The following is a 115,343-nucleotide window of genomic DNA, read 5'->3' on the forward strand; positions in this document are numbered from 1 at the left end:
CCAGCAGCCGCCAGCACCCGCCGCACTGTCTCCGGGCAACACCAAAAACCAACCTGCTCCACGACGTCCATATGCACCTTGCGATAGCCGTAAATTCCCCTACTGGCGTGATACGACTTCTGTGCTGCGGCAAGGACCAGCTGCCGCTTCAGCGCCAGTCTGCCGGGCTTTCGCCTTGCCCATGCATAATAGCCGCTTCTACTGACGGACAGAACTTTGCAAAGAACCTTCGTCGGGTAATGTCCCCTTTGCTTTGCGATCCACGCGTACTTTACAGGGACTCTTTTGCAAAGTACGCCGCTGCCTTTTTTAGAATTTCATTCTCCATGCGCAGGCGGGCATTCTCGTCCCTCAGCTTGGCATAATCGCTGGCAGCTGACGTGCTCTCCTCTCTGGGAGAAAGTTCGCCACTTGCACGATACTTTCTAACCCAATCACGAACTGACCAGCCGCTACAGCCAAGCTGCTGTGCAACCTCAGAAAAGGAATACCCTTGTTCGACAACAAGCTTTGCCGCTGACAACTTGAAATCTTTTGAATATCTCATACGTGCCACTATGCTCTCCTGTTGGAGCGAACAGTAACCTCTCGGTTCGTGTCCGTCATCTATAGGGCACTTCAGGAGCAAGGCGATTGATATACCTGTCTTTCACTCTTCGGTGAGAGGTTTTGTGGAAATTGTTGTCTTATCTTTTTCTTTGCTATCCCACTCATTTTTTAAGGCGACGATGTCATTCTTCATGGAGAGGAAGAGGTCGACCAACTGGGGATCAAAATGCCCCTTGCTATCGCCAATATACTCAAAGGCTCGTTCAATCTTCCAGGCGGGCTTGTATGGACGTTTCATGGTCAGCGCGTCAAAGACATCGGATATGGCAACTATCCGGGCGGAGAGCGGAATGTCGTTTCTTTCCAGTTTATGGGGATAGCCCATTCCATCCCATCGTTCATGGTGGCTCAGGGCAATCTTTGCAGCCATGACGAAAACCGGCGCATCGCTAAAAGAAAGTATTTTATGGCCTATTGTGGTGTGCGTTTTCATTATTTCCCATTCTTCGCTCGTCAATTTGCCTGGCTTTTTAAGAATGGAGTCCGGGATGCCTATTTTCCCTGTGTCGTGCATGGGTGCTGCAAGCAGCAGCATGTCCTGTGCTTCCACGGGCCAGTTGATAGCTTTGGCAAGAGTTTTGGAATAGATTGCCATGCGCCAAATGTGCACACCTGTATCATCATCATTGTAGTGCCCGGCATGGCCAAGCATGTCTATTGCGTCTCTTTGCCCTTTGCGGATGGTGGCAACCTGCTCGTTCACCACGCGCTCACAGGTACGTTGTTGATCTGCAAGGGCAAGATGCGTCCTGACCCGGGCCAGCACAATGGAGGGAAAGATGGGCTTGGCTATGTAATCCACAGCTCCAACCTGGAATCCCCTTTTTTCATCTTCAATTTCCGACATGCCCGTTACGAAGATGACGGGTATTTTTGCTGTTTCCGAATCGGCCTTGAGCTTTTGGCAAACAGTGTATCCGTCCATTCCGGGCATCATGATGTCGAGCAGGATGATGTCCGGCTGTGGTTCTGTACGGGCAACCTCCAATGCTTTTTCTCCATTGGTGGCAACCTTTACCTTGTATTCCTTACTCAGCACCCTGTGCAATATCGTGATGTTTTCAGCGATATCATCCACAACAAGAACGATATTCTTTGCATCTTTTGTCGGCATGATCAGTCCTTCTCCCGAGCATGGAGGACACCAGGATTTTTTTATGGTTTGCTGTTCAAAAGGGCCACCACTTCCCGAAGTTGTTTGTGTGCCGCTTCAAATTCAAAGTTATGCGTCGCCCGCATGATGTCTTCTATCTGCGGGGCAATTCTTTTGCCGCGTGTCTGTTCCGCAATACTTTCAGCCAGCAGCAGCGCATCACCATCGTTATCTGCCAGCAATTCTTCCAGCCGTTTCAGGTTTTGCAGCAGGTCGTCCTCCGAGAAGGCCGTGTCGTTCTCTGTATCCTTTTCCTGCAGGGACTGTTCGGCAAAGTAGCTTTCTATGGCCTGTATTACCTGCTTCAGGTTTTCCGCCGCCTTTTCGAACAGAGGATCAACTTCATCTGTTACACCATTTTTCAGGGCATTCTCAAGCTCCCGCAAAGCGTTGAAAAGGGCGTCGGCCCCCATGTTCCCAGAAACGCCCTTCAGAGCGTGTGTTGCCTGGCGGGCTTCTTCCAGTCGGCCGTCCTCAATGGCTTCTTTGATAACGTCCACAATTTTAGCCTGGTTGGATGCGTATTGCTTCAGCAACCTTTCGTAGGTCTCCCGATTGCCCGCAACTCGGGCCATCCCCTGCTTTGTGTTGAGCCCGGGAATGGAGGGGAGCTTGTCTGTCGCGTCCATCTTGTCCGTATTTTCAAACTCTTCAGATTCCTGGTCCAGGGAGATGGTCGTATCGCCGTCTAAAAGGCAGCGAATGAGCGCCAGATAGAACTTCTTGGGCTCCACCGGCTTTGTGACATGGTCATTCATGCCGGATTCGAGACTTTTTTCCCTGTCTCCCTCCATGGCATGGGCGGTCATGGCCACGATGGGCAATTCTTCGGCCGAGAATTGTTTCCGTATGCTTCGGGTGGCTTCAAACCCGTTCATAACGGGCATTTGTACATCCATGACAACAAGATCGTAGGAACCGCTTTGCACTGCTTCCACTGCTTCAACACCGTTTTCCACAATGGTTACTTGCACCCCGACTGCCTCAAGAAGCTCTCGCGCCACTTCCTGGTTCAGCTCGTTGTCTTCCGCCACCAGGATCTGCTTTCCGTACAGAACGTCCACGCCGTATTTCATGGTCATGCCGAAGAGGCTTGAGTTCTTTTGATATACAGTGCCTTTCCCGAAAACCATGAGTATGACATTGAAAAGAGAGGACTGGGAAATTGGTTTGACAAGGTCGGGAGCCTTGTCTTGGTCCACCTGGGAAAACTGTCTGGGGAACGCCGTGATCGTAATTATTTTGAGGTTTGCAAACCGCTTGTCCTCATTCAACTGCGCCTTGATTTTGAAGCCTTCCACCCCAAGCAGATCAAGGCTGAGGAGGAGCAGGTTAAAGGGTTCATTTTCAAGCGCCTCAAGCAGCAGAGTGTGTGCCTGCTGCCATGTCTCGGCAAATGTTGTCGTAAATTCGTAGTGGGTGAATAAGTTGTCGTACACCGACCGGTAGAACTTGCTGTCATCCACAATCAATACGCGGGTTCCGCTCAGCGCGTTCATGGGGGCACGGAGGTAGCAACTCTTTGACTGGCACTTCAAGTCCAGCGTAAAGTAAAACGTGCTGCCTTTGCCCAGAGCACTGTCTATTTGGATCTCTCCCCCCATCATCTGCACCAGCTGCATGCAAATGCTCAGCCCCAGTCCGGTTCCTCCATATTTCCTGGTTGTGGACGTGTCGTTCTGCAGGAAGGGCTCGAACAATTCGCGTTGCTTTTCCGGGGCAATGCCAATGCCCGTATCCGAGATTGAGACCTTGAGAGTGGCAGACTCCTTTTCTGTTTCCAGATTTTCTATTTTGAGAACAACACTTCCTTTTTCCGTGAATTTGATGGCGTTGCCCACGAGGTTGGCCAGTACCTGGCCTATGCGCAGGGAATCGCCAATCAACATCCGGGGCACCTGGGCGCATACGTCAAAGATGAGCTCCAGCCCCTTCAGCTCCGCTCTGTCGTGTGTGATGGCGGCCAGATCGTGCAGTACATCGTCAAGGTCGAAGGGATACTCTTCCAGCTTCATCTTTCCGGCTTCGATCTTTGAAAAATCCAGAATGTCGTTGATGATGCCAAGCAGAGCCGTCGCTGCGGTCAATATCTTGTTGACCTGTTCCATTTGGCTGTGGGTAAGGTCGGAATCCAAAAGAATGTGGCTCATGCCGATAACGGCGTTCATGGGGGTGCGTATTTCGTGGCTCATGTTGGCCAGAAAATCGCTTTTGGCACGGGTGGCGGCTTCGGCCTGGTTCTTGGCCTGTTCCAGTTCCGAAGTTATGCGTTTTGTTTCTGTGATATCGCGGACAATGGCCACAAAACGAGCTGGCTCATTTTTGGGGTTGATGTACTGCAGGGATATGTCCACGGGGATAATTTTGCCGTCTTTGTGCCTGTGATATGTCTCAAAAGAGGTGCTCGCCCGTTCCCCCACCATGAGAACGGAAACTTTCTCTCTGAAGCTTTGCTCGTCAAATTCGGGTTTGATATCCACCGGCGTCATCTGCAAGAGCTCATCTTGTGAATATCCAATCTGCTGCATCGCTCCATTGTTGGCGTAGGTAAATCTCAGGCTTTCCGGATCGAAGATGAAGACGGCGTCGTGCGTATGGTCCAGGGTGAACTTGAAACGACTCAGCTCCTGGGTGGAAATTTTCCGCTCCGTGATATCGTTTTGTATGGCAATGACTTTTTCAACCTCTCCATCCTCATTCAAAATGGGCTGGATATCGAACTCGGCCCAGTATTTATGCTCGTTTTTCCCATAGCTAATGATTTCTTCGCTGACGCCAATCCCATTGCGCAAGGCATCATGGATTCTTTGCAGAGTTTCACTGTCCGTTTCCGGCCCCTGAAGAACGTCGGTGGGGTTTTTGCCAACCATTTCTTCCAGAGTGTACCCGGCTATTCTGGTAAAGCCTTCGTTGACCCATTCCACCCGTCCGGCTTTATCTGTAATGATGATTCCGTTTTGAGCCCGCTCTGCAACCATGGCCAGCTTTCGGACTTCAGCCTCCACTTTGGCGAGTTCCGTAATATCCCGGCCTTCGGCTATAAGGAAAAGAACATCTCCATTGGCCGCGACAATCGGTTTGAGCGAAAAGTCGAGATCAATCGCATTTTTTCCCGTTTCAGCCAGGCGAAGATTCATCCGCACAAGTTTGCCTGCCGATGCCGTCTTGACGGCCTCGCGGATTTTTTGGGGTATTCCGGGTGATGTATTCCACCGGGGATATTCCCATATGTAGCAGTCCCCGTCCTTGTTTTCGTCAACTCCAAACACATTGAGTGCATTTTGGTTGAATTTCAGGCTCCGGCCATCGGGATGAAGAATGACTATGGTCTGGAAGCTTTGCTCGAATATCCCCCGGAAAAGTTGTTCGCTTTCCGCTTGTTCCTTTTCGATGCGCTTCCGTTCCACCACATGCCCCAGCTGAAAGCTGACCTGCTCCGACATTTCAAGAAATTCATGTTTGGGAGCGGAGGGCGTTTCCGAATAAAATTCAAATATTGCCGGAATGGAATCCTTGGTGAGCACGGGGAAGCCGAATGCGCTTCGAATACTGATGTCTTTCATGCGCTTGGCACGAGGGTAGTTGTCGTCCTCCAGAATATTCTCTATCCAGTGAGCTTTTTGGGAGGAATATATGCGTCCAGGGAGTCCGATGCCCGGTTTAAATGTTGCTTCCTGGGTTACCTGGATGAATTCTTTGAACTTGCTCTCGTCGGAGACATGCCAAAGCTCAGAGGAGACAAGTTTGTCCTCTTCATCCGACCACAAGTAGATATGGCCGACCGGCCAACCCGTATATTGGGCGATCAGAGACAGGGTGATGCTCATGGCTTCTTTGGCCGATTTTGCCGTATTGGAAATGCTGGCTATGTCCATAAGCAGCTTCTGCAACCGTTCTTTTTTATCGATATCCCGGATGGCGTCTTCAAGTTCTCCAGTACGGGTCTTTACGCGCTCTTCAAGCTCTTCGTTCAGCTGAACAAGTGTCTGCTCGGCTATTTTTCTGTGTGTGATGTCGCGGACGACCCCCACCGCCCACCATGCCCCTTCCACCGACAGGGCGCTTATATTCAACTCTGCGGGAAAAAGACTGCCATCGCTCCGTAGGGCGTCCACTTCGCGCTTTTCCCCTATAATCGGGCCTTGTCCTGTATGGATGAATGTCTCAAGGCCGATCATCGCTTCATCCCGCAGCGCCTTGGGGGCAATGAAGTCGTGGATGTTCTTTCCCAGCACTTCATTTGCAGCAAATCCGAACATTTCTTCCGCGGCAGAGTTCCAGAATGCGGCATTTCCGTGTTGGTCGACCATGATGATGGCGTCGAGGACCGTTTGTGTAATGGAGCTGAGCTGACTTTCGTTTTTGCGTAATTGTTGTATGGCTCCTTTCCTGGCAACCCAGAGCCTGCTGATGATCCAGGAAACGAAAGCTGCAAGGGCAAGCCCGGCAAAAAGAGACCATGCCGCCGTATTCCACCAGTGGGGAACCAGGGTGTCGTCTGGCACCAGGGTGATGAGTTTCCAATGTTCCTCGGCTACAATGTCTTTTGTAACGGCATCATATTGTACGGCCAAAGAAGTGGAGTCTATTGTTGCAAAGGTAAACAGTCCCTCTTTGGTTTGGAATTGCCCGGAGTCTTCTCCGGCAATATTCTTCCATGCATCGGGAAAATCGATCTCCATGGAAGAGGAGACGTTGTCCTCGAACATGAAAAGCCATTCCAAATCGGGCGATGCCCCTTTAAGCCACTGCCCCTTGCTGTTGGTCAGGTAGATATCTGCATAGGTGGCAACATCCGCCTTGCTCAGCTCTTTCAGAATTTTTTGGCCCCTCACATTCAGAACCACGAATCCTTCCCATGTCCCGTTCGTTCCACGCACGGGGCTTACAATTCGCAACATCGGCTTGAATGGTGTTTCAACAGTGCCGTTTTCCACGTTGAGGTCGAATTGGGAAATGTAGATGGAGGGTTTTTCTTTCTGGGGGGTTATAAAATATTGCCGTTGGGATTTATTTTGAAGCATTGCCCGAGGCGTGGGGGTGGGCTTTCCCTGAGGGTTCCAGTTGATTCGGACCCTTTCATTGCCCGAGGTATCGATATAACGCACCTGGTCGTAAACTTGGTGGCTTTCGGCAAAGGTGGAGTACATTTTGTTCAAGGCAAGGTTGGCAGACGTCCCCTTGGGGGGGCTCGAGAGTTCAACTGCCGTAATACCTGCCAGGGAGGATGCATCTGCCATGTATGAAATAAGAGCGGACTCAAACAACCGTTTTTCAAACTTGACCGCCTCCCATTGCGTGAGGGCGATCTCTCGAAAAGAGGCATCTCGTTGCTGCAACGCCAATCCTACGCCGATGCTGGATATGAGAAGGGCCAGGGGGATGAAGATGGTGGCAAAAGATTTGAATTTTTCAATGCGTTCAGGCGATGTCATATCCACTCCGTAAAGCTCTGGCTTTGTATTGGGGGGAGAAAGGTCGCATAGTCTTTTCTATGAAGATGCTCCTCGTTACTTAAAGGCTACCATATTTCTCAGGCCAAGGTAATACGTTGGTTCAGCCAAGGACAAACTTTGTGGATTGGGGGCGGAAAAATCGGGAGTGCTGGCACTGGGGATATAAAAAAGGGGCTGCACGTTCGTGCAGCCCTTTTGATTTCGATGTCAGGCTAGAGGCGGAATGGCCGTATTATTTTCCGGCAGGCAGAAAGGCAAAGGGCTTGGCCGGTTGGCCGAGCTTGCCAGCATCACCGGCAAAGGCTTTGCCATGGACCTTCAGGACAGACCCTTCGGTCAGGTTGATCTTGCGTGTGGATGCCTTGGCGGAAAAGTCCAGTTCCTTCAAGGGAATCCAGAACAGATACGGGCTGCGCGGCGATTCAAAGTAGTAGACCTTGTTTTTCTGGTCCGAGACCACGCGCCACTGTGTGGAGCTGATATTGGGCTGCCCCGGTGTGCTGATGCCCAGGGGCACGGAGACATTGCGGATGACGCCAAAGGTGCTGGCCAGGGCTTCGTTGAGGTCGCTGGTTTGGGGGATGATCTTGATATAGAACGACGCCCTTACAAACCGGTCGCTTGCGCGATTGGTGCCGGGAAGCATGGTCGTTCCGCCGATGTTTTCCCAGTAAGCCGTGAGGGCCAGCTGCTGATCATAGGTCGGGGAGTTGGTCATCACCTGGTACTGGCGGCCATGGTGAACAACGAGGTGGCCGTCGATGTATTCGAAAATGGCGGAATCCCCGCTGGGGTCGGAAATTGCCAGGTGGGCTGTTCCGGCCTGTCCGTCGGGTGTTTGCGGTTCCACCAGATAAAATTTTTCTTTTTTCAGCGCGTTCACGGCTTCCGCAACCGTGCCGAAATTATCCAGCACATACTGCCCCCAGGCGGAAACGGACATGGCCTTTTTGCCCGGCACGGGTTTGCCGTAGTCTGATTCGGCCAGATAGAGAACATCAACCACCAGACCGGCCTCGTTCATGCCGTCAATGGTGGTCACATCCCATCCGCCCACGGTTACGCTGCCGTATTTCGAGGTCCAGGAGAAGGACTCGGCCCCGCCGCTGCTGTTCCGGGCTATGCCGCGCGGATAAATCCAGATGTTGGAGTGCTGGGAGCCTTTCCAATCGTTGGAACGCGAGGTGAGGACGATATTGTCGGGGCCAAGGTAGGTGGCCCGGCTGCAGGCGCGGGCAGGTGTGCAACACACCGTTGCGATAAGAACAAAGGCAAAAAGAGAGACCGATAGGGTGAGAGCTGTCATCCACATGGCAGGCATTTCCGTTTTTTTTGATTGCATCGGGATGATCCTTGTATCCACATCTGTTTTGAGGTTGCTCGGGGGATGAACGATTACGATGTTTGAGTGGGGTATTGCATTGTTCTATGGGTTCTATTGAAGGCCTTGTCGTTGTTGTCTCTTTTTAGATGTATTTTGAAATACTAGGCTTCTCTCCTCCGGGTTGCAAGGTGCCTATAGAGCACCCGGCAGCAATTGCATGGAGGGCGTCCCTTCTTTCTCCGTGGCTACTTGAGGGGACGCAGCCACGGGATGGCTGGATCGTCGGCCTGCGGTCCGTTTTGCAGCAGGTTGCGGAACGATTCTATGGGTTGGGCACCGGTGACTGCCCCGTATCCCTCAAAAATAAAGGTGGGCGCTGCCCGGACACGGGCTTTTTTTGCCATTTCCCGGATACGCTCCAGCTGGGGCAGGTAGGTGCCGTTGTCCAGTGCTGTATTCAGGGCGTCCAAGGTGGGAGCGTCGAATTGTGCTTCGGTCGCGATTTCCAGAATCACGTCCTGCTTGCCGATATCGCGGCAGTGGGTGAAATAGGCCTGGAACACGGCTTCGTGAAAAGCCTCGTACAGGCCGTGGGCTCTGGCGAATTCTCCGGCTTCCAACGATTGGCGCGAGTTGCACAACAGGCTTGGCACCCCGAAGTGAATTCCCATTGGTTCGCCGCGTCTGTTCAGCTGGGCAAAGAACTCCTCCGCCTCCAGCTCCGGGGCGAAGTCGGCCAGGAGCATACCTTGGGGCGGGATGTCCGGGTGCACTTCGTAGGGGAGCCATTCGGCCTGAAGGGGAAATTCTTGCTTCAGCTGATCGATGATGCCTTTGCCGATGTAGCAGAAGGGACAGGTGGAGTCGGAATAGATGGTCAGGTTGATCGTTTCCATGGCGTATCCTTGGGGCGTATCCTTATGGAGTGGCCTGCGTATTAGGGGATGTATTGGGGATGAACTGTTACGGGCATGGTGGATGAAATTTGCACTTGGCAGAGAGGGGCGTCAAGGCTTTCCCGGTTGTGGGCACGGTGCAACCTGCAAGGGATGGGGAGGGAGAGCGAACAAATGATGTGAGATGGCGGAAGCATTTCCGGGACGGGCGAAACGGCAGTACGCCCGTCCCAGGGCCACAGCGGGAAAGATCTTATCCTTTCACTTTCTGCACCCGTGCCAGCGACCCCACAACATACGTTCCGGCGCTTGCCAGAGTGGTGGGCACGATGGCGTGGATGCCGCCCATGTCCGGCTTGATGATGGACAGTGCAATGTACGTTCCCACGCCGCAGAGAATGGAGGCGACGGCGCCCGTGGCATTGCCCCGTTTCCAGTAGAGACCTATCACGATGGGGCAGAGGAAGGCCGCTTCCAGCCCCCCGAAAGCGAAGATATTGATCCAGACCAGCAGGTCGGGCGGCTGGATGGCCGCGAGGACGATGAGAAGCCCCATGCCCGCGGTGATGAAGAAGCTTGCCTTTTTCAGCCTGTTCACGGGCATTGCCGAGGCATCGCCGCGTAAGCGGAACTGGATGTACAAATCCTTGATGATGGCCGCCGAGATGAGCAGCAGCATGGAATCGACCGTGGACATGATGGCCGCCAGAGGCCCGGCAATGAATATGCCCGCCCATACCGGGGGCAGCAGCTCGACGATCATGGTCGGCATGGCCAGATCGCCTGCCGGAAGGTCTGGGAAAACAGCCCGGCCGAAAGCTCCGGCCAGGTGGACGCACAAAATCAGGAAGCCGATGAGCAGGGTGCCGATGATCATGGCCTGATGCATGGCCTTGGAGTCCCGGTAGCCCATGCACCGTTGCGCTGTTTGCGGCAGACCAAGTACACCGATGCCGACCAGAATCCAGAACGACAGGGTAAAGGGCTGGGCAACGGAGTTGTTCGGGCCGGTGGGGGAAATCAGGCCGGGGTCGATCCCTTTAAGCGTGTTCACGCATTGGGCCACTCCGCCGCCAGCCTTGATGACCGCCAGCAGCACCACGATGACGGCAGTGGTCATGACAAGGCCCTGGATGGCGTCCGTCATAACCACGGCGCGGAATCCGCCCACGGCCGTGTAGAGCACCACGCTGAAGCCGAACAGCACCAGCCCGACCACATACGGGTAGCCCGTAACGGTCTGGAAAAGGCGGGCCCCGCCGATGAACTGCGCCAGCATGGCGGCCATGAAAAAGACGATCAGCGCCAGGGAGCAGAGGATGACCACGGTATCGCTGTTGTACCGGGCGCGCAGGTAGTCCGTTATGGTTACGGACTGGGTTTCGCGGGCCACGATGGCAAACCGTTTGCCCAGAATGCCCAGGGTGAGAAAAACCGTGGGAACCTGGATCATGGCGAGCAGTACCCAGCTGAGGCCCAGCCGGTAGGCCACGCCCGGACCGCCCACAAAGCTGCTGGCACTGGCGTAGCTGGCTACAATGGTCATGGCCAGCACAAAGCCGCCCATGGACCTGCTGCCCAGGAAATATTCTTCGATGAATCCCTGCGAAGTGGCGTTCTCGGTGCGGCTGCGGGCCCACAGGGCAACGCCGATGGACGCCGCCAGGTACACGACCAGGGGGATGATGAGCTGGGTGGATGCGTTCATTCTGCGTGATCCTCACTCTGAGGCCCGCCGTCGTTACCGGCATCCTCCGCTTCTTCCGCATTCTCCGCTTCCAGCGGAATGTCCTTGAAAAGGAACCGGACGACCGCCCACAGCAGGATGGTGATGATGGGGTAGCCCACAATGCAGCTGTAGAAAAACCAGGCCGGGAACCCGAATACGTAGTCGTATTGCTCGGGATCGCCGCCGCCCACGCCGTACCCGAAGAAGTACCACCAGGCAAAATAAAGGGCATAGACGCCCAGGGCGAGCAGTGCTTCCTTGTCGGACTGTCGGAGTCGTTGATCCTGCGTCATGTGTTTTCCAATGATATGTGTTCCGGCAACCGGCTCGGTCTGCCCACGATTCTCTCCCCGGCGGTCTGAGAATTCGATTCGTCGTCCCTCGTTATTTTTGCGGCTCCCGGCACATGTTTTGGAGCGGTTTTTGCCCCGGCAGGGAGATTCCGTTTGCCAGCCCCATTTTCCTTCCGAATCTAGCATGACCTTGGTGCAAGGGAAAATGAATGCCGGTCCGGGGGGGATTACTGCCGGGGAGCGCGGTAAAGAGATCGAATAATTGCTTGGGGAGAACGTGTATATTCCTCGGGCGGCGGAACAGGGTTTGGGTCTTTGGTTTGTGTTGTTCGGGCCGGACTGTCGGACATGGTGCGAACAACCGGCAAGTGGCGGCCACTTTGCGTCGCAAAGGACACCAATCACTTCACTTTTGTCAAGGAGGGAGTTGTTTCGGAGGAGGTCTGACTTGCCTGGCTTCGCTGGATGAGGTGAGGGGGTAGGAAAGGGCGGACGCAGCCTGCTATAAAAACCGCTGCGCCGCCCTGAAATTCGGTTCAGCTTTTTTTCACAATGGACGACTTCAGCAGCATGGAGCCGAAGCCGGGGATTTTACAGTCAATGTCGTGCTCGCCGTCTGCGGGCTCGATCAGCCGGATGTTCTTGACCTTGGTTCCCTTCTTGAGAGGGGACGAGGCGCCTTTCACCTTCAGGTCCTTGATGATGACAACGGTATCCCCGTCGTTCAGGACGTTGCCGTTTGAATCCTTATAGACTCTTTCCTCAGCATTTCCGTCACCTGTTGCATCTTCGGGCTGGAACTCCAACCCGCACTCCGGGCAAACAAAAAGACTGCCGTCGTGGTACACATACTCGGAAGAGCACTGGGGACAATTGGGTATATTTTCCATTTTCAATCTCGTCTGTTGTCGGTTGTCGGGCCAGGGAAGGCATTGTTGCGATTTGGATGCTCCAAGAAACTCTGCCTGCGCTCTTCTTTGACTGCCGGATGAACGGTTGGCAGCCAAAAGAGAGTGCAGGCAGAGCATTGCTTTTATGGCGCGGCAAAGCACACGCTTCTGCATTATGAAAAATACGTGAAGCCGATTGTAAAAGCAAGTTGCGTTGCCGTGGCACTCTGGGAGCTCCAGGCATTTTCCGGATTTACTGGGCCCCAAAACGACAGCAGCCGGGCTATATGGCCTCGTCCCTGTGGCAGTCCTTAGAATAGATATATTCCATGCGTTCCAGGCCGGTGCCGTAGCAGGCCTGCTTGCAGAACGGGGCAATCCAGATGAAATCGCCGGATTCCACGGGCAGCCATTTTTCGTCCAGCAGGTACAGGCCCTGGCCCTGATAGATGTACATGCCGTGTTCCTGCACATGGGTTTCCACAAAGGGGTGGCAGCCTCCGGGCAGGAAGGCCAGAGTATGGAAGTTCATGTCAAAGGCCTCGTCCACGGGCAGCAGGTCGCGGACAAAGACGTTTTCCATTGCATCGTAAATTCTTTCCTCAATTGTGCGGATGGAGCCGCTGACCATCCAGGGGGTTTTCATCTGCGGGTCGGGATGATGCACAAAGCGCTGCTTGTAGAGCAGGATGGTGACCGGGGCGTCGCCCTTGGAGGCAAAGCCGATGCCCTTGCCCGGAGGGGAATAGATGTAGCCGCCCGCGGCCAGGGTTTCGGTGTGCCCGTCCACGGAGACTTTAAGAGATCCCTCGCCGTCCATGACGAAAAGAAAGGTCTCTATATCTTCGGCCTGTCCGTAGGGTGCGGTTGTCTTGCCCGTGGTGGAAACGGTGCCGACCATCTGCACAAAATTGGCGCCAAGCTTGGGTGAAGCCAGAATGGACAGGGTGCATCCCCGGATTCCCGGGACAATGTTGTTCACGCGGCCCTCGGTGGTGATGACGGCGTATTTGCCGGGCTCGTAAGAGGACCTGTTTTTCAGAAAGCCTTCGGGATAGGGCATGATAAACCTCGTGGCATGCGGCCTGCTTGAATTGCCGACAGGCAGAGGAGAGGTCGTTTCCCTCTGCCGATCAAGAAGAGAATTTCCTTGTGCGAGAACTTGCTTGCTGAATGTTTCCTGCCGGAGAATGGCCTTCTGTTCCATGGAGGGATCGGCCCTGGTGCAGACCGACATTCTCTGGCGCGGGACGTAAGATACGCAGCAATAGCCACGGCGTCGATGGCCTTGATGATGGCATTGATGATGGCATTTATAATGGGGTGGATGAGGCGGATGGGCCTTGGCCTACACAAAGAAACGCGTTTTGCGAGTTTCTCACGGAGACCGCATATCCGGGCTGAGATATCGGAAAAATTATGGTGATGTTGCAGCGTTGTTTCTTACGGCGCTCAACCGGACTGAAATAGGTGTTCCCATCCTTTGACCCGAGTCCTGGCTGTGCGGAACGCCCTCGGGATGCACTGTCTTTCAATTCTCCCCAATCCGATTTTTTGGCTGGATGGTCTGGGATACCACTTTGCCGGTTGGGTGACAGATGCTCCTGGTTGGCGTAACATTTGCCGTTCACCAGACAGAGCCAGAAAATTTTCGTCGCACGTTGCTGCAAAAGGATACCTGATGGCCGTTCTCTCAAAATCACGCGCCGTGTCTTTGGATAAAACCGGCAATGGATTGCTCAAGTTACAGCTCGCCGTGTTCGCCCTGGTCACGGCGTCGTTCACCAACATCTATCTTCCGCAGCCCGTGCTGCCCATTATTCAGGGGGAATTCGGCGTTGGTCCGGCCCAGGCCTCCATGACCGTATCCTTTGTCATTCTGGGCATTGTGCTTTCCAACCTGCTGTTCGGCTACCTTTCGGACCGCTACCCCATCCGGCCCATCATTGCGGTGGGCGGATTCATGGTGGCCTTGGGCGGCATCATTTCCGCCCTTACGCCCAACTTCAATTTTCTGGTCGGAGCCCGGCTTTTGCAGGGATTGTTCATCCCGGCACTGACCACCAGCCTTGCCGCCTGGCTTGCCAGAACCCTTCCTGCCAGACGGTTGAGCACGGTCATGGGCGCCTATGTCTCGGCCACCATCATGGGCGGTTTGGGCGGGCGGCTTTTGGGCGGCTGGATACACCCCCCCCTGCATTGGCGGTACGCCTTTTTTTCGGCTGCGGCCCTCATTGCCGTCACCACGATAATGGCCGTGGTGCTGCTGCCTCCTGCGCCGCGCCGCGAGGCAGGGGCTTTGCCGGATGGCGTCGTTCCCCCTCCAGACTCTTCCCCAGACACATCCACAGCCACACCCGACACCGAAACAGAGCATGGGTATCTTGCCCTGCTTAAAAGAAAGGAACTTCTCCTCATCTTTGGGTGCGGGGCAGGCAGCCTGCTGATATTTTCCCCGGTGTTCAACTACCTTCCGTACCGGCTGGCCGCTCCGCCATTCGGGTTTTCCACGGAAGTGATCACCATGGTCTATCTGGTCTATGTGCTGGGAATTTTCCTCGGTCCGGTGGCGGGGCAGTTCAGCGCCCGCTTCGGGGGCGGCGTCATGCTTATTGCCGGGAGCGTTCTTTTGGGCTGTTCCCTGGGCCTTTTGCTGCTGCCCTCGGTAACGGCGGTTCTGATAGGGCTGCTCGGCGTGTGCGGCGGGTTCTTTACAGTGCACGCCGTGGCCGTGGTGCTGCTCAACCGCAAGCTCAAGGCGGACCATGGCCGGGCCAACGCGCTGTACGTGTTGTGCTACTACACGGGCGGCTGGATAGGCATCAACGGAGCCGGACTGTGTCTCGAATATCTGGGCTGGCACGGGGTGATCGGTTTTGTGGGCTGCTTTCTCGTCATTCCCCTGGCCGCGGGAATTCTGGAGCGGCGGGGCGGGAACTGATGTTTCTCCCGTAGGAGCAGACGGCAGGCGGGGAGTTCAAACAAAGGCTTCCACTTTTCTCTGGCAGATTCTGTCCAGCAGTGTGGCATCGTGGCTTATGACCAGCAGCCCGATGTGTCTGTCGTCCGCGATTTCCAGCACGGTTTTCCAAATGGATGCCTGGGTGAGCGCATCGAGCATGGAGGTCATCTCGTCGCAGAGCAGGTAGCGGGTGCGCCCGTTCAGAGCGCGGGTCAGACAGATGCGTTGCAGCTCTCCGCCGGAGAGTTCGTGCGGATATCTTTTCAGCCAGGAGTCGTCTATCTGCAACTGTTTAAGCAGGTCTATGGACGGCGTCCCGGTCTCACACAGAATGTCCCCGATTTTCCAGCGAGGGTTCACGGCCAGTTCCGGATGCTGAAAAAGGATCTGCACCGGGTTGAACACACCCTGGGTGTGTTGTCTGCCGTCCACCGCCACACTGCCTTGGACGGGCCTCAGGTAGCCTGCCAGAACCTTTGCCAGGGTGGATTTTCCCCGTCCGCTCGGGCCGGGCAGGCCGACCCGTTCACCCGGAGCCACGGTGATGTCCAGGTGGCGAAAGAGCCAGTCGCCGTTGCCGCTGTAGCGGAATGCGAGATCGTTTCCCTCAAGCACGCCAGCACCGCACCTTTCCGCCGTTGATCGGGGCAAGCTCGGGCAGGCTTCGGCAGCATTCGTCCGTGCACTGGGAGCATTGCGGACTGTAAGGGCAGCCGCCGTTCTTCGCTTTTTCCATGGGGCCGTTTATCACCTTGGTGAACTGATTGCAGGGCAGGGACTGCCAAAGCTTCTTTGTGTAAGGGTGGCGCAAGGTGTCGGAACCGTTGAAGTCACTGGCATCGGCCTCCTCTATGGTCACCCCTCCGCAGAATACGGAGACCTTGTCCGCCACACCAAGGGCCAGTTCGATGTCGTGCGTTATCAGCACCACGGTCTTGCCCGTATCTGCCAGTTCCCGCAGATGTTTCAACGTTTCCCGTGCGGTTTCCTTGTCCAGCCCGTTGGTGGGCTCGTCGGCAATGAGCAGATCTGCCGAGCCGATGGTGGCGGTTGCCGTAAGCACCCGTCGGGCCATGCCGCCGGAAAGCTGAAAAGGAAACCAGCCATAGTAGCGGCTGGACAGGCCGTAACGTTCCAGGGCTTCACGCGAGGTCTTCCGGGCTTCTTTGGGGGAGAGGCCGCTCAACCGGCCTGCTCTTGCTATTTGTGTTCCCACATGGAGCAACGGATTCAGAAAGGCCACGGATTGGGGAATAAGGGCTATCTCCCGTCCTCTGAGCTGTTTGGCAAGTTTGGGAGTAAGTCTGGACTTTTTAAAGAAAATGTCTCCGGACACGGACGAGTTTTTGGGCAATATGCCCAGAACGGCGTGTGCCAGAAGGCTTTTGCCCGCACCGGACTGGCCTACGATGGCGATGATCTGCCCGGCTTGGGCGTTCAGGTCCAGGCTGCGTATGGCGGAAACCGTGTTTCGTTTCAATCCTTTTGCATAGCTGCTGAAACTCACGGAAAGATTTTTTATTTCAAGCATGGGTGTTTCCTCATCATTCCCTGCAAGTGCGCGGGTCCAGCAGGGCCCGGACATTGGCTCCAAGGGTATCGAAGGCCTTGACCGTAATAACCAGGGCTATACCCGGCGCCACGGCCAGCCACCACAACCCCATGGAAAGGTAGCGCATGGATTCGGCCAGGAGCACGCCGACCGCCGGAGTGTGGGGCGACATGCCAAAGCCAAGAAAGGTAAGGGCCGCCGCATGCAGGATGGCGTGCGGAAAGAGCAGCAAAAGCCCCACCATGAACTGGGGCACCACGTGCGGCAGCATGTGTTTCCGCGCGATGTACAGTTTCCCTTTGCCGAACTGCCGGGAGAGCTGAACGTATTCCGAGGATTGCAACTGCATCACTTCCGCACGGATAACGCGCGTCAGGGATGGCCAGTGTGAGGCGGCAACGGCAATGATAACGCCTTTTTCCCCACCGCCGCAGGCAAAGGAAATGAGGATGAGCAGGACCAGGTGAGGGGTCGCCATGGCCACATCCACAAGCCATGTCACCACGGCATCCACGGATTTGCCCATGGTGGCGGCTGCAATACCCATGATAAGGGCGATTATGGACGAGCAGGCGGCTGCCGAAATTCCCACATACAGGCTTATGCGCAGCCCTTTCAGGGTTCTGGCCAGCATGTCGCGCCCCAACCAGTCCGTACCGAAGGGATGTGCCAGGCTGGGGGACAGCTTGCGCAGCGTCAGGTGGGTGACTTCGCCCTGGTGGCCGTAAAGCCACGCCCCCAGGAAAACCGCACCAAAAAGCAGAAGGCAGCCCGTAATGGTAAGGAGGGTTTTCGATCGTCTGTCGTACACGTCGATCATGTTCCCGACCTCCCGCCAGCCGCGCCTTTGCGCATGCGCGGGTCCACCAGCATGTAGATGAGGTCTGCCGTGGTATTGCCTACAAAGACGAACACCGTGCTGAACAGGACGATGCCGAGCAGCAGGGGGATGTCCCCCCGGTATCCGGCTTCCACCGTGGTTTTTCCCAGTCCGGGGTAGGCAAAGACCTGCTCCGCCAGAACCGCGCCGCCGAACAGTTCCCCCAGGGAGGCGAACTGCAGGGTTACCGCAGGCAGGGCCACGTTGCGCAGCGCCCTGTGAAAGGCGATGCCCAGGCGCGATTCGCCTTGTGCAAAGGCAAACATGGCGTATTCGCTGTGCATGGCGTCTATCATTTTTTCGCGTGTGTGCAACGTTATTTGCGCCACGCCGATGAGTGAGAGGGTGATGGCGGGCAGGATGAGGTGGTGCAGCCTTTCAAGCAGGCCGACCTGCTCGGGTTCCATGCCGATGGGCCAGGCGCAGCAGACCGGGGTCCAGCCCAGGTGGATGGAAAAGACCGTGAGGAGAACCATGCCCACCCAGAAAGTGGGGGTGGAGGCCATGGTGTAGGCGTAGACGCTTATACATCGGTCCACAAGGCTCGACTCGTAGGCTCCGGCAAAAATTCCCAGCAGAAAACCCAGCACGCCGGAAAGCGTCCAGGCGAGAAACATCAGCCAAAAAGAGGTCACAAACCGTTTGCCGATGACCGAAAGCACAGGCTCGTTGAAAATTGTTGAAACGCCGAAGTCGCCTTCCAGGAGGTTTCCGGCCCACTTGCCGAACCGCTCCAGAGGCGGTTGATCCAGCCCCCAACGTTGGGCAATGATTGCGCGCTGCTGGGGGGAAACCTTGAGGATGGACGGGCCGAGGTAGGCGTCTATGGGGTCTACCGGGGAAAAGCTTAACAGCACGAAGGACAGGGTTGCCACGGAAGCCAGCAGCAATATCAGCCTGGCGCCTTTTCTTCCGAGGAATCCCAGGAGCATGCGGACCATTGGAAATATGGAACGCGACCGGGGATTGGGACAATCCCCGGTCGCTTCGTTGCAGACGCTTACTTGCAAGTCCATTTCCATTCATTGATGTTGGAAGTGATGGGCCAGCCGTGTCCGTGGGGCTCCATCTGCGACTTGCCGACATCCAGGCATTTGTTCACAAAATAGGTGTGGTCCAGGTTGACCATCCAGGCCCAGGCAGCGTCGCCGGGAAGGTCGAATCCGGTTTTTCCGTCCCATTGGGCCTTTTTCCAATAGGGGATGGAGTCTTTAAAGGAAGCGGCGGCCCGGGCTTCGTCCAGGTATTTGTCCACCGTGGGGTTGGAATAGAATCCGGCGTTCCAGTACATGGGCTCGGGGCCGGGGGTGTGGTACAGCTTGTACATTTCCAGGGGGCTGTGGTCGCCGAAACCGTAGACCACCACGTCGGAGTGGGTCAGCTGGTTTTTGATGCGGTCCCAGCTTTCGCCTTGGGGAATCACGTTTATGCCCACGGGGCGCAGCATGTCCGCCACGGCCAGGGCCAGCCCTTGGCGCAGCGAGTCCTTGGCATTGTAGACCACCACGAATTCAGCCTTTTGGCCGTTCTTTTCGCGGATGCCGTCACCGTCCGTATCCACCCAGCCCGCAGCTTTCAGGATGGCCTTGGCTTTTTCCGGATCGTTGTCCTTGAACCGGACGTCGGGATTATCCCAGGGCAGGTCGTCCACCACACCGTAGGCGGGGCGTCCGAAGCCGTCGAGCACGCCGGCAACTAGGGCCTGCCTGTCAATGGCGTAGTTGACGGCCTTGCGGATGGCGATGTCGCAGGTGACGTTATTGCCCACGGGAGCGCCCTTGGGCGTGGTTTTGCCTGCATCGGCCACCATGGGGAACATGAGGCCGCGGTTATCCACGCTCTTTACAACGTGCAGCTTCATGCCGGTGATGTTTTGTGTCGCCAGGCTGGAGGGCACGCCCAGAACATCCACCTCACCGGCCTTTGCCGCTGCCAGGGCGGCGTCTTCCTCGGAAAAGAGAAAGACCATCTTTTTTATTTCCGGCTTCTGGCCGTAGTACAGGTCGTTGGCCTCCACCACCATCTGCTGGCCTTCGTCCCAGCGCACCAGCTTGAACGGGCCGGAACCGATGGGATTTCTGCCGTAATTGGGGGTGTAGAGCTTTTGCGGAACAATACCCAGGGTGAGGATGTGCTGAATAAAGGTGATGTCGGGCTGGCTGAGTGTGAGCCGGACAGTGGTGTCATCCAGGGCTTCGGCCTTGGCAAGGGGGGAAAGGTCTATCTTGCCGCCCGCTTCGAGCCCCTTGTTGAAGGTGAAGGCCACGTCTTTGGCTGTAAGGGGGCTTCCGTCGGAAAATTTGACGTTGTTTCGGATTTTCAGGGTCCAGACTTTGCGGTCCTTGGAGAGTTCCCATTGGGTGGCAAGGTCGGGGACGATGTTCAGGTCGGCATCTCTTTTGAGAAGGGTGCTCTGGAAAAGCGGATTTCCGTAGCTTCCCCAGCCCAGCAGCGGGTCGTAGCCTTCCGCATTTTCGCCGCCCACGGCGAGGACAAGCGTATCCTTATTGGCAAAGGCCGGGCTGGTGCCAAAGGCCATGAGCAGCAGGGCGATAGACGCAAGAACAATTCGGTGTGAATACCGACCGAAAATTATCATAATCCCTCCGTGCATGATTTTATGATAAGGTTTATGAAAGTGTTACGAATGTCAAGAATGTATAATGCCAAGGAACAATTATTAAAAATAGTTGTTTTAGGGAGTGAAGCGGACGGCAAGCGTATTGGGTAAAGAGGAGAGAATTGTTTTAAATGACGAGAGAAAATCTCAATGATGAGAGAAAAAATAAGGGCACGGCGTGAGGAACATTCAAGACCGGCATGTTAGAGGATACGCAAGGGGGTGAGTGCTTCAAAGCAACAAAGGTCTTGTGCCTGGAGCCACAGCCCGAGGCTTAACAGCCCTTTGCCAACCTGCTAGAAACAACCATGCGCGTTTGTCATCTGGTCAACGATTTTCTGCCATTCACCCATGCCGGGACCGAGCACTATCTGGCCGAGCTGGTAAGGGGGCTGGAGGGCTTCGGCGTTTCGTCGCGGATTCTGCACCTTGCCCCGCCTGCTGCACAGGTGGCGGATTACGCCGTGGTGCCGGGGCAATATACCGACGTTCCCACCTTTATGGTTGGTGTGCCGCCGCAGGATCGCGACCTGCTGGAAAACCCGACAGCATCGTCCGCCATTTGGGACTGGCTGGTCCAAAACAGGCCCAACGTGTTGCACATCCACAGCCTCATCGGTTTTTCCGCCTCGCTTCTGCGCGCACTGCCGTCCGATCTGCCCGTGGTTATGACCTTTCACGACTTCTGGTTTCTGTGCGCCAATGCCATCTGCATCCAGTCAGACGGAACGCCGTGTTCCGGCCCGGAAAGCGAGGACAAGTGCGCCCGGTGCGTGGCCTTGGACAGCCGGAATCGATTCCATCAGGTCGGTGGCCCCATTGAACCGCTGGAATACGTGCGCACCCGCAACCGGCTGCACCGCGAGGCCCTTTCCCGCCTGAACCTCGCCATCAGCCCGTCCCATTTCAGCCGCCGCATGTACAAGCAGTACGATTTTTCCCCGCCCGACCTGATTCGTACGCCTTTGGGCATGGTGCCGGTGCGGACCGAAGCGGCAACTCCTCCCGCGTTGCCCGGGCCGCCATTGCGCTTCGTCTATATGGGGGGAATCTGCTGGTTCAAGGGGCTGGATTTGGCAGTGCAGGCCTTTGCGGCCCTGCAACCGGACAATGCCCGGCTGGATATTTACGGGGTTGCCTCCAACCCGGACTATTTGGAACAGGTCCTGGCCATGGCCCGCGATATTCCGTCCATCCGCTACCATGGTGGCTACGCCAAGGAAGACCTGCCCCGCATTCTTTCCGGGGCGCATGCGGTTATTTTGCCCTCGCGCATGGAAACCTATTCCTTTGTGGGGCGTGAGGCCCTTTCCGCCAGGGTGCCGGTGATTGCCGCGGATTGCGGGGCGCTGCCCGAACTGGTGCGCGACGGCAGGAACGGCCTGCTGTTCCGGGCCGGAGATGCCGCCGACCTTGGCCGCGCACTGCTGGGGATGTTACGCGATCCTTCTCTGGCAGCGCGGCTAGCCCAGGGCATCGGCCCGGTGGTCTCCATTACCGAAGACGCGCGCAGGCTGGCCGCCCACTATGCGAAACTGGCCGGGGGGCAGCCATGACCCAAAGCACGAACCAGGACGCCATGCATACTTCGGAAGCGGACGACGCCTCCACCATAGGCGCGCAAACGGAACTGCCGTTTCTCAGCCCCCGCGAACAATTGCAGAAAAAATGGCCCAGGCCGCGCATCATTGCGGCGGTCCGGCTGGCAGCGCTCTGCCTTCTTTTTGCCTTCACCGTGCTGACTTTTGTGGAATACCCTTCGGATGCGTTTACCGTCCCGGCGGGGTGGGCCTTGGGCATTTCCATGCTCACGCACATCATCCGTCCGCACCATGGCCGCAGGTTTGAAGACATCATCCCGGCCATTCTGGCCCCTGCCGGTACCATCATGGCGGGCGTTATTGTGGGGAGTTTCATCGCATGACACGGGGCCTGACGCAGCAGGAACCGTCATCATCAGGCATGCCGGACGACCAGCTGTACGTTGAGGCCGTGCAGGGGGACGTTTCCGCATGGAACCGCCTGGGCGTGCAGGCCGAGAGTGCGGGAGATTTCGTGCGGGCCACGGCCATGTATTACGGCGGCCTCATGCTGTTCAAGGAAAAGGAATGGGAAGACGACCCTGTAAGCGAACAGCAGGCCCGCAACAGGGCCGTGCAGACCGTGAACTGCCGCCGGGCCATGGCCAGCGTTGTGGTGGAGGATCATCCAGCCCTGGAAGCGGCGATCAATCAGGTGGAGGCCGATCTGGCCGGGACCGCGGAAGGCTGTGGCTTTGACGAGCCGTTTGCCAGCGGGCTGCGGCAGGCCGCACGCCACAAGGCTTTTTTTCTGGGCCAGCTGCACGGCTACGCCCCGTTTCTTTCGCTGATTCTGGTGAGCTTTCTTGTACAGTTTCTGCCGTCGTTTGCCCTGCATTGTCCACGCGCCATGCAAAGCCTGGGGCCGGGCATGGCGTTTTTTCGTGGGTTGGATAACATCGGCTTTTGTTTCTTTGCCGCCTTGCTTTTGATCTTTCTGCCCGCCATGAGCAAACGCTGGGTTTTCCTCAAGTACGCCGGGTGGATCGTTGCCTATTTTGTTGTGGGAGGGATGGGCATGTCTGCGGGCGAACTGCTGGCCGTCCTGGCCCGGTAGGAGGGGGAGAGGAGCGTTATGCCACCGGCATTCAGCCGCCGATGGATGTTGCCACCATATGGGCAAGCAACGCGTTGCCGCCAATGAAGACGACCACTGATCCCAGAAAGAATCCGATTTTTCCCCGGAGCGTGTCGGCGTCCTGCGCCGCGTCCCGGAGCAGACAGAGAAGGGGCATCATGGTGAGGATGGCGACAATGCCCATGGGGACCAGAAAAACGCTCTGCCGTACGGCGGGAAAAAGCAGCGGAAGAATGCCCAGGCAGAAGAGGGAATAGAACAGCACCAGCCCCTTGAGATAGAACTTCCTGAAGTTCCACCAGAAAGGACGGCTGCGGCGCAGCACGGTGCGGAGAAAATGGGGCTGCGCCAGCGGTGCGTTGAGGTCCGTGGCAAAGGCCAGTTTGCCGTCCTGGTCAAAGACCTGAAAGACCTCGGAAATGTCCGGGAAGTTTTGGGGATCAATTTTGTTTGAAGCGTTGCCGGGCAGTCCGGCCCTGTGCATGGCCTCCACAATTGCCGGTTGCAACGAATGGAATGTCTTGATGCGGTAGCGTGAATGGTCGTAGGGATCGTATCCGGCAAGCAGAAAACCGTCTCGCGGAGCCATGGACAGGCTGGACTTGTCGTTCCTTCTTTTTTCAAATTCATCGTCCAGCATGGTGAAAACCGGGGTGAAGCTGCTCCAAAAGTCGAGATAGCGGCCCAGAGGCACCACCGGAGTGGTCATCCGGTGCTCCTTGCTCATGGGCTCCATCCGCAGTCCCAGTCTGGCGGGACTGGTGGCGTCGGTTCTATACGATACGCGGTGGTACGCCACCTCTCCGTTGTCCATGGCGGTCAGGGCGATTTGCCGGCCAAAGGTATCCAGCGGTCCTTTGTGGATGACCTCCAGGGAGAGGTATTTTCCCACAAGCTCGGGCAGTTCTTTTTTCTTTTCTCCATCCTCACATTCAATACACCCTATCTGCTGCAGTTCCGTACGGTCGTGCAATGTGGCGTGCAGAAACGGTTGGCTCCGTTCCGGTACGGGGCCGAACATGAGAGTCAGCTCGTGCTGCCTGTCGTTGACGTGGGTCGGGTTCCGGGACAGGGTATTGGTCTCTTCATCATACACAATGTCCATGCAATACAGGTCCAGGCACAGGGCGTTGCCCAGAAAATAGGCGGCCTTTATCTGGGGTTGGCTGTGCAGGATGTTCTGAATCTTGCGGTTGTCCACCTGGCAGCCCGGAGCCACGGACCAGCCGCAGCGCAGGGAATAGACATGAGGCATGGCTTCCACCAGCGGGCGGAGCACCGTGTATGTTGCCTTGTTCAGCCCCGCGATAAAGCAGGTTGCGCCGGAGCCCTCAAACGTCCGGACCTCGAAGCTCCGGCCTTGGTACATGTAAAATTGGGAATCGGTCTGGGCAATGGGAGCGTAGGCCGTTATGCCGACCTGTTCGAGCCGTTCCTGGAATTGTTCCATGAAATCATCGGTCAGGAAGTCGAAAACCAGGCCATAGCGGGCGGATTGCCGGGTGGCGTCCCAATACATGCCCACTGCCGCCAGGTAGGTGAGGAGTGCGGCGTACAATGTGGAAACCGTGGCCCCTTCCCAGCCCATGCCCATGAGAACAAGGCCCAGAAGGGCGGTTCCGGCGCCCCGGATGGTGGTCCGCATTCCGTACAGACGGCCCAGCACGAGAGAGGGCAGGGCGTGGGCAACAAGGGTAAGTCCACCGCCCACAAGCGCCACACCGCTGCACCAGGACGGCACGTCCGGTGAACGCAGGGCAATGCCGAACAGGAGCCAGAAGGCAAACCCGCCCAGGGCGACGGGCGTTATCTGCCCCAGGTGGCGGCGGGCGGCGTAGGAAACGGCAATGAGATTCATGTGGCTCCGGGTGGTGGGGTGCCTGTGCCCGGTGCGGACATGGCGATTTGTGTTTCTACCCGATACGGGCGGTGTGGGAAAGTCTGCACCGCTTTTTTCCGTTCGTCAAAGTGCCTTTCCTCAACGTGTCGGACAGGGCGCTTCGGGGCAGTTGCCACGGGCGAGTTGCTTTTTGCCCCTTTTTTAGGCGAAAATATACCCTTGATTCGACAGAAAACCCTTGCACTCGAGAGGGGAAGTGCTTTGGATGCACAAGCCGCAGGTCTGCGTCCTTGGCAGATCAGGTCGGTTTTTTTCACTATTCAGGTAACGTCCGTAACATCGGGTCCGTCATGCAAGCTCTTAAAATAAAAGTTCTTTTGTTGTTCATTGCCTATGTCCTGTTCATGCTGCTGACCATGGGCATGTACTGGTGGAATATCGACGCCTTTCGCGAAAAGCTCACCGTGATGGACGAGTTCCACGACGTGCTGGCGGATATTCTCGAAACCCGCAGGTACGAAAAGAACTTCATGTTCTATCCCGAGCCGAACAGCATCAGGGAAGCCCTGGTCTACCTGAACCGGGCGGAAAACACCGTGGGGCTGCTGCGCCCCAAGATCGTCGACGGCGTGAACCAAGAGGTCTATGCCGCGCTGCTGGCCAATATTACCGAGTACCGCAATCTGCTGCACTCCATGGCCGAGGGCAACAAGACCCTGGCTCCCCAGACGCGTCAGTACGGTACAAAACTGGTGGAGAACGCCCAGAAGCTGCTGCGCATGAAACGCGAGCGCGTGCACAGCGCGCTGGACCGGATTCGATATTTGCCCATTGCGGTCATGGCAATGGTGCTTATTTTGATCACCCTCATCTATATTACCCAGGCCCGCAAGGTTCTGGGACGGCTCAAGTACGTGCAGCGGGCCGCCGAGGGGGTGGCCAAGGGGGATTACGAGGCCATACAGCGTATGAGCAGCGAAGACCCCATCTCCATGATGATGCGCTCGGCCTTTGACAACATGGCTGCGGAATTGGATGCGCGCCAGGAACAGCTTATCGAGGCGCGCAAGCTGGTCTCCATAGGCACGCTCACCTCCGGCATTGCCCACGAGCTGAACAACCCCCTCAACAACGTCTCCCTGACCGCGGACACCCTTTTGGAAGAGCTGGGAGAGCTGGACCAGGATGAAACGCGGGAGATGCTGGAAGACATCATCAACGAGACGGCCAGGGCCAGCGAGGTGGTGCGTAACCTGTTGGATTTTTCCCGTGCCGAACAGCGTCCTTTGGGCCGCCTGCGCATGGATACGGTCATCCGGCAAACCCTCAAGCTGGTGGGCAACCAGCTGAGCATGAGCAGTATCCAGGTGGTGGAGGACGTGCCCGATTCCCTGCCCGACATCCGGGGCGACCTGCACTATCTGGAACAGGTTTTCATCAATCTGTTCCTCAATGCCGAGCAGGCCATGAAACGGGGCGGTATCTTGTGCATTTCCGGCCGCAGCGATGGCGAGCGCGTGTGCGTGGAAGTGACGGATACGGGGTGCGGCATGAGCAAGGACACCCAGAGCCGTATTTTCGATCCTTTTTTTACCACCAAGCCCGTAGGCGAAGGCACCGGCCTGGGGCTGTCCATCATCTACGGCATCATCAAGAAGCACGGCGGTTCCATCAAGGTGGCAAGCGAAGAGGGCAAGGGGACCACGTTTACGGTGTGCCTGCCGGTTATGGAACCGGAAACAGACGGGGAAGGCTGATGAAACGGTTTCGCGCAGCTGTCATAGACGACGAGGCCCAGGCCGCGAAAATGGTGGGCCGTGCTCTGGAAAAGCTTGGTTTTGATGTGGAGACCTTCGGGCTGGGCCATGCCTTTCTTGCACGTATGGCGGAAGCTCCGTTTCAGCTTGCTTTTATCGACCTCAAGCTGCCCGACATGGATGGCATTGAAATTCTGGAGACCCTCAAGACGGGCTACGAGAACGTGGAGGCCATCATCATCACCGGCCACGCCACTATTGCGTCTGCCGTGGAGGCCACGGCCAAGGGGGCGGCCAACTACATTGCCAAGCCGTTCCGCTTGCAGGAAATCCGCGCTGTTGCCCGCGAGTCCCTGGAAAAGATGGAATTGCGCGAGGAAAATCGCCGTTTGCGGGAGGCACTACAGGACGGGCCGCATCTCAAGGATTTTCTGGGAGCCAGCCCGCCCATGCTGGAAGTCTTTTCCATGATCCGCAAAATCGCCGGGGTTAACTGCAACGTGCTGCTGCAGGCCGATACAGGTACGGGCAAGGAGCGGGCGGCCCGGGCCATCCACGACCTCAGCCCCCGTAAGAACAAGACCTTTGTCTCCTTCAACTGCGGCGGGTTTACCGAGGAGCTCATTTCCAGCGAGCTGTTCGGCCACGAAAAGGAAGCCTTTACCGGGGCCACGGCCACCAAGATAGGGCTGCTGGAATCGGCCAACGGAGGCACGGTCTTTTTGGACGAAATAGGCGAGATGCCCCTGAACATGCAGGTCAAACTGCTGCATGTCATTCAGGACAGGCGTATTCTGCGGGTGGGCGGTACGCGGCCCGTGGACCTGGACATCCGTATCATTGCGGCCACCAACCGGGACCTGGAAGAGGCCATGGCCGCCGGGAGCTTTCGTGAAGACCTTTTCTACCGTCTGAACGTGGTGCGCATCTATCTTCCCACGCTGGCCGAACGCAAGGACGACATTCCGCTTTTGGCCAACCATTTTCTTTCCCTGTTCAACGCCCGGTTCGGCAAGCGGGTGAAGTCCATCTCCCCCCAGGCCATGGAAGTCCTGATGCGCTACAACTATCCCGGCAATGTGCGTGAGCTGGAAAACATTGTGCAGCGCGCCGTGGCCCTGGCCGAAGGCGATGTGATCGGCACGCGGGAATTGCCGCCCGATCTGCTCAACCTGGCTTTCAGCAGCCTGGGCACGCCGGGCCTGCTGCCTTTGGAAGAGGTGGAGCGGCGGCACATCCAGCACGTTCTGGAAGCCACGGGCTACAACAAGGGGCTGAGCAGCAGCATTTTGGGCATTCCGCGCACCACCTTGTGGCGTCGCATTCGGAAATTCGGCCTGGACGCCGGGGAGGAAGAATAACCTCTGGCCCCTAATTTGTCCTGAGTTCTCTCTTGTCTCGTCATTCCTGCCCTTTTTTCAACGTCCGACACTCTTTGTGTCGTGTACAGTTGGTTTTTTGCCAATCCGATCCGTGTCTTTTTAACTCTCTGATTTAACGAAAGAAAATGTTGTCCGTCATGTCTTTTGGGGCGGCCGGGCAGGCCTTGGCCGCACATTTTCTGTCATTTTTTTTGAAGAAAAACAGGCTGGTGCAGGTTTTGTTGTTTGGATTGTGTGCAGACAGTTCATTTTGAAACACGTTTCTAGAACTTTCAGACGCTCGATGCATGCCATCATCTGGTGTCTTTTCAAAATGAAACGCTTCTACCGTCCGATTTTCTCCGTATTTTGTCGAGTATTCCAAAGATATCCTTATATTTCAGTCGAATGACTGCTCATTGCTCTTCACCCCCAGGAGTGGGCCAGGAAGCCCCTTTTTTGGGGCGTTTTCTTTTCATTTTGAAACAGAAAAAAAGCAGTTTTTGATTTTATGCGCATGCATAATTAAAAATAGTAAATAATTACAGTATATTGACTGCTTTGCTCTTTGGCATTGGCCTTGCTGTTGGCCGACCACGGGAAAAGATTATGAAAAACGTACTCATCGTTGTGGACAATTCGGAATCCAGCCTGTGGCTGGCCTATTACGCCATGGGCCTTGCCCATCGCATGGCCGCGCAGGTCAGCATTCTGCTGTCCATAGATGAGGAATATCCCGTGGACGACGCAGATTCCGGCGAGTGGATCGGCTCGCCAGAAAAGCGTCTGGAATCGATTCTTGCCGAGGATCATTCCGAGAATTCCCACATCGACTTCTACGTCGCCAAAGGCCGGATGGAAGTGGAAATCCCCACATTCATCCGCGAGAACGGCGTGTCCAAACTCTTTATCGGAAGCCCGCAGAGCAGGCGTCCCGAAGCATATTCCAAATTGATGAAACTGATCGATGTGGTGAACACGACAACCCGATGCGACGTGGAAGTGGTGCAGAAGGTATCGGCGCATTCAAAAAGAAAATAGACAGCCGCCTTTCTTCGCGTGGGTTGCGGAGCAGGGGTGGACCAAAGGCATGGGTTAGGCCCGGAACCGGTTGGGAAATGGAGTACCGGGGCGGGTCGGGAAAAAGGAATTTAAACCGTGGAGGATTTTCTGATGTTTCATATGTATCTTCCCATTGCCGGGAACAGCGTGAACGTGTTCCTGATTTTCGCCCTGGGAGGGTTCGTCGGCTTGCTTTCCGGCATTTTCGGTGTCGGAGGCGGGTTTTTGATGACCCCGCTGCTGATCATGTTCGGCATTCCGCCGACGGTGGCAGCGGCTTCGGATTCCAACCAGATTGTCGGCGCGTCCACCTCGGGCTGCCTGGCTCACTACAGGCTGGGGAATGTAGACTTTAAAATGGGTTTTCTCCTGCTTATCGGCGGCGTTCTCGGCGGATTCGGGGGCGTGCAGGTTATCAAGGTTCTCCGTGCCATGGGGAACGCCGATTTTCTCATCAACATCACCTATGTGCTCATGCTGGGCGGTGTGGGGTCCTACATGTTTTTGGAAAGCGTGCAGAGCCTGCGCAAAAAGGACAATGACTCGGCAGCGGTTGCCCAGCCCAAGAAAAAGTCCCGTTATGCCGCAATGATGGAAAAACTCCCCCTGCAGACGGATTTTGCCAAGTCCGGGGTGCGTCTTTCCATGCTTATGCCCCTGGTGCTGGGCGTGCTGGTCGGCATTCTTGCGGCCATCATGGGAGTGGGCGGCGGCTTCATCATGGTTCCCATCATGGTCTACCTGCTGCGCATGCCCATGCATGTGGTTGTGGGCACCAGTCTTTTCCAGATTCTTTTCACTTGCATCAACGTCACCATTTTGCAGTCGTACACCAACCACACGGTGGACTTTGTGCTGGCCGTCCTGCTGCTGCTCGGCTCCACCCTGGGCGCCCAGTTCGGCACCCGCATCAGCCGCAGGCTCAAGGGCGAACAGCTCAAGATCCTGCTGGCCACGCTGGTGTTGGTCGTCATGGTCAAGATGCTGCTCAACCTGCTGCTTACGCCCGAAGTGCTGCTTGCCTACACGGGAGGTCATTAGACATGAATAAGACACTTTCCCTGTGCATGCTCCTTGTTGCGGCCCTGCTGCTCTGTGCCAGCGTACCCGCGGTGCGGGCGGCGGAACCCACCATGACCATCCGGCCCAACCTGGTGGCCATCGGAACCAACTTCAACGGTGCCACGGTGGACATCACCGGCACGGTGCCGGAAGGCGCGTCCGCGGTCATCCGTCTGCTGGGCGAGCCCAGCAAGGCGGCCTTCAAGGTGAAGGGCAAGGCTTTCGGCCTGCTGTGGATGAACCTGCGGACCGTGGAGTTGGAAAACGTATCCGATGTTTTCCTGGTGGGAACGGACGGTGCGGGTAAAATCGATTGGGAACATTCCGACCTTGGATTCCAGTCCATCAAGGGCGAAACCGACGACCTGATCTTTAACGAGTTCATCAAGCTCATGGAGCGCGACGGCTTTTACGAGATTGAAAAGGGCGTGGTTCATTACAAGGCCGACGAAAACGGACAGCGGCCATTTTCCGCCTCGCTCTCCATTCCTTCCGCCATGCACCAGGGCATCTACACGGTGGAAGTCCTGGCAATTCAGGACGGCAAGGTGGTGGGCAGGACAACGCAGGAACTGCACACCAAGCTGACAGGCCTGCCTGCCATGCTTTCGGAGTTCGCGTTCGATCATTCTCTGCTGTATGGTATAGCTGCCGTTATCATCGCCATTTTGGCCGGATTGGGAATGAGCCTGCTCTTTAGGGAGCACGGGGGCGCGCATTAAGCGCCCCCCAATATCCATGAGACGCGCATTAAGCGTCCCGGAATATCCATGAGGCGCGCATTAAGCGCCCCGGAATATCCATGAGGCGCGCATTAAGCGCGAATTGATTACATGCCGGGGCCGCACCTGCGGCCCCGGGCAAGAGGTTTGCCGATGAACAGGCTGCTCGACTATCTTCACGACAAGCTGCTGACGATGCGGCGGAGGGAACGCCGTTCCCTGGCTTCACTGTTCAGGCAGTTTCAGAGTGTGTTGGAGTTGAACAACCGCACCCTGACCATCATCGCGTCCATGCATTCCAAGCTTGGGGGCGGGTACATCTTCGACCTGCAATACCTGCGCAGTTCGGAGACGCACGTTCTGGAAACGGTGCGCGAACTCATCGACGCATTCGACGCCATGGCTCCCGGAAGATACCCGGAGCTGTACGCCAGCTTCCGCGATATCCGCGAAAAGCTGAAAGGCGAGCTGGAACGGCATCCTGTGCTGCCCGACGTCATGGCCATTCCGTTTGAAAAGATCGGCCTGCGCGACATGGACGCGGTGGGGGCCAAGAATACCAAGCTCGGCATCATCGCCTCCGCATCCAAGGTGGAAGTACCCAGAGGCTTTGCCGTTACCACTGCCGCCTATCGTGCCTTCATGGAGCACAACAATCTGGCCGAGGTGATCGACGGCTATGAAAAGGAATGGCGTTCCGGCCTGCTGAGCGCCAAGGAAGCGTCCGGAAAAATCCGCGCGTTGATCCTTGGCGGAACCATTCCTCCCCGTGTGCGTCGTGGCATGAACCGGGAGATGGAGGCATTGCGCCGTGGGCCACGCGGGCCACATGGAGAGGACGGCAAGGAACTGCGGCTTGCCGTGCGCAGCAGCGCCTGGGGCGAAGACGGCGATCTTTCCTTTGCCGGGCAGTACGACAGTTTTCTCAACGTGCCGCCCGTGGACGTGCACGACGCCTACAAGAAGGTGCTGGCCAGTACTTTTTCCCCGCGCGCCATGGAATACCGCAGGGAGTACGACTACAAACCCAGCGAAGTCTTCATGGCCGTTTCCGTGCAGACCATGGTCCGGGCCAGGAGCAGCGGCGTGGCCTACAGCCTTTCGCCCATGGACCCCGGCCGGAACTGCATGGAAATAGCCTCCACCTGGGGACTAGGCTCCCCGGTTGTTTCGGGCAAGGTGGCCGTGGACCGCTTTATTGTTTCGCGCAATGCCGGCCACACTCTTTTGGAAAAGACAGTGGTGGACAAGGCCGAGGCCCAGCGGCCCAAGAACGGCGGTTCCGTGGGCATGCTGCCCGTGGACGAGGAACTGCGCACCGCGCCCAGCCTGACCGAGCAGGACATTCAGCTGCTGGCCCACACGGCCATGCGGCTGGAACGCTATTTCAAAAAGCCCCAGGACATGGAGTTCGCCTTTGACGAGGACGGCACGCTGGTCATTCTCCAGACCCGCCCCTTGCGTATCGACGCATGCGCCGAATCTGAGTCCATGGATTTGAGCGACGCGCTCAAGAACTATCCGGTACTGCTCAGCGGCGAGGGGGACGTGGCCCAGCAGGGCGTGGGGGCGGGACCGGCTTTCGTGGCCTGGGAAGGGCGCGATCTGGAGGACTTTCCGGATGGGGCGGTTCTGGTGGCCCACCTTTCCTCCCCGCAGTACGCCGCCGTTCTGCACCGCGCAGCCGGTGTGGTTACGGATATCGGCTCTCCTTTGGGCCACATGGCGACCATTGCCAGGGAGTTCCACGTCCCGACCCTGCTCAATGCCAGCCGGGCGACCATGGTGTTGCAGGAAGGGGAAATGGTCACCCTGGATGCCGAGCAGAAGACCGTTTACCAGGGCATGGTCAAGGAACTGCGGCTGCACGACTTCATGTGCGACCGCATTGACGACACCTATGAGTACCGGCTGCTGCGGCGGATGCTCAAGCTCATCGAGCCGCTGTATCTTTTCGACCCCGAATCCCCGGATTTCACACCCCAGGGATGCCGGACCCTGCACGACATTGCCCGGTTTATCCATGAAAAGGCCGTTGAAATCCTCATGGACATTCCCAATGCCCGCATATCCGGCGAGGCCTGCCCCGGCGGACGGCTGGCTTTGAAGGTGCCCATGGATCTGGTGGTTCTGGATATCGGCGGCGGGCTGGCTCCGGAATGCGCAGGCGGGCTGCAGGGCATGAGGACACGCCGCACGGTAGAGCTGGAGCAGGTGAAGTCCGGTGCGCTGCGCGCCTTCATAGAAGGCGTGACCCTGCCGGGAGTGTGGCAGTCCACACCCGTGCCCGTGGATTTTTCCAGCTTCATGTCCAGCATGACGCGCACCTTTTCCGCGGACGTGGCCGGGGCCAACCGCATAGGGCAGAATCTGGCCGTTATTTCGGACCGTTACCTGCACCTGAGCCTGCGGCTGGGCTACCATTTTACCATGATCGATTGCTACGGCGGCAGCGAGGACGGCGCCAAGAACAGCGTGCAGTTCCGTTTTGCAGGCGGGGTAACCGGGGCGACCCGGCGTTCCCGGCGGGCCAGGTTTCTCTCGCAGGTACTGAAGACCTTTGATTTTTCCGTTACGCTTCAGGACGACCTGGTTGTTGCCAGAGCCAAGGGCTGGATGGCCCGCGACGTCAATCGGCTGATGCTGATTCTCGGCATCCTGGTTGCCTATACCCGGCAGCTGGACGTGGCCATGGTGAACGAAGACACGATCAACGAGCATTGCGAGGAATTTGTAGGTATCGCCGACGCGGCGGTAAACACTTAGCAGTGCGGGTATCTCCCGCACAACGATAAGACGGTGGATGTGCTGCCCCTGGCATGCATTCGCCTTGAGTTACCTGAAAAGCCGTGCCGCTGGCGGCACGGCGGGCCGGAAGCCGAAACTTCCGGCAAAGCGATCCTTCCGCAGGTGCGATGCCGTTGCACCGCAAACCCTGCGGAACATCACATCAGTTACTGGAGGATTGCGATATGACCACCTCGGCAAAGACGAGCATTCTCATCCTTGACGACGAACCCATCGTCAGCAAACGGCTTCAGCCCGCACTGGAAAAGATGGGTTACGAGGTTGAGAGCTTTTACGAGAGCGCGAAAGCCATGGTCAGGATTCAGGAGCGGGATTTCGACATTGTCGTGACCGACCTGAAAATGGAGGGGATAGACGGCATGCAGTTTCTTGCGGAAGTGAAGAAGCGCTCGCCGTCCACAGAGGTTATTGTCATTACGGGATTCGCCACCATGGACACCGCCAAGGAATCCATGCGCCAAGGCGTGTTCGACTTTCTGGCCAAGCCGTTCAAGCTTGGGGAAATCCAGGAAGTCATCAGAAAGGCCGAAGAGCATATCCGTAACGGCTCGTAAGTAAATTCCAAAAACACAAGCGAGGTGCGTCCATGGAGATGTTGAAGGCCCTTGTCCCCGTGGAAATGACGTTGGCGTCCAATGTCGCCCTGCGATACCTGTGCCAGAAGGCCGAAATGCTCGGCATCGGGGTACAGCCCATCCATATAGAGGAACCGGACCACAAGCCGCACTCCTCGGAAACAGGATGGATACGTAAATCCTGGGAGTCCGGGTTGCGCCAGGCAGGACTGGAGGAGGTCCGGCGCATCCTGAGCAGCGAGAAGCTGGATTGCTTCATTCTTCCCCATCCGATTATCCGCGTGGGGTCCCGGGAGGATGGGATTCTTGAGGAATTGCGTGTGGGGGGACACGATCTTTTCGTGGAAGGGGAGCTGGTCAATTTCAATACCGGGGAATTCCGCAAACGGTTGCGGAGCAAGCTCTACAGACAGATGCCGTGCCCGGTGCTGCTGGTCCGCAACATGATCCAGTCGAACCGGCTGGGCCTGCTGCTGGACGAGAAGACGGACGTGGAATTTGTGGTGTCCCAGTTCTGCCGCTTTTTTACGGACACGTCCGTGGATTTCGACCTGTGCGCATATGCCATGGACGATCTGCACCGGACCCCGCATCCGGAAGAACTGCTGGACGAAGGCAAACGTCTGCTCCGGGAGCGGGGCTATACGCCGACCAGGGTGTTTTCGTTGCTCGGCGCACCGGATACCGCGGGCCAGGCATTGCAGGATTATGGGATGCTGATTGCCCATATGGACCGCAAGTCCAACCGCAAGTCGCCCCTGACCGAGGTGCTCGGTCTTGTGCCTTGTCCCATACTTATCTGCTGGTAACCGAGCCAAGGGAGAAGTTCGATGAAATTGCTCGTCGCCGTTGATGAACACGCCTACAGCCGCTATGCGGTGGACCAGGCCGCCAGCCTTGCCGCCAATACCTGGCCGGATGTGGTTATGCTGGCCGTGGAAAAGAAACGCAGCTACGTGGCCGAGGAAGAACTGGACAAGGAGCAGGCGCATCCGAAAATCCGCATGCTGCGCCGCTACCATGCCGATTTTCTGGAAACCCTGGGGCCGGATGTGCAAATTTACGGGCAGACGCCCCAACCCGTTGAAGACGGAAACAGCGAAGCGCTGGAAGAAGACGCCTCCGGACGCAAGTCGTTTCGTTTGCGGGTGCGCAAGGGCAACCCGGTAAAGGCAATTACGGCCGAGGCCCAGGCCGCGGGGAGCGATCTGGTCATTTTGGGATGCAGCCATCACGAGGGGGGCTGGGGGCGCGGCTCGGACGTTCCGGGCAAGGTTGCCGATGCCGTGGACTGCTCCGTCTTTATCATCCGCGAGAACATGGCTCCGTCCAAGGTGGTCTGCTGCCTGGACCATGCCCATGTGACGCAGGAATCCCTGGAGCTCATCAACCAGTGCGTAACCCTGTACGGTGCGGACCTGGAAATCGTGGGCGTGCTGAAGCACGGCGAACTCAAGGACGAAGTCGAGGCCAAGATGGGCGAGGTGCTCGACTATTATCTGGAACGGGGCATCAAGGCGCTGTTGCGGGTGGTGGAACAGGATTCCCTGGATGCGTTCATCGAGGCGGGCGGAAAGAACGACCTCATGGCCTTGTGGCTTACCCACAAATCTCCGCTGCAACGGCTTTTGCCGGGCCATAGGGTGGCCTCTTTGGTGAACCACTCCTTTTCCTCCCTTCTCATTCTGCGTTAGTCGGGTGTTTCTCCCGCCTTGCTGGCGGGGCGCAGGACAGGGGAGCATCATTTTCGGTTGCCGGATACAAATCGGCCCCGCCCTTTGTTGCAGGAAGGGCGGGGCCTTTGTCCGATGAGCGGACAGCTGTTCGATAGGAACAGGGCGCTGCACGCCCTGTCCTACGGCTGCTTCAATCCCCAATCCTGCCAGACGGAGTCGCGCCAGGCCGAGAATTCTCCGGCAAAGTTGTCCAGAGACAGTCTTCCCTTTTCCCCGGTGCGGCGGTTTTTCGTCTCCACCATGCCGCCATCCATCCCCTTTCTGCCCAGGGTGACCTGCATGGGAAATCCCATCAGGTCGGCATCGTTGAACTTTACGCCCGGACGTTCGTCACGGTCGTCGTACAGAACGTCCGTTCCCTGTTTGCGCAAAGTCTCGTACAGGAAGTCGGCCACTTTGGTGACTTCTTCGTCGTGCGGATTCAGGTTGATGAGCATGACCTCGAACGGTGCGATGGCTGGTGGGAAGATGATGCCCGCATCATCGTTATTCTGTTCAATGCTGGCCGCGATGACACGGGAAATGCCGATGCCGTAGCAGCCCATGCACATGAATTGCTGTTCCCCGTTTTCGTCCAGGAAGGTGGCGTTCATGGCCTTGGAATATTTGAGGCCGAGTTTGAAGATGTGCCCCACCTCTATGCCCCTGGTAAAGACGAGCGGCGCGCCGCATTGGGGGCAGGCGTCTCCTGGACAGGCCTGGCGAAGATCCGCAAAGGCGTCGATGCGGGCGTTTCTGTCCATGTCCGCATGGTGCAGACGTTCGGCCAGGGCGTCGTCTTCGGCAATCCAGTCCGAGATACCCAGCAGTTCGTGGTCGGCAAGATATTTGTCCACCACCTTGCCGGTGGAACCGTTCTGCCTGTCGCGGTGCGCCTTTTCCTCTTCCTCGGGCGTGGCAGGACGGACATCGACGGCCCCCAGGAAGTTTTTCAGCTTCACCTCATTGCACTGCCTGTCCTGGCGGAGGAACACGGCCACCATGGCGTTGTCCGCCACGTAGAGTTCGGTCTTGATGGTGTGTTGCGGTGAATCGCCCGAATCATCCAAATCGTTTGGGCCAGATGCGGCCGCGGCATTGCCGGAGGTGGAGACGGGCCTGGGGCAGGCGGTCTCGGCCTTTTCCAGGTTGGCCGCATAGGTGCAGTCCGGGCAGGTTACAATGGTGTCCTCGCCGGTATCGGCCAGCACCATGAATTCGTGGGAGAACGACCCGCCAATGGAGCCGGAGTCCGCGGAAACAGACTTGAACTTGAGCCCGACCCGCTCGAAGATGCTGTTGTAGGCATTGTACATGGACATGTAGCTGGCGTCGGCGCCAGAGTCGCCGGTATCGAAGGAATAGCCGTCCTTCATAATGAATTCCCGGCCGCGCATCAGGCCGAAGCGGGGGCGGATTTCATCACGGAATTTGGTCTGTATCTGGAAGAGATTTATGGGCAGCTGGCGGTAGGAGCGGATTTCGTGGCGGACGAGGTCCGTTACTACTTCTTCGTGCGTGGGGCCCAGGCACGATTCCCGGTCGTGACGGTCGGTGAAGCGCAGGAGCTCCTTGCCGTAGTGTTCCCAACGGCCCGATTCCTTCCACAGGTCGCCGGGCTGTACCGCAGGCATAAGGGTTTCCAGGGCGCCTGCCCGGTCCATTTCCTCGCGTACGATGCGGGAGAATTTGTTGATGGCCCGCAAGCCGAGGGGCAGGTAGGTATATATTCCGGCAGTAAGTTTGCGGATCATGCCGGCACGCAGAAGCAGTTTGTGGCTGACGACTTCGGCCTCGGCAGGGGACTCTTTCAGCGTGGGGGCGTAGTAACGACTCAGTCGCATGGTTCTTCCTTTGGGTAAAAGGTGCTCAGATCTGATCGTCGGGGCCGTGGCGCAATCCCAGCGTCCTGCTTGCAGCCGGGGAATACAGGCCCCGCTGCACGGAAGGGCGGAAGAAGCGTTTCGGTCGGTGGTCCGGCAACGTGGGTGGAGAGGGGGGAACGCGTTGCCGGACCAGGGATCCGATGGGTTACTTTTCTTTTTTCAGGGCGGAGCGGATCATGGTGGCCGATGTGTAGAGAATGATGGCCACCACGAGCCACTTCAGAATGGTCAGCGGAAGTTCCTTCACAAGATAGGCGGCGATAAACACGCCGATGACACCTGATATGGTAATCATGATGGACGACTTCATGTCATAGGCCTGCTCCTTGATGAACTTCATTCCGGCTGCGGGCATGAGGAATGCGCAGGAGGACATCATGATGGGGAAGGCGACCCGGGGGCTCATGCCCAGGGCGTACACAAGGGCCATGCACGGGGCATACAGCCCGATGCCGATGGTCATGAGTGCGCCGAGAACAAGGTTGCCCGCCACGCCGATGATCAGAGCCGTTCCGGTAAGGCCTATGGCCTCGCCGCCCACGGGCATAAGTCCCAGCAGACCGACGATGAAGGTTATGGCCACGATGAACAGGGCCCCGCCCATGCCCAGCTGGATCTTCTTTTCCGGAAGATGCGAGACAATGCCCGCGCCAAGCACCGCGCCGACTACGGATGCCGCGATCATGGAGCACAGGGTTATTGGATCGACCTTGATGATGGTGGTGAAGACGTATGCCTCCACAATGACGGGGATGGTCATGGACACGTTGAGCGTGCCGGGGATGATTCTGTCTGGCATCATTTTGCCGAATTTGAACAGTGCGGTGGTGGGAGCAAAGCTTCCAATGCCCAGCGTATCGAAAAAGTTGACGAGCATGCCTACCGCGCCGAAGGCTGTCCAGCTTGTGGCATTGGCCATCCTTTCCTTGTGCGTGACAATGTCTCTGCCAAAGACCCAGGCGAAAGAGAGGGTGAAGATTCCGAGTGCGCTTTGAAGTATGGGGAGCATAAATTCTTGCATGTTCGCCTCTTCAGTTGATGTGAATGCTGCTGTGCCGCCGTTAAATGGCAAAACCAAAGCGTAGGGGATCGTCAGGGTCGATCACAAAGGTGTTGAATCCTGTGATATAGGCGGAGCCGGTGATTTCCGGGATGACGGCATCGAAGTCGCCCACCTTGGTCTCTTCGAGGAGCATGCCGGTGAACTTGGTGCCGATGATGCTTTCCTGCGTGAACTTTTGGTGCAGGGGCAGCTTGTTCTTGGTGTACAGGGTGGCCATCTTGGCGCAGGTGCCCGTACCGCAGGGAGACCTGTCCGCCTGCCCGTTGCCGAAGATGACGACGTTCTTGCAGTCGGATTCCGGGTCTTCCGGCGCATCATAGAATTCCACCAGGTCGATGGTCTTGATGTGGGGGAGTTCCGGGTGCTGGATGGAAAGCTTGGCATTGGCGGCTTCCAGGATATCCATGCCCGCTTCGATGAAGCGGCCGGAATTTTCCGGGCTGATCTTCAGGGAAAGCTGCCTGGCGTTCACAATGGCAAAGAAGCTGCCGCCAAAGGAGATGTCCATGACAATCGGACCTATTCCCGGAACATCGATCCGTACGTCCGGATCGTACAAAAAGGCGGGAACGTTTCTGATGGTGACGGACTGGACCACTCGGTTTTCTATCTGGGCCCGTGCGTTGATCACACCCGCTGGAGCGTCGAACTTCACCTTTGTGACGGGTTCGGTAATGGGGATGATGCCGGTTTCAATGGCCGCGGTTACCGCGCCTATGGAGCCGTGTCCGCACATGTTGAGGTATCCGCCGCCGTCCATGAAGACGATGCCGTAGTCTGCGTCGGGAGTGATGGCATTGGTGAGGATGGAACCGAACATGTCTCTGTGCCCGCGGGGCTCACACATCAACGATGTTCTTATGTAGTCCATGTTGTTTTCCAGGTAGGATTTCTTCTCCGCCATAGTCTTTCCCGGCACATTGGGGATGCCCCCGATGACGATGCGGGTTGGTTCTCCCATGGTGTGGGAGTCTATCGCCATGACGGTGCGTGAAAATTTCATGCATAACTCCTTTTGCTCGCTCGTATGAGGAGCCTTGCTGGTTTTCCTCGCCCTGCTGGTTTCCGGACTACAAGAAGCGAGCCATGCTGCAAGAGTAAATATTTCAGTATGTTATACGTATTTCTTGTTTGGGGAAGAAAAGAGAATGGCCGGAATCCGACATTTAATCTGAAGAAACCACCCGAAAAGCAGGGGCCTGGGCGGAATGGAAAATGTCGGTAATCGGACGAAATGTCCGACATTCGACAATTTCAATGGGGGAATTGCAGCCAAGAGGGGGGCAGGGAGATGTTTTTTGTGAGATGGAGCGGAAAAAAGACGTTTCTATAGAGAATAGGCGGAATAAGATTGCCATATTTTGGCATGCGGTGTGCTTGGTATCCGGAAGAGCTGAAGAAGAACTCGCAATGCACTGTACTTGCAAATCTGGAGGTTCCCATGTCCCTTTCTCTTCGGACCAAGCTCATCATCGCCTTTCTTGGCGCTATTTTTCTTGCCATAGGGAGTGTCTCCGTCGTGGTCTTCATGCAGGTCACGGAATCGTCCCGGGCGTCGTTCCGGCAGAACTCCGTGGCGCAACTCCAGCGTATCGAGGCGTTCATTCAGGAGTTCCTGACGGAAGGAACGGACAACGCGCGCTACCTGGCAGCCATGGAGGAAAGCCGGGCGGTTCAGGGCAGGCTGAACACGTTTTTCGGTTCCGGCCAAAGACAGCACAAACCTCCGTTTCCCATGGGGGAGGCCGAGCACGCCCTGTTCCACCACTTCGAGGAGATGGTCAAAACCCATTCCAACTACGCCACGGTGTTCATAGGGATGGAAGACGGCGGATTCTGCATGTGCCCGCAGGACGAACTGCCCGGAGAATTCGATCCTCGAGCCCGGCCCTGGTATAAGGACACCCTTTCCTCCCGCAAGGGAGCCATTCTTTCCAAGGCCTACATGTCCACCACGGGCAATGCCGTCAGCTGCGTCACCTCGGAGGTTCGGGATGGGGCTGGCAAGACCATCGGGGTGGTCGGCGTGGACATCAACCTTTCCACGCTTACGGACGTTATTTCCCGTATCCGGCTGGGGCGCACCGGGTATGTCGTGCTCATGCAGGGCGACGGCACCCTTCTGTGCGAGCCGCACCACCCGGACCTGAATTTCCAAAAGGCGGAGGATACCGGGCTGAAGGCGCTTGCGGACATAGCAAAAGCCAAGCAGGGATCGTTTGCCACCAGCATGGACGGCGTGGACAAGATGGTTTCCGTGGTGACGTCCAAGGGCACCGGTTGGAAGCTGGCCTACATTATCGACAGCTCCGAGATGATGGAGGAATCACGCGACATGGTGCAGACCATCTTATTGATAGGCGCGGGGCTGGGGCTTTTGCTGCTGGGCGGCGCCTGGCTGCTGTCGCAGTCGTTCGTGCGGCCCATCAACCTGCTGGTAAAGTCTGCGGAGGCCGTTGCCGGTGGGGATTTCAAGGCGCTGCCCGAATCCCGGTTCTTCAGCGGGGAGCTGCTTACCCTGTATGAGAGCATCCGGAAGATGGTGGACGAGCTGGTGAGCGTTATCGATACCGCGGAAGTCAAATCCCGCGAGGCCGAGGATAAGAGCCGCGAGGCGGAACAGGCCATGCGCGAGGCCGAGGAGGCCAGGGCTGCGGCGGAACGGGCGCGGCGCGACGGGGTGTTGCAGGCGGCCCAGACATTGGAGGATGTGGTTGTTCAGATCACTTCCACAACCCAGGAGTTTTCCGTCCAGGTGGAGCAGGCAGCGCACGGGGCGACCACCCAGCGCGACCGCACCACCGAAGCGGCAACGGCCATGGAGCAGATGAACTCGTCGGTGCTTGAGGTGGCCCGGAACGCTTCGCAGGCCGCAGCCAGTGCAGACCAGGCCCGCCAGGAAGCGGAAAGCGGCGGAACCGTTGTATCGAGTGTTATCGACAGCATCGGCAAGGTGAGCTCCACTGCCGGCGTTATGGGCGAAAGCCTGAATACCCTGGGGCGACAGGCCGAAGATATCGGGCAGATAATGACGGTCATTACGGATATAGCAGACCAGACCAATCTTCTGGCCCTGAACGCGGCCATCGAGGCTGCCCGGGCGGGCGATGCCGGACGCGGCTTTGCCGTTGTGGCGGACGAGGTCCGCAAACTGGCGGAAAAGACCATGACCGCAACCAAGGAAGTGGGGCAGTCTGTTTCCTCCATCCAGACCGGTGCGGCAGCGGCCATTACAAATATGAACGAGGCCTCGGGTCTTATCAGCAAAAGCATAGACTATGCAGAGGAAGCCGGAACCGCGTTGCACAGCATCCGGGGCATTGTGGACTCCACGGCCGATCAGGTCCGGGCCATTGCCACGGCAAGCGAAGAGCAGTCCTCGGTCAGCGAGCAGATCAACCACAACACCGAGGAGGTCAACCGGATTGCGGAAGAGACTGCGGAGACCATGCAGCAGTCGTCTGTTGCCGTAAATGAGTTGGCACGGTTGTCCGACACGCTCAACACGTTGATAGGCCAGTTGAAATCCGTATAGTTCCTGCATTCAGGCCCCGGCTTTCATGAGACCCGTTTGGGGAGGCCGGGGCCACATCCTTCTGATTTTCAAATATTTTTTTCAGCTCTCGAACCGTTTGCAGCCGGTCTGGGAACGTACCTGTTGGCATGTGCCTTGCTTTATCCCACACAGTCCGGGGGGCGCCTCCCTGCCCCCGTTCGTTGCTTTGCAGCTTTGTCCTGCTTTGTCATGGCTGCGGCGCAACGGCATATACGGTTCCACTTGGAAACGGGAATTTCCTTGCCGCCCGTTTCCACCCCAAGCCCTCCGGACTCTTTTCCCTTCCTTCTTCCCCATCCGTGCGGGATTCCTCCCGCTTTCCCCAAAGGCGAGACAGACCCTGGTGATTGCCGGGCCACGTCTTGTATTGTCTTTTTCCTTTTCTCTTCTGTTTTCCTTTCCTCGGCAAAATGCAGCTCTGCTTTGAGCGGACAGCATCCTTCTGTCCGGCCTGCCCGGCCTGTCTGGCCTGTTTGGGATGATCCGGCCTGTTCAGGATGACGCGCAAGGTGTCCGTCGTGAGACATGTGTCTCAAAATGGACACCTGAAACGTCCATTTGAACAAGACAATGCTCCATTTTGTTTCTTCTCCATAAGATAAGTGAAAACAGCATGTTGTGCGTGTTCTGCTGTCCTTTGCCTCCAACGTGGACGTGTTTTTGTTGGTGACTTTTTGAAGGGGTGTCCATTGAAAAAAGATAAAAATTAAAGTGTGTTATGATGTCACAGTGGACACTTCCCTCCGTCCATGTGTCCACTGTCCACGATCTTCGAAAAAAATGAGAGCAATCTCTGTGTTTCTTTTGGCTGGCAGGTGCTGGTTTTATTTGTCCACAGGGCGGCATCTTCTGGCCTTATACGCCGTGTTGTTATTTTAATTAATTATTCCAGTTCATTACACTGTATATCTGGGGCCTGCTTCTGCCCGGTCATGGCGGTCTTCTTTCCCTCCTCGAATTGGAAATCTGCAAAATAATCCTCCTGAAATTTGGCGTTTGTGAAAAACGTGGCACATGCTTTGCTAAATCCAGAGCAAGACCTTGGGGCGGCTCTCGAGAAAATCTTCAATTACATGAGCCGCATACGTACAGGAGGTACTCTTTTGGCCACTACCTACAAGCTTCCTTTGAAGCAACATATCGGGGCACCGGACGAACCGGTTGTGAAAATCGGTGAAACCATCAGGAGAGGCGCTGTCGTTGCCCGAGCCAAAGGGCTGGGAGCAGACATTCACGCCAGCGTCAGCGGCCGCGTCATTGATATTTCCGAAACCTTCATCGAAATCGGCTACGACCCTTCCATCGAAGACGGGTTCGATCCCATCCCCGATGAAGGCAGCATTGTGGACAAGGTCCGGGCCGCGGGCATCGTGGGCATGGGCGGTGCGGGGTTTCCCACGCACGTAAAGCTGTCCACCGATCTGGCCGGAGGAACCATCCTGGCCAATGGCGCGGAATGCGAACCTCTGCTTGGCCATAACATCCAGCAGATCACCGAAGATCCCGGCATTCTGTACCGGGGCATGAAGTACGCCATGGAAGCCACCAATGCGGCGCACGGCGTGCTGGCCATCAAGCAGAAGAATGCGGAGGCCATTGCCTCGTTCCGTCAGGTGCTCAAACCCGACGACAACATCACCATCCACGAGCTGCCCGACCTGTACCCCATGGGCGAGGAACGTGCCGTGGTGCGCGAAGTTCTGGGAACAACCCTTGCCGTGGACCAGCTTCCCGCGGCCGCCGGTGCCGTGGTGCTGAACGTCGAAACCCTGGCCTGCATTACCCGGGCCGTGGAAGATCTCCGCCCGGTTATGACCAAGAACGTCACCGTGTTGGGAAAGATCGGCGACGGCCGGACCTTGCGGGTCTTCATGGACGTGCCCATCGGCACCACCGTTCGGGAGCTTATCGACCGGGCAGGGGGTTTTGACGGGGAATACGGCGAAATCATCATGGGCGGTCCCTTTACCGGAAAGGCCGTGCAGCCCGGCGACGTGATCACCAAGACCACCGGCGGAATCATCGTGACCATGGAATTTCCCCGCGTGAAGCAGCCGCTTGGCCTGTTGGTCTGTGCCTGCGGCGGGAACGAAGAGCGCATGCGCGACATAGCGGCCAAGATGGATGCGAATGTGGTGTCCGTGCGCTGCTGCAAGCAGGCCAAGGACGTCCGGGGCACGCTTAAGTGCGAAAATCCGGGCAACTGTCCGGGGCAGGCCGAAAAGATCATGGAACTTTACAAGGAAGGCGCCCGCGCCCTTCTGGTGGGGAACTGCAGCGACTGCACCAATACCGTCATGTGCGTCGCTCCCAAGCTGAAACTTCCCGTCTACCACCAGACCGACCACGTCATGCGGACCATGGGCCATTCCCTCATCCGGCGTCTGCCCGTCAACGAGTGAACATGCATACGGCGAAATATAGCGAACAACTCTAATTGAAAACCATGGAGGACAAGTATGTCGATTACCAGAGAACTGGCCCTTCAGTTCAAAGACTCCCCGGCAGTGGTCTGCTGCCGGACAACGAAGGGTACCGCCATCGCTCCTTCGGACCTGGAAGATCCGAGCATCTTTCCGGATATGGTCGAATCGGGACTCATCAACCTGACTCCCGACACCCTGACCATAGGCCAGGTTCTTGGGGCGACACTGCTCAAGGACATCGACGGGCTGACCAACCTTACGGCCGATCTGCTGGAAGGCGTGGCCCCGGAATCAACCTCTACGAATGACCAAGGAGAATCCGTTGTGAGTACAAGCACTGTTCCCGGTACCATCCGCATCGTGGCCGATCAGATCAGCGGATTGGATCTGACCCTGCCTGCCGGTATTTTTTCCGGCTCGGCCGCTCCGGTTGCGGGCGGACAGGCGGCACCGAAGATCGAAGACGAAGTCATCGGAACCCTCATCAAACGCGAATACGCTGTAAAGAGCGTGAAACTGGGCAAAAAGACGAGCTTTGAAAACGGCGTGCTGACCATCCGCGAAGGCCTGTGCAAGGACGCCCTGCAGGCCAGCCCCCTGGTCAAAAAGGTGGAGATGGACATCATCCCCGTGGATAAGCGCCACGTTCATTCCAATACCATCATGGACGTCATTCCCGTGGCCACCAAGGTGGAAGGCGAATTGGGCGAAGGCATCACCCATATCCTCAACGACATGGTCTTCATCCTCACCGGCGTGGACGAAACCGGCGTGCAGGTGCACGAGTTCGGTTCCTGCGAAGGTTTCCTGGATGAAAAGATCATCTACGGCAAGCCCGGCTGCCCCGATCCGCAGGACATCATGGTCCGCGTGCACACCGTGCTGCAGGAAAAGACCGGTATGGAACGTCGTGGACCCTACGCCGCGCACAAGGCCTGCGACGTCATCATTCAGGAAATCCGCGAGGTCCTCAAGGGCCTGCCCGCTGGCGACGCCGTCAAGGTGGATACCTGCGAACATGTCAAGCGCCACGGCCGTCCGCGTGTGCTGCTGGTGAAGGAAATCATGGGCCAGGGCGCCATGCACGACAACGTCATGCTGCCCACAGAACCTGCCGGTGTTCCCGGTGGCCGCCAGAACGTGGACCTTGGCAACGTGCCTGTCGTTCTTTCGATCAATGAAGTGCGCGACGGCGGCATCCATGCCCTTACCTGCATCGGACCCGCTTCCAAGGAAATTACCCGCCACTACTTCCGTGAACCCGTGCTGGAAGGCCTGGCCGCCGATCCGGAACTGGATCTCGTAGGCGTCGCCTTTATCGGCAGCCCGCAGGTCAACGACGAAAAGACCTTCGTATCCAAGCGTCTGGGCGCACTGTCCGACACCATGGCCATTGAAGGCGCCATCGTCACCACGGAAGGATTCGGCAACAACCATATCGACTTCGCACAGAACATTCAGGAAATCGGCAAGCGCGGCATCAAGGTCGTCGGCATGACCTACGCCGCGTACCAGGGCCAGCTCGTTGTCGGCAACAAGTACATGGATGCCATGGTCGAAGTGAACAAGGACGAAGGCGGCTTCGAATCCGAACTCCTCGGCGAGAACACGATTACTGCCGACGACGCGAAGCGCGCTATTCTCATGCTCAAGAACAAGTTGGCCGGTGTTCCCGTGGCTGCCGCAGACAAGAGGTGGAACCAGGACGTCATCGACGCCAACCAGAAGATCGCCGACACCATCGGGTAACGTCATGGAAGTGATGCTCACCCCCAAACTGTTGCCCGGCAAGGTCGTTCAGGTCACCGAAATGAGCGTGGTTATCGAACTTAAAGGGAGAATGGGGGTGCTGCACCTCCCCTTGCGGTCCGTCTTTACGGAATACCCCCTGGCTGAAAACGATCCCGTGGAAATCTACATTAGCTGTGCCCAAACTTTACCCAAGCAGGCACATCATGAGGAGAAAGCGATATGCAATTGACAACCGCACCCGGCATGAAATCAGAAGTATTTGCTCCTACGACGCCGGCTCCTGTATGGACGCCCCTGACCAAGCCCCTTAGCCAGTGCAAGGTCGGCTTCGCCACTGCCGGCGGCATCCACATCAAGACACAAACGCCCTTCCATACGGCAGGGGACTTCACCTTCCGCGAAATCCCCATCGACACCCCGTCGTCCGAACTGATGGTGACGCACGGCGGTTTCGACAACAGTGATATCAACAAGGACGTCAACGCCATGCTGCCTATCGACCGCCTGCACGAGCTGGTCAAGGAAGGCTTCATCGGCAGTCTGTCCCCGGTACTTATCGGCTTCATGGGTGGCGGCGGCAACGTCAACAAGTTCCGCAACGAGACAGGTCCCGCCATTGCCAAGATCTTCAAGGAAAACGACGTGGACATCGTGCTGCTTACCGGCGGCTGCGGAACCTGCCACAGGTCCGCCACCATCGTGCAGCGCGCAATTGAGGAAGCCGGTGTTTCAACCATCATCATTGCGGCACTGCCTCCCATTGCCAAGCAGCAGGGCGCTCCCCGTATTGCGGCCGCGCATGTGCCCATCGGTTCCAACGCCGGTGAGCCCAACAACAAGGAAATGCAGACCAACATCCTCAAGGATTCCCTGCAGTGCGTGGTTGAGATGACCAAGTTCGGTGAAACCAAGATGCTTCCTTACGAGTATCGCCACAACGTGTAGGAAAGCCAGCCTCCTTCCCGGCGGATGCCAGTCGTCCGCCGGGAGACCCCGCCGGGGCATGTCCGGCCCCGGCGGTGAAAATTGGCTTGGCAATCGGCCGTATGCAAACCGTCTTCAACACCGGGAGAACAACGCCATGGGCATGGGACCCTCCAGCAAAGAAACCACACTCCATCATTTTCGTGATCCGTTGGTTGAAACCTTCTGCGCAGACGAGGAAATCGATTTTCTTGGCGTTGTGCTGCAGGGCACGCCGGAAGTCTTTGGGAAGAAGCGGTTTGTAGCCAGACGTTCCGGGGTTCTGATGGAAACCATGCGGGTCGACGGCGTCATCGTTTCCATAGACAGCTGGGGCAACAGCCATATCGATTTCACCTCTGTGCTCGAAGCCCTGGGGGAACGGCGCATCCCGGCCGTGGGCCTCAGTTTCGTTGGCAACCAGGCGTCGTTTGTCGTCACCAACGAGTACATGGACTCCATCATCGACTACAACAAGAACTCCCTGGGCATAGAAACCACGGTGATGGCGGAGAACACGGCCGTGCCGCTGGATGCAATCAAGGCCATGGCCATTTTGAAGAACAAGATGCGCAAGCGGGGCGTGTTTGAAGGCACAGGGCTGCGCGAGGTGAAGAAACTGCGCAGGCTGATCACCCGAACCTTTGCAACGCGCGAGGTGCGCACGGGCACAGCCCCCGGCTATAGCGAAGGCGTGGTCACGGTCGGCTCGGACGTGTCGTCCATTCTGGCGCGTCATCCGGACCTGGAAGCCATAACCCTCCAGGTGGTCCAACCCGGCCATCATGATTTTTTCGTGAACTCCATTCTCGATTTCGCGCCCATTGCGGTGAAGGTCTGTGGCGAACCGGGCGAGGGCGTCACGCACGTGCTGTCCGGCGTACAGGTTTTGTTGACCGGTGCGGAAGCTGGCGGAATTCAGCCCAGCAATCTGGGCTGTGCCGTGGGCGTGCTGAGCGACAAGGTCAAGCTGGGCATGCGCGGAACGCCGTCGGAAACCGACCGTATCCTGCATGTGGACGTGACCTTCAAGGACGGTGCGGGCCGCACCAGGGAAGGCATCATGGCGGCGCATGTGGCCTGCGACGAACTGGTGCAGGCCGTGCGCAACGATCTGCGCTCCATGGAAAGCTCCCATGCCGCACAGAGCCGCACGTCCTGGGATATCGTCCGGCGCGGGCTTCCCAGGGTCGCCTTGGTGAAGTTGGTCTCCGGACTGGGCTGCATGTACGATACAGGAATTTTTCCAACCCAACCGGCGGGATACGCCGGTTGCCGTTCCATCATGGATCTGGCCAACATGCAGGTGGCCCTTACATCCAATGAGTACCGGGACGGGGTGGTGTGTTCATTGTCCTGACCTCCGGAGGTCTCCGTTCTTTTGTTCGGCTGTTCAAGGAGATGGGAACGGAGACCCCGGCGGTTATGAGGGACAGGTGAGGGCCGCCATGATTGCAGGACGCCACAATAAGGCTTGCTCTTTCAATAAATATTTTTTGTTAATTTTTATAATATCGAGAGAATAAATGTTAAAAATTTTCTTTCTTGAAATGTATGATCTTAAAAATTAAAAGATGGCATTAACGAAAGCAGATTTTTTGAAAATCTGCAGAGTGAAATATAGCAAAAGAATTAAAAAATAGACTGGAAGTATGCAATGGATCGGCAATTGAATCGTGCGTCCGCTGTATCCCATTGCACATTCATATTGGCAGGACGCATTGTACATATGATCCGCAGTTGTTGGAATGGCGAGCATGGTTTTGGGTTAACCATCACCGCCGGACCAGACGCGGATTTTTTGGGGGGAAAGAGCCTTACGATTCACGCGGTAACGCGTGCCGCCCGGTGATCATTGGATTTCAAGCCGTAAAAGGAAGAACGACACCTTTTTCCTTGTTGCAGCGGCGGCCTGAGGGGCCAGGTATACCGGGGATATGGGTAATCCCAGGCGGGCGGCAAAACAGAAGTGGAGTACTTGATGACTGATTGCATCTCTTCTCCGTCCGGTGGGTATAGGTTGGATACGCTTTGCCTTCAGCAAATGGCGTCTGTTCTTGAGTGCGTGTACGAGGCTGTATGCGCCATAGACGAGGAAGGAATCGTCCTGGTCTGGAACAAAAGCGCCGAGCAACTCTACCAACTTGAAGCCGAAAAGATCATTGGCCGTAATATTCTGGAGTTTTTCCCCGACGCCATTGTCTACAAGGTGATGCAGACCAGAAAAGCGGTGGAAAACGTCTGCCACAGCCCCCGCGAGGGCACCTACATCCTTGCCAATGCGCAGCCCCTGTACGTGAATGGAAAATTCTGCGGCGCAGTTTCCAGCGACCGGGACTACGCCAACTTCAAGAATCTTTACATGGCATTGGAGCAGGCCGAGTCGCGCCTTGTCTTTTTGCAGAACGAAATGAAGTCCATGACGGGAAATTGGGGCGGGTTCATCGGCTCCAATCCGGAACTGGTCAAAAAGGTGGTCCTGGCGCGTCAGATAGCGCCCTGCAACACCAATGTGCTCATCACGGGCGAGTCGGGCACGGGCAAGGAGGTTTTTGCCCGGAAAATTCACGAACTCAGCGCCCGCAGTGGGCTGATGGTGCCCATAAACTGCAGCGCCATCCCCTCCGAGTTGTTTGAGAGCGAGTTCTTCGGCTATACGCCCGGCGCATTTACCGGCGCAAGCCGCAAGGGCAAGGCCGGATTTTTCGAGGTAGCCCACGAGGGCACGCTCTTTCTGGACGAGATAGGCGACATGCCTTTGTGCATGCAGGCCAAGCTGTTGCGCGTGCTGCAGGACCGTGAAGTCATGCGCGTGGGGGGAAGCAAGACCATCAAGGTGGACGTGCGGATCATTTCGGCCACAAACAAGTCGCTGGAGACCATGGTCCAGGAAGGCACGTTTCGCGAGGACCTCTATTACCGGCTCAACGTGGTGGAGATAAACCTTCCGGCACTGCGCGAACGTCCCGAGGACATACCGCTTTTTCTGGATCGCTTTCTCCGTGAATTTGCCAGCAACAACGACAAGAACATCAAGGAAGTGCAGCGCGAGGTCATTGATATTCTGACCGCCTACAGCTGGCCGGGAAACATCCGCGAACTGATGAATGTGGCCGAGAACCTGGTGGTGACCAACAGGGACGGCGTGATCTGCAAGGAAAACATTCCCGGTTTCATTCTGGAAAAGCTCAATGCGGACGAACCCGGACAACCTGCCCCGGCACAGTGGCAGCAGTCGGTGCGCGGCATGGAGTGCGACAATATCAAAAAGGCTCTGCAACGTACGGGAAACAACAAGGCCAAGGCCGCCAGGCTGCTCGGAATTCCGCGGGCCACATTGTACCGCAGGCTGGAGGAGTACGGGCTGACGTCCTGCCCTTCACAGGAGAAAGAAGCATGACCCGCGTCCTGTCATATGCTCCACTTCATGCCTTGTCTCATGTTCCGGGGGCTGCGGTATGCGTGCATGGCCGTCCGCCTATGAAAATATCCCCCGAAGAAATGATCCCCGAAAAAATGATCCCCGGAAAAATGATCCCCGGAAAAATGATCCCCGGAAAAATGATCCCCGGAAAAATTATTTGGCGCTGGATTTTCCCGCGGACGCGATTTGCCGCGATTGCCCGGAGGTAATGGGATGGAACGCTTGAAAACAGAAGCCGAAAGACTGTTCGCAAATGATTTCGGATGGGAGCTTTCCGTTCAGAGCCTTTTTGACCAAGCCAGGGAATGCGTCTGCATCATAAACACGGAAGGCTTTGTAAAATACTGGAACCAGGGCGGAGAAAAGCTGTACGGCATAAAGCCGGAGGACATACGCAACAAGAGCATTTGGGACTATTTCCCCAATGCGCTCGGGCCCATGGCGCTGAAAGAGAAAACAACCCTGTGCCGCATGGAGACCCATGCGGAAAGCGGCGGGACAGTGCTCGTCAGTGCAACGCCCATCATTGTGAACAAGGTTGTGCGCGGGGCCATAACCATAGACTATGATGTTGGGGAAATGGGTCCGTCGTGCGCCAGCACCTACCGGGCGCTGAGCTGCGGAGGAGGGGAGGAATCTTCTTCCTGTGGTGGGAGGGTATGTAACGAGGTGCTCCGCTTTGGCGACATCCTTTACAAGAGCGCGGAGTTTGGTGAGCTGACCGCCCTGGCCAGAAAAATATCCACAACAGACGCCACCGTCCTCATTACCGGCGAGAGCGGTACGGGAAAGGAGCTGTTTTCCAAGGCCATACACATGGAAAGCGAGCGCAGGAACGGCCCGTACATCATCATCGACTGCAGCACCATTTCCGAAAACCTCATTGAAAGCGAGCTGTTCGGCTACGAATCGGGCGCATTCACCGGGGCCTTGAAGTCGGGCAAGCCGGGCAAGTTTGAACTTGCCAATGGCGGCACCGTGTTTCTGGACGAGATCGGCGAACTTTCTTTGGAAATGCAGGCCAAGCTGTTGCGGGTTCTGGAGAGCAAAACATTTTACAGAATCAACGGCACCCGGCCCATAAGCACGGACGTGCGGGTCATTGCGGCCACCAATCGCAGCATAGAGCAGATGGTGCAGGAAGAAACGTTCCGGCTGGACCTCTATTACCGGCTGAACGTCTTTTCCCTGTGCATTCCGCCGTTGCGGGAGCGCAAGGACGACATTCTGGTCCTTATTTACCACTACCTTGAGTATTATGCGAAAATAAACAGGAAGCGCATTCGGCACATTGCGCCGCAGGTCATCTGTGTACTCAAAAACTACGCCTGGCCGGGAAATATCCGCGAACTGCGCAACATCATCGAGCGCCTTGTGGTTCTCTCGGACGATGGGACCATCACCCTGGAGGATACTTCCTTTATGGTGGATGTCTTTTGCGAGCCGAAAGAGGAGCCCGACTCCCCGTGCGTCAATACGCTGGAGGAGGTCGCCTCCATTTCCCTGGAAGTGGAGCGGGAGACGATCCGCAAGGCCTTGGAAAGTGCGGACAACAACATGGCCCGTGCCGCGAAGATTCTGAAAATTCCGCGCACTACGCTCTATTACAAGCTCGAAAAACTGCAGATGGAGACTCCCAAGGGAAAGCGTGGCCGGCCTTCGGGCGGAAAGGGCGAGTCGTCCTGAGGTGAAGCGGGGCTGTCTACCCTGCCAGGCTCTGAACGGCCGCTGTTTTCGTCTGCTTGAGCAAAGCGTACAGGGCTTCCGCCGGAACAGGTCTGCTGAAGAAAAATCCCTGAAAGAAATCGCAGCCCAGTTTTCTGAATCGTTCCACCTGTTCGCCGGTTTCCACGCCTTCGATGATGGTTGTCATGCGCAATGTGTTGCCGAGGTCGATAATGCTGCGGATGATCTGGTCGTTGATGTTTCCCGGCTCTCCAATGGTCAGGCTGCGGTCGATTTTCAGCGTATGCAGGGGAATCGCCTTCAGGCAGCGCAGCGAGGTGTGGCCCATGCCGAAGTCGTCGATAGCCAGTCGTATTCCCAGCTTCTGCAGGCGGGTAATCGTGTCCATGAGTGTGGGCGTGGGGTCCAGAATGGAGGATTCGGAGATTTCCAGTTCCAGAAGCGACGGCGGCAGTTCCGTTTTCTGCAACACGGCCATGACATTGTGCACCAGGTTTGTGTTGTGCAGCTGATGCGGTGACAGATTGACCGCTATGCGCATGTGTTCGGAAACGGTCTTCCGCCAGACCGCGCGGTGGGCGCAGGCTTCAGAGAGCACCAGCATGCCCAGCTTGTCCATGTTTCCCGAATCTTCCGCCAGGGCCACGGTAATGGGCGGCGGTATCATCCCGTAGGTCGGGTGCTTCCAGCGAAGGAGTGCTTCCACGCCCATGATGTGGTCCCCGGTGCCATTGAATTGCGGCTGGTAAACCACATAAAGCTGTTCCCCATGTTTCAGGGCCGTAGCCAGATCTCCGGCAAGGGTTTTGGCCAGCCTTCCCTGTTCTCCTCCCAATCCCATGCATTTTTGCCCGTGGGGGCCCGGTGCACAGCCCGAGGCCGCCTTGAGCAGTGCGGCCATGTTCTGCCGTCCCTGTTCTTCCTGAATGGAGTCGTCCAGCTCGACAAAGGGCGCATAAAGAAGTGCGCCGAGCAGGATGAGCGCCAACTGGAACAGGGGGCCGATAAGGGAGCCTGTGGACAGGTACCCGCTGAAGAGTACGGGCGTTGTCCAGGGTATGGTGCCTGCGGTGTAGGGCAGGATGCCCATGGCTGTTGCGCCGTAGGCCGCAAGGGACTGCAGCAGGGGGGTGAGCAGAAAGGGGATGAGGTAGATGGGGTTGAAAATAAGGGGAAGCCCGAACAGCAGCGGTTCGTTGACATTGAAGAGTGCTGGAAACATGCCGAAAAAGCAGAGCTTGCGGTTGCCTGTGTTTTTGCTCTTCCAAAATATCGCCAGGATCAGGCTCAGGGTGCTTCCCGAGCCGCCAGCGCTGGAAAATGTGTCGTAAAACGACTTCGTGATGATGAAGACGGGCTGCAGCCCATGGGCAATGGCATCGGCATTGGCCTGTCCGGCGGGCACCAGGACATTCTGCTCTATGGCAAAGAGCATGTTGGGGCCGTGCGTGCCCAAAAACCAGAGGAGCTGGGAGAAAAACACATACAGGATATTGAAGCCGAGTTCGCCCAGGTGAGTGACGAGCGGGATGAACGAATGGGTGATGAGCGTGTGGATGTCCGGCAGTCCGGAAAAGACCAGCACGGCCTTGAAAATGCCGAACGCGGCAATGGTTGCGGTACCGGCGGGCAGTACCGTGAGGGTGCTTCGGATGATGGGGTCGTGCCCGGTATCCTTGAACGGCATCTGCAGAGTTTTTATTCGCGCCAGCCGCAGCAGCAGGCCACAGCTGGAAAAGGCGATGACAATGGAAAAAAGAAGGCCCCTGTCCAGGGAAAAGAGAGGGCGCAGCATGGTGGCATCGTGCGGGGCGATGATGAAATAGCAGGACAGGGAGACGATGCCGGCAAGGATGGGGCAGACAAAGGTGTCTCTGTGCTTTTGGTTGGCGTGTCGGGCCATGGTGCCGCTTATGGAGAAAAGAACGGCCAGGGCGGCAATTCCGAACGAGCCTGCGACAATGTCTTCCGTAACGGTCAGCCACTCGGGACCAAGCACCCGGCTCAGCAATATCCGAAACTGTGGCACCGGAAAGTTGCGGAGCATGAGCACGAACGCCCCGACCATGATGAGTGGAAGCGTGGAGGAAAGGCCACGCTGAATAATGAGGATGGCGTCCCCGAATCCGCTGTGTTTGAGCCAGGAGAAGACGTAGTCCGGGAGGCTGCGTCTATCGAGCAGGATTTTGTAAATGGCGCCATATGACAGGGGAAGCTTGGCAAGCTTCTCCATTCGGAACGGTGTTGTCATAGGTTAGTCTATCCGGCGTTGCACACGGCACGGAATGTTATGAAGCCGCATAAATAGAGAACTCCTGGCCTTGTCCGTTTGCACAGGCTTGAAAAGACAGAGCATTGAAAACAGCTTTTTTGTTTTTGAGAAAACAGGAGGGCTGGATTATTTGGGTTTTGCACTCTGTATTTGTGTTTCTCTGTAAAACAGGAAATCGCTTATCACATATTTATCGGGTAGGGAAATGCAAATTATTGCCAAAAAAGCGGAAACTATTTTGCGGCTGACTGGTGCTTGGAAAAAGATACTCATGTAAAGTTCACCTTGCACGACGACAAGCGCATTGTTGCCTGCGCTCCCATGCAGATCCGGAAAGGGGAGGGCGTTTACGCCAGCGTGAGCTGCCAGAGTGCGCTGAACAGCAGCCCCACCGCCGGGTCGTTTCCCCGTTTGATTCGAGTTGGGTTCGATTTGGTTCGGAATGGTTCTGGTTGGGTCGGTACGGAACCTATCTGGTGTTTTCCGGTGCGGCAGACAGCAAGGTCTTTTCCGACCTGCCCTGTTCACCAACCGCACCCGCCGTGCAGTGGATAGGTGATTGCGGAAAAGTGCACCGCGGTTGCGGTGAAAGAAGGTCGGACCCGGCAGGAATCGGCATTTTTGAATCAAACGTCTTGCAGTGGGGCTGGCAACGGCTATTCGCTCGTCTGGATATTGTAGGCCTTGAGCTTGCGGTACAGGGACGAGCGTTCCATGCCCACGGTTTCGGCCAGCTTGGAGATGTTGCCGCCGCATTCGGCCAGCTTTGCTTCCAGAAAGCGGGCTTCGAACAGGGCGCGGGCCGCCTTGAGGTCCGAAGGCAGAACATCGGATTTGGGGTTGTACGGCTCGAACAGACTGGCCTGATGCGCCACCGGTTCCGGACCGTAAAACTCCGGGGGCAGGTCGGCCGCCGCCACCTTTGTCCCCGCGTACATGATGAGCATGCGCTCCACAAAATTTTTCAGTTCGCGCACATTGCCCGGCCAGGGGTAGGCGCTCAGCATGGCCATGGCCTTGCGGTCGAATTCCAGGGGCTTGAATCCCTGCTCCTGCGCATAGCTGGAGACGAATTCGTCGATGAGCAGGGGAATGTCCTCGGACCGTTCCCGCAACGGTGGAACCACCAGGGGGAAGACCTTGAGCCGGTAGTAGAGGTCCTCGCGGAAGGTGCCCTGCTTGATTTCCTCGGCCAGGTCTTTGTTGGTGGCGGCAATGACGCGCACGTCCACGTCCAGAGTCTTGCGTCCGCCCACACGTTCGAAGCGCTGCTCCTGCAGAATGCGTAGGATTTTGGCCTGAGTCTTCAGGCTCATGTCCCCGATTTCGTCCAGAAACAGCGTGCCTTTGTCGGCCAGCTCGAATTTGCCTGCGCTGGCGCTTTCCGCGCCGGTAAAGGCCCCTTTTTCGTGGCCGAACAATTCGCTTTCAATGAGCTCTTCGGGAATGGCCGCGCAGTTCACCGCCACCATGGGCTTGTCCGCCCTGCGGCTGTGGCCGTGGATCATGCGGGCCACGATTTCCTTGCCCGTGCCGTTGTCGCCGGTAATCAGCACCCAGGCGTCCGTGGGGGCAACACGTTCTATCTGTCCGCGCAAAAGTTCTATGGATTTTGTTCTGCCCGTCAGCTGGCGTGTCTGGCTGGTATCTATGCGGGCCCGCAGTTCGATGTTTTCCTGGCGCAGTTTGGAGAATTCCAAAGCCTTGGCCGCGGTAATCACCACTTTTTCCAGGGAGAGGGGCTTTTCTATGAAATCGAAAGCGCCTTTTTTGATGGCCGAGACCGCGGTTTCTATGTTGCCGTGGCCGGAGATCATAACCACCGGAATGTCGGGGGATGCCTTGCGCATGGCATCCAGCACTTCCAGCCCGTCCATGCCGGGCAGCCAGATGTCGAGAAAAACCAGGTCTGGCGGGGAGGATGAAAAAATTTGCAGCCCTTCCTCTCCGTTCTGCGCGTCCTGAACCTCGTATTCCTCGTCTTCCAGGATGCCACGAAGGGAAAAACGGATTCCGTCTTCATCGTCAACTATGAGAATTTTTTCTGCCATGGCGCCGGACCGGGTTGTAAATTTGCGGGGGTGTTCTTCGTGGACGTAAAAACGTCCGCTTTCAGCTTAGAGTAAACGCAAACCCTTTGCTAAACAACTCCAGGCAAATATCCACATATTCCGGCTCGTACATCACGCCGCGGTTGCGCTTTATCTCGCCCAATGCACGTTCCACACCCAGCGCGGCCCGGTAGGGGCGGTGGGACGACATGGCCTCCACCACATCGGCCACAGAGATGATGCGCGCCTCCCGCAAAATGGAGCTGCCATCTAGCCCGTTGGGGTAGCCGCTTCCGTCCAGCCGTTCGTGGTGTTCCAGAACCATGCGGGATACAGGCCAGGGGAAGGGAATGGCCTTGACGATGTCGAAGCCCACTTCCGAGTGGGTTTTCATAATGCCCATTTCCATGTCCGTAAGCCGGGAAGGCTTGGAAAGAATTTCCGCTGGAACATAAATCTTGCCCAGGTCGTGCAGCAGGGCCCCCACGCGCAGGCCTTCGCATTCGTCCGGGGTTAAACCCGCCTTCTTGGCAATGGCGCAGGCCAGTTCGGCCACGCGCTGCTGGTGTCCGGCCGTGTAGGGGTCGCGTTTTTCCGATGTCGCCACAAGGGCGTTGACGGTTTCCTGCAACGTGGCCGTCAGTTGCTCCACGCTGAGCTGCAAAGCCCGTTCATTCTCGAACCGCTCGGTTTCATCACGGAACACGATGACCGATCCGCGCAAGATGCCTTGGTTTCCCTGAATGGGGGAAACCTTCAGGTTGATGGGGATTTTCCTTTCGTGCCCCAGCAACAAATAGTCGCCGTCTTCGGGGATACCGGGGCCGGGTTGGGCAGTGGGGCGTTCATGCGACGGGCTGTTCATTTGCTCCAGCTGAAAAACCGATGTCAGCTTTTTGCCGGTCAGGTCACCGTTCTGCGTGCCCAGATACAGGGCGGCCACTGGGTTGACGAAACGGATGAACCCTTCAGGGTCGGTGGCTATGACGCCGTCGCCAATGCTTTTCAGGGTGGTTCCCAGCCAGCGCTCGTTCTCCCGCATGCGCACTTCCATGCGGTGCTTGTACATGGCCATTTCAATGTTGATGGCCAGCTCCCTGTCCTCGAACGGCTTGATGATATAGCCGAACGGGCCGGTCAGTTTGGCCCGCTGCAGGGTTGTGTCGTCGGCGTAGGCGGTAAGATAGATGATGGGAACCAGCTGTTCCTTGCGAATTGCCCCCGCTGTTTCAATGCCGTCCATGGGGCCGTCCAGCATGATGTCCATGAGAACCAGGTCGGGTTGGTCCTTCAGCGCCGCTTTCACCGCGCTTTCACCCGTGGAGTGCACAGAGGTGATCGTATACCCCATGTTCATCAGACGGTTCCTGATGTCCAAAGCCACTATCGCTTCATCCTCTACAATCATGACCTTCATGGATTGGCTTTGATTGGAGTTGTCTGCACGGGAATTGTGTTCCCGCAACTTGTTTCGGGCGTTCATACGATTCACGACTGGTTCTCCATTGGTTCCTGGCTCCAATCATTCTTTCGAACTTTAAATTTCAAAATACCTTGGGAGATGCAAAAAGTAAAAAGGTTATTTGAACAGCTGTTCAAGCAGTCTGTTGAGCGACTCGCATTCAAAGGAAAACTGAGACTCCAACAGCCTGGAAGGACGAACAAATTGCCCTGAAAGCAGCATCTCCTCCGCCATCTGCCCCAATGCGGCGCGCAGGGCAAAACCCGGAACCGGAAACCAGGCCGGGGAACGCATGGCGCGACCCAAGCCTATCAGAAAGTCCCTGAAAGAATCCAGGGCGGGAGCGCAGAGATTATAAACGCCCGCGTGCTCCTTGTGTTCCAGCAGAAAACGGATGGCGCGCACTTCGTCGCGTCGGTAAATCCATGGGAATCCCTGGCGTCCGTGGCCGATGACACCCCCCGCATGGAAGCGGAAGGGCTTCATTATCTGTTCCAACGCGCCGCCGTCCTTGTCGATAACCACGCCGCTGCGTATCACCACCCGGCGCACCCCCGCCTCTTCCACCTCCCTGGTGGACGCTTCCCAATCCCTGCATACCGATGCCAGAAAACCCTGGCCCGGTCCGGCTGAGTTCTCGTCCACGGGAGTGGCCCCCTGCGGCCCGTACCAACCTACTGCCGATGCCTGGATAAGCACCTTGGGCTTTATCTCCGCCTTGGCAACCGCGTCGCACACGGCCTGTCCGGCATTCACCCGACTGTTCCGGATGACTTCTTTCCGCTTTGACGTCCAGCGGCCCGCCCCGATGTTCGCGCCAGCCAAATTCACAATGGCCTCGCCTTCAGCCAGCTGCCCCCATCCGTTCGCTGTCCGGCCGTCCCAAAAGACCGCCTCGGCCTCGCCCTTGAACCGGGCGCCTGTGCGTTCGGGATTGCGTGACAAGATGATTGGCTCGTGGCCCGAAGCTGTCAGCTCCTCGATAAGGGCCGAGCCGATAAAGCCGCTGCCGCCTGTTATGATGACGCGCATGTCTTCTCCTTGTAAGGTCGCTGAAAAAGGCATGATAGCTGTGTTGCCTAAGGGGAAAGAGCGAGGGGAAACCTTTTTGAAAAAAGGTTCTCCCCTCGCGCTCCCCTTCCAAAAACTTTTATAATTAAGGTCAGTTATATTTGGAGCAAGTTCTGTTTTTTTAAGCCGTCTTTCCAGGCCGTGTAAGTTTTGTTTCCGGCGAGGCGCAGCAAATTTCGTGAGCGAGACCAGTATGATCAATACGGTCCGCGAAACGAAAAAAGCTGCAACAAAGCTGGGAGCAAAAATCGCGCGGCCATAATTCCAAGGTTTTCCCCTCGTTCTTCCCCTTCCAAAAACTTTTATTATTTAAACTTTGTGCAACTCGGTCCCTTTCACTATTTGGTAAGCACTTGGCGCAAAAAGTTTTTCAGCACCGGCTGCCCCTGGTTGTACGGCTCCTTTATTTCCGGGTGGAATTGTACCCCGTGGCGCATGCCGTCTTTGCGGCGGATGGATTGGATATAGCCCGACTCGGCAACCAGCTCGTATCCCGGAGTGATTTCCGAAATAGCCCAGCCATGGACTTCGGCAGCGGTAAACGGCTGGGGCAGTCCCGCGAACAGCGGGTCGTTCACCACGGTGTGCAGTTTCGTGTATTCGTTCGGCTTCTGCATGGCGGTAATGTCGGACCAGCCCATGGAACGCACGCGCGTATATCCGGCCTGGAAAGCCAGCATCTGGTTGCCCGCGCAGATGCCCAGAATCGGCACCGGAGCCTTGCGGATAAGCTCGTATTCCCCGTTGTAGGCGAACATGGGCAGATTGTTGTAGTCTGCGTTGTTTCCGGACAAAACAATGGCAACGGGCTTGTGCTCCAGCCTGTTGAACATGTCCATGCTTACCTGCCAGTGCGGCACCTGAAGGATATGGACCGGGTGACCTAGCCCTTTTGCCTCTTCCTGTATCCTCTGGCTCAACAACGTAAACGTTGCACCATCGTGCTGGTTGCCCACCACCAGAATGTACGGAGTGTCCGGTGCGCCGGGAACGGCAGGCATGCCGGGCGAGTACAGCAGAATTTCATTCAGAGCCGGGGCATAGCCTGTCCACTCGGTTATTTCCAACCGCCAGAATCTCGCCGTAGTGGGTGTGCTGTCGAGCAGGAAACGATAGGTGTCTGCCTTGCTTACGCCAAGTCCCTGCACCTTGCTCCAGCTCTTGCCGTCGTCGCTTGCCAGCCAGTGGAAATTTCTGGGCCAGCCGTCATTGTCCCCAAAGTCCGCCAGCATCCACACCCGGCTGATTGCAACGGATTTGCCCATGTCCAGCTCCACCCACGGCACAGGATCGCCCGGAGGCGCGGACCGCCACTGCGTTGCCAGCCCCTGGTCCGAATAGTCCACAAGGTTGCCTGCGTCCGAACCGCTGGAAACCTTCACGCTCACAGGCACCGCCCGGGTAAGGGGCACGAACGCGTCGTCACTGCGCGTGTCCACGAAAAACCGGCTCACAGCCCAAGGGCCGATATTGCCCCTCTTGTCCACAGCCCGTACGCGCCACCACCAGCGGCTCTTATCGGCCAGCGGTTTTGCAGAAGGAACAAGCAAGGCCGAAACCTTGGAGCCCGCAACTTCCAGCACCGTGTATTGGCGCAAAGCCTTGGTGGAAAATGTGTCCGCTACGTCCAGTTGCACCTGGTACTTTCTGGCTCCGTCGCCACCCTCGGCATTGAGGAACGACAAGGTCGGCGTGGTGCGCGTCACTACCACGTCCAGGCACGGATTCGTGGTCATCTTTACCGAAGTCAACGGACATCCTGCCCAAACCGGAATTGCCCAAGCCACCATCAGAATAACCGTTAGAATCCGCATGTTGCCTCCTGGGGGTAGGGAAGGGACAGGCGAGGGAAAACCTTTGAAGTGCCATATAAAAAATGGACATTCTCTGAGAGGTTAGTCCGCTACGTTACTTTTAGCCTGGTGGATGTTTTCATATTCCACCGGGCTTTTATAACCGATTCCGGCATGCCGCCGTTTCCTGTTATAAAATCCTTCCAGGAACATGAAGATATCCAGTTTGGCTTCGGAGCGGGTCTGGTACCTGCTCCAATTTACCCATTCCCTTTTCAGCTTGCTGAAAAACGTTTCTGCAACGGCATTGTCCCAGCAGTTTCCCCTGCGGCTCATGCTACAAACCATTCCATTTTGACTCAGGGCTTTTCTATACAGTTCGCTGGTGTATTGACAGCCTTGGTCGCTGTGATGGAGCAATCCCGCTTTGGGGGATCTGGATTTAACGGCCATTGTCAGAGCCTTGCAGGCGAGATGTGAGTCCACGCGTTCCGACATTGCCCAACCCACCACGCGTCTGGAGAACATGTCCAGAGTAACAGCAAGATACAGCCAGCCTTCTCGTGTCGGAATATACGTAATGTCCGACGCCCATTTCTGATTCGGTGCCGAGGCTAAAAACTGTCGTGAAAGATGGTTTTCAGCCACAGGCGGATTCGGTCCAGTTTGACAGGGATAACGATGTTTTCGCTTCAACTTGGACTGCAGTCCAGCAGCCGCCAGCACCCGCCGCACTGTCTCCGGGCAACACCAAAACCCAACCTGCTCCACGACGTCCATATGCACCTTGCGATAGCCGTAAATTCCCCTACTGGCGTGATACGACTTCTGTGCTGCGGCAAGGACCAGCTGCCGCTTCAACGCCAGTCTACCGGGCTTTCGCCTTGCCCACGCATAATAGCCGCTTCTGCTGACGGACAGAACTTTGCAAAGAACCTTCGTCGGGTAATGTCCCCTTTGCTTTGCGATCCACGCGTACTTTACAGGGACTCTTTTGCAAAGTACGCCGCTGCCTTTTTTAGAATTTCATTCTCCATGCGCAGGCGGGCATTCTCGTCCCTCAGCTTGGCATAATCGCTGGCAGCTGACGTGCTTTCCTCTCTGGGAGAAAGTTCGCCACTTGCACGATACTTTCTAACCCAATCACGAACTGACCAGCCGCTACAGCCAAGCTGCTGTGCAACCTCAGAAAAGGAATACCCTTGTTCGACAACAAGCTTTGCCGCTGACAACTTGAAATCTTTTGAATATCTCATACGTGCCACTATGCTCTCCTGTTGGAGCGAACAGTAACCTCTCGGTTCGTGTCCGTCATCTATAGGGCACTTCACTTTTTGAAAAAAGGTTCTTCCCTCGCGCTCCCTTTCCCAAAACTTTTATGCTTGGTTGGTGGAAACGAAAATTACCCCTATGGTGCCATAGCTTGTGGACGTTGTTGAGTCTTATTTCTTCGGCTGTTGAAAAAGACAGGTCTTTTTCAACAGCCTGCCTCGTTTTGCTGGAAAACCATGATATTTTTTTATTCTCCTTCTAACAGAGATGCCCGGTACGAGCTTTCGCTCGTACCGGGCATCTCTGTTAGAAACCGCAGGTCCAGGAGGCCGTTGCCTCCTGGCGGGGCGTGGGGCAGCGCCCTACTTTCCTTCCCTTATTTACCGCAGCATTTTTTATACTTCTTACCGGACCCGCAGGGGCAGGGATCGTTGCGGCCAACTTTGGGCTGGTCGCGTTTGACGGTTTGCTGTTTGACAGCTTCCGCGTCGCCGCCTGCGTATTGGAGGTCCTTGTTTTCTTCGTGCTTGAATTCTTCTTCCTGCACTTCGGCCTTGATGCGCAGTCGGCTGAGGGCGAAGAGGGCGTTTTCCTTGAGGCGGTAGATCATATCCTGGAAAAGCTCGAAGCCTTCGCGCTTGTATTCCTGCTTGGGGTCTTTCTGGCCGTAGCCGCGCAGGCCGATGCCGTCGCGCAGGTAGTCCATGTTGTTGAGGTGCTCTTTCCAGTTCTTGTCCAGGGAGTCGAGCAGGAAGTAGCGGAGAATTTCCAGAAAGTGGTCGGGCGCCTGGTCGCGCAGGTCGTTCAGGGTGTTTTCCACCCATTTCCCGGCGGTTTCGCGGTCGGGCAGTTTGTCGGCAAATTCCTCAAAGCGGCGGAAGTCGAACACCTGTTCCAGCCGTGCGCGTGCTGCCTGCGCGGCTTCGCCGTCCGGATCTTCCTTTGCGGCGGCCAGCATGCCGTAGATGTCGTCCAGCAGGTCGTCGGTAAATTCCAGGACCATGGGCAACAGGTCTTCTCCGGTCATGATTTCGCGGCGCAGGGTGTAGATGACCTCGCGCTGCTGGTTCATAACGTCGTCGAATTCCAGCAGGCTTTTGCGGATTTCAAAGTTGTGGCCTTCCACGCGGCGCTGTGCGTTTTCAATGGCCTTGGTAATCATTTTGTTTTCAATGGGCTCGCCGTCCTTCATGCCCAGGCGTTCCATGAGCGAGGAGATGCGGTCCGAGCCGAACAGGCGCATGAGATCGTCGTCCAGGGCCAGATAGAAGCGTGAGGAACCCGCGTCGCCCTGACGGCCGGAACGACCGCGCAACTGGTTGTCGATGCGTCGTGATTCGTGGCGTTCCGTGCCCAGGATGTGCAGGCCGCCAACGTCGGTGACGCCTTCGCCCAGCTTGATGTCCGTACCACGGCCGGCCATGTTGGTGGCAATGGTGACGTGCCCTTTCTGACCGGCTTCGGCAACGATCTCGGCTTCTTTTTCGTGTTGTTTGGCGTTGAGCACATTATGGGGAACGTGCATTTTTTTGAGCATGCGCGAGATGAGTTCGGACTTTTCAATGGACACGGTGCCAACCAGAACGGGCTGGCCGTTTTTGTGCAGCTCGGCAATGTCTTCGACAATGGCCTGGTATTTTTCCTGCTGCGTCCGGTAGATGAGGTCGGGAAAATCCTTGCGCACCATGGGCTTGTTGGTGGGGATGACCACCACGTCCAGGTTGTAGATTTCCTTGAATTCAACGGCTTCCGTATCCGCGGTACCGGTCATGCCCGCAAGTTTGTCGTACATGCGGAAGTAGTTCTGGAAGGTGATGGAGGCCAGAGTCTGGTTTTCGGCATTGATCTTGACGTTTTCCTTGGCTTCCAGGGCCTGGTGCAGGCCATCGGAGTAGCGGCGTCCGGGCATGAGGCGGCCGGTGAATTCATCGACAATGACGACCTCGTTGTCCTTGACGATGTAGTCCACGTCGCGCGTGAACAGGGCGTGGGCCTTGAGCGCCTGCAGCACGTGGTGCTGGAGGTTGACGTTGGCCGCATCGTAGAGGTTCTCGATTTCGAGAATTTCCTCGCACTTGGCCACGCCTTCTTCGGTAAGGGAAACGGCGCGGGCCTTTTCGTCCACGGCATAGTCTTCTTCGTTCACCAGTTTGGGAACAATGGCGTCCAGCCGCTTGTAATGGCCAGTGGACTGTTCTGCCTGGCCGGAAATGATGAGCGGGGTACGGGCTTCGTCCACAAGGATGGAGTCGACTTCGTCCACGATGGCATAGTGCAGCGGTCCCTGGACCACGTGCTCCACGGAAAAGGACATGTTGTCGCGCAGGTAGTCGAAACCAAATTCGTTGTTGGTGCCGTAGGTGATGTCCGAGCCGTAGGCGGCGCGGCGCTGGTCCGAGTCGAGACCGTTGAGGATGACGCCCACGGACAGGCCCAGAAAGTTGTAGAGCGTACTCATCCATTCGGCGTCGCGGTTTGCCAGGTAGTCGTTGACCGTGACCACGTGCACGCCTTTGCCATCCAGGGCGTTGAGCACAACAGGCAGGGTGGCGACCAGGGTTTTACCTTCACCGGTCTTCATTTCCGCTATCTTGCCCTGGTGCAGGACCATGCCGCCTATGAGCTGGGTATCAAAGTGGCGCATGTTCATGCGCCGCACTCCGGCTTCCCGGACCAGTGCGAAAACTTCGGGCAGCATGTCGTCCAGGCTACGTCCGTTGGCTACTTCCTGCTTCCATTCCGCGATTTTGGCGGGGAAGGCAGCGTCGTTGAGTTCCTGCATGGCAGGTTCGAACGAATTGACGCGGTCCACCATGGGCCTGAGTTTTTTAATCAGCCGGTCGTTGGCCGAGCCGAATATTGTGCGGGCAATAGTGTTGATCATGGTATGGTTTTCTCCGTAAGGACGTTTATTTCACGATCAGAGCGTCCAGCCAGTGTCGGACCTGGACGCTTTGGGGAGCGGAATTTTCGAGCTGCATAACGCATCCGCTGCAGCCGGTAATCAGTCCGGTATCGGGCTTGGGAGCAAGGTGCTTCCAAAGGGCGGCATTGACCTCGCTGCACAGGCTGCCGTCTGTAAGTTGCATTATTCCGCCCAAACCGCAGCAATGATCTCGCGAAACGGTCTGCAAGCGCTCGCCTGCCATGTTCCGGACCAGTGTCTCGTCCGGGTCGGGCTGCGGCGCGTGGCAGGGACGGTGGTAGGCAATGGATTGCGGTTCTCCGTCCAGCGGGGAAAACGAAGCGTCTTCCAGCAGGCTTGCCAGGGGCACAAGAGATTCACGCCACTCGTCCTGCTCGCCGTCCATCCAGGCCAGCCTGTCGTCTGCCAGGCGCATAAGCCCGGTGTAACAGGTGGCACAGAACGTAACCATCTTGGGCTTGCCCAGCGCGCGCCAGGCCAGCACGTTGTCGGTCCGTACCTTGTCCAGTTCTTTTGTTGTTCCGGCATGGCGCAGTGTCCAGCCGCAACAGGAAAAATCGTTATCGGGCAGCAGTTCAACGCCCAGCCCCCGCAGGATTGCAGTTGCCTTGTCTTTCCAGACCGGGCGCAGATGGTTTGCCGTACAACCTGCAAAGAGTACGGCCTTTGTAAACGGGGCGCAAGCTGAACCGGAATGCATGGCAAACCAAGGTTTTGGGGCGTCTTTGACGCGCTTCAGGCGCATGTGTTCGGGCAGGGCGAAGGCGGCGGTGGAAGCCAGCGGCCAGAGGTACTCGGCCTTGCCGATAAAGTGCTTCCAGGCCAGCTCGGCAAAACGGGGGTGGGCCGCCTTCATTTGGGCCGTGGCCTTCCATCCGGACAGGTCGTAGGGACAGACTTCTTCGCACCGGCCGCAGGCCAGGCACAACCCGGCCAGACGCTGGGCTGGTATTTCGCTGATGTCCAGCTTGTGGTTTTCCAGCAGCTGGGACAGCAGCTGCTTGGCGCGGGGCGAGAGCTCCTCGCGGCCGGTCGCGGATATAAGCGGGCATACTGCCAGGCAGCGGCCGCATTGGATGCATTCGGTATTACTCATAAAATTGTTGTGTCTCCAAATGGTCGCGCGATTTTTGCGTCCTGCTTCGTTCCAGTAAATTTCGCTTCGCGGGCCGTATTAATTATACTGTCCTCGCTCGCGAAATTTTCTGTGCCTCGCAGGACACAAAACTTACGCGACCTGAAGCAGGCGTAGGTGTAAAAGAATTTTTCGCTGGGGGCCATGATGGCCCCCAGACCCCCGCGTTTCGTTTTTTGAGCCCATGTACGACGCCGCGGCGTCGTACATGGGCTCAAAAAACGGAAAATTACGGAAGTTCATAAGTTGCTAGCCTTTCCCAATAATAAAAGTTTTTGGAAGGGGAGCGCGAGGGGAGAACCTTTTTTCAAAAAGGTTTCCCCTCGCATCTCTTCCTCTTCCCCCGCCCTAATACGCCTTGTCCGGGTTCATTATGTTGTGCGGGTCGAGGGCGTGCTTGATGGCGGCCATGGCGTTGAGTTCGTTGGGGCCGAATTGTTTGTGTATGTAGGGTCTTTTGACCATGCCGATTCCATGCTCGCCGGAGAGTGTTCCGTTGAGCCGGATCACGGCGTCGTAAATTTGTTCCTTGGCAGTCTTGGCTTTTTGGGCAACGCCGGGCTGTTCGGCATCGTACATGATGTCCACATGGATGTTTCCGTCGCCCAGGTGCCCGAAACAGACCACGTTGAGCCCATTTTGTTCGCCGATGTCGTGAAAGGCGCGCACGGCGTTGGCGACCTGGCTGCGCGGCACGGCTATGTCGTCGTTGCTCTTGTTGGGTGCCACGGAGTAGAGCGCGGGGCTGATGAGGCGGCGGACTTCCCAGAGTTCTTCCTCGGTTTCCGGGGTGTCGCCGATTTCGAGAAAGAGGGGATCGCATGTGCTGAGTGCGGCGTGCAGCCGTTCCAGGTCTGCGGCAAGGGCCGCGCGCGAGCCGTCCAGACGAAAGAGCAGCGCCCCGCCGGGATTGCCGGTCCAGGGCACGGAGGGCGCGACATCGGCCAGGGCATCCAGGACCTTGTTGTCCATGAATTCCATGGCAGTGGGCAGGAAACCGGCGTGAAAGACTGTTGAGGCTGCTTGCAGACAGTTCCCCAGAGTCTTGAACCCGACCAGGATGGAAGCGGTGGCCTCGGGCTTGGGCAGAAGCTTGAGGATGAGCTTGGTAATGATGCCGAGGGTGCCCTCGCTGCCCACAAGAAGGCGGGTGAGGTCGAGCCCGGCCACGTTTTTGTGCACGGGTTTGCCGGTGCGGATGGTTTTTCCGCCGGGCAGGACGGCATTGAGCCCCAGGATGTAGTCGCGGGTTACGCCGTATTTTACGGCGCGCAAACCGCCTGCACAGGTGGAGGCATTGCCGCCGATGGTGGAGATGTTCACGCTGGCCGGGTCGGGCGGATAAAAGAGATTTTGCGCTTCCAGTATTTTCTGGAGTTCGCCTGTCACCACGCCGGGTTCCACGGTGGCGGTGAAGTCGTCGGCGCTTATTTCGATGATGCGGTTCATGCGCAGGGTGGAGACGACGATGCCGCCTTTTTGGGGCACCACACCGCCTGCCACGCCCGTGGCTCTGGCCCTGGGATAGACGGGAATGCGTTCCCTGTGGGCCCAGGAAAGCAGAATTTCCACTTCCTGTTCGGTTTCGGGCCGGACAACGGCATCGGGCAAGGCCAGGATGCGGCTGCTGTCTGTGCTGTGCGTGGCGCACGCTTCTGGTTCCAAGCGTAGCGCGTCTTTGGAAAAGGAGTCTTGCAGAAAGCGGATATGTTTTTTTGAGAGCATGAAAGTTCTTTTTTTTGGGGGATCTCGGCGGAAGTTCCTGTGGGTGACACCAACCACGAAGCAAAGGCTAATCACTGTGCCGGTGGGTGGCAAGACAGAAGGTGGCATTTTCCAGCAGCGAGGGCGCGGAGGCAAGAAAAAAAAAGGCGACAAACGGTTTTTTTAGGTGCGGGGCGAGGGAGGGCGGCTGCCGGGAGCGTTGCAAAAAGAAACCGGCAGGAATGTTCTCCCTGCCGGTTTGATTTTTCGCTCTGCCGGACGAACGGGGCTTTGCAGCCTCTTGCCCGGATTTTACAGTTTGCAGGCCGTGCGCAGGTCGGCGACGGCATCGGTCTTTTCCCAGTTGAACTCGGGAAGTTCGCGTCCGAAGTGACCGTAGTTGGTGGACTTGCGGTAGATGGGACGCAGCAGGTCCAGACGGCGGATGATGTGGTAGGGGCGCAGGTCGAAGACTTCCTTGACCGCCTTGGTCAGGGTCTGGTCGTCGCACTGGCCGGTGCCGCGCGAGGAGGCAAGAACCGAGACCGGATCGGCCACGCCGATGCAATAGGCCACCTGGACTTCGCAGACGTCGGCAAGACCGGCGGCCACGATGTTCTTGGCAATGTAGCGGGCCATGTACGCGCCGGAGCGGTCCACCTTGGACGGGTCTTTGCCCGAGAAGGCACCGCCGCCGTGTGCGCCGGCTCCACCATAGGTGTCCTGGATGATCTTGCGTCCGGTCAGGCCGCAATCGCCCATGGGACCGCCGATGACAAAGCGCCCGGTGGTGTTGACGAAGAAGCTGGTGTTCTTGTCCAGCAGTTCTTCGGGCAGTGTATGGCGCACGACTTCCCTGAGGAGGGCCTCGCGCAGGTCTGCGTTGCTGACGGATTCTGTATGCTGTGCCGAAACAACCACGTTGTCGATACGGCTGACCTTGCCGTCCACGTATTCCACGGCCACCTGGGTCTTTCCGTCGGGACGCAGGAAGTCGAGAATGCCTTCCTTGCGCACGTCGGTCAGGCGGCGGGAGAGCTTGTGCGCCCAATAGATGGGAGCAGGCATGAGCGTGGGGGTTTCCTTGCTGGCAAAGCCGAACATCATGCCCTGGTCGCCCGCACCCTGTTCTTCGGGTTTTTGACGGTCCACACCCTGGGCGATATCACCCGACTGTTTGTCGATGGTGGAGATGACGGCGCAAGTGTTGTAGTCGAAGCCCATATCGGAAGAGTTGTACCCGATGTCCTTGATTGTGGTCCGGACAATATCGGGAAGATCGGCATAGGCGGTGGTGGAGATTTCGCCCGCGATCAACGCCATACCGGTGGTGACCAGGGTCTCGCAGGCCACGCGCGCATTGGGATCCTGACCGATGATGCTGTCGAGCACCGCATCGGAAATGGAGTCGGCGACCTTATCGGGATGGCCTTCGGTGACGGATTCGGACGTAAACAGGTACCGCCCTTTGCTGTCGATCATATATCAACCTCCTTTGATGTGTTGATTTGCTTACTGAGTTCTTCCCTTACTTTGTTTTGTACAAAAAGGCTAGTGTCTAATTCAATGGATATTGATACATTCATACTTTGATTTTTTCGAAAGCCGAAGGCGCGGACTCGTGGAGCTTCGCCGATCGGCAGTTGAGGCTGCCACACCATACCTCTGGCGGCGAAAAAAACAAACGGCTGCGGGATAAAAATATCACGCAGCCGTATGGCGGGAAAAATCCCGGAGGTAAGGCAGGGCTATTTGGGGGTGTTGGTCTCGTCCACCAGCACGACCCTGGGGGTGTGCCCTGCAATCTCGTTTTCGGAAAGCAGGCCGTAGCAGGCGATGATGACCTTTTGGCCCACGCCGCCCTTGAGTGCGGCGGCACCGTTCAGGCAGATCTGCCCGGGATTGCCGACAATGGCATAGGTGGTGAGGCGTTCGCCGTTGTGGATATTGTACACGTCCACCTGTTCAAAGGGAGCGATGCCCGCGGCTTTCAGCAACACGGGGTCTATGGAGATGCTTCCTTCGTAGTTTACGTCGCACTCGGTGATGGTGGCACGGTGGATTTTACCGAGCAGGAAATTGCGAAGAGCCATTTTACGCGACCTCTATCTCTATGTTGTCGATCAGCCGGGCCTTGCCGCAATACACGGCCACGGCGGCCACGGCCTTTTGTCTGATGGTGTCCTGCGGAACCATGGATTCCGGGTCCACTATTTCGATGTAATCGATGCGGCCCAGCGGAATGTTTTCCGCATAGTAGGCGGCCAGATCGGCTTTCAGGGCCTTGGTGTCGCGCTGCCCGGCCACGGCGGCCTGCTGCAGACGGACAAGGCCTTTGCGCAGGTGCGGGGCACGCGCGCGCTCTTCCGGAGTCAGGTAGATATTGCGCGAGCTCAGAGCCAGGCCGTCGTCCTCGCGCACAATGGGATGGCCGAAAATTTCAATGGGCATGTTCAGGTCGCGGACCATGCGCCGGATAACGGCGAGCTGCTGGTAGTCCTTTTGCCCGAACACGGCTAGGCAGGGCATGGCCAGCATGAAGAGCTTGGAGACCACGGTGGTGACGCCGCGGAAATGCGTGGGCCGGGTGGTGGCGCACAACCCCTGCGAAGGTCCGTCCACGGTAACCCATGTGGAAGCGTCGGGCGTGTACATGGCAGCTGGATCGGGCGCGAAGAGCAGGTCGGCTCCGGCTTCGGTTGCCACGCGGCAGTCGTTTTCAAAGTCGCGGGGGTAGGCGTCCAGGTCTTCGTTGGGGGCAAACTGCGTGGGGTTGAGAAACACGCTGACCATGACCTTGTCGGCATTCTTCCGCGCATGGCTTATCAGGCTGCGGTGTCCGTCATGCAGAAAGCCCATGGTGGGAACGAGGGCAGTGCGCAGACCCTGCGCGCGCCATTGCCAGCATTGCTTTTGAAAGGCGTCCGGTGTTTTGATGATGTCCATGGTGGTTGGCGGTTGCGTCCTTTTGAGGACGACTTCGTGTAATGATGAAAAAAACGGCCGGAAGAAGGTGTGTTGTAAACAAAAGATGTATGATTCCGACTGCGCGTTACCGCCGTACAAAATTTAGCCGGAAAGGTCCATTATCAAAGACCGATATTCGTTATTTAATGCCTGTTCAAAAGAAAATTCCAATTTTTTCAACGTCTCCGGGTCCTTAACAAAGTCCTCGTCCTTGTGGTCCAGGGTTTCCTTGACGCTCTTCTGCCACTTGGGGATAAGCCCGCGTGTTTCGTCGGCGAGAAGGATTCCGGCATGTTCCCGGTCTGTGGCAAAGGCCGAGGAAAATGTCGTGGGATCGAATTCCAGGCTGTCTTTTTCCGCGCTCTCCAGGCCGATTTCCGAGAGGGATTCCTGTTTGCTCTCGTAAGGGGCCTTGAACAGGTCGGGCAGTCCGTCGGTCAGGATGTCCGTATTGGCCCGCAGCAGGGAAGCCAGGTCGTTGTAGGCCGAAACAATGTCTGTAAGTGCTTCCCGCAACACGGACTGTGGCTCGCGCACGCTGAGCGTTTGGGCGGGGCGGCCAAAGGTTTCTTGCACGTCTATGCTCAGGCGGCCCTGGTCCAGGGTAAAGGCTCCGGCAGCCTCCATGTCCGTGCCGTCGGCTGTAAGATGGGCGTTCGCCCCCGGCCATGCCGTGCCTTCCAGCCCGAGGGTGGAGAGCAGGGGGGTGGCCAGCTGTTCGGCGGTATAGCCGGTGTTGTTCTCGCGCAGGCTGAGCTGCCAGTTCAGCTTGGGATCGACAGCCGTTACCTCGGCGCGGTAGCGCTCCACGGTCTTCACCGTGGGCATGGACGGATCGTAATAGGCCACGTCCACGGTTTCGTTCTGCATGTTGAAGCGGCTTTGGGCACCGTTCAGGTCGTTCGCCAGCCCGTCCAGTATGTTTTTCCAGGTGTCTCCCTCGGAAACGACCACATCAAACGTGCCGGACCCTCCGCCTATTTCGTAGGCCACGCTGTATGTTCCCGGATTGATGGTTGTTTCGCCGTTGGGGTCGAAGCTTCGGCTGTTGAAGGCCGAAGGCCGGTAGGGGCTGGCATTGGTCAGGTTGTAGCTCTTGACCGTGGGGCCGGATGTGGGGGCGGACGTGGCATCGAGGTCGGCCATGCGCAGAAAATGGCCGCGGGTGTCGGCCAGCTCCAGGTCGTCTTGGTTGGCGCGGCGGTTCACGGACAGCCCCAAAATGGTGCCTGTGGCATTGACCCCGTCCACCTTGGTTTCCGCTCCGGTCTGGGTGAAGACCTTGGCCTGCACATCCAGGGAACTGTTGTTGACCTGCTCGGCAAAGGCTTCCAGCACGTCCCGGTTGGTGTCGCCGTCCTCCACCGTAAAGCTTATATTCTCGGAGGTTTCGCCCAATGTGAGGACCGTGGTGTATATTCCGGCCTCGAGCTCTGTGGCCTCCTGGTCCTCGAATCCGCGCGAGAAGAAACGGTCGGCCGGACGGGCCTTGTCGCCGTAGTGCAGCCGGGCCGTGAAGCTGTCGCTGGTGGTGTCTTCTGTGTGCGTCAGCCGGGCGGTAAGGGTGTTGGAGTCGGTGGAAGGCCAGGCAAAGCGGTCCAGCGCGGACTGAAAATCGGTGAGCCTGCGGCGCAACGTCTTGGTGAGCAGGCCGGAAAACATGCCCAGCCGGGATTTTTTGAAAGTGGGGGAATAGTCGGAAAGCGGGCGTGACGGATTAGCGGTCCTGCTTGAGGCCGCTGTCAGAATTGAAGTTCGAAGAATCGTCTCGCCAATCTTGGGCATGGTCCAGCTCTATTTTTTCCGCAGACAGAGGTGTGGCGGGGCTTTGCGCCGTTTCCGGGTATTCCACCCGTTCCAGGCACAGCCCCTCTGCCGGGGCGGTCCGCGGAGCCTTGGTCCTATCACCCCCTATCAGTAGGGATCGGACATCGGCCACGGAAACTTTACCCTGACCCACGGCCACAATGCAGCCCATGAGGTTGCGGACCATCTGTTTGAGGAATCCGTCGGCCCGCACATGCCAGACCACTTCGCGTGGATCGCGACAGGAACAGGCGGGTTGGCGGGCAAAGGAATGGATGGTGCGCACCGTGCTGCTGACCGGGGTTCCCGTGTTCTGAAAGGCGGCAAAGTCGTGCTCGCCGACAAGTATGGCGGCTGCTTCGTCCATGGCTTGCAGGGCCTGGGCATCGAACGGACCGCACATCCAGACAAAGGGGCGGCGTTCGGGCAGGACAATGCGTCGGTCCAGCCACAGGGTGTATGAATAGGTCTTGGCAATGACGGAAAATCGGGCGTGAAAATCGTCGGGAACGGGCCGGACGTCGAGCACGGAAATGGTATCGGGCAGCATGGAATTGAGCGCCCCGATCCAGTCTATGGAAAGGCGGTTGGTGGGGATGTCGGCATGGGCCACCTGGCCGCGGGCATGGACGCCCGAATCCGTCCTGCCGGAGCCCTGTACACGGATGAAGCTCCCGCAGATTTTGCCGAGCACGCCTTCCAGCAGGTCCTGCACAGTGTTGCCGTCGGGCTGGCTCTGCCAGCCGTACAGATGGGTGCCCACATAGGCCAGGGTCATCCTGATGCGCGTCGTGCTCATGCCGTGGCTGTACCGTGTTTGCCTTGGGAACGGGCTTCCTGCCAGCTCTTGCCCGTTATTGTTTATCGGCCACGCCAGCCATGAGCAGGCCGATGCGGTCCACGCGTTTTTCGTCCGAGGTGGGAACCACGTCCATGAACCGTCCCCGGTACATGACAGCCACCCGGTCGGCCAGTTGCAAGGCTTCGGACAGGTCGCCCGTTACCAGCAGAATGCCTGCGGTTTCGCGCGCGGCCAGCAGCTGACGCCAGACTTCCTCGGTGGCGCTGATATCCAGCCCCTGGGTTGGCTGTTCGGCCACGATAATACGTGGACAGCGGAAAAACTCGCGGGCAATGACCAGCTTTTGCAGGTTGCCGCCGGAAAGCTTGCCCGCCGGTACCTTGGCATCGCCGGGGCGGACGTTGAAATTCTTGATCAGGTCGCCGGTGACCTTGCGGGCCCGCTTGTTCTGCATCAGCCCCGCCCGGCTGAAGCCCTGGCGGGTGGTCAGCAGCACGTTGTCCACCATGTCCAGCTCCGGGCAGGTGGCCAGCCCAAGCCTGTCCTCGGGGATGTAGCTCAGGGTGTCCTTCCAGCTGACGTCGGCGTAAAAGTCCTTCCAGGATTTCCCCAGCAGGTTGATGGACCCGTAGCGCGGCGGCTCGTGTCCCGTGACCGCGCGCACCAGTTCCTTCTGGCCGTTTCCGGCCACACCCACGATGGCGACAACCTCGCCCTGGCGCAGGTTCAGGTTGATATCGTGCAATCCTTCGCTGGTGACGTCCTTGATCTCCATGACCACGTCGCCGATGGGGGCGGGACGGCGGTTCACTTCCAGAACAACCTCGCGGCCCACCATGCGGTTTGCCAGCTCGGACTTGTCGGCCACGTCCGTGGGCTTGAGCGTGTCCACAATATGCCCCTGGCGGAGCACGGCGATATCGTCGGTAATGCCCAGCACTTCTTCCAGCTTGTGGCTGATGAAGACGATGGCCTTGCCCATTTCGGCCATGGTTTTGAGCGCTTCGAAAAAGACCACGATTTCCGGGGGCGTGAGCACGGCCGTGGGTTCGTCAAAGATGAGCACCTCGGAGTTGCGGTGCAGCAGCTTGAGAATTTCCACCCGCTGGCGCTGGCCCATGGAGAGGTCCGAGATGATGGCGGAGGGATCGATTTCCAGGCCGTATCGGGCAGCCAGGGCGGCCACATGGCTTTCCTGCTGGTCCGGGCGCACCCAGAACCCTTCCTCCTGGCCCAGGAGCACGTTCTGGGCAACGGTCATGGTGTTTACCAGCATGAAGTGCTGGTAGACCATGCCGATGCCAGCGGCGATGGCGTCCTTGCTGGAGGTGAAACGACGTGCGTAGCCGTTGATGTAGATGGTTCCGGCATCGGGCTGGTAGCGTCCGGCCAGGATGCTCATGAGCGTGGACTTGCCCGCGCCGTTTTCGCCCAGCAGGGCCAGGATGCGTCCGGCGTGGATATCCAGATTGATGTCGTTGTTGGCCTTGACCGGGCCGAAAAATTTGGAAATGCCCTCCAGCCGCACGCGGGGCACGTCGGCCAGGGCCTTGGAAAATCCCGTGGCCTGGGGCGCGTCCACCTTGTCCGCGCCCAGAGGATGGTCATATATATGCGAGTCCGCGTGTTGCCTGCGCGTCTGCTTGGCCTTGGTTTCGGCGTCGGAAATCTTGCGTCTGAGTCTGCCGAACATGGTTAGGCCTCCGGTTCCACGTTAACGCCCAATGCTCCGGGAGCGGCGTTCAATTTGCCGCGCACCGAGGAAAGCAGCAGGACGATGATGGTCAGCGCATAGGGCAGCATGAGCAGCAGGGAGGAGGGCAGGTTGGTGCCCGAGGCCTGCAGGCGCAGCTGAAAGGCCATGACGCTGCCGAACAGATAGGCGCCCAGCACGGCACGTCCGGGCCGCCAAAAAGCGAAAATGACCAGGGCGACGGCTATCCAGCCGCGTCCGCCCGTAAGGTTGTTGGTCCACAGGTGGGTGTAGGCCAGGGAAAGATAGGCTCCGCCCAAACCGACCAGAAAGCCGCCGATGGTGATACCCGCCCAGCGCAGTCGGTTGACGTTGAGGCCCACGGCCTTGGCTGCGGAGGGGTTTTCTCCGGCTGCGTCGAGCGCAAGACCAAAGCGCGTCCGCTTGAGCATGACCCATATGACCACGGGGACAAAGTAGGAGACGTAGATGAGGGCGTCGTGCCGGAAGAGGATGGGACCGATGGCCGGGATATCGCTCAGCAGCGGTACGTCAAAGGGAGTGAAGCCGGGGGCGCTCATGCCTACGAACGGCGTGCCCAGAAAGTTCGCCAATCCCGCGCCCAGAATGGTCAGGGCCAGTCCGGAAACAACCTGGTTGCCCTGAAACCACAAACAGACCACGCCGTGCAGACAGCTGAACAGGGCGGCGGCCAGTCCTCCCACCAGAAAGGCCAGCCACGGGCATCCCGTGGTGAGGGAGGTGAGAAAGGCGCACATGGCTCCCATGAGCATCATGCCTTCCACGCCCAGGTTGAGCACACCCGAACGTTCGGTGATGATTTCACCAACCGTGGCGTACAGGATGGGAGTGCCGGATTGCACAGCCGCCGTAAAAAGGGGGACGAGCATCTCGATCTGCATCTTCATTCCCGGAGCCTCAGCCGTCTGCCGCTTGTGCGGGCCGCCGTGCTCCTTATGATCTTCCCCGTAGGGGTTATGAACGTGATATGACCAGTTTGTAGTCGACAAAGAATCTTGCCGCAAGAACGGTCAGAAGTATCATGCCTTCCAGAATACCGCCAAAGGCCGCAGGGACCTGAAGCAACAATTGCAGGTTTTCCACACCCACACGCAGCGCGGCCAGCAGAAAAGCGGAGACCGCAATCCACAGCGGGTTCAGGTTTGCCAGCCAGGCAACCACAATGGCGGTAAAGCCGTACCCGGCCATGACGCTGGGCTGCAACCGGTTGAGCGAGGCCGAGGTTTCAATAAGCCCGGCCCAGCCTGCCAGAATGCCGCAAATAACCATCACCAGGCAGACCAGGAAATTGTATGGCATGCGGGCGTAGCGCGAGGGCTTGGGCCCGGAACCGCTGGCCTTGAGTTCGTAGCCCAGCCGGGTAAAGCGCATGATGGCCCAGAATGTAAGGCCTGCCACCACGCACAGCACCAGCCCCCAATGCAGGCGGCTGCCGCCGATGCCGGGAACGATGCCCGCGTCGGAAAAAACCGCGGTAAGCGGAAAACCATGGCTGGCCGGGTCTTTCCAGGGGCCGTACACAAGGTAGTCGAGCAGCAGGATGCCGATGTAGTTGAACATCAGGGTGGAAATGATTTCGTTGACCTTGAGCTTGGTCTTGAGAATGGCCGGAATAAAGGCCCAGAAGCCTCCGGCCACGGCACTGCTCAGAAACATGAGGGGCAGCAGAATCCAGGCGGGCTGGGAAGGAAAGGTGAGGGCGGCCCAGGTGGCGCCTATGGCTCCAAGGGCGTACTGCCCTTCGGCTCCGATGTTCCATATCTGCATGCGGAAGGTGAAGGCCACCCCCAGGGCGCACAGATAAATGGGCACGGACTTGAGAATGGTGTCCTCGATGGAGTATCCCGCGCCGAATGCTCCCTGCCACAGAATATAGATAGCCTGAAGCGGCGGCTTGCCCTGGACGGCAAGCAAAAGAGCACTGGCGACCAGCGGGAATGCCACAGCCAGGAAAAAAATGAAAAAGGAGCCCTGTGTCCAGGGCTCCTGTCGTTTTATGGCTCTAATCCGCATGGGCGTCTTATTCGGTTGTTCCGACAATGCCCTTTACGAACCAGTTCATGCCCAGAATTTCAGGATCGGTAAGGGTCTTGCCCTTTTCGACCTTGACTGCGCCGGACTGATCCATGAGGGGGCCCTGGAATACTTTGATTTCACCGGCCAAAAGCTGGGCTTTGGCTTCTTCGGTCGTGGTCTTTACGCTTTCGGGAACCATGGGACCGTAGGGAGCGATATCCACTACGCCTTTGTCGATACCCCACCAGAGCTGTTCGCTCTTCCACGTTCCGGCCTTAACCTGTTCGATGATGTCCTTGTACATGACACCCCAGTTCCAGATGGCGGCGGTAAGCTGCGATTTGGGGGCGAACTTGCTCATGTCGGAGTTGTAACCGATGGAGTAGACGCCTTTTTCCTGGGCAGCTTCCTGCGGACCGGGGGAGTCCTGATGCTGGGCGATAACGTCGCAGCCAACGTCGAGCAGGCTCTTGGCGGCTTCTTTTTCCGTGGCAGGGTCATACCAGGTCTTGGTCCAGACAACGCGCACTTCCACGTCCGGGTTCACGCTCTGCGCGCCCAGGGTGAAGGCGTTGATGCCGCGGATGACTTCGGGGATGGGGAAGGCGGCCACGTAGCCGAGCTTGTTGGACTTGGTCATGGCGCCAGCCACGATGCCTGTCAGGTAGCGGGCCTGGTACATGCGGCCGAAGTAGGTGCCTGCATTGGGTGCGGTCTTGTAGCCGGAGCAATGCATGAACACGGTATCGGGAAAATCCTTGGCAACCTTGATGACGGGGTCCATGTAGCCGAAGCTGGTGGCAAAGATCAGCTTGTAGCCGTTGCGGGCCATGTTCAGGATAACGCGTTCGGAATCGGGGCCTTCGGGCACGGATTCAACAAACGAGGTCTCCACGCCGGGCATGTTGGCAACCATCTGGCGGCCCAGGTCATGTGCGTAGGAGTATCCGGCATCGCCCACCGGGGAAATGTAGAGGAAACCGACCTTCATGGGAGCGTCGGCCTTGGTATCGGCAGCGGCTTCGGTTTTGCTGTCTGCTTTGGAGCTGTCCGCTTCTTTTTTGGAGCTGTTGTCATTACAGGCCGCAAGCGCCACAGACATGACAAGGGCCATGAGAAGATACAAAAATTTACGCATTCCGCTTCTCTCCTTCTTGTGTGAAAGTCCCGTTGGTTGAGGCCGTTTTATTTACGAGTCATCCGCTTGTTTAAGCTTGAGGCTGCTGATAAAGGCACGATAGCGTTGTTGCCTCAAAAAACTCAACCCCTCGCGTATCAGGAAATACGCGTCGTCCTTGAGTTTTTCTTACGCCTCGCTCTCCTACCTTTTTGAGCAGCCTGGAAGATTGAACTTTCTAATCAATCATCCGCTTGTTTAAGCTTGATGATGGGCTGCACGAACTGCGTTTCCGAATCCCAGGGCTGCAGAATCCATGTGTCCTGGCTGACTTCGGTAATGAAGGTGTCCACCAGGACTTTCCCCTTGGGCTTGGCATATACCGTGGCAAAATGCGCCTTGGGCAGCATGTCGCGCACGTATTTGGCCGTCTTTCCGGTGTCGACCATGTCGTCCACCAGCACCCAGCCATCGCCGTCGCCTTTGTCGTGCAGTTGTTCCAGCAGACGCGGTTCGCCCTGTTCCTTCCAGTCGTAACTCACAACGCATACGGTATCGATAAGCCGTATGTCCAGTTCCCGTGCAATGACTGCCGCAGGAAACATACCGCCGCGGGTAATGGCTATGATTCCTTTGAAATTTTTGTCTGCCAGTTTCCAGGCCAGGGCTTTGCAGTCTCTGTGCAGTTGATCCCAGGAAACAGGATACGTTTTGTGATAACGGTCCGCCAGTGCCATTCCGGGCCTCTCCCGTGGTATTATTAATAAGGTATAGCCTAAGAAATCAGGCTCTCAAAGAAAAAAGGTTCTTTTGCCTCTCAGGGGAGTTATGTCAAGTCCTTTGGGGCGAAACCTTGCATGACGAAAATTTTTTATGCCCGGCCCGGCGGAGAAAGGTCGCTTTTGGCCGTCATCCAAAAAGAAAATCCCCGGAACAGCGTACCGTTCCGGGGAGAAGTCGGCTTAGTTGAGGAATTCAGGATCAAGCTTGCTCAGGAATCCATGGCCGCCCTGCACGTTGCACAGGGTTTTGAAGCCCTTGGAGTCCAGGTAGCGCTGGCATTCAAAGGAACGCAGGCCGGTGTTGCAGAAGCAGACCAGCGGCTCGTCCTTGGGAATTTCGTTTATCCGGGTGTCCAGCTGGTCCTGCGGAATGTTGATCCAGCGGTCACCGAACTTTTCCTTGTACGGGGCCGCGTTGTCTTCGGACCGCACGTCCAGCACGCGGAATTTTTCCTGCCCAAAGCCCTCGATGAATTCTTCCATGCCCATGGGGTGGTTGTACCCGTCCAGCACGTTTTCCAGGGTGTTGCCCACGGCATTGAGAATGTCCATGGCCGAGGCGAAAGGCGGGGCATAGCCCACTTCCAGGTTGCCTATTTCGTCCACGGTGCAGCCGCGCACGATAAGTGCGGCTACTGCGTCCACGCGTGCCTTGACCGCGTCGCCATTGGCGCCCACGGCCTCTATGCCCAGTACCCGGCGGGTGGTGCGGTCGGCAATCAGCTTGAGAAAAACAAACTTCTGGGTGGGGTAGAAATGGGCGTGGTCCGTGCCCATGATCAGGGCGTAGGCTGGATCGAATCCGGCCAGTTTGGCCTGGCGCATGGTAAGGCCCGCCGTTGCCACGCCGATCTCGAACATCTTGAGGCAGAAGGTGCCCACTGCGCCGGGAAATTTGGCGTGCCCGCCTGCCACGTTGGTGCCGATGACTCGGCCCTGGCGGTTGGCCATGGAGCCCAGGGGCAGGTTGAAGGTTTCGCCGGAAACCAGGTTCTTGATTTCCACACAGTCGCCACCCGCATAAATATTGGGGTCGGAAGTGCGCATGCGCTCGTCCACCAGGATGCCGCCAAAGCGTCCCACGGCCAGACCAGCATCACGGGCAAGCTGGGTGTTGGCCCGCGCTCCCGCGCCGAAGATGACCAGTTCGCAGGGAATTTCGCCCGCGTTGGCCGTGCGTATGGCGGTAACGCCGTTTTCCGGATCGCCGATCACGGCTTCGACCCGGTCGCCTGTAAGCACGGTGATGCCGTTTTCGCGCATTTCCCCCTGCACAACCTTGGCTATTTCCGTGCCCACGGCCTGCGGCAGAATGGTGTCCATCATTTCCACCACCGTGGTTTCAACGCCCCACAGGTCGCTGAGTGCTTCGGCCATTTCCAGGCCGATGGCACCGCCGCCGACCACAACGGCGGAAGAGACCTTGCCCTTTTGCACCATTTCCTTGATGGCCTGGGCATGGTGCAGGTTGGCAACCACATGAACGCCGGGCAGGTCCGCGCCGGGAACGGGCGGGACAAACGGTGTGGAACCAAGGCCCAGCACCAGGGTGTCGTAGGGGATTTCTTCTTTGGCGCCCGTGTTCAGATCGGTTACGGAAACGGTTTTGGCCCTGCGGTCTATGGCCGTGGCCTCGCACCGGGTGCGCACGGTGAGGTGCTTGTATATGTCGAAAAAGGAGCAGTCGCGCCGGACATGAAAGACCGTGGACTCAAGTTCTTTGATCTCGGAAACGTCGCCGCCCACGTAGTAGGGAATGCCGCAGCCGCCGTAGGAAATGCAGTCGTCCCGGTCGATCATGAGGATTTCCGCCTCGGGATCGAGCCTGCGCAGGCGACAAGCGACTTTGGGGCCGAGGGCGACGGCGCCCACAATGACTACTTTTTTGCCCATGGGATTTCTCCTTTGTTTTCGTGATGCACGGTGACGTGTGTATCGGGGGTCTTGAACCTGATAATCAAACACCAGTTCCAACGAGGATCGTCTTACCTCCCTGGTCCAGACAGCGCAAGCCGAAGGCCGGAAAGAGCGTGGTAAGTGACCTTCCGAAGAAGAATTCCATCTGCTTGTCCGTGGCTCCGGTGGCGTTTTCCACTTTTTCGCGTACCGCCTTGTCGTAGCGGTGCATGGCCAGAAGCGCTTCGTAGGCTTCCGTATCGCGGGCGATTTTGCGCAGGCGCAGGGCCAGCAGGGCCAGCTCGTCCAGATTGCACTGGCGGTCGTGCTCGGCCATCAGTTCGGCCATGCCGCTGCCCTCTGCCACCAGGTCGGCGCGGGAGATGCGGCCCTCGGAGTACATGCCGATCAGCTCGGAGGGATCTTCGCAATCCAGGGCGCGGCATTCGGCGGGGCGGTCCGCATGGATGGTACACTCGCCCGGCTTGTACAAACGGCAGACGGTTTTGCCGGAAACCGAGGCGACTTTGACCAGTTCGGCGGGCAGGGGCAGTACCCGGCCTTCGATCTGGTCGAAAAGCAGTTCGCCTTTGCGGTGGGTGATACAGTCGGTCATGTTCAGGATGCCCTTTTCAAAGAGCGTCAGGTCCTGGCGGTGCAGGGTGGGACCGCCTTTTTCGCAGCAGGTGCCGCAACGTTTGCATTCCATGGAGATGTCCTGAAGTTTTCTTGAGGTTGGTGAAATAGCGTTGGTAAATCAGCAGCCGTCGCAAACCGCACGTACGTGCAGCCCGCAGGTGTGGTCCTGGGCAAAAACAAAGCCCAGCCGTGTGTCCACGCACCAGGATGAAATATAGGTGCAGCGGTCCGCACTCCAGAGCCAGCGCCCGCGTCGGCTGAACACGTCGGCCAGACAATAGTCATGCCGTTGCGTCGGAGGACGCAGGATGGTCGTCAGCTCGTCTGCCGTGGGCAGCCGCCAGCCGGTCTGCCCGGCATGGCCTGTGGCGTTGAGGTGGTCAACGTACTCTTGGGCGGCCTGCCAGTCCAGGGGGTAGTCGCATTCGTCGTATTGCCAGACAAGGCCGGTGGCCGTGTCCAGCACGGTGTTGTCCGCCTGGATGGAAAAGGTCTCTCCGGCCGGTCTGCGCGGACGCCAGAGTTCATCCACACAAAGCAGGTCACGGGCTTTCCCGGACCGTACCTTGATAGGGGTGTTCCGGGGCGCACCGCCTGGCGAGGTGGCGCACGTGGGGGAAGCCAAAGCGCCTTCGTCCTGGTCGGAAAGGGCGCAGGTGTTGTCCAGATCGCGCTGCCAGCGGCGAAAGGCATCGGCCAGTCCGTTGCGCATCTCCCGGGCATCGGCAAAGCGCTCGGCAGGTTCGGGCTGGACCGCGCGTTGCAGAAAGTCGTTCCAATGGGTGCCCAGGGCCGGATTGATGGCCGAGGGGGGCGGTCCGTCCTCCGGGCCCTTGCGCGGCGTTCCCGGAGGAAGCTCACCGGTCAGCATTCGCCACAGCAGAATGCCGCAGGAGAACAGATCGGCCTTGTAATCGGCGGTATCGGGATCGTCTTCCTGTTCCGGGGCCGTGTAAAAGGGGGTGCCCACCTTGATGCCGCCCGGCGTGTGCCATATTTCGCCACGCAGGGCGGACAGCCCGAAGTCGATGAGGTGGGCCGTATCGTCGGCTGCGATCATCACGTTGAAGGGCTTGATGTCGCGGTGCAGAAAATTCGCATGGTGCATGCGTTGCAGTGCGGACAGAATCTGGTCGCCGTAGCGCACTGCCTTGTCCACGGGCAGGACGCGGGTGGGCAGTTCGGATTCAAAGGATTCGCCCATCAGCAGCCCCAGGTTCATGCACCAATACTGCATGGTGTAGTAGGGGCGGTTGCTGTCGTCGCGTCCGCAGTCCAGAATCTGGGCAATGTTGGGATGGTCGAACGAGGCCATGGCCTGCACTTCGGCCAGAAAGCGTTTTTCAACTTCCTTGGCGCCCATCACTGCTTCCAGGGTTTCGTCCGGCCACAGCAGCTTGAGCGCCACAATGCGCCCGGCCATGGGCAGGACCGCCTTGTACACGCGTCCCATGCCGCCTTTGCCCAGCAGGCCGATTATTTCGTATTTCCCGATGCGCATGGCTACCACAACCTGTCCGCATAACGTTTGGGCAGGCCTTCTTCCTCCATGCGGCGCACGGTCTTTTCAATGTCGTAGGGAATAAAGCGGGCCTCTATGGTGTCTTTGTCCGAATCCCAGATAACGTATTTGGCGCGGTTGTCTCCGTCGCGCGGCTGGCCCACGCTGCCCGCATTGACGATATAGCGCATGTCCTTGCGCAGCTGGACGGTTTCCTGCTCCAGATTGCGGCGCGAGGCGGTTTCCCCGTCAAAGCTGGCCAGCCGGAGTTCGTGCGTATGGCCCACAAAGCAGATGCGTTCGGCATAGCGGTGGAACACGGCCGGGAGGTCGTCGTTGCCGCACAGGTACAGGTATTCGTAGTAGGACTCGGGCGGCATGCCGTGCACAAAGCGGCAGCCGTGGCGGATGATGAACAGGGGCATGTCGCGTATGGCGTCCATTGCCCGTTCCTCAACCATGTCCCGCGTCTTGGTGATGATCTGGGCGGCGTAGGGGTTGAACCCTCCCAGGTCGGGCCAGGACAGCAGCCCCAGCTCATGGTTGCCTGTTACCGAGGAGATACCGCGCTGTTCCAGCAGATCGAGCACGGCCTGGGGTTCGGGGCCGTAGCCCACGTTGTCCCCCAGGCAGACGATATCGTCTGTTTTCTGTCCGTCCAGATCGTGGAGTACCTCGTGAAAGGCTTCCAGATTGGCGTGAATGTCGGATATGACGGCCAGCCGCATACAGCAGATCCTTCTTTATATTGAAAGGGCGGTTGCCTGCGCGGCTACACGCCCATGCGTACGTAGTACCACTTGTTGTTGCGCTCCACGCGCAGAAGAATGGTCTTGCGCAGCCGTTCCACCATTACGGCCTGGGCAAAGTCGTCCATGGTTTCCAGCCGGTTGCCGCCCACTTGGGCAATGATGTCCCCGCGCTTGAGGCCGAGTTTGCCCGCCGGAGACTGAGGCCGCACGTTTTCCACCACCAGGCCGGGCCGTCTGGGATTGTACTTGCCCAGACGCAGGCCCCAGCGCAGTTCGGCCAGACCTTCCGCGGTCTTGGCGGAAAACTCCGTGCAGCGGGTGGACAGCCTGGTTTGTTTGCCGTTGCGCAGAACAATCAGCTGCAGCTGCTGGTCTTTGGTGTAGTTGCGCAGCAGGCTCAGATAGTGGTCCGTATCATCCACATCCACGTCGTTGATGGAGAGGATCACGTCGCCGGGTTGCAGCCCGGCCCGTTCCGCCGGCGTCTTTTGGTAGACTTCGGTTACCAGCATCCCCTGCACCTTGTGCAGGCCGAAGTACGAGGCCATGCTCTGGTCCAGGCTCTGCCCGGTAAGCCCCAGCCATACGCGGGCCACGCTGCCGGACTTGATGAGTTCGGTCACCACGCGGCTGGCCTTGTTGACCGGGATGGCAAAGCCGATGCCCTCGGCCTGGGCCTGTATGGCCGTGTTCAGCCCTATCACCTCGCCCATGATGTTGACCAGGGGGCCGCCGCTGTTGCCCGGGTTGATGGCCGCGTCGGTCTGGATGAAGTCCGTGTAGACCCCGCGTTCGGATTTGACAGACCGGCCCGTGGCGGAAATGACGCCCGTGGTTACGGTGTGGGAAAAGCCAAAGGGGTTGCCGATGGCCAGGACGGTTTCGCCGATCATGATGTCGGACGAGTCACCCAGCTTGGCCTGGGGCAGGTCGCCACGCCCCTTGAGGTGCAGCACGGCCAGGTCGAAGTCCGGGTCGGCGCCGACCATCTCGGCCTCGAATTCGCGTCCGTCCCGGAGCCGCACGTTGATTTCCGAAGCCCCGGAAATGACGTGGGCATTGGTCAGCACCAGCCGCTGGTGGCCGTCGATGATGACGCCGGAGCCCAGGCTGGTGGCCTTGTAGCTGCGGGTCTGGCCCGGTCCCATAAACTGGCGGAACAGCGGGGAAAATTCAGGGAACACATTGGCGAACGGGTTGGCCTGTTGTTCGATGACACGGGCCGAGGTGATGTTGACCACGGCCGGGGCCACCAGCTTGACGGCCCGGACCACGGGGGTGATGCGCGGGTTGTCCGGCAGTGCGCTTGTGGTTTGGGAGACGGAAACAGTGTTTGGCGTTTGCGCCTGAACCGGAAGCGCCATGCCCAGCAGCAGAAGCAGAAAAAGAACTGCCGGGGTTGAGGATCTCTGCATGATAACTCCTTTACCGATAAAGGTCTGTTCAGAAAGTGAAAACCCGGCCCAACCATGTGGTCGGGCCGGGTAAAAAACCGATTATTTGCCCGCCATGCGGCGCAATCGTTCGATGCGGTCGGGGATGGGCGGGTGGGTGCTGAACCAGCGGGCCAGGTTCTGCCCGGAAAACGGGTTGACGATGAACATGTTTTCCGTTGTCGGGCTGGCCTGCATGGGAATCTGGCGCGAATAGGAATCCAGTTTGTTGAGGGCTCCGGCCAGGGCCAGAGGCTGCCCAGAGATGCGGGCCCCGGTTTCATCGGCCAGGTATTCCCGCGAGCGGGAAATGGCCATCTGGATGAGCATGGCCGCTATGGGGGCGAAAATCGCCAGGGCCAGCGCGGCCAGGGGGCTGCCGCCTTCCTCGTCGTTGCCGCTCAGGCCGCCGAACAGGGCGCCCCATTTGATGATGCTGGACACCACCATGATGACGCCCGCCAGTACCGCGGCAATGGTCTGGATGAGAATGTCGCGGTTGGTGATGTGGCCGAGCTCGTGGGCCAGCACACCGCGCAGTTCTTCCGGGCTGAGCAGGCGCATGATGCCTTCGGTTACGGCCACGGCGGCATTTTGCGGGTTGCGGCCCGTGGCAAAGGCGTTGGGCGATTCCTGGGGCACGATGTAGATTTTGGGCTTGGGGATGCCCGCATTGGCGGCGAGTTCCTCGACCATGGTGTGCAGGGCCGGGGCGTCTGCCGGGGAAAGTTCCCGGGCGCGGTACATGGAAAGGACGATCTTGTCCGAGTACCAGTAGCTGCCAAGGTTCATGGCCAGGGCAAAGACGAACCCGAGGATGAGTCCTCCGCGGCCGCCTGCGGCCTGCCCGATGAGCATAACCACGGCGGTGAGAAGGCCGAGCAGAAGTGCGGTCTTGAGTTGGCTGGTCATGTGTTCGACTCCGTTGGATGCGTTGTGCTTCAGGTGGTTTCTATGGGGATGCGACGGTTGCTGTCGCATATCTCTTTCTTTGGGATGACGATGGTGAGCAACCCGTCCTTGAGCGTGGCGTTGACCGCCGAGCTGTTGGCCGTGGGCGGCAGCGGGAAGCGGCGGGAAAAATATCCGTGGCCTCGCTCCATGGTGTGGTAGGTTGCGCCCTGCACGTCTTTTTCGCAGCGGCGTTGGCCGAAAACGATAAGTTCCCGGTATTTGATCTCCACACCCACGTCTTCCAATTGAAGGCCGGGCAGTTCTATTTGCAGTACAAGCGCCTGGCTGGTCTGGAAAATATCGGCAATAGGACGCCATTGGGCGCGTTTGGTGGAAATGCGTTTGGGGGCCGCATCGTGGGGGAGTCCCGTATCGAGGCAGTCCGACGAATCAAAATGTTCGGTCCATGGATTCCAGTTTCTTTTGCCCATATGATCTCCAGCGTGTATCACCAGATCGAAACACGGTGCGGCTACATAATGCACCATATGACAGGCAAACTAATGCATCTTTGCCGTCAGTCAATGGCTTGCAGCCCTTGATTTTGTTTGCCGTGACAGGGTACACCAGAAGGCATACCTGAAAATCCGCCATCTGTCCGGCAGGACCACACGTTACGGGAGGACCCCATGTCTCAGGAAATGACCTGCATCGAACCCGCCGATCCGCCAAAGGATACCACCATCCCGACCCTTGGCCCTGCCAAGGTGGAGAGTTTTCTCAAGGCGGGAAATTACGCGGACGATGATAACAAGATTCTTATATACGTCAGGCAAAAGGATATGCAAAGCAAACAGCACCGCGATGCCTATCTGGAACCTGCCGGACCGCGAAAGAACATCTATTTCGACCCGTCCAAGACCAAATGCGCCATCGTCACTTGCGGCGGCCTCTGCCCCGGCATCAATGACGTTATCCGCTCCATCGTGCTGGAGGCCCATTACAACTATGATGTGGCCGAAACCCTCGGCATCCGCTACGGCCTGGAAGGCTTTATCGAAAGCTACGGCCACGATCCCATGGTGCTGACGCCCGAGGTTGTGACCAACATCCACGAATTCGGCGGCACCATCCTGGGCACGTCACGCGGACCGCAGTCTCTGGAAGCCATTGTCGATTTTCTGGAGCGGCGCAGTATCAGCATCCTGTTCGTCATTGGCGGCGACGGCACCATGAAGGCGGCCAAGGCCATCATGGACGAAGTCACCAAGCGCGGCGTCAAGATTTCCATCATCGGCATCCCCAAGACCATCGACAACGACATCCATTTCGTCTCCCAGACCTTCGGCTTCGACACGGCCGTGGAAAAGGTTACCGAGGCCATCCGCTGCGCCCACACCGAGGCCCTGGGCGTGCCCAACGGCATCGGGCTGGTCAAGGTCATGGGCCGGGAGTCGGGGTTTATCGCGGCCCAGGCTTCCCTTGCCCTGCGCGATGTGGACTTTGTGCTCGTCCCGGAACAGCCCTTTGCGCTGGAAGGTGAAAACGGTCTGCTTCAGGCCATGCACAAGCGGCTCAAGATGCGCCAGCATGCCGTGATGGTGGTGGCCGAGGGCGCGGGCCAGGATTTGCTGCGCAAGGAAAGCGCCACGGACGCCTCGGGCAACGTGCGTCTGGGCGACATCTGCGGCCTGCTGCGCAAGGAGCTTGATTCCTACCTGACGGAGCAGGGCATGGACTACACCCTCAAGTTCATCGACCCCAGCTACATTATCCGTTCCATCCCGGCCAACTCCAACGACCGCATCTATTGCGGCTTTTTGGGGCAGAACGCGGTCCATGCCGGTATGGCTGGGAAAACCGGCATGATCGTCAGCAAATGGAACGGCCAGTATGTGCACATGCCGCTTTCCCTGGTCATCACCCAGCGCAAGCGCATCGACATCTGCTCCAACTACTGGCGCAGCGTGCTCGAATCCACGGGCCAGCTCGTCTACTTCGGCACCAAATAGCCGGAGGACGCGAAAAACAACCTTGAATCGACGCCCGGCGGTCCTTCCGTCGGGCGTTTTTGGTGCAACGTTGCCTTTGCGGTTGGCCTTCCGTAAAGTCCCGTGCCGATACAATTCCGTTTATGGAGAATGCAATGCAGGAAAAACTGACGCGGACGCTTGCGGCGATCCGCCCCGTGAATAAGGAACTGGCCGCTCCGGCCAAGACGCATCTCGACGGCCTGACCAAACCTCCGGGAAGCCTCGGACGGCTGGAAGAGCTGGCCACGCGCATCTATATGATTCAGGAATCCGAAACCCTCGCGCCCTATCCGGCCATGATGTACACCATAGCCGGTGACCACGGCGTCAATGCCGAAGGTGTCAGTCCCTTTCCCCAGGAAGTCACCCGCCAGATGGTGCTCAATTTCGCCAATGGCGGAGCGGGCATCAACGTGCTGACCCGCATGGGCGGCATCGACCTCAAGGTGGTGGACGCCGGAGTCTGCGGCGAAAAATTTCCTGAACATCCCGATATCATCCAGCGCAAGGTGCGCCCCGGCACGGACAACATGGCCCAGGGCCCGGCCATGAGCCAGGAAGACTGCCTCAAGGCCCTGTGTCTGGGCATCGACCTTGCCCACGAGGCCCGCGAGGCCGGATACCGCTCTCTGGGCACCGGCGAGATGGGCATTTCCAACACCACGCCCAGCACCGCCCTGTACTGCGCTTTTCTGGGCTGCGATCCCGTGGACATCACCGGTCCCGGAGCCGGGCTCAAGGCCGAGGCCATACAGCACAAGATCACGGTCATTGCCCGTTCCCTGGAAGTGAATGCCGAGGCCGTGCGTTCCAAAGACCCGCTGAAGATTTTGGCTGCCGTGGGCGGCCTGGAAATCGCCGCGCTGGCCGGGTTGATTTTGGGTGGGGCTGCCAACCGCATGCCCGTTGCCGTGGATGGATTCATTTCCACTGCCGCCTTTATCACGGCCCGCGCCTTTTGCCCGGACGTGATGGACTATTGTTTCATCAGCCATCAGTCTGCCGAGCCGGGCTACAGTGCCATCACCAGTGCCGTGGGACAGCGTCCTCTGCTGGACCTGGATTTTCGTCTGGGCGAGGGCACCGGAGCGGCCATTGCCCTTTATCTGCTCAAGTGCGCCGCTGGTATCTGGAACGACATGGCGTCGTTTGCAGACGCCGGGGTGAGCGGGGGATAAAGAAAAAGATGCCTCCGGCGGCCGGGGGAGATGATCTCCCCCGGACCCCCACATTTTTTCCACAATAAGACCCCGTCGAGCATATGCTCGACGGGGTCTTATTGTGGAAAAAAGGCTTGAAAAGTCGTTATAGGATCGTTCGGCTGAAATTATGTGTTCGTCAGCGTAAACCGCCAGGCACAGACCCATTCCTCGGGATGTGGGTCGGGCGGGCAGCCAATGCATTCGCAGTGCAGCCGGGGATCGATTTCGTGGGCGAATCCTGTATATTCGGTGACGCCGCCGGATTTGCAGGGGTAGTCGTCCAGCCCCTTGCGTTTGCGCGCAGTCTGCACCCGGCAGTCGGTCATGCGGAAAACAATGGAGGTTTCCGTTTCTTCCGTAAATTCCCAGCGGTTCAGCTTGGCGTACATGCGCGCGCCAAGGGCGGCTTTGAGTGCCTGAATACCGCCGTTATCCGGCAACCCCAGCAGATCTTTGGCGCGTCGGGCCTCCAGCGGGGCAAAGCGCGCCCAGCAGGTGTCGTTCACCCTTTTGGCCGCATGCATCCCGGCCTTGCCCTCAATGGCCTGAAACCATACTCCGTCCGCAGCCAGCCAGGAGGAACGAAGCGCCATGCCCAGCTTGTCCAGTGTTTCCCGGTCCAGACCGGAAAGCATTTCCTGAAGCTGTCCGTCCTGTGCCCCGGAAATTGCCCTCTCCAGCTTGCCGGAAACAATGGCGGACAATCGGTCCCCAGCTTCCTTTTCCGCATCCAGCGCGGCTTCCAACCCCAGCTGATGCACGCTTTCCGCCAGCCACAGCCCGTAATGCGCGGCCAGCTGGCGGATGATTTCACCAATGTCGTGCAGTCTCGTCTGGTCGCCTGTTATCTGGTCGTCGGTGGTTTTCGTGTCGCTCATTCGGGGTGCTCCCGGCTGAAATTCCTGGAAGAGTTTAATTCACCAAATCTCTGTCCCGCATGCCGATGAGGTACAGAATGCTGTCCAGCCCCAGTGTGGAAATAGCCTGGCGTGCGCCCGCCTTGACCTTGGGCTTGGCGTGGAAGGCGATACCCAGCCCCGCCAGGTTCAGCATGGGCAGGTCGTTGGCACCGTCGCCCACGGCAATAACCTGTTGCAGGCTGATGTCTTCGCGCCGGGCAATGTCTTTCAGCAGAAAGGCCTTGCGTTCCGCGTCCACAATGTCGCCCAGGACTTTTCCTGTAATTACGCCGTCCACTATTTCCAGCTCGTTGGCGTACAGATAGTCGATGCCCAGCTGGTCCTGGAGTTTGCGGCCAAAATAGGTGAACCCGCCGGAAATGATGGCGATTTTGTATCCGTAGCGCTTGAGGTTGGCGATAAGCCGTTCCGCGCCGGAGGTCAGGGGAATGCGGTCGGCAACCGCGTCCAGTGCCGCCTCGTCCAGACCACTCAGCAGGTTGAGGCGGCGGCGCAGGCTTTCCTTGAAGTCTATTTCGCCCCGCATGGCCGATGCGGTAATGGCGCTTACCTGGTCGCCCACTCCGGCTTCCTTGGCCAGCTCGTCCACAACTTCCACCTGTATGAGGGTGGAGTCCATGTCGAAGACCACCAGCCTGCGGTTGCGCCTAAAGGCGTTGTCCGCCTGCATGGCGATGTCCACACCCATTTCCGCAGAAATGTTGAGAAACTCCCTGTGGATGGCACCCGTGTCGCGGGGCGTTCCGCGCAGGGAAAATTCCACGCAGGCCGGGCGGTTCAGCACACCTTCGTCCAGCGAGGTGCGGCCCGTCAGCCGGGTGATGACGTCGATGTTCAGATCGTTTTCCGCCAACACCTTGGACATGACAGCCACCTGGCGGGAGGTGATTTTGGGGCCCAGCAGCGTGACGATATGCCGTTCCTTGCCTTCCGCCTTTACCCATGCCTCGTGAGCGTCCTGGTCCACGGGCGAAAATTTGATGTTCACGTCCATGTCGTGCGCGGCAAAGAGCAGTTCCTTGATGATGGGGGCCGATTCCGACTCGGGCGGGATGCGGATAAGAATACCCAGGGAAAGGTTCTGGTGGATGACGGCCTGGCCCATGTCCAGGATGTCCACGTCGTATTCGGCCAGAATGGACGTGAGCCGCGCGGTCAGCTTGGGCTTGTCCAGTCCGTATATATGTATAAGAATGAGTTGGTCGCTCATGTCATGCTCCGGTAACTAGATTGTGGCACTGTGTTTCCGGTATACGCGGACCCTGCCCGGCCCGTATTTCCGGTTGCGTCTGGCTGTTCATTCCATATTTCTTTGCGCCAGTAAATGCGCACAATAAGGTAAGTTCGTGGTATGGGGGACAGGTACGCATGATTGCGTCCATCCGATGCTTGAGGTAAAGGCTTCCCATAACGGCCGTGGCAATAAGATGTTTCGGGAACGAAGGAAATAAGGACCGCTTTCGTTCCCGGCCGATTCCGGCAGCATTGAGCCGCGTCATCACGGTCTTTCCCCAAACGGTACAATAAAAACATGAAGAAAAGAGAAAAGCGTTTTGCGGACATCGCATCCGAGGAAAAGGCCCGCAAAATGGCCTCCTGGCTCGAAGACAAAAAAGCCGAAGACGTCGTTGTCATGGACGTGCAGGGCCAAAGCCCCATCACCGAGTTCGTGGTTTTGGCAACAGCGGGAAGCCCCCGCCATGCCAAAGGCCTGGCCTCGCATGTGCTGGACATGATGGGCGAGGAAAATTTCGAATATCTGGGCATGGAAGGGCAGGACGAAGGCCATTGGGTCCTCGTGGACTGCAACGACGTGCTGGTGAATATTTTCATGGGCGAGCATCGCGCCCAGTTCAACCTTGAAGGACTCTGGGCCGAGGCCCGGCGTATATCCCGGGAGTAGATATGCCAACACCCCCACTTTTGCTGCTTATCCTGGACGGATGGGGCTATGCCCCGGAAGGTCCGGGCAATGCTGTTTCCCAAGCCGAAACCCCGCATCTCGATTCCATACTTTCCTCTTATCCCTCCACGTTGCTGGCCTGTGCAGGCCGGGCCGTGGGGCTGCCCGACGGCTTTATGGGCAACTCGGAAGTGGGGCACATGAACATCGGTGCGGGGCGCGTCGTCTATCAGGACATGACGCGCATCGACCTGGCCATTGAACAGGACGAGTTCACGTCCAACCCCGCCTTTGTCCAGGCCGTGGAAGCGGTCAAGGCATCGGGCGGAAAGCTGCACCTCATGGGCCTTGTCTCCGACGGCGGGGTGCACAGCCACCAGAATCATATCAATGCCCTGCTCGACATGGCCAAGGCCAACGGTCTGGACCAGGTCTATGTGCACGCTTTTCTGGATGGCCGCGACACGCCGCCCACCAGTGGCAAGGGCTATGTTAGCACCCTGCTCGACACCATGAGCCAGAAGGGCATCGGCAAAGTGGCTTCAGTAACGGGCCGCTTTTATGCCATGGACCGCGACAAGCGCTGGGACCGCAATGCCCTGGCCTATGCCGCCCTGGTGCAGGGCGAGGCCGAAACCGCCACAAATCCCCTGGACGCCATTCAGCGTTCCTACGACCGCAATGAAGGTGACGAATTCGTCAAGCCCTGCGTAATGACGGACAACGGCGAACCCATGGCCCCCGTACAGGACGGCGACGCCATCATTTTCTTCAACTTCCGCGCCGACCGTGCCCGCCAGATTTGCCGGGCTTTCTTTGACCCGGATTTCGACGGATTTGAACGCAAAAGCCTGCCCAAGCTGGCCTTCTTTGTGACCATGACCCGCTATGAGGGGGATTTTCCCATGGCCGTGGCCTTTCCGCCCGTGTCCATAGAAAATACCCTGGGCCAGACCGTGTCCGAAGCCGGGCTTGCCCAGCTGCGCATTGCGGAAACGGAAAAATACGCCCACGTCACCTATTTCCTCAACTGCGGACGCGAAGAACCTTTTCCCAATGAGAACAGGGTGCTGGTTCCATCACCGCGTGAAGTCGCCACCTACGACCAGAAGCCCGTCATGTCCGCCCGTGAGGTCACGGACAAGCTGCTGGAACGTCTGGACGACAACCGCTTGTGCGTCTGCAACCTCGCCAACCTGGATATGGTCGGCCACACCGGCATCATCAAGGCCGCGGTGGAAGCCGTGGAATGTGTGGACGAGTGTGTGGGACGCATCGTGGACGCAGTCCTGGAGCGCGGCGGCACCATTCTGATGACCGCAGACCACGGCAATGCCGAGGAAATGATCGATCCCAAGGGCAATCCCCAAACCGCACACAGCACCAATCCGGTCCGGCTGGTCTACATTGCCAGCGACGTGGACGGCCTGTGCCTGCGCGACGGCGGAAAGCTGGGAGACATTGCGCCCACGGCCCTGGCCATTATGGGGCTGCAGCAGCCCGAAGCCATGACAGGCGTGAACCTTGTGGAAAACGGAAGCAGGTAGCCATGTCTGAAAAAAACAAGGTTGAAACACCTGTACGTCCTTCGGGCATGGAACTGATCTATCTGTACCCCTGCCCGCATTGTAAGCGCGAAGTGCCGCTCATCTCGCCCACCCGGCCCGACCGGGTGCGCTGCGATGCCTGCGGACGTACCTTTCCCATCGTTCCCATACACGAACGCTCCAATCGCTTCGTCAAGCTCATGACCGCCAACGGCCTCGCCGCTGTTGATCCGGATTTTATGTAGAAGTTTTGGGGAGATGATGTGGGGGAAAACCTCTTAAAAGAGGTTTTTCCCCCACACCCCCTTTCCAGAAAATTTTGGTATGGGTTTCGGCCCAAATCTTAGACTCTGTCTGTAAAATTCCCCTACGACGTTCGCAGGCTGCTGAGAACTGCTGCGAGAGCAAGGCGCGAGAACAATTCAAGCTCGACGCGTATTTCCTGATACGCGAGGGTTTGAATTGTTTGAAGCAACGCCGCTATCGTGCTGTTCTCAACAGCCTATATCCGTAAGGACCGGGGGAGATCATCTCCCCCGGCGGGGTACGGGGCAGCGCCCCGTTATCTTTCTTCTTTTTCTGCCTGCAATGCCTGCCAATCCGCCTGCACCATTTCCATTATCCGTTTGCCTTCCTCTGTAAGGATCTGCGGCTTGGAAAAGTCCGGTGTTCCGGAAACTTTCTGCATCAGCAGGGCGTCCCGGTCGAACCACAGCGGCAGCACGCCGCCGAAGAAAAAGCCTGACTTGTGGGCTGCCTCTGCGGCGGCGGAGCATCCGGGATGCGAGAGCGGCAGGAGAAGATGGTAGGTGTGCATCCCAGGGCATTTGCGTTCAGCTTCGGCAAGATGTTCGGCAAAGTCGGCACCCACGGACTCCACTTCAATCTTGGCTACATCCGATTCGCCCAGGGGGAAGACCGAGATCTCGGTTTCGGGCGAAGTGGCGAGCGCCTTTTCTCTTGCCTCGTTGTCCAGATATGTGCGGTCCAGCCCCAACCATGCGTAGATTTCGCGAAGTTGGGCGTGGAAACGGTCGGGCAGGTAGAGATCGTCCGGGCAGTTCTTCAGCGGGAGGACGCTGTCCATCAGCGAGATGCGGCCATACACGGCCTGCTCGCCAGGTCGTGCTGGCATGGGCTCCATTTCCAGGGCGCAGAACTTGGCATTGAATTTCTTGGTGAGCTTTTGCGGGGTAAGATGGTCGCACACGCACTGGCCGAAAATAAGATCGATTCCCAAATGCTCCGGCGGATTTTTATGTATCTTGCTGGCAAGCCGCAGGGCGAGTGACGTGCCCCGGTAGTCGGGATGCACAATCCATCCTCCGGCTTCCATTATCCTGTCGCCGGGCGCGGAGTGGAACAGGGCGTACAGGCCCACTATGTCGCCTTTGCTGGTGCGTCCGACAACCTGGTAAAGATCGTTCCCCTGGTTGTTTTGCACGATGGTTTCCGGGCTGTACACATCGTCTACCGGGAATGTCTCCCCATACACAGCGTAGTAGAGACGCGTTATGCCAAGGGCGTCCTTCGGCTGAAAGGCGTCCACCTCGAATTTCTGCCCCGGTTCTATAACGTAGTTTTCTTCCCGAAGCCGGGCCAGATGCTCTTCTCTGCTTTGGTCCATAGTAACTCTCTGTTGGGTAATCCGTCCGGCATGGCGGCAGGCATATTGCCGGAGAAATAATTATTTGAATACGTCAGGGAGAACTGTGCTGAATTCTTCCAGTACATGCTCCCGCACCAGGCTTACGCGAATCCAGTTGGGGAAGCGGAAACCGGTCATGGTGCGGACCATAAATCCCCGGCGCAGGAGTTTGCGTTGCAGCAGGGTGTCGGAAATGGGCGTTTTGATCATGGCGTAGTTTCCTTCGCCAATCACATGTTCGAACCCCAGTTCTTCGCAGGTCTTTCTGATGATCTCGCGGCCCCGGCGCACCATGCACAGCGTCTGTTCCATGAACGGGGAGCAATCCAGCAGTGCAGCCCGTGCGGCCAGCTGGGCCATGGTGTTCACGGAATAGGCTACATGGGCGCGGCTGATGATATCCGTAACTTCCGGGCCTGCGCACAGATAGCCCACACGCAGCGCGGCCAGGGCGTACATTTTGGAGAAGGTCCGGAAAACCACCAGATTCGGGTATTCGTCCAGCAGGCGGATGCAATTGGGATAGTCGGGCTGCTCCACGTATTCAAAATAGGCTTCGTCCGCCACCACGATGCAGCGTCCGTCCACCGCATCCAGAAAACGGCGCATGGTGGCCTCGTCCCAATAGGTTCCGGTGGGGTTGTTGGGATTGCAGACGAAAATGAGCTTGGTGCGCTCGTCCACGGCTGCCAGCATGGCGTCCGGGTCGAAACCAAGGTTTTCATCCAGCGGAATCAGGCGCGGCTCGATGCCGGAAAACTGCGCCACCCATTCGTAGACCGCGAATGTCTTGTCCGCGGTTACGATGTTGTCGCCCGGTTCGCAGAATGCCTTGACCACGCTGGAAATCAATTCGCACGAGCCGTTGCCTACCAGAAACTGCGACGGGTCCGGCCCCAAAACTTCGGAAAGGGCTTCGCGCAGGTTCTTGCTGTCGCCGTGCGGGTAGATGGGCACAACGCCCGCCTGGATTTCGGCCAGCAGTTCGCGCACCGCAGGCGAGGGGCCCAGGGTGTTTTCGTTGTTGTTCAGCCTGTGCAGATGGTCGAGGCCGTACAGCCGCATCAGTTCGGCATCGGGCGGACTTGGGCGGTAGGGGGCGAACAGGCGGATGTGGGCTGGAATGAGCTTATCGAGATTCAGGAACATGGCGAAAGGTCAGTGTATCGGACTGCCTGCCGTGGGGCAGCAGAAGTTCAGGCTGAAATGCACACTGGGTCAGGTGTCCGCCCATGGCGGCTTGCCAGCCTTTGGTGAGATCGATCTCAAAGAAAATATTCCGGTAGCCTGCGGAGGTGAGGGTGGTGACGTGGCGGGAAAGATTCTCGCCCATGTCCGCACCGTTCAGCTCCGGGGAGAGGATTGCCTGGCTCAACCGTGGATTGAGGCGTACGCCGATAACGGAATTCGCCTGGAGTGCTTCTCCCAGGTCGGTCACCGGGCGCATGTCGCGGACCAGTTCCAGAGCATCGTAGCGGCTTTGCAGAAATTCCGAGAACTCCGGGTGCGTCCAGACTGCGCCGCCGAAATCCTCCTGAAGCATCCGGCCCCAGATGGATTGCATGACCGGGCTTTCCGAACCTTCCAGCAGGTTGGGCAGTTCGGCCAGCAGTTCAAAGCCATACTCGGCCAGGGACTGTGTAGCCAGACTGCTGAAGACGATTTTCGCTTTGGTGCGTCCCATGGCCTGCAACAGGCCGTTGATGAGCTTTTCGGCAACGGAATTGTCCGTGGTAAAGTCGTAGGGACCATAGAAATTCACGCTCTGCTCGGAGCGCATGGTCCAAAGGATGATGCCGCACTGGCGGTCTGCCGCGTCGCGGGCTTCCAGAGCGAAGATTTCCCCGGCTTGGAGCTGGTCCCCTGTTTTTCCCGGACATATACACCAGTCCGCCACCACATATCCCGGAAAAAGCGTGGTAATGGCGCTGCATGCTTCGAAAATTGCCTGTGCATCTTCAACTGGCGAAAGGGTGGGCTGTCCCTGCATTTGTACGCGCTCTGCGGCAAACGGTTCCGTGTCGGGATAGGCCTTGTCCACGCGCAGAACTATTTCCATGAATCGGCCTTCCATGCCTACGCGAAATCCGTCGGACATACGCGAAGCCAGCAGCAGGGGCAGGGACATCCAGTCCGGCTCCTCTCCGTTCGTATTGGGGGAGGAAACCATGTTCAGGGCGGAAAGGTCGAGGTCTGCCGAAGGGAAGGAAACGCCGATTTCCACGCCCGTGGCGACGGGGCGGAGTGTTATTTCGATTTCCCCGGCTTCTGCCGAGGCCAGAAATTGGAGAAGCTCTTCGGCGCAGTTGACCAGGCGCAGGGTCTTGGACGGGTCCAGGCCGAAAACCGCGCCTGCCTGTTCGGCGGCATTCTGTACAAGACCGACCCAGGCTGTATTTGCAGGAAGATGGAGGCGGATGCACGATTGCGTGGTGTTCACGAAATTCCTCGCTGAAGAATGGATAAACAAACCCACATGTTCGCTGAACGCCAGGAGAAAGGTCCGCCGGGAATATAACCGTATGTGAGCTTTGGTATTAAAATTGGGCGAACCGTACAGTGATTATCAAAGGAAGTGTCTATGCAACTTTTCTTGCAAAATGACAAATCCTGATTTTCAGAGAGGGTTTATACAAGCAGGGGGCGAAGATTGTGGCTTTTGGGGTGGCTAAAGATTTTCCGCAGGCTGCTGAGAACAGTTGCGAGAGCCAGGCGCGAGAAAGATTCAAGACCGACACGTATTTTTTGATACGCGAGGGTTTGGATCTTTTGAAGCAACGCCGCTATCGTGCTGTTCTCAACAGCCTGTAATGTGGGGGCTCGGGGGCCATCATGGCCCCCGGCGGGGTATGGGGCAGCGCCCCATTCATTACTTTATAATCATGTCTTCCAGACTCAGATCAATCCGCTTCTGGGCTTCGTCCAGGGAGAGGCCGCGCAGGCTGGCGATGTGTTCCAGGTTTTCTTCCGCGTCCGAAGGACGGACATAGCAGGGCGCAATGGGAGCCCGGGCGTATCGGGCCTGGGCGGCCATGCGCAGGAGCGCGTCGGCTTTGGGCGTGTCGAAATCCTGGGGCAGGCTGGCGATGTCGGCAAACACTTCGGGGTTGCGGCGCAGTCCCGTGCCAAGGGTGGCGACGGGCTGGGGCAGGCTGTCCAGGAGTCCCCTGGCCTGTTGCGCGGTCAGGGCGCGGACGTCTTCCCAGCCGTCGAGTGGTTGCCGTGTTTCGGGATCAAAAGCCTGCAAATAGACCTGCCCGCGCCGGGCATAGGTCAGCACGGCCAGAGAGGCGGCCGGAGCCAGGGGTGGCGCGGAAACGGCCAGGGTTTGCAGGTGGTTCAGCCCGGCCAGGGGGGTGCGGCTGCCCCCAAGAAATCCCATGGCCGTGGACAGTATGATGCGTATGCCCGTAAAGCTGCCCGGTCCGTAAACGCAGGCGATGCCGCCAAGGTCTGCGGGCGTGATTCTCAGAAGTTTGAAGGCCTGTTCCAGGGCCGGGGCCAGCACCCCCATGGCGCGCGACGGAACAATCCATTCCTGGGCGGTCAGAAGACCGGCCTTTCCGTCGCGGCATTGTCCCAGTACCAGCTGCAGCCGTTCTTCGGATGCGCCGAGGACGAGTAGGTGGCCGTCGGCAGGGCTGGCAGTTTCGTTGATATCCATCCGGTCTGTGTCCTTTATTGGGTGATGAGCCGCTGCACGTCGTTGTAGATGGCCAATGCCATGAGCAGGAGAAGCAGGGATATGCCTGCGCGCAGGGCTATGCCGCGTATTTTTTCGCTGATGGGCCGCCGGATGACGGTTTCGATGGCAAAGAACAGGATGTGTCCGCCGTCCAGCACCGGAATGGGCAACAGGTTGATAAGCCCCAGGTTGATGCTGATGAGCGCAGCCAGGGCAAGCACTTCGGCCAGTCCCCGTTCGGCCTGCTGGCTGACCATCTGGGCAATCATGATGGGACCGCCGATGGTATCCAGGGGAATGATGCGTTCCACCAGCTTGACCAGCCCCTGCACGGTGAGGTCCACCATGTGCCAGGTCTGTTCACCAGCCTGCACAAAGGCGTTGCCCAGGCCGTAGTGGACCATTTCGGTCTCGGTGGAGGACATGATGCCGATGAGCGGGCGGGAGATGGTTTCTCCAAAGATATTCTTGCCCGTATGCATGGCCGGGGTGACGTCCAGTTCCATGACCGTCCCGTTGCGGTCTACGCCCAGGTGGACGCGTCCGCCGCCCGAGTTGCGGATGACTTCGGCAAAATCCTCCCAGTATTTCACTGGGGCGCCGTCTATGCTGACGATGCGGTCGCCCTGCAGCAATCCGGCGGACAGGGCCGGGCTGTCGGGCTGCACGCCGCCGACAACGGGCAGCAGCTTGGGATGGCCGTAGGAGGCCATAAGAAACCAGAAGATAAGGAAGGCCAGCAGAAAGTTGAAGATAGGGCCTGCCGCCACAATGCACATGCGTTGCCAGGCGGGCTTGGTTTCAAAATTCTGGTCCGGGGTAAAGCCTTCGGGCACTTCCTCGCCGGGCTGTTCTCCCACCATGGAGACGTAGCCGCCCAGGGGAATGAGCGAAAGCTTGTACTCGGTTTGTCCTTTTTTTACACCGAACAGCTTGGGGCCGAAGCCGAGGGAAAAGGCCTTGACCCCGACGTTGAAGAGTTTGGCGAAAAGAAAGTGTCCCAGCTCGTGGAAGAAGATGATTCCACCCAGGACGATTATGACGGTTATGGCGCTCAGCATGCGTCCTCTTTTGTTCGGGTTGCGGGCGGTGGCTTTTTACAGCCTTGCCTTTCGAAGCGCGCGGTTTTGTCAGCCGTGGTGGGCCAGAGTCCGTTCGCGGGTTCTGGCGTCCAGGTCGAGGATGTCGTCCAGCCGGTCCGCGGGTTCGGACCGGTGCTGTTCCAAGGCGCGTTCGATGATACGGGGAATGTCCAGAAAAGCGATCCTTTCTTTGAGGAACAGGTCCACGGCCACCTCGTTGGCGGCGTTCAGGACCACGGGATGGCTTGCTCCGGCCCGATATGCCTCGCGAGCCAATCGCAGGCATGGGAATAAATGTAATTTCGGTTCCTCAAAGGTCAAGGAGGCGAGGCGGATAAGATCGATGGGCTCCACGCTCAGTTTGAGCCGCTCCGGGTAGGCCAGACAGTGGGCAATGGCGACACGCATGTCTGCCGGGCCCAGATGGGCCAGGATGGAGCCGTCCACGAATTCCGCCAGGGAGTGGACGATGCTCTGGGGATGGACCACGGTGAGCACGTCTTTTTCATCCAGACCGTACAAATGACAGGCCTCGATGACTTCCAGCCCCTTGTTCATAAGGGAGGCCGAGTCGATGGAAATTTTTGCACCCATGGACCAGTTGGGATGGTTCAGGGCCTGCTCGCGGGTGACGTTTTCCAGAAAGGCCGCGTCCTTTGCACGGAAAGGTCCGCCGGATGCCGTCAGCAGCAGATGTTTGAGCGTGCGCGCGTCCTCGTGGCAGACCACCTGAAAGAGGGCGTTGTGCTCCGAGTCCACGGGCAGGATGACTGCGCCGCTCTTGCGGCATTCCTCGCGGATGAGGTGCCCGGCCAGAACCAGGGACTCCTTGTTGGCCAGGGCGACTATTTTCCCTGCCTTTACCGCCGCATAGGTGGGCGGCAGTCCGGCTGCGCCGACAATGCTGGAAAGCACCACATCCACTTCGTCCAGGGTTGCCAGGGTGCAGTACCCTTTCGGTCCGGTAAGGATTTCCGGGGCATAGTCCGCAGGTAGCAGCGCGGCCAGTTCCTTGGCTGCGGCATCGTCCAGAACGCACAGATATGCCGGACGGAAATGGACGGCCTGTTCGGCCAGCAGCTTGGCGTTGCGTCCTCCGGCCAGGGCCAGAACGCGGAATTTTTCCGGGGCGTCTTCCACTACGCGCAGGGTATTGGTTCCGATGGAGCCTGTGCTGCCCAGAATGCAGAGCGTGCGCGGGAATGAGAGCTGTTCCGGACGTGGAAGTGTGGAAATGTAGGTCTGCACGAGGCGTCCTTTTTAGTTGACGAACAGGGGATAGAGCGTGCGCGCGGCAAAGTAGACGGGCAGGACCAGAACCAGTCCGTCGATGCGGTCCATGATGCCGCCGTGCCCGGGCAGAAGGTGTCCGGAATCCTTGACTCCCAGGCGGCGTTTGAGCGCGGACTCGAAAAAATCGCCGAATTGGGCCGCAATGTTCAGAATAATCCCCAGACAGATCCATATCCACCATGGGGTTTGCAGCGTGTTGCCGAAGCCGAGGCCGATGATGAGGCTTACGACCACGCTGGCGGACATGCCGCCGAAGCTGCCGGCCCAGGTCTTTTTGGGACTGACCACAGGCCATATCTTTGGCCCGCCGATCAGACATCCCGCATAGTACGCGCCCGTGTCCGAGGCAATGGTGGCCAGCAGGACCAGGGCGGATTCCGCCGGGCTCAGAAACAAAAACAGCTGCAAGGACAGCGGAAGATAGAGCAGGCCGGTGAAGAGCACAGCGGCGTTGGCGAACGAGGCGTTCCTGTCCTTGGTGCCGTAGCAGAACAGGAAAAACATGTTGGCGGTCCAGAACGAGGCCAGCAGCACGGCGGCCAGCAGCTCCATGTTCTGGCTTCTGGCGGCCAGGAAGATGCAGGAAGCCAGGACCAGGCCGATGGCTTTTTTGCCGATTCCCTGGCGACCGGGCCAGAAAAGGGCGTAATATTCGAGAAGGCCGAGCAGGGCGACGAGCAGGGCTGCGCCGAAAACGTACCACCCGCCCAGGGCCATGACTGCGCAGAGTGCCACGAGCATGGCCAGACCTGTGAAAATGCGTTGGGAATGCGATGAGAGCATGAAACCGACCGGGTAAGAGGTTTGTGGGGTACGCCTGAAGGAAGCCGGGGCAAGGCAATGTGCGTCTTCCGGCCCTTTTTGCGTCCGCTGAATTTGTGTCGGCACAGGGTATCCGGTTCGCGCAGGGAGGGCAAACGCAAATCCGGTTCCAGGCGTGGCGGGAAATGGCGGCCGAACTTTCTGTGCGGCGCCATGACGCCCAGCCATGACGCCCAGACACGACAGCCTGCGCAGGGCTTTGCAGTGGCGGCTGAGTGTCCGCCGGGCGTCACCAAGAGTGTGCGGCTTGGCGGGCGTTTTTTAGTGTGCGTCGCCGAATCGGCGTTGGCGCGAGGCGAAGTCGGCCAGGGCTTCGTCCAGATGTGCGGGGGAAAAATCGGGCCAGAGCGTATCCGGAAAGCACAGCTCGGCATACGAGGACTGGTAGAGCAGAAAGTTGGAGAGGCGCAGCTCCCCACTGGTGCGGATGATCAGGTCCGGGTCGGACTGGCCTGCGGTGTAGAGCAGGGAAGAGAAGAGTTCGTCCGTGATCTCCTCGGACGGGATGGCTTTTTCGGCAATGATGCGCGCGGCGCGCAGAATTTCTTCCCGCCCGGAATAGTTGAGCGCCAGGTTCAGGTCCATGTCCCGGTTTTGGGCGGATTTCTTGATGGCATGCTGCAAGGCCTGGCGCGTGGCAAAGGGCAGGGCGTCTATTTCGCCCAGAACGTGCAGGCGGATGCCCTGTTCCATCAGGGTGCCGAGTTCGTTGCTCAGAAAGCTTGCCAGCAGGTTGAAGAGGTAGCTGACCTCGTCCTTGGAGCGCTTCCAGTTCTCCGTGGAAAAAGTGTACAGGGTCAGGTGCCGGATGCCGAGTTCCCGGCATCGGGTGACGATGGCTCGTGTGGCCTCGGTGCCCGCCTTGTGTCCGTCGCTGCGGGAAAGCCCGCGCCGGGTGGCCCAACGTCCGTTGCCGTCCATGATGATGCCCAGATGGCGGGGCAGAACTGCGGGGGCCGTGGCTGATGGCGCATCCACTGGGTTCATGCGATCGTACCGTTGTTTCTGAAGGATGGTGTGAGCGTGGCCGTTGTCGGCCGCCTTAGTGTCGTGTCCGTTCAATTCGTATCAATAATACTGCCGCAGTGCACGCGGCGCGTCACATGGTGGCATAGAGAGCCATGCGCCGTCAAAGGCGGCGTGAGGGAATCTGAAAACGCGTTTTTCAGGTCGCGGTCAGTCCACCTGATACGCCCACCAGATACGTTTGGCAGATACGTCTATGCCTTTGGTGGACATCACAGGGATGGACATACACGGGAGCAGGCGGGGTGAAATGTCCCCGCCGCGTCTCCCAGCATAACGATGCCCGCAGAATACCAGCTGCATCCTGCGGAAACCGGGTTAGATTTCCATTATTTCCTTTTCCTTGGCGGTAAAGGTATCGTCCGACTTTTTGACGAAGGCATCGGTGGCTTTCTGGATTTCGTCCTGCCCTTTGTGCTGTTCGTCTTCGGTCAGCTCCTTGTCCTTCTGCATTTTCTTGAGAGCTTCGTTGCCGTCGCGGCGTACGTTGCGCACGGCGACCTTGCAGTCTTCCGTGTACTTTTTCGCCAGCTTGACCAGATCTCTGCGGCGCTCCTCGGTAAGGGGCGGCATGCTGATGCGGATGAGGACGCCGTCGTTCACCGGGTTCAGACCCAGGTCGGACGCGATGATGGCTTTTTCGATAAGGGAAAAGGCGTTTTTGTCCCAGGGCTGGATGGTCAGTGTGCGCGAATCGGGCACGGAGACCGAAGCGATCTGGTTTACCGGGGTGGGGGTGCCGTAATAGTCCACTTTAATGGTCTCTACGAGTCCCGTGGACGCGCGCCCGGTGCGCAGTTTGGAAAATTCGCGTTCAAGGTTTTCAATGGCTTTCTGCATTCTGGATTCGCAGTCGTTGATAACGGATTGCATGAGCTTTAGCCTCCTGTAACGGTGGTTCCGATGTCTTCACCCTTGGCGACCTTCAGGATGTTGCCCTCTTCAAAAAGGTTGAACACCATGATGGGCATTTTGTTGTCCATTGCCAGGGAAATGGCGGTTGTGTCCATAACACGCAGCCGTTTTTCCAGGGCTTCCATGTGGGTGATGGTTTTGAACATCACCGCATCGGGATTGGTCATGGGGTCCTTGTCGTAGATACCATTGACCTTGGTTGCCTTGAAAATGGCTTCGCAGCGAAGTTCCATGGCCCGCAGAGCGGCAGCGGTGTCGGTCGTAAAGTAAGGGTTGCCCGTACCTGCCGCGCAGATGACGGCCCGGCCCTTTTCCAGGTGCCGGATGGCCCTGCGCCGGATGTACGGTTCGCTGACTTCCTTCATGTCGATGGCCGACAGCACCCGTGTATCGAGACCGTGTTTTTCCAACGCGTCCTGAACTGCCAGGGCGTTCATCACCGTTGCCAGCATGCCCATGTAATCGGCCGATGCGCGGTCCATGCCGCGGGCGGATTCGGACACGCCACGGAATATATTGCCGCCGCCGATGACCAGGGCGATTTCCAAGCCCTGACTGGCAACGTGTACTATTTCACGGCTGAAGGCCTCAATGGAGGCAGGGTCTATTCCTCCGCCTTTTCCTCCAGCCAATGCTTCGCCGCTAAGCTTTAACAATACCCGTTTGTAACGCAGGTTGTCCATAGAGAAACCCTCCGGGGGGTATGAGATGGCCGCGTCGGATGACGCGGCATGACATTTCAGGCCGCTTGTACATGTGCGTCCGCACAGCGGACTGCCAAGGTGCGGCCTTCGGACAAGGACATCTGACTGTAGGCAGGGTTGGCCCGGTGGGTCGGGCTCCACAAAACAACCGCCGCACTTTTGCCGGACGCCGGAGAAAGGAAATTCCCCGGGGATACGGAAGTCGGGCGGCGATGTTTTGCGACAGTCTGCCGGTTCGACGTCGCAATCGAGTTGGTTGCCCACTGTGAGCGGTGGGCCGAAAAATGGCGAAAAAAAAGCGGGCCTCGCGGCCCGCTGTGTCTTATTCTTCTACGGCGTCTTCGCCAAGGGCCATTCTGGAGAATCGCCCGATCTGGATGTTCTCACCCAGAACTGCAATCAATTCGTTGAGCAGATCCTGGATGGTCACCTTGTCGTCCTTGATGAAGGGCTGCTCGAGCAGGCACACTTCCTTGTAGTACTTCTTCAGGCGGCCTTCGACGATCTTTTCCGCGATGTTGGCGGGCTTGCCTTCTTCAATGGCCTGGTTCTTGTAAATCTCGCGTTCCTTTGCCATGAGGTCGGCGGGAACGTCTTCGGCGCACAGGCAAATGGGGTTGGCAGCGGCAATCTGCATGGCCACGTTCTTGGCGAATTCCTGGAACTTGTCGCTGCGGGCAACGAAGTCGGTTTCGCACTTTACTTCGACCATGACGCCGATTTTACCATTGGAGTGGATATAGGAACCGATAAGGCCTTCGGAAGCGGCACGGCCAGCACGCTTGGCGGCTTTGGCAATGCCCTTTTCCCGAAGCCAGTCAATGGCCTTGGACTCGTCACCGTTGGTTTCGGTGAGAGCTTTTTTGCAGTCCATCATTCCTGCGCCGGTCTTTTCGCGCAGGACTTTCACCATCTGTGCGGAGATAGCCATTATTCTGCCTCCTCGGGGGTGCTTTCTTCGGTTTTTGCTTCAGCAGGAGCTTCTTCAGCTTTCGGCGCGGCAGCGGCTTCGGCTTCGGCAGCTTCCTTCATTTCCTTTTCAACCGATTCCTTGGAACCTTCGCGGTCGTCGCGGCGGGCCTTGCCTTCGAGGCAGGCGTCGGCGATGTGGGTCACGAACAGCTTGATGGCGCGGATGGCGTCATCGTTGCCGGGAATCACGTAGTCGATCAGGTCGGGATCGCAGTTGGTATCAACGACGGCCACGATGGGAATACCAAGCTTGCGGCATTCCTTTACGGCAATGTCTTCACGCTTGGGGTCGATGATAAAGGCCACGCCGGGGACGTGTTCCATGTTCTTGACGCCGCCCAGGTTGGCCTGGAGCTTCTTCATTTCGCGGCTGAACTTGGAAACTTCTTTCTTGTTGTATTTGTTGACCGTGCCGTCTTCGAACATCTCTTCGAGTTTCTTCAGGCGGTCGGTGCTTTTCTTGATGGTCTGGTAGTTGGTCAGGGTGCCGCCCAGCCAGCGGTTGCTGATGAAGTGCATGCCGCAGCGGGTGGCTTCGGAGTTGATGGACTCCTGTGCCTGGCGCTTGGTGCCTACAAAGATGACGTCGCGTCCCTTGGCCACGGTTTCAGCGATGAAATCGTGCGCGGTGCGGAACAGTTTTACGGTCTGCTGCAGGTCGATGATGTGGATGCCGTTGCGGGCGCCGAAGATGTAAGGGCGCATTTTGGGGTTCCAACGGCGGGTCTGGTGGCCGAAGTGGACGCCGGTTTCCAGCATCTGCTTCATAGTTACGTAAGCCATACGTCTCTCCTAGGGTTGTTTCCTCCGCTCCCGTCCTGGCCGGTCCACTATGGCCGGCACCCATTGGCTTGGGGGAGCGTGCGTTTTCGGACCGGGTTTGATACCTTTAAGCCCGGTGGAATGCAAGCTATTTGTGTTCCTTCTTGCTATCTTTTATTGTTACCCGGTTTTATAATTGGGCCGCAACGTATTTTTTGCTATTACCGCTCCTTGGCATGTGGATGTTGCGGTTACGCCATCGACAGCTGATATCTGGAGTTGTCTGCGCCCTGCAATATGTAGGGAAAGCGCAGGAAAAAGGGAATAATCTATGTCGTATCGCCTGAAGCTTTCGTTCGATCCGAACTTTAACTACTCCAAACTTCAGCCGAGACACAAGGCGGATGGCGGAGTTGACCATTTCGACCTGGGATATGTGCAAAGCGTCCACCGTAACGAAGTGCTCGCTTGCTGGGAAGATAGCGACCAGAACGTCCTGGGCTCCGAAGCATACACGCTTGAGCTGGAAGAAAAAAAAATGCCCGCCGGGCCCAATTGTCATGTCGATCCTGGCAGCCCGGATTGCCTCCTGGCCTCCGTGGACGGCTATATCGTCTACCGCGATGATGAAATTTCCGTAAAGACCTTGTTGAATGTGCGGCGCGATGTGGACTTTCATACGGGAAACATCCGTTTTCCCGGCGACATTGTCTTTGCATCCGACGTGCGTTCGGGATTTTCAGTCATAGGGCGGCATATCTGGGTAAAGGGCGAAGTTGAGGCCGCCAACCTGCGGGCTACGGGATCGGTGATTGTGGACGGCGGGGTCAAGGGCGGACAAACTGGACAAATACGGGCGCGGGGCGGCATAAGGGTGCGCTTTTGCGAGCAGTGCCGTCTGCGGGCCCGTACCGGCATTTTGGTAAAAGGCTCCAGCCTGCACTGCCGCCTTTACGCGGGGCGCAAGCTGGTGGTCAGCGAACGGCTGGTGGGCGGCAGTGCATCCAGCCGCGACCTGGTCTACGTCAAGGAACAGTTGGGAGGCGGTCTTTCCACCGAGACCGAGGTGATTGTCGGGTACGACCCCGCCTTGCTGCTGCGTGATGATATGGTTGTGGAAAAAATGCGGAAATTGCGGGATAGGCGTTCTTCTTTGGAGCGAGTCATCCGGCGTGAAGGCGGGATTGCCGAGTTGCAGAAAAAGCTGAGCGAAACATCGGCACGTATCACCGCGCTCAAGGCGCGCCGCGCAGAAATGTGGGAAAGTTACACTGCTGTTGGAAATTATGGAAAATGTCGTGTTATAGTACCCGGAGCCGTCAGGCCGGGTGTGGACATCTATATAGGCCCCGCATACCTGAAAGTTCAGGATTTTCTGGAAAACGTCCATTTTTATTACAAGGACGGCGAAGTGTGCGTAGGTAGCCCTGCATTGCCAGGCAAACGTTAGAAAGACCCTGATCTGGAATTGGAATTGAGACTCATATGGATATTGCAACTCTATTAGGAATACTTGGCGGTCTTGGGTTGATTGTCACCTCCATTGTGCTTGGTGGCAACATCATGGGATTCGTCGACATCCCTTCGCTTGTGGTTGTCATGGGCGGTACGATTGCCGCCGTGTTGGTTATGTTTCCGCTCAAAACCGTAATCGGGGCCATAAAAGTGGGCATGAAGACCCTGCTTGCCAAGGAACCCGATCCGGAAAGTCTGATCAAACAGATCGTGGAGCTGGCCGAGCTGGCACGCAAGGAAAGCCTTGTGGCCATGGAAAAGGCCAATGTGTCCAACCCGTTTTTGCAAAAGGGTGTGCGTTTGGTGGCCGATGGTTCCTCCCCCGCTTTGGTGGGAGCCATCATGGATTCCGAAATAAGCTACATGAAGCGGAGGCACCAGCGCGGGCAAAACGTGTTCAAGGGGCTTGGGTCGGCGGCTCCTGCCTTTGGCATGATCGGTACCTTGGTCGGTCTGGTCCAGATGCTTCAGAACCTGGACGATCCTTCGTCCATTGGTCCCGCCATGGCTGTTGCGCTGCTGACCACTTTTTACGGCGCGATCATGGCCAACCTGATGTTTCTTCCCATGGCCAGAAAGCTGGAAGAACGCTCTCTGGACGAACAATTTTATATGGAAGTCGCGCTGGAAGGTGTTCTTGCCATCCAGAACGGCGAGCATCCCCAACTGGTCAAGGAAAAGCTCCAGGCCTTCCTTGCTCCGGCCCTGCGGGAAAAGGCGGGTTAAATGGCCGCTCTTCAAGAACAAGCGCCAAGGAGAAAACCAAAGGACGACGGACCACCGCCGGCCGAAGGCGCACCCGAGTGGATGACCACGTTTGCGGACATGGTTACGCTGCTGCTCTGCTTTTTCGTGCTCCTGCTGTCTTTTGCCAACCAGGACGTGGAAAAGTTCCGCGATATGCTCGGTTCCGTGCAGGATGCCTTTGGCGTGCAAAAAGAACGTCCCCAGGACGTGCATATCGCCTATGCCCCGTCCCTGGCGGATCGTAAGGATCTCAATCTCAAGGCCGAGCAGCGCAAGCAGCTGGTCATGTCCCAGATGATCCGCGACATGGTCGACAAGGACCCCGCAATCAAAAAGCAGGTCCAGGTCAATGCCGAGAACGGAGGCGTTCTTTTCCGGGCCAGCGGCCGCCTTGTTTTCGAGCCGGGAACCACCAAGTTCGCTCCAGGCGCGTACAAGGTCTTGGACAAGGTCATCAGGGTGCTCAAGGAACATACCTACGATCTCATAGTGGAAGGGCATACTTCCACGAAACCGGAAAGCAAAAGCAGTTTGTATCCATCCAACTGGGAGCTTTCCTCGGCCCGGGCGGCGGCTGCGTTGCGCTATATAATGGATAAGGGCGGCATACCCGCCTCGCGGCTCAAGGCCGTGGGCTATGCCGGTTCGCGTCCTCTGGTGCCAAACGACAGTCTGGAAAACATGAATCGCAACCGGCGTGTGGAATTCTTTTTCCGTCCACCGTCCGGAAAGGGCATGAGGTTTTAGCGTGGAAGCCCTTCCTGTTGTGTTTTCCTGCAGTCCCAGGGCTGGCGGCAACAGCGATGCCGCTGCCGCATGTATCATGGAGGAACTGGCCGCGCTGGGGCGCACGGCCCGTCTTGTGCGGCTGCGCGATACTCCGCTGCGCCCCTGCCAGGGCTGCTACGGCTGCCGCAAGGACGCGGCCGGACGGTGCGTGCAGCCCGATTCGGAACGGGCAGGACTGGTTTACAAGTACCTGCTGACCGCCCCGCAGTTCTTCTTTACGGCTCCTATCTATTTTTACCACCTGCCCGGTCTGCTCAAGGACTTTATCGACCGCAGCCAACCCTATTATCTGCGCCGCGAGGCTGGTGAACCGGACATGGTGGGATTGCCTGCCCGAACTGCCTGCAGTGTGCTCGTGGCCGGGCGGCCCAAAGGGGAGAAGCTCTTTGACGGTGCCGTTCTGACCATGAAGTTCTTTTTGCACACGTTCAACATTACGCTGGCCGAGTCCCTGAATTTGCGCGGTATCGACCTTCCCGGAGATCTGGAGGCCGATGCCGTTGCCAGGCCTGCCATTCGGGAAATGGTGGGGCGAGCAGTGGGGGGCACGGTTTTTTTGGCCAGATAGGGCCGGATAGGGCCGGATAGGGCCCGACAAGATTCACCCGTTGGCAACGCGCCCACTGGACAACCATCCCTTTGATGCGTACATGCCCTTTGGGAGTCGGACAGGCTGTCGCCGCCTGAGAAATCAGGGGGAGGAAAGTCCGGGCTCCGCAGGGCAGGACGCTGGATAACGTCCAGGGGGAGCGATCCCCGGAAAGTGCAACAGAAAGCAGACCGCCGAGGGAACTCGGTAAGGGTGAAACGGTGGGGTAAGAGCCCACCAGCGGGCATGGTGACATGCCCGGCTGTGTAAACCCCGTTCGGAGCAAAACCAAATAGGGATGCGCCTAAGGCCGGCCCGGCCGAGCATTCGGGTAGGTTGCTGGAGGCCGTCGGTAACGGCGGTCCTAGAGGAATGATGGCCGCCCCGCTTGCGGGGAGACAGAACCCGGCTTATCGTCCGACTCCTTTTTCTTTTTATTTTTCCTGATCCTCGCGGCTCGTTTCGCGTCACGGGAGCAGATATGAACATCTGGGCGGTCGTTCTGGCTGCGGGCAAGGGCACACGCCTGGCCCAGGCAGCCGATGGACAACGCAAGCAATACCTTCAATACCGGGGAGCCCCCTTGTTTTGGGCAAGTGCCAGAACCTTTGCCGCCATGCCTGTGGTCAAAGGGGTGGTGTTTGTATTCTCTCCGGAAGATATTGAAAATTCCCGCAAAATGCTTGCCGGTCTGGTAGGGCGCGATAATTTGGGGCTGCCCTGGCTGGTGGCTGAAGGCGGCGAACGCCGACAGGATTCCGTGCGCAACGGCCTGGACGTGCTGCCCCGCGAGTGTACCCACGTGCTGGTGCACGATTCCGCCCGTCCGTTTGCCACGCCGCGCATGATTTCGCGTCTGGTCGACGCCCTGGTCAACGGGGAACAGGCGGTCATCCCCGGCATTCCCGTTACCGATACCATCAAAATTCTGAACCATGATGTGGTTTGCCATACGCCGCTGCGCCATGATCTGTGCGCCGTGCAGACGCCCCAGGCCTTTGAGCTCGATTTTTTGCGCCAGGTCCACGAAAAGGCCCGGCAGCACGGCTGGGACGTGACCGACGACGCCATGCTCGTCGAGCAGTGCGAAGGCCGGGTGTATGTGGTGGAAGGCGAGGCGGGAAACATCAAGATAACCAATCCGGAAGATTTGCGCCTGCTGCGGCGCGAAAACGGGGAACAAGCCATGCAGAAACTGCCCGTCAGCGGGTTCGGCTACGACGTGCACCGCTATATGGACCCGCAAGACCCCAAGGCGCGCCCCATGATATTGGGCGGCTTTCCCATTCCCGGCGCGCCGGGCGTAGCGGCCCATTCGGACGGGGACGTTCTGCTGCACGCTCTGGCGGATGCCGTTTTGGGCTGTGTGGGCCTTGGAGACATTGGGGGGCTTTTCCCGGACACCGATCCGCAGTATGACAACGCTTCCAGCGGAATGCTGTTGGCCGAGGTCATGGAGCGGGCGCGGGCCGAAGGGTTTGAACCCACGCATGCGGACCTTACCATCATTGCCCAGGCGCCCCGGCTGTCCCAGCATAGGGAGTGCATCCGCAAGAGCGTTGCCCACCATCTGGGGCTTACTCCCCGGCAGGTCAACGTGAAGGCCACAACCGAGGAAAAGCTCGGCTTTACCGGACGCAAGGAAGGAATCAAGGCGGTTGCCCTGGTCAACGGGCTTCTCGCCGGATAATAGCGGAAATATTGCGGAAACCGCATAATACCACGGAGACGACACATGGAACTCTACAATACGCTCACACGGCAGAAACAGACATTCGAGCCGCGCATTCCCGGCAAGGTCAGCATGTATGTATGTGGCATCACCGCCTACGACTTCTGTCACGTCGGCCATGCCCGTTCCACAGTGGTTTTTGACGTGCTGGCGCGGTTTCTCCAGCGTAAAGGCTACGAACTCACCTTTATTCGCAACTTCACGGACATTGACGACAAGATCATCAAGCGGGCCAACGAACTGGGCCTGACCAGCAAGGAAGTTGCGGAAAAGAACATCGATTATTTTTACCAAGACATGGACCGCCTCAACATCCGGCGGCCCAACATAGAGCCCAAGTGCACCGAGCACATCCCCGAGATGCTTACGCTGACCCAGACGCTTATCGACAAGGGACATGCCTATGCCACGCCTTCGGGCGACGTGTATTTCCGCGTCCGTTCCTTTGACGGCTACGGCAAGCTCTCCCGCCGCGATATCGACGACCTGCGCTCCGGCGCACGCATCGAACCGGGCGAGGAAAAGGAAGATCCACTGGATTTCGCCCTGTGGAAGGCGGCCAAGCCCGGCGAACCTTCCTGGGAAAGCCCCTGGGGCCAGGGACGTCCCGGCTGGCACCTGGAGTGCTCGGCCATGAGCGAAAAGTACGTGGATCTGCCCCTGGACATCCATGGCGGCGGACAGGACCTTTCCTTCCCCCACCACGAAAATGAGATTGCCCAGTCCGAGGCCGCCACAGGCAAGGAACTGGCCCGCTTTTGGGTGCACAACGGATTCATCCAGATCAATTCCGAAAAGATGTCCAAGTCCTTGGGCAACTTTTTCACCATCCGCGACGTGCTGGACAAGTTCCAGGCCGAGACCATGCGTTTCTTCCTTATGAGCAGCCACTACCGCAGCCCCCTGGATTTCAGCGACGAAGCCCTGGAAGAGGCGGAAAAGGGCATCCGCCGCGTCTATGCCGCCATCGGCCAGATGCGCGAATCCCTGCAAAAGGCCAAATGGTCCAAGACCCAGCTCCCCGAGGAAATTACCGCCGAGCTGGCCGCCCTTGAGGAAAAGTGGAACGCGGCCATGGAAGACGACCTCAACACCGCCGCCGCCCTTGGCTACGTGTTCAGTGCCGTCCGTCTGGCAGGACGCATTGGCGAAGACAAGGCCATGCGCAAGTCCGAAGGCGCACGCGATCTGTGGCAGCGCATCCTCGACGACCTGGCAAGCTGGGACGAAGTGCTCGGAGTCTTCCATCGCGACCCCGACGAATTCCTGGCCGAGCTGCGCGACACCCGCGCCGCACGCAAGGGCATCGACACCGCAGCCGTGCAGGTCAAGCTCGATGAGCGTCTGGAAGCGCGGAAGAACAAGGACTTTGCACGCTCCGACGCCCTGCGCGACGAACTCGCTGGACTTGGCGTGGACGTAAAAGACACACCCGCCGGACAGGTTTGGGACGTGTTGTAAGAACTGGCTGGCTGCTTAAAAGGTACGAGAACAAGGCGCTAGAAAAATTCAAGGCCGCTGCGTATTTTTTGATACGTGAGGATTTGAATTTTTTGCAGCAACGAAGTTATCGTGCTTTTGTAAGCAGCCTGAGCGGGGCGCTGCCCCGCACCCCGCCAGGAGGCGCTGCCTCTGGACTCCGCCAGGAGGCAACGGCCTCCTGGACCTGCGATTTTAAAAATAAGACCGGCCTTGGACGAAAGTCCAAGGCCGGTCTTGTCTTTTTGCGGTGGGTAAAACAAAGTTATGTCTAAATTAATATTTGCTGTTGGATATTGATCGTCGTGGTGGTAATTGGAATGTAATCCATTTCAACCGAACCGGAGATATCATGCCAGCCCTTACACCAGCCCAGCTCAATGCGTTTATGGCAATACCTTTGGGAGGGGAAAACAACTCCATACCGTATCCACAGGCCCAACGTGCCCAAAAAATTGCCGCGCCTTGCTGGAGCTGGGCACTGACCGGCGGAACCTGTCTGAACAACGAGGTCGCGAACGGTGCTCCCAAACTGTACGAGAACAATGCGCCGGTTAACCCCTGGACAGATGTTGCCCGTGCGGCAATCGATACGACAAACATCATTAACCACGCTTCCGAACCGACACTTGCGGCCGATTGGATCGCAGCACGGGATGAAGTCGGACCTCCATATCCCCTTCGGATTACCTTCATGGGCGACATGGTGCGGATTGCTGCCAGGGCGAACAACCTTACCCCATCTGCGGTCGCAACCAATTACAGGCTCCATGTTACGGCCCCGGACGCCGACTGGTACCACTGGCAGCACTGGGGAATATCCATTGTACATGGCGGTCATGAAAAATTTATTCAGACGGAGCCGAATACTTATATAAACTATGGCTTTGACAGATTGTGGGAAGCGAACAGGCTAGGTCATATCATGGCTTCGGCCTATCTTACCGAAATTTTGCCGGAGCATAAGCAGGGAATTGTTCTTGCCATAATGCAGCCGCCTGCTGGAGCGACCTGGGTTTCCGATAATGCGTCCGTAAATTGTCAGAGATGCGGCCATGCATTTGCGCGGCAGGGATTTTTGTGGGCTAAATCCGGAAAGCACCACTGCAGGCGGTGCGGCAGACTTGTGTGCCAAACATGTAGTTCACACACAACGCAAGTGCACAATCCCCTTCGTAGCGGGGGATGTTTTTCTGCAGGATTTCACATAACACGAGTCTGCGACGACTGCTATGCCCTGGCCACGGGGTAGGGCATCAAAGCGAAAGCCAA

The 115,343-nt window shown here is 57.9% G+C and carries 95 protein-coding genes and 1 other RNA gene (1 of these 96 running past the window's edge); 35 read left to right on the forward strand and 61 right to left on the reverse strand.

Features of this window, described 5'->3' with window-relative positions; translation table 11 throughout:
* From ACI0FJ_RS15410 to allE, 10 genes are all read right to left on the reverse strand, one after another.
* Window positions 1-260: the beginning of an IS3 family transposase gene (locus tag ACI0FJ_RS15410; protein WP_424306581.1), read on the reverse strand. Its footprint begins 607 nt before the window's first position; 260 of the gene's 867 nt are visible here — the first part of the coding sequence; the start codon lies at window positions 258-260; the stop codon falls past the left edge of the window.
* Between the two features lie 11 nt (window positions 261-271).
* Window positions 272-547 carry a transposase gene (locus tag ACI0FJ_RS15415; RefSeq protein WP_424306476.1) on the reverse strand — a complete coding sequence of 92 codons (276 nt, stop codon included), beginning with the start codon at window positions 545-547 and terminating at the stop codon, window positions 272-274.
* A 102-nt stretch (window positions 548-649) separates the two neighbouring features.
* Window positions 650-1,723, reverse strand: a complete 1,074-nt coding sequence (locus tag ACI0FJ_RS15420) for a response regulator (RefSeq protein WP_424304783.1) — start codon at window positions 1,721-1,723, stop codon at window positions 650-652.
* A 41-nt stretch (window positions 1,724-1,764) separates the two neighbouring features.
* Window positions 1,765-7,197 carry a PAS domain S-box protein gene (locus tag ACI0FJ_RS15425; protein WP_424304784.1) on the reverse strand — a complete coding sequence of 1,811 codons (5,433 nt, stop codon included), beginning with the start codon at window positions 7,195-7,197 and terminating at the stop codon, window positions 1,765-1,767.
* Window positions 7,198-7,450: 253 nt separating this feature from the next.
* Window positions 7,451-8,560 (reverse strand): linear amide C-N hydrolase, encoded by a 1,110-nt coding sequence (locus ACI0FJ_RS15430; RefSeq protein ID WP_424304785.1) that lies wholly within the window; start codon window positions 8,558-8,560, stop codon window positions 7,451-7,453.
* A 227-nt stretch (window positions 8,561-8,787) separates the two neighbouring features.
* Window positions 8,788-9,438 (reverse strand): DsbA family oxidoreductase, encoded by a 651-nt coding sequence (locus ACI0FJ_RS15435; protein ID WP_424304786.1) that lies wholly within the window; start codon window positions 9,436-9,438, stop codon window positions 8,788-8,790.
* Window positions 9,439-9,691: 253 nt separating this feature from the next.
* The gene (panF, locus tag ACI0FJ_RS15440; RefSeq protein WP_424304787.1) at window positions 9,692-11,146 is read right to left on the reverse strand and encodes a sodium/pantothenate symporter; all 1,455 of its coding nucleotides are present in this window, start codon (window positions 11,144-11,146) and stop codon (window positions 9,692-9,694) included.
* Entirely contained in the window at window positions 11,143-11,460 is a 318-nt protein-coding gene (locus ACI0FJ_RS15445; RefSeq protein ID WP_424304788.1) for a YhdT family protein, read from the reverse strand. The genes panF and ACI0FJ_RS15445 overlap by 4 nt, the downstream gene beginning before the upstream one ends.
* 536 nt (window positions 11,461-11,996) lie before the next feature.
* The gene (locus ACI0FJ_RS15450) at window positions 11,997-12,350 is read right to left on the reverse strand and encodes a zinc ribbon domain-containing protein YjdM (RefSeq protein ID WP_424304789.1); all 354 of its coding nucleotides are present in this window, start codon (window positions 12,348-12,350) and stop codon (window positions 11,997-11,999) included.
* A 283-nt stretch (window positions 12,351-12,633) separates the two neighbouring features.
* On the reverse strand, window positions 12,634-13,413 hold the full coding sequence (allE, locus tag ACI0FJ_RS15455) for a (S)-ureidoglycine aminohydrolase (protein ID WP_424304790.1): 780 nt from the start codon (window positions 13,411-13,413) through the stop codon (window positions 12,634-12,636).
* 618 nt (window positions 13,414-14,031) lie between these two features.
* Between allE and ACI0FJ_RS15460 the strand changes: the two genes are divergently transcribed.
* Complete coding sequence (locus ACI0FJ_RS15460) at window positions 14,032-15,291, forward strand: MFS transporter (RefSeq protein ID WP_424304791.1); 1,260 nt, start codon at window positions 14,032-14,034, stop codon at window positions 15,289-15,291.
* 36 nt (window positions 15,292-15,327) lie between these two features.
* On the opposite strand, the gene ACI0FJ_RS15465 is transcribed toward ACI0FJ_RS15460, so the two are convergent.
* The 5 genes from ACI0FJ_RS15465 to ACI0FJ_RS15485 are packed head-to-tail and all read right to left on the reverse strand — an operon-like array spanning window position 15,328 to window position 20,343.
* Window positions 15,328-15,927, reverse strand: coding sequence for an ABC transporter ATP-binding protein (locus ACI0FJ_RS15465; protein ID WP_424304792.1), 600 nt, complete (start codon window positions 15,925-15,927; stop codon window positions 15,328-15,330).
* On the reverse strand, window positions 15,920-16,843 hold the full coding sequence (locus ACI0FJ_RS15470) for an ATP-binding cassette domain-containing protein (protein ID WP_424304793.1): 924 nt from the start codon (window positions 16,841-16,843) through the stop codon (window positions 15,920-15,922). Before ACI0FJ_RS15470 ends, ACI0FJ_RS15465 begins: the two co-directional genes overlap by 8 nt.
* A gap of 13 nt (window positions 16,844-16,856) precedes the next feature.
* A complete protein-coding gene (locus tag ACI0FJ_RS15475) occupies window positions 16,857-17,684 on the reverse strand; it encodes an ABC transporter permease (RefSeq protein WP_424304794.1) in 828 nt (275 codons plus the stop codon).
* Window positions 17,681-18,760: an ABC transporter permease gene (locus tag ACI0FJ_RS15480; RefSeq protein WP_424304795.1), complete on the reverse strand. Its 1,080-nt coding sequence runs from the start codon at window positions 18,758-18,760 to the stop codon at window positions 17,681-17,683. The genes ACI0FJ_RS15475 and ACI0FJ_RS15480 overlap by 4 nt, the downstream gene beginning before the upstream one ends.
* The gene (locus ACI0FJ_RS15485; RefSeq protein WP_424304796.1) at window positions 18,745-20,343 is read right to left on the reverse strand and encodes an ABC transporter substrate-binding protein; all 1,599 of its coding nucleotides are present in this window, start codon (window positions 20,341-20,343) and stop codon (window positions 18,745-18,747) included. Before ACI0FJ_RS15485 ends, ACI0FJ_RS15480 begins: the two co-directional genes overlap by 16 nt.
* A gap of 329 nt (window positions 20,344-20,672) precedes the next feature.
* Between ACI0FJ_RS15485 and ACI0FJ_RS15490 the strand changes: the two genes are divergently transcribed.
* Genes ACI0FJ_RS15490 through ACI0FJ_RS15500 form a run of 3 tightly spaced genes read left to right on the forward strand, consistent with a single transcriptional unit; the run spans window position 20,673 to window position 23,001 of the window.
* Complete coding sequence (locus ACI0FJ_RS15490; RefSeq protein ID WP_424304797.1) at window positions 20,673-21,920, forward strand: glycosyltransferase; 1,248 nt, start codon at window positions 20,673-20,675, stop codon at window positions 21,918-21,920.
* Window positions 21,917-22,288, forward strand: coding sequence for a hypothetical protein (locus ACI0FJ_RS15495; protein WP_424304798.1), 372 nt, complete (start codon window positions 21,917-21,919; stop codon window positions 22,286-22,288). The genes ACI0FJ_RS15490 and ACI0FJ_RS15495 overlap by 4 nt, the downstream gene beginning before the upstream one ends.
* Window positions 22,285-23,001: a hypothetical protein gene (locus ACI0FJ_RS15500; protein WP_424304799.1), complete on the forward strand. Its 717-nt coding sequence runs from the start codon at window positions 22,285-22,287 to the stop codon at window positions 22,999-23,001. The genes ACI0FJ_RS15495 and ACI0FJ_RS15500 overlap by 4 nt, the downstream gene beginning before the upstream one ends.
* A gap of 31 nt (window positions 23,002-23,032) precedes the next feature.
* On the opposite strand, the gene ACI0FJ_RS15505 is transcribed toward ACI0FJ_RS15500, so the two are convergent.
* Window positions 23,033-24,880 (reverse strand): hypothetical protein, encoded by a 1,848-nt coding sequence (locus tag ACI0FJ_RS15505; RefSeq protein WP_424304800.1) that lies wholly within the window; start codon window positions 24,878-24,880, stop codon window positions 23,033-23,035.
* 332 nt (window positions 24,881-25,212) lie between these two features.
* Here ACI0FJ_RS15505 and ACI0FJ_RS15510 point away from each other — a divergent pair, with 332 nt between their 5' ends.
* Entirely contained in the window at window positions 25,213-26,619 is a 1,407-nt protein-coding gene (locus ACI0FJ_RS15510; protein ID WP_424304801.1) for an ATP-binding protein, read from the forward strand.
* On the forward strand, window positions 26,619-27,980 hold the full coding sequence (locus ACI0FJ_RS15515; RefSeq protein ID WP_424304802.1) for a sigma-54-dependent transcriptional regulator: 1,362 nt from the start codon (window positions 26,619-26,621) through the stop codon (window positions 27,978-27,980). The genes ACI0FJ_RS15510 and ACI0FJ_RS15515 overlap by 1 nt, the downstream gene beginning before the upstream one ends.
* A gap of 133 nt (window positions 27,981-28,113) precedes the next feature.
* On the opposite strand, the gene ACI0FJ_RS15520 is transcribed toward ACI0FJ_RS15515, so the two are convergent.
* A complete protein-coding gene (locus ACI0FJ_RS15520) occupies window positions 28,114-28,365 on the reverse strand; it encodes a hypothetical protein (RefSeq protein ID WP_424304803.1) in 252 nt (83 codons plus the stop codon).
* Between the two features lie 224 nt (window positions 28,366-28,589).
* On the opposite strand from ACI0FJ_RS15520, the gene ACI0FJ_RS15525 reads away from it, so the two are divergent.
* The 7 genes from ACI0FJ_RS15525 to ACI0FJ_RS15555 all read left to right on the forward strand — a co-directional run bounded on the left by ACI0FJ_RS15525 (window position 28,590) and on the right by ACI0FJ_RS15555 (window position 35,903).
* Window positions 28,590-29,021: a universal stress protein gene (locus ACI0FJ_RS15525; RefSeq protein WP_424304804.1), complete on the forward strand. Its 432-nt coding sequence runs from the start codon at window positions 28,590-28,592 to the stop codon at window positions 29,019-29,021.
* 132 nt (window positions 29,022-29,153) lie between these two features.
* Window positions 29,154-30,083 carry a sulfite exporter TauE/SafE family protein gene (locus tag ACI0FJ_RS15530; RefSeq protein WP_424304805.1) on the forward strand — a complete coding sequence of 310 codons (930 nt, stop codon included), beginning with the start codon at window positions 29,154-29,156 and terminating at the stop codon, window positions 30,081-30,083.
* Window positions 30,084-30,085: 2 nt separating this feature from the next.
* Window positions 30,086-30,826 (forward strand): TIGR02186 family protein, encoded by a 741-nt coding sequence (locus tag ACI0FJ_RS15535; protein ID WP_424304806.1) that lies wholly within the window; start codon window positions 30,086-30,088, stop codon window positions 30,824-30,826.
* 153 nt (window positions 30,827-30,979) lie between these two features.
* Window positions 30,980-33,592 (forward strand): PEP/pyruvate-binding domain-containing protein, encoded by a 2,613-nt coding sequence (locus ACI0FJ_RS15540; protein WP_424304807.1) that lies wholly within the window; start codon window positions 30,980-30,982, stop codon window positions 33,590-33,592.
* A gap of 206 nt (window positions 33,593-33,798) precedes the next feature.
* Complete coding sequence (locus ACI0FJ_RS15545; protein WP_424304808.1) at window positions 33,799-34,188, forward strand: response regulator; 390 nt, start codon at window positions 33,799-33,801, stop codon at window positions 34,186-34,188.
* A gap of 32 nt (window positions 34,189-34,220) precedes the next feature.
* Window positions 34,221-35,018: a universal stress protein gene (locus ACI0FJ_RS15550; RefSeq protein ID WP_424304810.1), complete on the forward strand. Its 798-nt coding sequence runs from the start codon at window positions 34,221-34,223 to the stop codon at window positions 35,016-35,018.
* A gap of 21 nt (window positions 35,019-35,039) precedes the next feature.
* Complete coding sequence (locus ACI0FJ_RS15555) at window positions 35,040-35,903, forward strand: universal stress protein (RefSeq protein WP_424304812.1); 864 nt, start codon at window positions 35,040-35,042, stop codon at window positions 35,901-35,903.
* A gap of 161 nt (window positions 35,904-36,064) precedes the next feature.
* On the opposite strand, the gene ACI0FJ_RS15560 is transcribed toward ACI0FJ_RS15555, so the two are convergent.
* The 3 genes from ACI0FJ_RS15560 to ACI0FJ_RS15570 form a co-directional block, all read right to left on the reverse strand.
* On the reverse strand, window positions 36,065-37,768 hold the full coding sequence (locus ACI0FJ_RS15560; protein WP_424304814.1) for a proline--tRNA ligase: 1,704 nt from the start codon (window positions 37,766-37,768) through the stop codon (window positions 36,065-36,067).
* 187 nt (window positions 37,769-37,955) lie between these two features.
* Window positions 37,956-38,831 (reverse strand): TSUP family transporter, encoded by an 876-nt coding sequence (locus ACI0FJ_RS15565; RefSeq protein WP_424304816.1) that lies wholly within the window; start codon window positions 38,829-38,831, stop codon window positions 37,956-37,958.
* 40 nt (window positions 38,832-38,871) lie between these two features.
* Window positions 38,872-39,876, reverse strand: a complete 1,005-nt coding sequence (locus ACI0FJ_RS15570; protein WP_424304818.1) for a proline racemase — start codon at window positions 39,874-39,876, stop codon at window positions 38,872-38,874.
* A gap of 438 nt (window positions 39,877-40,314) precedes the next feature.
* Between ACI0FJ_RS15570 and ACI0FJ_RS15575 the strand changes: the two genes are divergently transcribed.
* The 9 genes from ACI0FJ_RS15575 to ACI0FJ_RS15615 all read left to right on the forward strand — a co-directional run bounded on the left by ACI0FJ_RS15575 (window position 40,315) and on the right by ACI0FJ_RS15615 (window position 52,680).
* A complete protein-coding gene (locus ACI0FJ_RS15575; protein ID WP_424304820.1) occupies window positions 40,315-42,408 on the forward strand; it encodes a methyl-accepting chemotaxis protein in 2,094 nt (697 codons plus the stop codon).
* Between the two features lie 1,124 nt (window positions 42,409-43,532).
* Entirely contained in the window at window positions 43,533-44,831 is a 1,299-nt protein-coding gene (gene prdC, locus ACI0FJ_RS15580; protein WP_424304822.1) for a proline reductase-associated electron transfer protein PrdC, read from the forward strand.
* 57 nt (window positions 44,832-44,888) lie between these two features.
* On the forward strand, window positions 44,889-46,604 hold the full coding sequence (prdA, locus tag ACI0FJ_RS15585; RefSeq protein WP_424304824.1) for a D-proline reductase (dithiol) proprotein PrdA: 1,716 nt from the start codon (window positions 44,889-44,891) through the stop codon (window positions 46,602-46,604).
* 4 nt (window positions 46,605-46,608) lie between these two features.
* Window positions 46,609-46,836 (forward strand): CBO2463/CBO2479 domain-containing protein, encoded by a 228-nt coding sequence (locus ACI0FJ_RS15590; RefSeq protein ID WP_424304826.1) that lies wholly within the window; start codon window positions 46,609-46,611, stop codon window positions 46,834-46,836.
* The gene (gene prdB / locus ACI0FJ_RS15595; RefSeq protein WP_424304828.1) at window positions 46,827-47,552 is read left to right on the forward strand and encodes a D-proline reductase (dithiol) protein PrdB; all 726 of its coding nucleotides are present in this window, start codon (window positions 46,827-46,829) and stop codon (window positions 47,550-47,552) included. Before ACI0FJ_RS15590 ends, prdB begins: the two co-directional genes overlap by 10 nt.
* Before the next feature lie 136 nt (window positions 47,553-47,688).
* Window positions 47,689-48,930 (forward strand): glycine/sarcosine/betaine reductase component B subunit, encoded by a 1,242-nt coding sequence (locus ACI0FJ_RS15600; RefSeq protein WP_424304830.1) that lies wholly within the window; start codon window positions 47,689-47,691, stop codon window positions 48,928-48,930.
* A gap of 621 nt (window positions 48,931-49,551) precedes the next feature.
* Complete coding sequence (locus ACI0FJ_RS15605; RefSeq protein WP_424304832.1) at window positions 49,552-50,970, forward strand: sigma 54-interacting transcriptional regulator; 1,419 nt, start codon at window positions 49,552-49,554, stop codon at window positions 50,968-50,970.
* On the forward strand, window positions 50,967-51,203 hold the full coding sequence (locus tag ACI0FJ_RS15610) for a hypothetical protein (RefSeq protein ID WP_424304834.1): 237 nt from the start codon (window positions 50,967-50,969) through the stop codon (window positions 51,201-51,203). The genes ACI0FJ_RS15605 and ACI0FJ_RS15610 overlap by 4 nt, the downstream gene beginning before the upstream one ends.
* 4 nt (window positions 51,204-51,207) lie before the next feature.
* A complete protein-coding gene (locus tag ACI0FJ_RS15615) occupies window positions 51,208-52,680 on the forward strand; it encodes a sigma-54 interaction domain-containing protein (protein WP_424304836.1) in 1,473 nt (490 codons plus the stop codon).
* Window positions 52,681-52,696: 16 nt separating this feature from the next.
* On the opposite strand, the gene ACI0FJ_RS15620 is transcribed toward ACI0FJ_RS15615, so the two are convergent.
* The 27 genes from ACI0FJ_RS15620 to ACI0FJ_RS15750 form a co-directional block, all read right to left on the reverse strand.
* Window positions 52,697-54,931 carry an EAL domain-containing protein gene (locus tag ACI0FJ_RS15620; RefSeq protein ID WP_424304838.1) on the reverse strand — a complete coding sequence of 745 codons (2,235 nt, stop codon included), beginning with the start codon at window positions 54,929-54,931 and terminating at the stop codon, window positions 52,697-52,699.
* A 677-nt stretch (window positions 54,932-55,608) separates the two neighbouring features.
* Complete coding sequence (locus ACI0FJ_RS15625) at window positions 55,609-57,003, reverse strand: sigma-54-dependent transcriptional regulator (RefSeq protein ID WP_424304840.1); 1,395 nt, start codon at window positions 57,001-57,003, stop codon at window positions 55,609-55,611.
* A 61-nt stretch (window positions 57,004-57,064) separates the two neighbouring features.
* A complete protein-coding gene (locus ACI0FJ_RS15630) occupies window positions 57,065-58,411 on the reverse strand; it encodes an HD domain-containing phosphohydrolase (RefSeq protein WP_424306583.1) in 1,347 nt (448 codons plus the stop codon).
* A 171-nt stretch (window positions 58,412-58,582) separates the two neighbouring features.
* Window positions 58,583-59,497, reverse strand: coding sequence for a TIGR01777 family oxidoreductase (locus tag ACI0FJ_RS15635; RefSeq protein WP_424304842.1), 915 nt, complete (start codon window positions 59,495-59,497; stop codon window positions 58,583-58,585).
* A 377-nt stretch (window positions 59,498-59,874) separates the two neighbouring features.
* The gene (locus ACI0FJ_RS15640; RefSeq protein WP_424304844.1) at window positions 59,875-61,350 is read right to left on the reverse strand and encodes a glutamine amidotransferase-related protein; all 1,476 of its coding nucleotides are present in this window, start codon (window positions 61,348-61,350) and stop codon (window positions 59,875-59,877) included.
* A gap of 81 nt (window positions 61,351-61,431) precedes the next feature.
* Window positions 61,432-62,298, reverse strand: coding sequence for an IS3 family transposase (locus ACI0FJ_RS15645; protein WP_424306474.1), 867 nt, complete (start codon window positions 62,296-62,298; stop codon window positions 61,432-61,434).
* A gap of 11 nt (window positions 62,299-62,309) precedes the next feature.
* On the reverse strand, window positions 62,310-62,585 hold the full coding sequence (locus tag ACI0FJ_RS15650; RefSeq protein ID WP_424306476.1) for a transposase: 276 nt from the start codon (window positions 62,583-62,585) through the stop codon (window positions 62,310-62,312).
* A 392-nt stretch (window positions 62,586-62,977) separates the two neighbouring features.
* Window positions 62,978-65,485, reverse strand: coding sequence for a preprotein translocase subunit SecA (secA, locus tag ACI0FJ_RS15655; RefSeq protein WP_424304846.1), 2,508 nt, complete (start codon window positions 65,483-65,485; stop codon window positions 62,978-62,980).
* 25 nt (window positions 65,486-65,510) lie between these two features.
* Window positions 65,511-66,623 (reverse strand): (Fe-S)-binding protein, encoded by a 1,113-nt coding sequence (locus ACI0FJ_RS15660; RefSeq protein ID WP_424304848.1) that lies wholly within the window; start codon window positions 66,621-66,623, stop codon window positions 65,511-65,513.
* A gap of 387 nt (window positions 66,624-67,010) precedes the next feature.
* On the reverse strand, window positions 67,011-68,387 hold the full coding sequence (locus ACI0FJ_RS15665; protein WP_424304850.1) for an FAD-binding oxidoreductase: 1,377 nt from the start codon (window positions 68,385-68,387) through the stop codon (window positions 67,011-67,013).
* Window positions 68,388-68,678: 291 nt separating this feature from the next.
* The gene (gene metK / locus ACI0FJ_RS15670) at window positions 68,679-69,848 is read right to left on the reverse strand and encodes a methionine adenosyltransferase (RefSeq protein ID WP_424304852.1); all 1,170 of its coding nucleotides are present in this window, start codon (window positions 69,846-69,848) and stop codon (window positions 68,679-68,681) included.
* Window positions 69,849-70,114: 266 nt separating this feature from the next.
* Window positions 70,115-70,459, reverse strand: coding sequence for an aspartate 1-decarboxylase (panD, locus tag ACI0FJ_RS15675; protein ID WP_424304854.1), 345 nt, complete (start codon window positions 70,457-70,459; stop codon window positions 70,115-70,117).
* Between the two features lies 1 nt (window position 70,460).
* Window positions 70,461-71,312, reverse strand: a complete 852-nt coding sequence (panC, locus tag ACI0FJ_RS15680; protein ID WP_424304855.1) for a pantoate--beta-alanine ligase — start codon at window positions 71,310-71,312, stop codon at window positions 70,461-70,463.
* A 123-nt stretch (window positions 71,313-71,435) separates the two neighbouring features.
* Window positions 71,436-73,118 carry a hypothetical protein gene (locus ACI0FJ_RS15685; RefSeq protein ID WP_424304857.1) on the reverse strand — a complete coding sequence of 561 codons (1,683 nt, stop codon included), beginning with the start codon at window positions 73,116-73,118 and terminating at the stop codon, window positions 71,436-71,438.
* Window positions 73,051-73,938, reverse strand: a complete 888-nt coding sequence (gene truA, locus ACI0FJ_RS15690) for a tRNA pseudouridine(38-40) synthase TruA (RefSeq protein WP_424304859.1) — start codon at window positions 73,936-73,938, stop codon at window positions 73,051-73,053. Before truA ends, ACI0FJ_RS15685 begins: the two co-directional genes overlap by 68 nt.
* A gap of 55 nt (window positions 73,939-73,993) precedes the next feature.
* Complete coding sequence (locus tag ACI0FJ_RS15695; protein WP_424304861.1) at window positions 73,994-75,634, reverse strand: ABC transporter ATP-binding protein; 1,641 nt, start codon at window positions 75,632-75,634, stop codon at window positions 73,994-73,996.
* A 2-nt stretch (window positions 75,635-75,636) separates the two neighbouring features.
* Window positions 75,637-76,557 carry an ABC transporter permease gene (locus ACI0FJ_RS15700; protein WP_424306585.1) on the reverse strand — a complete coding sequence of 307 codons (921 nt, stop codon included), beginning with the start codon at window positions 76,555-76,557 and terminating at the stop codon, window positions 75,637-75,639.
* Window positions 76,558-76,630: 73 nt separating this feature from the next.
* On the reverse strand, window positions 76,631-77,689 hold the full coding sequence (locus ACI0FJ_RS15705; RefSeq protein WP_424304863.1) for an ABC transporter permease: 1,059 nt from the start codon (window positions 77,687-77,689) through the stop codon (window positions 76,631-76,633).
* A gap of 7 nt (window positions 77,690-77,696) precedes the next feature.
* A complete protein-coding gene (locus ACI0FJ_RS15710; protein ID WP_424304865.1) occupies window positions 77,697-78,830 on the reverse strand; it encodes a BMP family ABC transporter substrate-binding protein in 1,134 nt (377 codons plus the stop codon).
* 221 nt (window positions 78,831-79,051) lie between these two features.
* A complete protein-coding gene (gpt, locus tag ACI0FJ_RS15715; RefSeq protein WP_424304867.1) occupies window positions 79,052-79,546 on the reverse strand; it encodes a xanthine phosphoribosyltransferase in 495 nt (164 codons plus the stop codon).
* Between the two features lie 225 nt (window positions 79,547-79,771).
* Complete coding sequence (locus ACI0FJ_RS15720; RefSeq protein WP_424304869.1) at window positions 79,772-81,484, reverse strand: FAD-dependent oxidoreductase; 1,713 nt, start codon at window positions 81,482-81,484, stop codon at window positions 79,772-79,774.
* 64 nt (window positions 81,485-81,548) lie between these two features.
* Window positions 81,549-82,196, reverse strand: coding sequence for a YkgJ family cysteine cluster protein (locus ACI0FJ_RS15725; RefSeq protein WP_424304871.1), 648 nt, complete (start codon window positions 82,194-82,196; stop codon window positions 81,549-81,551).
* Between the two features lie 48 nt (window positions 82,197-82,244).
* Entirely contained in the window at window positions 82,245-83,627 is a 1,383-nt protein-coding gene (locus ACI0FJ_RS15730) for a protein kinase domain-containing protein (RefSeq protein WP_424304873.1), read from the reverse strand.
* 2 nt (window positions 83,628-83,629) lie between these two features.
* Window positions 83,630-84,355, reverse strand: coding sequence for a metallophosphoesterase family protein (locus ACI0FJ_RS15735; protein WP_424304875.1), 726 nt, complete (start codon window positions 84,353-84,355; stop codon window positions 83,630-83,632).
* Window positions 84,356-84,399: 44 nt separating this feature from the next.
* Window positions 84,400-85,794, reverse strand: coding sequence for a trypsin-like peptidase domain-containing protein (locus tag ACI0FJ_RS15740; RefSeq protein WP_424304877.1), 1,395 nt, complete (start codon window positions 85,792-85,794; stop codon window positions 84,400-84,402).
* A gap of 81 nt (window positions 85,795-85,875) precedes the next feature.
* The gene (locus ACI0FJ_RS15745) at window positions 85,876-86,724 is read right to left on the reverse strand and encodes a zinc metalloprotease HtpX (RefSeq protein WP_424304879.1); all 849 of its coding nucleotides are present in this window, start codon (window positions 86,722-86,724) and stop codon (window positions 85,876-85,878) included.
* 29 nt (window positions 86,725-86,753) lie between these two features.
* Window positions 86,754-87,197: an Hsp20/alpha crystallin family protein gene (locus ACI0FJ_RS15750; protein WP_424304881.1), complete on the reverse strand. Its 444-nt coding sequence runs from the start codon at window positions 87,195-87,197 to the stop codon at window positions 86,754-86,756.
* A gap of 198 nt (window positions 87,198-87,395) precedes the next feature.
* Between ACI0FJ_RS15750 and ACI0FJ_RS15755 the strand changes: the two genes are divergently transcribed.
* Window positions 87,396-88,718, forward strand: a complete 1,323-nt coding sequence (locus ACI0FJ_RS15755) for an ATP-dependent 6-phosphofructokinase (protein WP_424304883.1) — start codon at window positions 87,396-87,398, stop codon at window positions 88,716-88,718.
* Window positions 88,719-88,852: 134 nt separating this feature from the next.
* Window positions 88,853-89,917 carry a nicotinate-nucleotide--dimethylbenzimidazole phosphoribosyltransferase gene (gene cobT / locus ACI0FJ_RS15760; RefSeq protein WP_424304885.1) on the forward strand — a complete coding sequence of 355 codons (1,065 nt, stop codon included), beginning with the start codon at window positions 88,853-88,855 and terminating at the stop codon, window positions 89,915-89,917.
* Between the two features lie 149 nt (window positions 89,918-90,066).
* Here cobT and ACI0FJ_RS15765 read toward each other — a convergent pair whose 3' ends face one another.
* Together ACI0FJ_RS15765 and serB are read right to left on the reverse strand one after the other, a co-directional pair.
* Window positions 90,067-90,819 (reverse strand): DUF6125 family protein, encoded by a 753-nt coding sequence (locus tag ACI0FJ_RS15765; protein WP_424304887.1) that lies wholly within the window; start codon window positions 90,817-90,819, stop codon window positions 90,067-90,069.
* Window positions 90,820-90,853: 34 nt separating this feature from the next.
* Complete coding sequence (serB, locus tag ACI0FJ_RS15770; RefSeq protein ID WP_424304889.1) at window positions 90,854-92,071, reverse strand: phosphoserine phosphatase SerB; 1,218 nt, start codon at window positions 92,069-92,071, stop codon at window positions 90,854-90,856.
* Between the two features lie 321 nt (window positions 92,072-92,392).
* Here serB and rsfS point away from each other — a divergent pair, with 321 nt between their 5' ends.
* From rsfS to ACI0FJ_RS15785, 3 genes are read left to right on the forward strand one after another with little or no spacing between them, the layout of a single operon-like run.
* A complete protein-coding gene (gene rsfS / locus ACI0FJ_RS15775) occupies window positions 92,393-92,764 on the forward strand; it encodes a ribosome silencing factor (RefSeq protein ID WP_424304891.1) in 372 nt (123 codons plus the stop codon).
* Window positions 92,765-92,766: 2 nt separating this feature from the next.
* Complete coding sequence (gene gpmI / locus ACI0FJ_RS15780) at window positions 92,767-94,311, forward strand: 2,3-bisphosphoglycerate-independent phosphoglycerate mutase (protein WP_424304893.1); 1,545 nt, start codon at window positions 92,767-92,769, stop codon at window positions 94,309-94,311.
* Between the two features lie 2 nt (window positions 94,312-94,313).
* Window positions 94,314-94,556, forward strand: a complete 243-nt coding sequence (locus ACI0FJ_RS15785) for a hypothetical protein (protein ID WP_424304895.1) — start codon at window positions 94,314-94,316, stop codon at window positions 94,554-94,556.
* A 317-nt stretch (window positions 94,557-94,873) separates the two neighbouring features.
* On the opposite strand, the gene ACI0FJ_RS15790 is transcribed toward ACI0FJ_RS15785, so the two are convergent.
* From ACI0FJ_RS15790 to rpsB, 12 genes are all read right to left on the reverse strand, one after another.
* A complete protein-coding gene (locus tag ACI0FJ_RS15790) occupies window positions 94,874-95,938 on the reverse strand; it encodes a hypothetical protein (RefSeq protein WP_424304896.1) in 1,065 nt (354 codons plus the stop codon).
* A 60-nt stretch (window positions 95,939-95,998) separates the two neighbouring features.
* Window positions 95,999-97,108: a histidinol-phosphate transaminase gene (gene hisC, locus ACI0FJ_RS15795; protein ID WP_424304898.1), complete on the reverse strand. Its 1,110-nt coding sequence runs from the start codon at window positions 97,106-97,108 to the stop codon at window positions 95,999-96,001.
* Window positions 97,089-98,399, reverse strand: a complete 1,311-nt coding sequence (locus ACI0FJ_RS15800) for a hypothetical protein (protein ID WP_424304900.1) — start codon at window positions 98,397-98,399, stop codon at window positions 97,089-97,091. Before ACI0FJ_RS15800 ends, hisC begins: the two co-directional genes overlap by 20 nt.
* 429 nt (window positions 98,400-98,828) lie before the next feature.
* A complete protein-coding gene (tsaB, locus tag ACI0FJ_RS15805; RefSeq protein WP_424304902.1) occupies window positions 98,829-99,623 on the reverse strand; it encodes a tRNA (adenosine(37)-N6)-threonylcarbamoyltransferase complex dimerization subunit type 1 TsaB in 795 nt (264 codons plus the stop codon).
* 14 nt (window positions 99,624-99,637) lie between these two features.
* A complete protein-coding gene (gene rseP / locus ACI0FJ_RS15810; protein ID WP_424304904.1) occupies window positions 99,638-100,705 on the reverse strand; it encodes an RIP metalloprotease RseP in 1,068 nt (355 codons plus the stop codon).
* Between the two features lie 69 nt (window positions 100,706-100,774).
* Window positions 100,775-101,974 (reverse strand): 1-deoxy-D-xylulose-5-phosphate reductoisomerase, encoded by a 1,200-nt coding sequence (gene dxr / locus ACI0FJ_RS15815; RefSeq protein ID WP_424304906.1) that lies wholly within the window; start codon window positions 101,972-101,974, stop codon window positions 100,775-100,777.
* Window positions 101,975-101,986: 12 nt separating this feature from the next.
* Window positions 101,987-102,802: a phosphatidate cytidylyltransferase gene (locus ACI0FJ_RS15820; protein WP_424304908.1), complete on the reverse strand. Its 816-nt coding sequence runs from the start codon at window positions 102,800-102,802 to the stop codon at window positions 101,987-101,989.
* A 300-nt stretch (window positions 102,803-103,102) separates the two neighbouring features.
* Window positions 103,103-103,828: a polyprenyl diphosphate synthase gene (gene uppS / locus ACI0FJ_RS15825; protein WP_424304909.1), complete on the reverse strand. Its 726-nt coding sequence runs from the start codon at window positions 103,826-103,828 to the stop codon at window positions 103,103-103,105.
* Between the two features lie 357 nt (window positions 103,829-104,185).
* Complete coding sequence (gene frr, locus ACI0FJ_RS15830) at window positions 104,186-104,740, reverse strand: ribosome recycling factor (RefSeq protein WP_424304911.1); 555 nt, start codon at window positions 104,738-104,740, stop codon at window positions 104,186-104,188.
* A gap of 5 nt (window positions 104,741-104,745) precedes the next feature.
* Window positions 104,746-105,465: a UMP kinase gene (gene pyrH / locus ACI0FJ_RS15835; protein WP_424304913.1), complete on the reverse strand. Its 720-nt coding sequence runs from the start codon at window positions 105,463-105,465 to the stop codon at window positions 104,746-104,748.
* Between the two features lie 343 nt (window positions 105,466-105,808).
* A complete protein-coding gene (gene tsf, locus ACI0FJ_RS15840; RefSeq protein ID WP_424304915.1) occupies window positions 105,809-106,417 on the reverse strand; it encodes a translation elongation factor Ts in 609 nt (202 codons plus the stop codon).
* Window positions 106,417-107,241 (reverse strand): 30S ribosomal protein S2, encoded by an 825-nt coding sequence (gene rpsB / locus ACI0FJ_RS15845; protein WP_424304917.1) that lies wholly within the window; start codon window positions 107,239-107,241, stop codon window positions 106,417-106,419. Before rpsB ends, tsf begins: the two co-directional genes overlap by 1 nt.
* 310 nt (window positions 107,242-107,551) lie before the next feature.
* Here rpsB and ACI0FJ_RS15850 point away from each other — a divergent pair, with 310 nt between their 5' ends.
* The 8 genes from ACI0FJ_RS15850 to ACI0FJ_RS15885 all read left to right on the forward strand — a co-directional run bounded on the left by ACI0FJ_RS15850 (window position 107,552) and on the right by ACI0FJ_RS15885 (window position 115,323).
* The gene (locus ACI0FJ_RS15850; protein ID WP_424304919.1) at window positions 107,552-108,670 is read left to right on the forward strand and encodes a FapA family protein; all 1,119 of its coding nucleotides are present in this window, start codon (window positions 107,552-107,554) and stop codon (window positions 108,668-108,670) included.
* A gap of 35 nt (window positions 108,671-108,705) precedes the next feature.
* The gene (locus ACI0FJ_RS15855) at window positions 108,706-109,461 is read left to right on the forward strand and encodes a motility protein A (protein WP_424304921.1); all 756 of its coding nucleotides are present in this window, start codon (window positions 108,706-108,708) and stop codon (window positions 109,459-109,461) included.
* Window positions 109,462-110,229 carry a flagellar motor protein MotB gene (locus ACI0FJ_RS15860; protein ID WP_424304923.1) on the forward strand — a complete coding sequence of 256 codons (768 nt, stop codon included), beginning with the start codon at window positions 109,462-109,464 and terminating at the stop codon, window positions 110,227-110,229. It abuts the gene before it with no gap.
* Window position 110,230: 1 nt separating this feature from the next.
* Window positions 110,231-110,839, forward strand: coding sequence for a flavodoxin family protein (locus tag ACI0FJ_RS15865; protein WP_424304925.1), 609 nt, complete (start codon window positions 110,231-110,233; stop codon window positions 110,837-110,839).
* Window positions 110,840-110,931: 92 nt separating this feature from the next.
* Window positions 110,932-111,289: RNase P RNA component class A (gene rnpB, locus ACI0FJ_RS15870), an RNA gene on the forward strand.
* 52 nt (window positions 111,290-111,341) lie between these two features.
* Window positions 111,342-112,550 carry a 2-C-methyl-D-erythritol 4-phosphate cytidylyltransferase gene (gene ispD, locus ACI0FJ_RS15875; protein ID WP_424304927.1) on the forward strand — a complete coding sequence of 403 codons (1,209 nt, stop codon included), beginning with the start codon at window positions 111,342-111,344 and terminating at the stop codon, window positions 112,548-112,550.
* Window positions 112,551-112,595: 45 nt separating this feature from the next.
* A complete protein-coding gene (gene cysS, locus ACI0FJ_RS15880; protein WP_424304929.1) occupies window positions 112,596-114,053 on the forward strand; it encodes a cysteine--tRNA ligase in 1,458 nt (485 codons plus the stop codon).
* A gap of 370 nt (window positions 114,054-114,423) precedes the next feature.
* The gene (locus tag ACI0FJ_RS15885) at window positions 114,424-115,323 is read left to right on the forward strand and encodes an FYVE zinc finger domain-containing protein (RefSeq protein ID WP_424304931.1); all 900 of its coding nucleotides are present in this window, start codon (window positions 114,424-114,426) and stop codon (window positions 115,321-115,323) included.
* The last annotated feature ends 20 nt before the right edge of the window (window positions 115,324-115,343 follow it).

This window comes from Desulfovibrio sp. 7SRBS1 (assembly GCF_049723905.1).
GTDB lineage: Bacteria > Desulfobacterota > Desulfovibrionia > Desulfovibrionales > Desulfovibrionaceae.

Coding starts and splice junctions, on each gene's coding strand:
- ACI0FJ_RS15415 (WP_424306476.1), bottom strand. CDS start 547: ATGAGATATTCAAAAGATTTCAAGTTGTCAGCGGCAAAGCTTGTTGTC.
- ACI0FJ_RS15420 (WP_424304783.1), bottom strand. CDS start 1,723: ATGCCGACAAAAGATGCAAAGAATATCGTTCTTGTTGTGGATGATATC.
- ACI0FJ_RS15425 (WP_424304784.1), bottom strand. CDS start 7,197: ATGACATCGCCTGAACGCATTGAAAAATTCAAATCTTTTGCCACCATC.
- ACI0FJ_RS15430 (WP_424304785.1), bottom strand. CDS start 8,560: ATGCAATCAAAAAAAACGGAAATGCCTGCCATGTGGATGACAGCTCTC.
- ACI0FJ_RS15435 (WP_424304786.1), bottom strand. CDS start 9,438: ATGGAAACGATCAACCTGACCATCTATTCCGACTCCACCTGTCCCTTC.
- panF (WP_424304787.1), bottom strand. CDS start 11,146: ATGAACGCATCCACCCAGCTCATCATCCCCCTGGTCGTGTACCTGGCG.
- ACI0FJ_RS15445 (WP_424304788.1), bottom strand. CDS start 11,460: ATGACGCAGGATCAACGACTCCGACAGTCCGACAAGGAAGCACTGCTC.
- ACI0FJ_RS15450 (WP_424304789.1), bottom strand. CDS start 12,350: ATGGAAAATATACCCAATTGTCCCCAGTGCTCTTCCGAGTATGTGTAC.
- allE (WP_424304790.1), bottom strand. CDS start 13,413: ATGCCCTATCCCGAAGGCTTTCTGAAAAACAGGTCCTCTTACGAGCCC.
- ACI0FJ_RS15460 (WP_424304791.1), top strand. CDS start 14,032: ATGGCCGTTCTCTCAAAATCACGCGCCGTGTCTTTGGATAAAACCGGC.
- ACI0FJ_RS15470 (WP_424304793.1), bottom strand. CDS start 16,843: ATGCTTGAAATAAAAAATCTTTCCGTGAGTTTCAGCAGCTATGCAAAA.
- ACI0FJ_RS15475 (WP_424304794.1), bottom strand. CDS start 17,684: ATGATCGACGTGTACGACAGACGATCGAAAACCCTCCTTACCATTACG.
- ACI0FJ_RS15480 (WP_424304795.1), bottom strand. CDS start 18,760: ATGGACTTGCAAGTAAGCGTCTGCAACGAAGCGACCGGGGATTGTCCC.
- ACI0FJ_RS15485 (WP_424304796.1), bottom strand. CDS start 20,343: ATGATAATTTTCGGTCGGTATTCACACCGAATTGTTCTTGCGTCTATC.
- ACI0FJ_RS15490 (WP_424304797.1), top strand. CDS start 20,673: ATGCGCGTTTGTCATCTGGTCAACGATTTTCTGCCATTCACCCATGCC.
- ACI0FJ_RS15495 (WP_424304798.1), top strand. CDS start 21,917: ATGACCCAAAGCACGAACCAGGACGCCATGCATACTTCGGAAGCGGAC.
- ACI0FJ_RS15500 (WP_424304799.1), top strand. CDS start 22,285: ATGACACGGGGCCTGACGCAGCAGGAACCGTCATCATCAGGCATGCCG.
- ACI0FJ_RS15505 (WP_424304800.1), bottom strand. CDS start 24,880: ATGAATCTCATTGCCGTTTCCTACGCCGCCCGCCGCCACCTGGGGCAG.
- ACI0FJ_RS15510 (WP_424304801.1), top strand. CDS start 25,213: ATGCAAGCTCTTAAAATAAAAGTTCTTTTGTTGTTCATTGCCTATGTC.
- ACI0FJ_RS15515 (WP_424304802.1), top strand. CDS start 26,619: ATGAAACGGTTTCGCGCAGCTGTCATAGACGACGAGGCCCAGGCCGCG.
- ACI0FJ_RS15525 (WP_424304804.1), top strand. CDS start 28,590: ATGAAAAACGTACTCATCGTTGTGGACAATTCGGAATCCAGCCTGTGG.
- ACI0FJ_RS15530 (WP_424304805.1), top strand. CDS start 29,154: ATGTTTCATATGTATCTTCCCATTGCCGGGAACAGCGTGAACGTGTTC.
- ACI0FJ_RS15535 (WP_424304806.1), top strand. CDS start 30,086: ATGAATAAGACACTTTCCCTGTGCATGCTCCTTGTTGCGGCCCTGCTG.
- ACI0FJ_RS15540 (WP_424304807.1), top strand. CDS start 30,980: ATGAACAGGCTGCTCGACTATCTTCACGACAAGCTGCTGACGATGCGG.
- ACI0FJ_RS15545 (WP_424304808.1), top strand. CDS start 33,799: ATGACCACCTCGGCAAAGACGAGCATTCTCATCCTTGACGACGAACCC.
- ACI0FJ_RS15550 (WP_424304810.1), top strand. CDS start 34,221: ATGGAGATGTTGAAGGCCCTTGTCCCCGTGGAAATGACGTTGGCGTCC.
- ACI0FJ_RS15555 (WP_424304812.1), top strand. CDS start 35,040: ATGAAATTGCTCGTCGCCGTTGATGAACACGCCTACAGCCGCTATGCG.
- ACI0FJ_RS15560 (WP_424304814.1), bottom strand. CDS start 37,768: ATGCGACTGAGTCGTTACTACGCCCCCACGCTGAAAGAGTCCCCTGCC.
- ACI0FJ_RS15565 (WP_424304816.1), bottom strand. CDS start 38,831: ATGCAAGAATTTATGCTCCCCATACTTCAAAGCGCACTCGGAATCTTC.
- ACI0FJ_RS15570 (WP_424304818.1), bottom strand. CDS start 39,876: ATGAAATTTTCACGCACCGTCATGGCGATAGACTCCCACACCATGGGA.
- ACI0FJ_RS15575 (WP_424304820.1), top strand. CDS start 40,315: ATGTCCCTTTCTCTTCGGACCAAGCTCATCATCGCCTTTCTTGGCGCT.
- prdA (WP_424304824.1), top strand. CDS start 44,889: ATGTCGATTACCAGAGAACTGGCCCTTCAGTTCAAAGACTCCCCGGCA.
- ACI0FJ_RS15590 (WP_424304826.1), top strand. CDS start 46,609: ATGGAAGTGATGCTCACCCCCAAACTGTTGCCCGGCAAGGTCGTTCAG.
- prdB (WP_424304828.1), top strand. CDS start 46,827: ATGCAATTGACAACCGCACCCGGCATGAAATCAGAAGTATTTGCTCCT.
- ACI0FJ_RS15600 (WP_424304830.1), top strand. CDS start 47,689: ATGGGCATGGGACCCTCCAGCAAAGAAACCACACTCCATCATTTTCGT.
- ACI0FJ_RS15605 (WP_424304832.1), top strand. CDS start 49,552: ATGACTGATTGCATCTCTTCTCCGTCCGGTGGGTATAGGTTGGATACG.
- ACI0FJ_RS15610 (WP_424304834.1), top strand. CDS start 50,967: ATGACCCGCGTCCTGTCATATGCTCCACTTCATGCCTTGTCTCATGTT.
- ACI0FJ_RS15615 (WP_424304836.1), top strand. CDS start 51,208: ATGGAACGCTTGAAAACAGAAGCCGAAAGACTGTTCGCAAATGATTTC.
- ACI0FJ_RS15620 (WP_424304838.1), bottom strand. CDS start 54,931: ATGACAACACCGTTCCGAATGGAGAAGCTTGCCAAGCTTCCCCTGTCA.
- ACI0FJ_RS15625 (WP_424304840.1), bottom strand. CDS start 57,003: ATGGCAGAAAAAATTCTCATAGTTGACGATGAAGACGGAATCCGTTTT.
- ACI0FJ_RS15630 (WP_424306583.1), bottom strand. CDS start 58,411: ATGATTGTAGAGGATGAAGCGATAGTGGCTTTGGACATCAGGAACCGT.
- ACI0FJ_RS15635 (WP_424304842.1), bottom strand. CDS start 59,497: ATGCGCGTCATCATAACAGGCGGCAGCGGCTTTATCGGCTCGGCCCTT.
- ACI0FJ_RS15640 (WP_424304844.1), bottom strand. CDS start 61,350: ATGCGGATTCTAACGGTTATTCTGATGGTGGCTTGGGCAATTCCGGTT.
- ACI0FJ_RS15650 (WP_424306476.1), bottom strand. CDS start 62,585: ATGAGATATTCAAAAGATTTCAAGTTGTCAGCGGCAAAGCTTGTTGTC.
- secA (WP_424304846.1), bottom strand. CDS start 65,485: ATGATCAACACTATTGCCCGCACAATATTCGGCTCGGCCAACGACCGG.
- ACI0FJ_RS15660 (WP_424304848.1), bottom strand. CDS start 66,623: ATGAGTAATACCGAATGCATCCAATGCGGCCGCTGCCTGGCAGTATGC.
- ACI0FJ_RS15665 (WP_424304850.1), bottom strand. CDS start 68,387: ATGCTCTCAAAAAAACATATCCGCTTTCTGCAAGACTCCTTTTCCAAA.
- metK (WP_424304852.1), bottom strand. CDS start 69,848: ATGATCGACAGCAAAGGGCGGTACCTGTTTACGTCCGAATCCGTCACC.
- panD (WP_424304854.1), bottom strand. CDS start 70,459: ATGGCTCTTCGCAATTTCCTGCTCGGTAAAATCCACCGTGCCACCATC.
- panC (WP_424304855.1), bottom strand. CDS start 71,312: ATGGACATCATCAAAACACCGGACGCCTTTCAAAAGCAATGCTGGCAA.
- ACI0FJ_RS15685 (WP_424304857.1), bottom strand. CDS start 73,118: ATGCCCAAGATTGGCGAGACGATTCTTCGAACTTCAATTCTGACAGCG.
- truA (WP_424304859.1), bottom strand. CDS start 73,938: ATGAGCACGACGCGCATCAGGATGACCCTGGCCTATGTGGGCACCCAT.
- ACI0FJ_RS15695 (WP_424304861.1), bottom strand. CDS start 75,634: ATGTTCGGCAGACTCAGACGCAAGATTTCCGACGCCGAAACCAAGGCC.
- ACI0FJ_RS15700 (WP_424306585.1), bottom strand. CDS start 76,557: ATGCAGATCGAGATGCTCGTCCCCCTTTTTACGGCGGCTGTGCAATCC.
- ACI0FJ_RS15705 (WP_424304863.1), bottom strand. CDS start 77,689: ATGCGGATTAGAGCCATAAAACGACAGGAGCCCTGGACACAGGGCTCC.
- ACI0FJ_RS15710 (WP_424304865.1), bottom strand. CDS start 78,830: ATGCGTAAATTTTTGTATCTTCTCATGGCCCTTGTCATGTCTGTGGCG.
- gpt (WP_424304867.1), bottom strand. CDS start 79,546: ATGGCACTGGCGGACCGTTATCACAAAACGTATCCTGTTTCCTGGGAT.
- ACI0FJ_RS15720 (WP_424304869.1), bottom strand. CDS start 81,484: ATGGGCAAAAAAGTAGTCATTGTGGGCGCCGTCGCCCTCGGCCCCAAA.
- ACI0FJ_RS15725 (WP_424304871.1), bottom strand. CDS start 82,196: ATGGAATGCAAACGTTGCGGCACCTGCTGCGAAAAAGGCGGTCCCACC.
- ACI0FJ_RS15730 (WP_424304873.1), bottom strand. CDS start 83,627: ATGCGCATCGGGAAATACGAAATAATCGGCCTGCTGGGCAAAGGCGGC.
- ACI0FJ_RS15735 (WP_424304875.1), bottom strand. CDS start 84,355: ATGCGGCTGGCCGTCATATCCGACATTCACGCCAATCTGGAAGCCTTT.
- ACI0FJ_RS15740 (WP_424304877.1), bottom strand. CDS start 85,794: ATGCAGAGATCCTCAACCCCGGCAGTTCTTTTTCTGCTTCTGCTGCTG.
- ACI0FJ_RS15745 (WP_424304879.1), bottom strand. CDS start 86,724: ATGACCAGCCAACTCAAGACCGCACTTCTGCTCGGCCTTCTCACCGCC.
- ACI0FJ_RS15750 (WP_424304881.1), bottom strand. CDS start 87,197: ATGGGCAAAAGAAACTGGAATCCATGGACCGAACATTTTGATTCGTCG.
- ACI0FJ_RS15755 (WP_424304883.1), top strand. CDS start 87,396: ATGTCTCAGGAAATGACCTGCATCGAACCCGCCGATCCGCCAAAGGAT.
- cobT (WP_424304885.1), top strand. CDS start 88,853: ATGCAGGAAAAACTGACGCGGACGCTTGCGGCGATCCGCCCCGTGAAT.
- ACI0FJ_RS15765 (WP_424304887.1), bottom strand. CDS start 90,819: ATGAGCGACACGAAAACCACCGACGACCAGATAACAGGCGACCAGACG.
- serB (WP_424304889.1), bottom strand. CDS start 92,071: ATGAGCGACCAACTCATTCTTATACATATATACGGACTGGACAAGCCC.
- rsfS (WP_424304891.1), top strand. CDS start 92,393: ATGAAGAAAAGAGAAAAGCGTTTTGCGGACATCGCATCCGAGGAAAAG.
- gpmI (WP_424304893.1), top strand. CDS start 92,767: ATGCCAACACCCCCACTTTTGCTGCTTATCCTGGACGGATGGGGCTAT.
- ACI0FJ_RS15785 (WP_424304895.1), top strand. CDS start 94,314: ATGTCTGAAAAAAACAAGGTTGAAACACCTGTACGTCCTTCGGGCATG.
- ACI0FJ_RS15790 (WP_424304896.1), bottom strand. CDS start 95,938: ATGGACCAAAGCAGAGAAGAGCATCTGGCCCGGCTTCGGGAAGAAAAC.
- hisC (WP_424304898.1), bottom strand. CDS start 97,108: ATGTTCCTGAATCTCGATAAGCTCATTCCAGCCCACATCCGCCTGTTC.
- tsaB (WP_424304902.1), bottom strand. CDS start 99,623: ATGGATATCAACGAAACTGCCAGCCCTGCCGACGGCCACCTACTCGTC.
- rseP (WP_424304904.1), bottom strand. CDS start 100,705: ATGCTGAGCGCCATAACCGTCATAATCGTCCTGGGTGGAATCATCTTC.
- ACI0FJ_RS15820 (WP_424304908.1), bottom strand. CDS start 102,802: ATGCTCTCATCGCATTCCCAACGCATTTTCACAGGTCTGGCCATGCTC.
- uppS (WP_424304909.1), bottom strand. CDS start 103,828: ATGAACCCAGTGGATGCGCCATCAGCCACGGCCCCCGCAGTTCTGCCC.
- frr (WP_424304911.1), bottom strand. CDS start 104,740: ATGCAATCCGTTATCAACGACTGCGAATCCAGAATGCAGAAAGCCATT.
- pyrH (WP_424304913.1), bottom strand. CDS start 105,465: ATGGACAACCTGCGTTACAAACGGGTATTGTTAAAGCTTAGCGGCGAA.
- tsf (WP_424304915.1), bottom strand. CDS start 106,417: ATGGCTATCTCCGCACAGATGGTGAAAGTCCTGCGCGAAAAGACCGGC.
- rpsB (WP_424304917.1), bottom strand. CDS start 107,241: ATGGCTTACGTAACTATGAAGCAGATGCTGGAAACCGGCGTCCACTTC.
- ACI0FJ_RS15850 (WP_424304919.1), top strand. CDS start 107,552: ATGTCGTATCGCCTGAAGCTTTCGTTCGATCCGAACTTTAACTACTCC.
- ACI0FJ_RS15855 (WP_424304921.1), top strand. CDS start 108,706: ATGGATATTGCAACTCTATTAGGAATACTTGGCGGTCTTGGGTTGATT.
- ACI0FJ_RS15860 (WP_424304923.1), top strand. CDS start 109,462: ATGGCCGCTCTTCAAGAACAAGCGCCAAGGAGAAAACCAAAGGACGAC.
- ispD (WP_424304927.1), top strand. CDS start 111,342: ATGAACATCTGGGCGGTCGTTCTGGCTGCGGGCAAGGGCACACGCCTG.
- cysS (WP_424304929.1), top strand. CDS start 112,596: ATGGAACTCTACAATACGCTCACACGGCAGAAACAGACATTCGAGCCG.
- ACI0FJ_RS15885 (WP_424304931.1), top strand. CDS start 114,424: ATGCCAGCCCTTACACCAGCCCAGCTCAATGCGTTTATGGCAATACCT.